Source organism: Pseudomonas sp. NPDC087185, assembly GCF_044744955.1.
GTDB lineage: Bacteria > Pseudomonadota > Gammaproteobacteria > Pseudomonadales > Pseudomonadaceae > Aquipseudomonas.
Window position 1 is genome coordinate 480,186 of the sequence record NZ_JBIUZK010000005.1, and the last position, 91,564, is coordinate 571,749.

Here is a 91,564-nt window from a genome sequence, read left to right on the forward strand (position 1 = left end):
AAATCGAGCCTTTCAAGGTGTTACGTGGCTAATTGCCAGTGGTGTTTCCTGCACGTGCCGCGCCTGCACCCTGAGCAAAAGCTGAGCAAGAAGCCAGGTAAAACTTCGCTATCATGGGCTCAATCGATAAAACCCCGAGGGTTTTCATCAGTCCCAGATAATGAGTGCCTTCGTTGCGCCCGTTTTGCGCCAAGCCGTCAGGAGAACCACGCAATGACGCGTCCCGCCAGAATCCTCGTCTGGACCCTAACCAGCCTGCTGACCCTGCTGGCGATACTGGTGGTGGTAATCGCCACCTTCGACTGGAACCGCGTCAAGCCGCTGCTTAACGAAAAGGTTTCCGAAGCCCTGCACCGGCCCTTCGCCATCAATGGCAACCTCGCCGTACAGTGGCGTACCGAACCGGAAGAAGGCGGTTGGCGCGCTTGGGTGCCGTGGCCGCATTTCATCGCCGAGGACCTGACCCTGGGCAACCCCGACTGGCTCAAGGAGCCGAAGATGGTCGGCCTGGAGCGTGTGGAATTTCGCCTTTCGCCGCTGCCGCTTGTGTTCCAGCAGATCGTCATCCCCCGTATAGACCTGGTAAAACCCACCGCCAGCCTGACCCGCCTGGCCGATGGCCGCGCCAACTGGACTTTTGATTTCGGCCCCAAGGATGAGAGCGCCGAGCCTTCCAAGTGGCAGCTGGACATCGGCGCCATCGGCTTCGACCAGGGCAATGTCGGCTTCGATGACCAGACCTTGAAAACCAGCATGAAGGTGCAGATCGACCCCCTGGGCAAGCCGATCCCGTTCGGCGATATCGTCGGCAAGGCGCGTGCGGAAAAAACCGGCGGCACCCAGGATTACGCGTTCGGGCTCAAGGCCCAGGGCCGTTACAAGGGCCAGCCGGTGTCTGGCACGGGCAAGATCGGCGGCCTGCTGGCGCTGCAGGACGCCAGCCAGCCGTTCCCGTTGCAGGCCGATGTACGGATTGCCGATACCCACGTGGTGCTCGCTGGCACCCTGACCGACCCGCGCAACCTCGGCGCCCTCGACCTGCGCCTGCGCCTGTCTGGCGCCAGCCTGGGCAACCTCTACCCGCTGACCGGTGTAACCCTGCCGGACACCCCAGCCTACGAAACCGACGGCCACCTCACCGCCAACCTGCATGCGGCTGAAGGGGCGACCTTCAATTACCAGGGTTTCAACGGCAAGATCGGCGCCAGCGACATCCACGGCGACCTGGCTTTCGTCGCCAGCCAGCCACGGCCCAAGCTCTCCGGCAAACTGGTCTCCAACCAGTTGCTGTTCAAGGACCTGGCGCCGCTGATCGGCGCCGACTCCAACGCCGAACAGAAAGCCCGCGGCGGTGCCAGCAAACAACCCACCAGCAAGGTGCTGCCGGTGGAAGAGTTCCGCACCGAGCGCTGGCGTGCCATGGACGCCGACGTCGAGTTTGCCGGCAAGCGCATCGTTCACAGTGAGCAGCTGCCGTTCAACGACCTGTCTGCCCACGTCATCCTCGAGGACGGCCTGCTGCGCCTGGAGCCGCTGCGCTTTGGCGTGGCCGGCGGCAACCTGGCCTCAAGAATTCGCCTGGACGGCCGCAGCGTGCCCTTGCAGGGGCGCGCCCGGCTGACCGCGCGTGGCTTCAAGCTCAAGCAGCTGTTCCCCACATTTGCGCCGATGCAGACCAGCTTTGGCGAGCTGAACGGTGATGCCGACATCAGCGGCCGCGGCAACTCGGTGGCCGCGCTGCTGGGCACGGCCAACGGCGACCTGCGCATGCTGATCAACGATGGCGCGGTCAGCCGCAGCCTGATGGAGATTGCCGGGTTGAACGTGGGCAACTATGTGATCGGCAAGCTGTTCGGCGATGAGGATGTACAGATCAACTGCGCGGCAGCAGATGTCGGCATCAAGGACGGGCTGGCGACCACCCGCCTGTTCATCTTCGATACTGAGAACGCAATCATCTACATCAATGGCACGGCGAACTTTGCCAGTGAGCAACTGGACCTGAAGATCACCCCGGAATCGAAAGGCCTGCGGCTGTTCTCGCTGCGCTCGCCGCTGTATGTGCGCGGGCCGTTCGCCAAGCCGAGTGCCGGTGTGCAGGCGCTGCCGCTGGCGTTGCGCGGGGCGGGGATGGTGGCATTGGGTGTGGTTGCCGGGCCGGCAGCGGGGTTGCTGGCGCTGGTGGCGCCGAGCAGTGGCGATGAACCCAACCAGTGCACCCCATTGCTGCAGCAGATGAAAGCCGGCAAGGCGCCGGCTGTGGTGAAGGGCAAGAAATAGTGTAAAGGGGGCCGCTTTGCGGCCCCGTGCGATTACAAACCTTGCAGCAACTCCGCCATATCGTCCGCGTGCTCTTCTTCCTGCGCCAGGATGTCTTCAAAGATGCGCCGCGTGGTCGGGTCGCTGTCACCGATGTACTGGATGATCTCGCGGTAGCTGTCGATCGCAATGCGCTCGGCCACCAGGTCCTCCAGCACCATTTCCTTCAAGTTGCTGCCCGCCACGTACTGGGCATGGGAGTTCTTGGTCAGGTTGTCCGGGTTGAAGTCCGGCTCGCCACCCAGTTGCACGATGCGCTCGGCTAGCTTGTCGGCGTGCTCGGCTTCTTGGTTGGCATGCTCCAGGAACTCCTCGGCCGCCACGCTCGCCTTGATCCCGCTGGCCATGAAATAGTGGCGCTTGTAGCGCAGCACGCAGACCAGCTCGGTGGCCAGCGACTCGTTGAGCAGGCGCAGGATCTCTTGGCGGTCGGCATGGTAACCCTCGGTCACCGCGCCTTGCTCGACGTGCTGGCGGGCACGTGTGCGCAGGGTTTGCACATCGGTCAGTTCAACGTTGCTCATGGTTGTCTCCAAACAGATCAGGACGGGAGGTCAAGGTGTTGCGTAGGCTCACGTGCCGTGCACGGCTTCGCTGTCCTCTTCTCGTTGCTTGCAGGTCTTGAAGCCCTTGGCATCGACATGGCCGGTGGCGTCGAAGCGCACGTAGTACGCTTGTTGGTGGCCGTCGCGGTTAAGGATGTAGTCGTTGCAGGTGCCCCCGTGCGGCAGGTCGATCACGTTCGATGGGCTGCCGCCGATGGCGATGACCTTCTGCATGGTCATGCCTTTCTCGACCTGCTTGACCAGCGGCTGATCGCGGTAGGTGGCGTAATCCACCGGGTTTTCCGGGTGGCTGCCGCACGCGGTCAGGGTGGCGCTTGCCAGAAGGATTGCCAGGGTCTGCTTGTACATGGTCCCGCTCCTTGCTCAGGGTCTGTTTGGTTTGGAACCGCGCGGCGCGTCAGGAGTTCGATTGCGATGGTCATCCAAGCCGCTGTAGTGTTGGCCGGTCGTCCACGGAAAGGGGGCTGGGGCTATGCAGCAGGGATTGGCCACGCGATACCCATTGGTGCTGGTGCCGGGCATGCTCGGTTTTGTGCGGGTGCTGCTGTACCCCTACTGGTTCGGCATCGTCCCGGCCTTGCGCAAGGGCGGGGCGCAGGTGTTCCCCGTGCAGGTCTCGCCGCTGCATGCCAGCGAGGTGCGCGGTGATCAGCTGCTGGCGATTATCGAAGACATCTGCCAGCGCACCGGCGCCAGCAAGGTCAACCTCATCGGCCATAGCCAGGGCGCCCTGAGCGCGCGCTATGCCGCCGCCAAGCGGCCCGACCGGGTGGCGTCGGTGACCTCGGTGGCCGGGCCCAACCATGGCTCGGAACTGGCCGACCACCTGGCGCGCACGGCGCCAGGCCATTCAGCGCAGGGGCGCATCCTCAAAGCCGTGCTGCACGGCCTGGCAGTGTTGCTCGTATGGCTGGAAACTGGCTGGCGGCGTGACCCGCTGCCGATCGACGTGCACGCCTCGCACCAGTCGCTGACCAGCGCCGGGGTAGCGCTGTTCAACCAGGCTTATCCACAGGGCCTGCCTGAGACCTGGGGCGGTGAAGGGCCGGGTGAGGTCAACGGCGTGCGCTATTACTCCTGGTCGGGCACCTTGCAGCCCGGCCTGACCGACCAGGGGCGCAACCGCTTTGACGGCAGCAACCGCTTCTGCCGCCTGTTCGCCCGCAGCTTCGTCAAGGAGAAGGGCCACTGTGACGGCATGGTCGGGCGCTTCAGCTCGCACCTGGGGCAGGTGATCGGCGACGATTACCCGCTCGACCACCTGGACATCGTCAACCAGTCGCTTGGCGCCGTGGGCAAGGGCGCCGAGCCCGTGCGCCTGTTCACCGAGCACGCCGCCCGGCTCAAGGCTGCGGGGCTATGACCTTGCGCCGCACGGGGGTGGTCCAGCGTTCGGCAAGGATTACCCCGGCCAGGGTCAGCAGGCCGCCGATCAGGTGGTAGCTGGCCAGCTGTTCATCGAGCACTGCGGCGGCAATCAGCGCGGTCACCAACGGCAGCAGGTTGAAGAACAGCGCGGTACGGCTTGGCCCCAGGCGGTGCACCGCCCGCATCCACATCAGCGGCGCGATCATCGAGGCCAGCACGCAGGCGTACAGCACCAGGCCGACGTTGTGGGTATTCAGGCCGGTCTTGTCCGACAGCAGGAACAGCGGCAGCAACACGACAATCGCCACCAGTACCTGCAGGTACAGCAGCTGCAGGGGCGGCAGGCGCAGCTGCCATTTTTTCAGCAGGAAGCTGTACAGCGCATAAGCCAGGGTGGCGACCAGCATCAGCAGGTCGCCGCTGTTCAGGCCTTGCTCCAGCAAGATGCCCGGCTGGCCGGCGCAGACCACCTCCAGCACCCCGACGAACGACACAACCGCCCCCGCCAGCGCCCCATAGCTCAGGCGCTGGCCGAGCCAGGCGATGGACAGGGCCAGCGACATCAACGGCATCAGTGAGAGGATGATGCCCATGTTGGTGGCGCTGGTGATGCTGGCGGCGAAATAGGCCAGGCTCTGGTAAACGGCCATGCCCAGCACGCCAAGAATGGCCACCTTGCCCAGGTGCGGGCGGATGGCGCTGCGGTTGCGCCACACGGCGGGCAACAGGAACGGGGTGAACAGCAAACCGGCCAGCAGCCAGCGGTAAAAGCCGATCTCGGCAGGGTGGATGGCACCGGCGGACAGCTTGGTGACCACCGTGTTGCCGGCCCAGATGAGGATGGCGGTGAGGGGGAACAGGTAATTCATGTGTAGGTGATGCTCTGGGTGAAGGCAGTGATGCTGGGGCTGCGCAGCAGGCGCAGATAGCCCTGTATTATCCGTTGTCTGTCCGCACGCCTATACTCGTATCCAGACAACCTGCCCTTTGAAGCAGACAGCATGCCCCGTAAATACCTCGACATCCCCCAATTCGATCAACTCCCGGCACCGGTGTACTTGCGCCACGACGAATTCGGTGCCGACACCCACAGCGCGCCCCATCGCCACGCCTGGGGCCAGCTCAACTACACCGCCCACGGCGTCATGCACCTGGACGCCGACGGCCAGCGCTTTCTCTCGCCACCCCACTACGCCGTGTGGGTACCGCCAGGCACCGAACATGGCTGCTACAACCCCCAGGCCATCGTCTACCGTTCGGTCTACCTCGACCGCAGCCTGTGTACCGAACTGCCGCAACAGCCGTGCAGCCTGGTGATCAGCGATATTCTCAAGGCCATCCTCGGCGACTTCGCCCGGCGTGACCTCAAAGTGGCCCAAAGCGACCGCGACCAGCGCCTGGTGCAGGTGCTGCTCGACCAGTTGCTGCTGGCGCCGACGCAGACCTGCTACCTGCCCTTCGCCCACAGCGGGGGCCTGCGCCAAGTACTCGACGCCCTTGGCGCAGAGCCCGGCGACAACCGCCCGTTGGCCGATTGGGCAGCGCAGGTGCATGTCAGCGAGCGCACCCTGGCCCGGCAGTTCTTGCGCGAGCTGGGTATCAGTTTCGGTGAATGGCGCCTGCGCCTGCGCTTTCTGCGGGCTATCGAAGCGCTGGAAGCGGGCCAGCCGATCCAGGCCATCGCCTTCGACCTCGGGTACAGCAGCGCCTCGGCGTTCATCGCCATGTTCCAGCGCCAGGCCCAGTGCACGCCGGAGCAGTACCGGCGCAACACCCGGTCTGGGATGTAAAAATTCTTGTCTACACTGATCTGCACCACCGTGCACAGGGCGCGGAGCCAAGGAGACCACTCCATGAAGATGCTGCAAATGCCGTTGCTGGTGTTGGCTGTGTTGTTCAGCGCGCAAGGATTCGCCGCTACCGCGCAACAGGAAAAGATGAAAACCTGCAACGCTGACGCCACCACCAAGGCGCTCAAGGGTGACGAACGCAAAGCCTTCATGAGTACCTGCCTGAAGAAGGACGTACCGCAAACCCAGCAGGACAAGATGAAAACCTGCAACGCCGACGCCAGCACCAAGGCGCTCAAGGGCGACGAGCGCAAGGCTTACATGAGCGACTGCCTGAAGAAGAAATGACCTGCGCCTATGCCTGTAGGACGAAGGCTGGCAGACTGCGGGTCTTTCTGCTGTCTGCCGCCGAGGCTGTATGACCTTCACCCCCCGCCAGATTACCCTGGCCAGCCTGATCATCGTCATGGCCGGCTTGTTGCTGGCCTTGCCCCTGAAGTTGCTCCCCAGCCTGCTCGCTGGCCTGTTGGTGTTCGAACTGGTCAACATGCTCACCCCGCGTCTGCAACCGCTGATCGCCGGCCAACGCGCGCGCTGGCTGGCGGTGGCCTTGCTTGGCACCCTGGTGGTCATCAGCCTGGCGCTGCTGATCGCCGGCGCGTTCAGCTTTCTGCTGCACGAGGCAGAGAACCCCGGCGCCTCGCTGGACAAGTTCATGGCCCTGGTCGAGCGTGCCCGTGGCCAGCTGCCGCCGTTCATCGAAGGTTACCTGCCCGCCAGTGCCGCCGAGTTCAAGGTGGCCATCGGCGACTGGATCAAGAGCCACCTGAGCGACCTGCAGCTGGTCGGCAAGGGCATGGCGCACATGTTCGTGACGCTGCTGATCGGCATGATCCTCGGCGCCATCATCGCCCTGCAGCGTATCCCTGACATTTCCCGGCGCAAGCCGCTGGCTGCGGCGCTGTTCGAGCGTTTGAGCCTGCTGGTGCAAGCGTTTCGCAACATTGTCTTCGCGCAGATCAAGATCTCGCTGCTGAACACCGCGTTCACCGGTATTTTCCTGGCCGTGGTGCTGCCGCTGTTCGACGTTCACCTGCCGCTGACCAAGACGTTGATCGTGCTGACCTTCCTGCTGGGGCTGCTGCCGGTGATCGGCAACCTGATGTCCAACACCCTGATCACCATCGTCGGCATGTCGCTGTCGATCTGGGTGGCGGCAGCGGCGTTGGGCTACCTGATCGTCATCCACAAGGTCGAGTACTTCCTCAACGCGCGGATCGTGGGTGGGCAGATCAGCGCCAAGGCCTGGGAGCTGTTGCTGGCGATGCTGGTGTTCGAGGCGGCGTTCGGCTTGCCGGGCGTGGTGGCGGGGCCGGTCTACTATGCCTACCTGAAGAGTGAGTTGCGGCGGGCGGAGCTGGTCTGATCTCCTGTGCCGGCCCCTTCGCGGGGCAAGCCCGCTCCCACAGGGTCGCCATTGCCGTTGGGCTGCAGGTAATCCTGTGGGAGCGGGCTTGTCCCGCGAAGGGGCCAGTGCAGGCTGTAGCGGTTTATCAGAGCGCGCCGTAACGCTTGCGCGCCTCGATCGCCAGCCCGCTGCCAATGCTGCCGAAGATGTTGCCTTCCACATGCCGCGCATTCGGCAGCATGGCCGCCACGCTGTTGCGCAGGGCCGGAATACCACTGGAACCACCGGTGAAGAACACGGTATCCACCTGGCCTTCGCTCACACCGGCCTTGGCCAGCAGCTCGGTCACGCTACCGCGTACCCGTTCCAGCAACCCTTCGATGGCGCCTTCGAACACCGCACGGGTCAGGTCCACGCCCAGCTCGCGCTCGACACGGCCAAGGTCCACACGACGGCTTTGCTTGTCGGTCAGCTCGATCTTGCTGGCTTCCACTTCCATCGCCAACCAGTGCCCGGCGCGCTGCTCGATCAGCTTGAACAGGCGGTCGACGCCGAGGGTGTCCTCGATGTCGTAGCGCATGCTGCCCAGGGCCAGCTGCGATTTCTGCGAGTACAGGGCGTTGATGGTGTGCCAGGTGGCCAGGTTGAGGTGGTAGCTGGTGGGCATCAGCGCGCCGCTCTTCATCCGGCTACCGTAGCCGAACAGCGGCATCACGCCCTGGAGGCTCAGCTGCTTGTCGAAGTCGGTACCGCCGATGTGCACACCGCCGGTGGCGAGGATGTCACTCTGGCGCTCGGCCACAGTGTGGCGCTCGGGCGACAGGCGGATCAGGGTAAAGTCCGAGGTACCCCCGCCGATATCGACAATGAGTACCAGCTCTTCACGGCTGATGCCCGACTCGTAGTCGAACGCCGCGGCGATCGGTTCGTACTGGAACGACACGTCCTTGAAACCGATCTTGCGCGCCACGTCGGCCAGGGTGTCCTCGGCCTCCTGGTCGGCGGCCGGGTCTTCGTCGACGAAGAACACCGGGCGGCCCAGCACTACCTGGTCGAAGCTGCGCCCTGCGGCGGTTTCGGCGCGCGTTTTCAATTCGCCGATGAACATCCCCAGCAGGTCCTTGAACGGCAGGGCGCTGCCCAGCACGCTGGTGTCATGCTTGATCAGCTTGGAACCCAGCAGGCTCTTGAGCGAGCGCATCAGGCGGCCTTCGTAGCCTTCCAGGTATTCGTGCAGCGCCAGCCGGCCGTACACCGGGCGACGCTCTTCGATATTGAAGAAGACCACCGAGGGCAGGGTGATCTTGCCGTCTTCCAGGGCGATCAGCGACTCGACGCCAGGGCGGTGCCAGCCGACCGTGGAGTTGGAGGTGCCGAAGTCGATGCCAAGGGCACGGGCCGGGGATACGTCAGACATGGGAAAAAGGCTTCCGGAGGCAAAACGGCCGCGCAGTTTATGCCACTTGGCTGAAGAATCAAGACCGGTCGTCTGCGCTGAAGCAAACCCAAGCGCGCCTTGAAAGGCTATGCTTGACCCCTATCTTCAGATGCAACACGCAAATTCACACTGGTGATCCATAGATGGACTTCAAAGACTACTACAAGATACTCGGCGTAGAGCCCACGGCGGACGACAAGGCGATCAAGGCCGCGTACCGCAAGCTGGCGCGCAAGTATCACCCTGACGTCAGCAAGGAGCGCGACGCCGAGGACAAATTCAAGGAGGCCAACGAGGCCTACGAGGTGCTTGGCGACGCCCAGAAGCGCGCCGAGTTCGACGAGATCCGCAAGTATGGCGGCCAGCACGGCCGGCCATTCCAGGCCCCGCCGGGCTGGCAGAGCCGTGGCGGTGCAGGGGGCGCGGGCGGCGGTTTCGAGGGCGGAGATTTCTCCGACTTCTTCAGCTCGATCTTCGGCGCACGGGGCGGCAACCCCTTTGGTGGCGCCCGGCAACAACGCAGCGCGGGCAGGCGAGGGCAGGACGTGGAACTGGAACTGGCGATCTTCCTTGAAGAAACCCTCAGCAAGGAATCCAAGCAGATCAGCTTCCAGGTGCCGCAGACCAACGCCGCCGGCCAGCGTACCGGGTTCACCACCAAGACCCTGAACGTGAAGATCCCGGCCGGGGTCAGCGATGGTGAACGCATCCGCCTCAAGGGCCAGGGCGCGCCGGGCAGCGGTGGCGGGGCCAACGGCGACCTGTTCCTGACCATCCGCATGGCACCGCACCCGCTGTTCGATGTCGAAGGTCAAGACCTGATCATCACCGTGCCACTGGCACCGTGGGAGGCGGCGCTGGGCACCAAGGTGGCGGTGCCGACCCTGGACGGCAAGATCAACCTGACCATCCGCCCCGACAGCCAGAGCGGCCAGCGCCTGCGTGTTCCGGGCAAAGGCCTGGCGAACAAGCTGGGCGAGCGCGGCAACCTCTACGCGCAGCTCAAAGTGGTTATGCCGACGGCATCCGACGAGTCTACCCGTGAACTGTGGGCCAAGCTTTCCGAGAAGGCCGCGTTCGACCCGAGGGCACAATGGAGTAAGTGATCATGAGCAGCACCCTGATCGTTCAGCTGGACATGCGCAGCCTTTGCCAGGAAGCCAACATCACCCAGGACTACGTGATCGAGATCGTCGAGCACGGCATCGTTGAACCGAAGGGGCGAACGCCGGAGGACTGGTTGTTCGACGATCAGGCGCCGCTGCTGGCCAAGCGTGCGGCGAAGCTGCACCAGGAGCTGGAACTGGAGTGGGAAGGGGTGGCACTGGCGCTGGAGCTGTTGCAGGAAGTGCAGCAGTTGCGCAGTGAGAACAGCATGCTCAAGCAGCGGTTGGGGCGGTTTACCCAGATGTGATGTTGCCTGCACCGGCCCCCACGGACACGCCACAAGGCCCAAGGGCCGTGGGTCACCTGTGGGAGCCGGCTTGCCGGCGATGGGGCCCATACAGGCACTATAGAAATCAGGCGGGCTCAGCCCCCGGGTTCAGCACCAGCTGCATGAAAGTCAAATCCAGCCAGCGCCCGAATTTCACCCCCACCTGGGGCATCTGCCCGGTCACCACGAACCCCAGCCGCTCATGCAGGTGCACCGACGCCGCATTGCCACTCTCGATGGCCGCGACCATCACATGCTTGCCACACCCGCGCGCGCGCTCGATCAGCGCCGCCATCAACTGCGGGCCCAGCCCTTTGCCACGCTGGTCGCCGCGGATGTACACCGAATGCTCAACGGTATTGCGAAACCCTTCGAACGGCCGCCAGTCGCCAAACGACGCATAGCCGAGCACGCCGCTGCCATCCACCGCCACCAAAATCGGATAGCCCTGTTGCGCGCGGGCCTCGAACCAGGCCTGGCGGTTGCCCAGGTCCACCGGGGTTTCGTTCCAGATCGCCGTGGTGTTGCGCACCGCGTCGTTGTAGATGTCGAGGATGCCCGGTACGTCGGTGGGCAGGGCATCGCGGATGTCGTGGCTCATTGCAGCGTCTCACAAGGTCGATGGCAGCAGATTAAATGGTTACCAGCCCGCGCACACCCTCGGCTTGCATGTTTTCACCCCGCCCGCGCTGGATGATTTCGCCCCGGGCCATGACCAGGTACTGGTCGGCCAGCGCTTCGGCAAAATCATAGAACTGCTCGACCAGCAGAATGGCCATGTCGCCGCGCTCGGCCAGGCGCCGGATCACTGCGCCGATTTCCTTGATCACCGAGGGCTGGATGCCTTCGGTGGGCTCGTCGAGGATCAGCAGGCGCGGGCGGCTGGCCAGGGCGCGGCCGATGGCCAGCTGTTGCTGCTGGCCGCCGGACAGGTCGCCGCCACGGCGTTGTTTCATCTGCTCCAGCACCGGGAACAGCTCGTAGATGAAGGCCGGCACTTCCCGTGCCTCGCGCGCCGGAAAGCGCGACAGGCCCATCAGCAGGTTTTCCTCGACGGTCAGGCGCGGGAAGATCTCGCGGCCCTGGGGCACGTAGGCGATCCCGGCCTGCACCCGTTGCTGCGGCTTGAGCGCGGTGATCGGCTTGCCTTCCCATTCGACGCTGCCTTCGCGCGGTGGCACCAGGCCCATCAGGCAGCGCAGCAGGGTGGTCTTGCCCACGCCGTTGCGCCCCAGCAGGCAGGTGACTTCGCCGACCTTGGCCTCAAAGGACAGGCCGCGCAAGATATGGCTGCCGCCGTAGTACTGGTGCAGGGTGTCGATTTTCAGCATGTCATGTCCCCGAGGTTATTGTTGTGGCTGCCCCGGCCCTTTCGCGGGCTTGCCCCGCTACAGGGCCGGGGCGGGCTGTCTGAATCATCGGCCCAGATACACCTCGACCACCCGCTCATCCGCCTGCACCTGCTCCAGTGACCCCTCCGCCAGCACGCTGCCCTGGTGCAGCACGGTGACATGGTCGGCAATGCTGCCGACAAAGCCCATGTCGTGCTCCACCACCATCAGCGAATGCTTGCCGGCCAGGCCTTTGAACAGCTCGGCGGTGAACTCGGTCTCGGCGTCGGTCATGCCGGCCACCGGCTCGTCGAGCAGCAGCAGTTGCGGCTCCTGCACCAGCAACATGCCGATTTCCAGAAACTGTTTCTGCCCGTGGGACAGCAAGCCCGCCTGGCGCTGGGCCAGGGGCAACAGGCGCAAGGTGGTCAGCACCTCCTCGATGCGCTGGCGTTGTTCGCCACTCAAACGTGCCGCCAGGCTGGCCCACACCGACTTGTCGGTCTTCAGCGCCAGCTCGAGGTTCTCGAACACGGTCAGTGCCTCGAACACCGTCGGCTTCTGGAACTTGCGGCCGATCCCGGCCTGGGCGATCTGGTACTCGCTCATGCGGGTCAGGTCGAGGGTATCGCCAAAGAATGCGCTGCCGGTGTCGGGGCGGGTCTTGCCGGTGATCACGTCCATCATCGTGGTCTTGCCGGCGCCGTTGGGGCCGATGATGCAGCGCAACTCACCGACACCGATGTACAGGTTGAGCGCGTTGAGGGCCTTGAAGCCATCGAAGCTGACGGTGATGCCTTCCAGGCTCAGCACCGTGCCGTGGCGGGTGTCCAGGCCGGCCTTGCGGCTGGCGCCCAGGCCAATCGCGTCGCGGCCAGTACCGAGGTTGTCGAACACCGGTTCCAGCATGAATTCCGGATGCACAGGGGGCACGCCTCTCATGGCTGGCTCCTTTTCTTCAGCAGGCCGACCACGCCCTTGGGCAGGTACAGGGTGACAAGGATGAACAACGCGCCGAGGAAGAACAGCCAGAACTCCGGGAAGGCCACGGTGAACCAGCTCTTCATGCCATTGACCAGGCCGGCACCAAGCAACGGGCCGATCAGCGTGCCGCGCCCGCCCAATGCCACCCAGACCGCGGCTTCGATGGAGTTGGTCGGTGACATCTCGCTGGGGTTGATGATGCCCACCTGCGGCACATACAGCGCACCGGCCAGGCCGCACAGCACCGCGCTGAGCACCCACACCAGCAGCTTGAAACCGCGGGGGTCGTAGCCGCAGAACATCAGGCGGTTTTCCGCATCGCGCACGGCGGTGAGCAAACGGCCGAACTTGCTCTGGGTCAGGCGCCAGCACAGGTACAGGCTGGCCAGCAGCAGGCCGACGGTGAGCAGGAACAACACCGCCCGGGTGCCCTGCGAGGCGATATCGAAACCCAGGATGGTGCGGAAGCTGGTGAAGCCGTTGTTGCCGCCAAAGCCGGTTTCGTTGCGAAAGAACAGCAGCATGCCGGCAAAGGTCAGGGCTTGGGTCATGATCGAGAAGTACACGCCCTTGATCCGCGAACGGAAGGCGAAAAAGCCGAACACCAGTGCCAGCAGGCCGGGCGCCAGCACCACCAGGCACATGGCCCAGGCAAAATGCTGGGTGCCGGCCCAGTACCACGGCAGTTCGGTCCACGACAGGAAGGTCATGAAGCCCGGCAGGCCATCACCGGCAGCCTGGCGCATCAGGTACATGCCCATGGCGTAGCCGCCCAGGGCGAAGAACAGCCCGTGGCCCAACGACAGCAGCCCGGCGTAGCCCCAGACCAGGTCCAGGGCCAGGGCGACGATGGCGTAGCAGAGGATCTTGCCGACCAGCGTCAGGGTATAGGCCGAGACCTGCAGCGCGTGGTCCGCCGGCAGCAGCGACAGCAGCGGCAGGGCCAGTAGCAGCAAAACGACGACGGCGCCGATGGCCAGCGACAGGCGCGGCCCGGCTTTTTGCGCAGCGGTGACAAGCAGTGGCTGGTTCATCAGTCGATTACCCGTCCCTTGAGGGCGAACAGGCCTTGCGGGCGCTTCTGGATGAACAGAATGATCAACGCAAGGATGAGGATCTTGCCAAGCACCGCGCCGATTTGCGGCTCCAGCAGCTTGTTGGCGATGCCGAGGCCGAAGGCGGCCCAGAGGCTGCCGGCCAGCTGGCCGACACCGCCGAGCACCACCACCAGGAACGAGTCGATGATGTAGCTCTGGCCCAGGTCCGGGCCGACGTTGCCGACCTGGCTCAGGGCCACGCCACCCAGCCCGGCGATGCCCGAGCCCAGGCCGAAGGCGAGCATGTCGACGCGCCCGGTGGACACGCCACAGCAGGCGGCCATGTTGCGGTTCTGGGTGACCGCACGCACGTTCAGGCCCAGCCGCGTGCGGTTGAGCAGCAGCCAGGTCAGCAGTACCACGGCCAGGGCGAAGCCGATGATCACCAGGCGGTTGTAGGGCAGTACCAGGTTGGGCAGCAGTTGGATACCACCGGACAGCCACGCCGGGTTGCTGACCTCGACGTTCTGCGCGCCGAACAGCAGGCGGATGGCCTGGATCAGGATCAGGCTGATACCCCAGGTCGCCAGCAGGGTTTCCAGCGGGCGGCCGTAGAGGTGCCGGATGATCGTGCGCTCCAGCGCCATGCCGACCCCGGCACTGACGGCGAACGCCACCGGCAGGGCGATCAGCGGGTAGAACTCGATGGCGCCGGGTGCATAGCGCTGCAGCAGCACCTGAACCATGTAGGTGCTGTAGGCGCCGAGCATCAGCATCTCGCCGTGGGCCATGTTGATCACCCCCAGCAGGCCGAAGGTGATCGCCAGGCCGAGGGCCGCGAGCAGCAGGATCGAGCCCAGCGACAAGCCGCTGAAGGCCTGGCCGAGCAGCTCGCCGAACAGCAGCTTGCGCTTGACCTGGGCCAGGCTGGTTTCGGCGGCCGTACGCACGGCTGCATCGGTTTCCGCGTCGGGTTGCAGCAAGGCCTCCAGGCGCGTGCGCGCCACGGGGTCGCCGGTTTCGCCGAGCAGGCGCACGGCCGCCAGGCGCACCGCCGGCTCGCTGGCGCCCAGCTGCAGGTTGGCCAGGGCCAGGCCGAGGGCGGCGTGCACGGCGGTGTCGGCTTCGCTGGCGAAGCGTCGGTCGAGGAAGGCCATCTGCGCCGGTTGCGCGCTTTTTTGCAGTTGCTGGGCGGCGGCCAGGCGGGTGGCGGTGTCGGCGCTGAGCAACTGGTGGCTGGCCAGGGCGTTGTCGATCAAGCCGCGCAGGCGGTTGTTCAAGCGCACCTTACGCGTGTCGCCTTCGGCGATGCGGCCCTGGCGCAGGTTTTCCAGCAGCGGCAGGCGCGCGGCATCGGGTTGCGCCGCCCAGCCTTCGAGCAGGCGGGCTTGCTCGGCGGGCTTGGCGGTGAGGAAGAATTCGCCCTCGCTGGCCTGGGTTGCCAGGGGCAGCAGGAGCAGCAGGGTGAGCAGGAGTCTGAGCATGCGGGTAATCCTGGAAATCGGCGGAGGATTCATCGCCGGCAAGCCGGCTCCCACAGAATGGGTGCTGTTCTCAGGACCCTGTGGGAGCTGGCTTGCCAGCGAATGGGCTGCAAAGCAGCCCCAGTGCACTCAGTTACCTTTCACCGCATAGTCAGGCCGCTTGTCGTTACCCGGAATGAACGGGCTCCACGGCTGCGCGCGCAGCGGCTGCTCGGTTTCCCAAACCACACTGAACTGCCCGTCATCCTGGATCTCGCCAATCATCACTGGCTTGTGCAGGTGGTGGTTGGTCTTGTCCATGGTCAAGGTAAAGCCGGACGGTGCCTTGAAGCTCTGCCCGGCCAGGGCCTCGCGAACCTTGTCGACATCGGTGGACTGGGCTTTCTCGGCTGCCTGCGCCCACATGTGGATACCCACGTAGGTGGCTTCCATCGGGTCATTGGTTACCGCCTTGTCGGCGCCGGGCAGGTTCTTGGCCTTGGCGTAGGCCTTCCAATCGGCGACGAACTTCTGGTTGACCGGGTTATCCACCGATTCGAAGTAGTTCCACGCCGCCAGGTGGCCCACCAGCGGCTTGGTGTCGATGCCGCGCAGTTCCTCCTCGCCCACCGAGAACGCCACCACCGGCACGTCGGTGGCTTTCAGGCCCTGGTTGGCCAGCTCTTTGTAGAACGGCACGTTGGAATCGCCGTTGACGGTGGAGATGACCGCCGTCTTGCCGCCTGCGGAGAACTTCTTGATGTTGGCGACGATGGTCTGGTAATCGGCGTGGCCGAACGGCGTGTACACCTCTTCGATGTCCTTGTCGGCCACGCCCTTGCTGTGCAGGAACGCGCGCAGGATCTTGTTGGTGGTGCGCGGGTAGACGTAGTCGGTGCCCAGCAGGAAGAAGCGCTTGGCGCTGCCGCCATCCTCGCCCATCAGGTACTCCACCGCCGGGATCGCCTGCTGGTTGGGCGCAGCGCCGGTGTAGAACACGTTCGGCGACATCTCTTCGCCTTCGTACTGCACGGGGTAGAACAGCAGGCCGTTGAGCTCTTCGAACACCGGCAGCACCGACTTGCGCGACACCGAGGTCCAGCATCCGAACACCACGGCGACCTTGTCCTGGGTCAGCAGCTGGCGGCTCTTTTCGGCGAACAGCGGCCAGTTGGACGCCGGGTCGACCACCACCGGTTCAAGCATCTTGCCGTTGACGCCGCCCTTGGCGTTGATCTCGTCGATGGTCATCAGCGCCATGTCCTTGAGCGACGTCTCGGAGATCGCCATGGTCCCGGACAGCGAATGCAGGATGCCGACCTTGATGGTCTCGGCGGCCTGGATGCTCCAGCTAAGGCCCATCGCCGCAATCGATGCGCTGAGGGTAAAGGCCTTGATCAGACTGCGACGCTTCATGTGCTCTCTCTCCGCTGAGTTTTTTTTGGTGTTGGCCAAGCGGGGAGGGCGTTGCAAGGGGTGTGCCGGATGGCTAAAGGTGCGTAATAGACGGAGTGTGCGAGGTATTAGGGCGCGGGACAGGTCCAGGATGGTGCCTGAATGTTTTGCGTGCACAGCATTGGGGCCGCAGAGCGGCCCCCAAGTTACTCAGCCCTCGCGCACGGCAGTACGCGGATGGCGTCTGCTGCGCACACCCTGGTAGGTAACGGCCAGCAGCACGAACCAGATCGGCGTGACGATCAGCGCGGAGCGGGTGTCCGCCTCCAGGCTCAGCAGCACCAGGATGAAGGCGAAGAACGCCAGGCACACGTAGCACATGAAGCGACCGCCGGGCATCTTGTAGGTCGATGCCTGGTGCAGCGCCGCACGGGTTTTGCGGTACTTCAGGTACGACAGCAGGATCAGCGTCCAGACGAACATGAACAGCACCGCCGACACCGTGGTGACCAGGGTGAACGCCTCGACCACATTGGGGATCAGGTAGATCAGCACCGCACCCAGCAGCAGGCAGGTGCACGAGAAGTACAGGCCGTTGGCCGGCACGGCGCGGCGCGACAGCTTCTCGAACGCGCGGGGTGCATCGCCTTCCTGGGCCAGGCCGAACAGCATGCGGCTGGTGGAGAATACGCCACTGTTGGCCGACGAGGCCGCCGAGGTCAGCACCACGAAGTTGATGATGCTCGCCGCCGCCGGCAGGCCGGCCAGTACGAACAGTTCCACGAATGGGCTTTTGCCCGGCACCACGTCGCGCCATGGGGTCACGGCCATGATCGCGATCAGCGCCAGCACGTAGAACACGATGATTCGGATCGGGATCGAGTTGATCGCCCGTGGCAGGGTGCGTTCAGGGTCCTTCGCTTCGGCGGCGGTGGTACCGACCAACTCGATGCCGACGAAGGCGAATACGGCAATCTGGAAGCCGGCGAAGAAGCCCATCAGGCCGTTGGGGAACATGCCGCCGTCATTCCACAGGTTGGCCAGCTGCGCGGTGCGCCCGCTGGGTGATTCAAAGCCGGTAATGACCATGTACAGGCCGGTGGCGACCAGGCCGAGGATGGCGACGATCTTGATCAGGGCGAACCAGAACTCCAGCTCGCCGAACATCTTCACGGTCACCAGGTTCAGCGCCAGCAGCACCCCCACGCAGGTCAGCGCGGGTATCCACTGCGGCAGGTCGGGGAACCAGAATTGCGTGTAGGCGGCAATCGCCACCACGTCGGCGATCCCGGTGACCACCCAGCAGAACCAGTAGGTCCAGCCGGTGAAGTAGCCGGCCCAGGGGCCGAGCAGGTCGGCGGAGAAGTCGATGAACGACTTGTAGTTGAGGTTCGACAGCAGCAGTTCGCCCATGGCGCGCATGACGAAGAACAACATGAAGCCGATGATCATGTAGACGAAGATGATCGACGGCCCCGCCAGGCTGATGGTCTTGCCCGAGCCCATGAACAGGCCGGTGCCGATGGCACCACCGATGGCGATCAGCTGGATGTGGCGGTTGGTCAGGTTGCGCTGCAGGTGCTGCTCTTCAGCATCAGGGGAAGAGATCCGGGTCATTGGCTGCATTCCATTGAGGGTCAGTCTTTTTGTGAAAGCCGCGTAGGCTAACACGGGCGTCCCAATTCGGGGCGCGACAGATCGACACGACTTTGGCGGTGCAGCGGTGGGCCTCACCGGCCCCTTCGCGGGGCCAGTAAAGGCACAGCAACGATCAGGCGCTGGCCAGCACGCGACGGCGCCGCACCACCCGACTATCCACGACCCACATCACCACCATCGACACCCCCACCAGCGGGAACATCACCCCCAGCAGCACCATCACTCCGACTGCGGTCTTCCAGCGCGGCAAGTCATGACGCAGCGGCGGCACCCCCAGCCCACCGGACGGCCGGCGTTTCCACCACATCACCAGCCCGCTCACCGACCCCAGCAGGATCATCAGGCACACCAGCAAAATGATGATCTGGTTCAGCGCCCCGAACATCTTGCCCTCATGCAGCATCACGCCCAGCTCGGTGGCGCGGGCGACCGGGCTGTAGTGCTGCCAGCGCACGTCGGCCAGCACCTTGCCGGTGTATTGGTCGACATGCAGGGTGGCGTCGTTGCGCGGGTCGTCGGCGAATACGGCAATGGTGAATACGCCGTCGGCGCTGGTCGGCACGGTGATGCTGTAGCCCGGTTCGACCTGACGCGCCGTAGCGATGTCCTCGATCTGCTGCAGGCTCACCTGTGGCGCTGCCGGCATGTTCGACATCCCGTGATGCCCGGCATGTTCGGCATGCGCGCCCGATTGCGGCATCGGTGTATTTTCCATGGCCCAGGGCACGGTCTGGCGATGGGCGCTGTTCAGTTCACCGGCTTGTTGGTCGGACTTGGGCACGTCGTTCCACATGGCCGCCGGAAAGCGGTTCCACAGGTCGGCGTACTGCTTGCCCCACAGGCCGGTCCAGGTCATGCCGCTGAGCAGCATCAGCAACAACAAGGCCGAACCCCAGAAGCCGCTCACTGCATGTAGGTCGCGCCACAGCAGCCGACCGCGGGCGCTCAAGCGGGGCCACAATACACCCGCGCCGTTGCGCCCGCGCGGCCACCACAGGTACAGGCCGGATACCACCAGCACGATGCCCCAACCGGCGGCCAGTTCCACCAGCCGGTCGCCGACCGTGCCGACCATCAATTCGCCATGCAGGGCGCGGGCGACGGCCTGCAGGTTCTGCTTGGCGTCCTGCTCGCCAAGCACTTTGCCGCTGTACGGGTCGACGAAGACATTCAGCTCGCGGCCAGCGTCATGCACCACGAACTGCGCGCTGCGCTCGGCATCGATCGGCGGCAAGTACTGGGCGACGTGGCCCTTGGGGTACACCTGACGCACGTCGGCCAGCATCTGATCGGCGCCCTGTCGGTGATGCCCCGCCTCGACCACCATCAGGTCACGGTACAGCAGCGGGTCCAGCTGCGGCTTGAACAGATAGATGATCCCGGTGATCGCCAGCAGGATCATGAAAGGGGCGACGAACAGCCCGGCATAGAAGTGCCAGCGCCAGGCCAGGTTATAGAAGGACACGCGTGTTCCGCTCATGGGAACCTCCTGTTTGACCAGCTGAGGGGCGCGACCGTGGCCGCGCCCATTGTTGTTGTCAGAAGCTCACATCGACCTTGGTCCAGAAGGTCCTGCCTGGCTCGTTCACCGGCTGTGGATCAGTGGCCGGGTAGCCGAACCCGGCGTTCCCTGCCAGGTTCAGGTGCTCGGCGTAGGCCTTGTCGAACACGTTGTCGACCCCCGCGCTGAGCTTGAGGTTTTTATTCACCTTGTAGGCACCGTTGAGCGAGAACACGCCGAACCCTGCGCTTTTCTCGTAGTCCTTGCCCACCACGTTGCCCTGGTTCTCGGCGATGCGGTTTTGCGCCGCCACCAAGCGCCACAGCGCCCCGGCGCTCCAGGTGTCGCGGCTGTAGGTCAGGCCAAGGCGGCTTTCCAGTGGTGGCATCTGCGGCAGCGCCTTGCCGTCGCTGCTGTTCTTGCCCCAGGCGTAGGCCAGCGTGGCATCGGCCTTCCAGTTTTCCGTCAGTTTGTAGGCGGTGCCCAGTTCGCCACCCATGATGCGGGCGTCGATGTTCTGTGCCTGGGAGGTGCTCATGCCCATCATGCCGGTGCGATAGTCGAACAGGATGTAGTCGCGGACCTGCCCGACATAACCCGAGGCCCAGGCTTCCAGGCGCTCGTCGCGGTACTGGATGCCGACGTCGAGCTGGGTGGTCTTCTCGGGCTTGATGCCGTCGAAGGCGTTGGCCGCACCGGGCGGCGCCAGCTTGGGCGAGAACAGCTCCCAGTAGTCGGGGAAGCGCTGGGCGTTGCCGAGGCCGATGTAAGTTGTGGCGGGGATCGCTGCCAAGTCGTGTTCATACCGCACGAAGCCGCTGGGCAGGGTGTCGGCACGGGTATCGCCTTCAGTGGCGCTGCCAGCGCGCAAGTCGCGGGCCGAGGCGCGGTCCAGGCGGGCGCCGGTGATCAGCCGGTCAACACCGGAGGCGTACCAGGTCAGCTCGCCGAAGGCGCCGTAGTTGTGGAAGTCGGCGTCCTTGGTCCAGGGCTGGCCCTTGTGAGCATCGACGCCCATGCCGCCCCGCTGGCGGTGCTCGTTGGTCTGCGCGTCGATGCCGCTGATCAGCTGCACATCGGCCCAGCGCCAGGTGGCCTTGATCCGCGCGCCCATCGTGCGGCGGTCGACGTTACTGACCATGGGCATGCCCATCATGCCGCTGCCCGACGGCGTGCGCAGGCTGTAGTTGTCCATCACGTGGTCGGCGTAGTTGTAGTAGACCTGCGCCTCGACCTTGTCGAGCACCTCGCCGAGGTTGGACTTTTCAAAGCGCAGGCCCAGGCTTTCGCGCTTGAACTGCGAGCCGTCCATGCCCCGCCCGGCATAGCGGGCCTCGCCGTCGCCCTTGCCGGCGGTGAGTTCGAGCAGGGTGTCCTGGTCTGGCGTCCAGCCCAGGGTCACGTCGCCGTTCCATTTTTCCCAGCGCGAGGGCACGGTGTCGCCGTTGCCATCCTGATAGTCGTCCGAGCGCGACTGGTTGCCGACGAAGCGCGCGTAAGCCTGGCTGTTGCCGGCGGCGGCGTCGAGCACCTTGTCGAAGCGGCCGTTGGAACCGGCCAGGAGGCTGGCGTTGACGCGGCTGCCGAGGGTGCCGAACTTTTCCGGTTCACGCTCGAAAAGGATGGTCCCCGCCGAGCCACCCGGGCCCCAGATCACGCTTTGCGGGCCCTTGATCACGGTGAGGCGGTCGTAGGTTTCCGGGGCGATGTAGGAGGTGGGGGCGTCCATGCGATTGGGGCAGGCACCGAGCATCACGCCGCCGTTGGTGAGGATGTTCAGGCGCGAACCGAACATGCCGCGCAGCACCGGGTCACCGTTGGTGCCACCGGCGCGGATGGCCGAAAAACCTGGGATGGTCTTGAGGTAATCGGCGCCATCGCTGGCCGGCACCGGCTGGCGCGGGTCTTTCGGGTTGGTGACCACGGTCAGTGGCGAACTTGGCGCAATGGCAGTGATCACCGTCGGGCTCAGCTCGGGCAGCGCTTGTTCATGGCCTTCGTGGCCAGGGTCGGCGGCCAGGGCCATGGGCGCGAGCAGCGAGCCGCACAACGCGGCGAATGTCCCGCGCAGGGCGGGGGCGAAGACAGGGGTGCAGCCGGACATAGTGATTCCAGTCGATCAGTCATGAGTAGGCGCGAAGCCTCCAGGCTTCGTGCGGCAAGCGGTGATGTCAGACGCTGATCGAAAGGGGCGGCGCGCGGCTGCGCGCACCGGGGAAGATGGCCTGCCGGGCATGGCCCTGGTGTGTCGGGGGTGAGCTGAGGGTAATTGGGCCGACGTGGCCGGCGTTGAGCGGGCTGAAGGTTTGCGGTAAAGCGGGGCAGTTGAACAGCAGGCTGCAGTAGCCGCATTTTTCCCACATCACATGCAGCTGGCCGTCGTCACAGTGGCCGTGATCGGCGTTGCTGCCGTGCGGCGTGTCGACGGACATCGACATGCCCATCGGCATGCTCATGCCCGCGTGATGCTCCATCGGCATCGACTGGGAAATCAGCGGGCCGATGAAAATCATCCACATGGCGAACAGGCTCAGCCAGCCGCCACCGACGCGCCTGCGTTCAGGGCGGGTGGTACGGCTGCGGCTGTTGCGTGGCAGGCTCATGATGGCGAGCGCTTGTCAGCTAGCGGTCAGTGCGCGTGTTCGTGGCCTTGCGGCTGGTCCGCCGGCGGCTGCTTCTGCACGGCCACGTCGACGGTGATGTCGCCGGCTTTTTCGAAGTGCAGGGTCAGCGGGAAGCGCTTGCCGTCGACCAGCAGGCTGCGGTCCTTGGGCTGCATGAGCATCACGTGGTAGGCGCTGGGGGCAAAGACCAGGTCCTTGCCGGCCGGCACGGCCACGTTGGGCACCTGCTGCATCTTCATGGCGCCGCTGGCACTCATCGTATGTTCGTGCAGTTGTGCATCTGCCGTAACCGGGCTGTCGACGCTCAGTAGGCGGTCATCGGCCTTGCCGTTGTTGTGCACGATGAAATAGGCCGCGACGTTGGGCGCATTCGGCGGCAGCGCCAGCGACCAGGGGTGTGCGATGTGCAGGTCACCCACGGTGTATTCATGGGCATTGGCGAAGGCGCCGGGCAGCAGCAAGGCGGCCACGATGAGAGCGTGCTTGAGCATGGTGTGAGTCTCCGTTCTGTTCAGGTTCAGGCAGACAGCGTGATGAACTCAGGCCAGGGGAGAGGCACGGGGGTTGAGCGCAGGCCATAGCTGGCGCGGCGTTGGTTGGTAGTTGGCGGGCGCTGGTGCATGCCCGACCACAAGCGTCGGCGGGTTGTGCAGCTGTGGCGGGTAGCCCGGCAATGCCAGCAGCGGGGCGGCGCCGGAGCAGCACCAGCAATGCTGCATGTTGGAATGGTCGTCGCTCTGCGGGCCGAGGTCGATCTTGGCGAGGGCCTGGACATCGACCTTGGCCTTGCCAGCCATGCTCGAACAGAAAGCCCCCCACAGCAGCTGCTCGGCCGGGCCCTTGGGCGCGGCAGAGGACAGCGGCATGGCCAGCAGGTTGAACAGCACTGCAAGGCAGGCGATCCAGGCGATGTGCCGACGTGGGGGCATGGAGAGATCCGGTCAGGAATCGTGGTGGCTATTGTAAGGCGGAGTATAGGTAAAAAAGGCGGGGTGCGGTGAAGTGACGCAGGCGGAGTGGGGGCAGGGGCCGCGATGCGGCCCCGGCTGTCTCAAGCCTTGTTACGGCCCATCAGGCCACGAACGGTCTCCTGCAGGTCTGCCGGCAGGACCACCACTTTGGCATTGTTGCTGCTGGCCAGGCTTTCCATGGCGCCGACATAGCGCTCACCGAGCAGGTACATGGCCGGCACCGTCTCGTTGCCCACCGCTTCCTTGACCAGCGAAATCGCCCGTGCCGATGCCTCCGCCAGGTTGATTTGCGCCTCGGCATCGAGCTTGGCCGATTGCAGGCGGGCTTCGGCTTCGAGGATAGCCGCCTGCTTGGCACCTTCGGCGCGGGTCACGTCGGCTTTACGCTCACGCTCGGCGGCCGCCTGGCGCTCCATGGCCAGCTGCATGTTTTCGGACGGCTTGATGTCCTGGATCTCCACCGAGCGCACGGTCACGCCCCAGTCTTCGGTCTGCTCGGACATCGCTTCACGCAAGCGTGCCTTGATCTGCTCACGGCTCGACAGCGCTTCGTCCAGGTCCATGGCACCGACGATGGCGCGCAGCGAGGTCATGGTCAGGCTGGTGACGGCGAACGAGAAGTTCTGCACACCGTAGGAGGCTTTCTGCGGGTCGACGACCTTGGCGAAACACAGGGCATTGGCGACGATCACCGCGTTGTCGCGGGTGATGATTTCCTGCTCCTGCACGTCGAGGATGATGTCCTTGGTCGGCAGGCGGTAGGCGACCACGTCCATGTACGGGATGACGATGTTCAGGCCGGGCTTGAGGGTGCTGTGGTAGCGCCCCAGGCGCTCGACGATCCACTCCTCGCCCTGCGGCACGATGCGCACCCCTTTGAATACGGTGATCAGGACAAAGACGGCCAGGGTGCCGACGACGATGAGGCTGGTCATGGTGCTAAATTCCTTTTACGTACAGAGTCAGGCCCGAATGACCCGGGCGGTGTTGCCTTCGATGGCGACGAGGCGCACGCGCTCGCCGGAGGGGATGTCGCTGTCGGCCACGCAGACCCATTCCTCGTTGCCGAGGATCGGCTTCTGGAAGCGCACGCGGCCTTTCTGGAATTGCGAAACGCTGCTGATCAGCAGCCCGACTTCGCCGATCACGCTATCGGCGGTCCAGCGCACATCTGGCTGCTTGCGCCGGAACAGCTTGAACCACAGGGCGGTGGTGACGGATGAGAACAGCACCCACAGCAATACCTGCATATCCAGTTGCAGGCTGGGGGCCGCGAGCGAAATGAGCGAGACCAGCACGGCACCGATGCCGAACCAGATGATGAAGAACGTGGGCAGGACCAGCTCGAGCAGGGTCAGCGCGATGCCGAACACCAGCCAGATCCACCATTGCATTTCCATATGGGTGACGCCTTCCAAGGGAGGGGCTTGAGTTTAAGGCTGCCAACAGGCCAATGGCCACATGGATGTATCTGGATTTACCGGCGGGAATGATCGATGGTTATTGTAGGACGTACGGAAGGATTACGGTTGCTGCGCAGGTTTGATAAGCCAATCCTCAACCCGTAAACCAGGAACGCGTATGAACTCACGGAGGTTATTGGTTACCAGTATGAGGCCTCGCGCCCGGGCATGCCCGGCAATCAGCTGGTCGAAAGGCCCGATAGGTGTGCCTGCCTTTGCCAATTCTGCACGAAGCTGTCCGGTGTGTTCTGCCGCATGGTCGTCGTAGTCGAGGACTTCAAGACGTGCAGAGAAGCCCTCCACTATCGAGAGATTGCGTTCCGGAGTAGCGGATTTCTCTGCGCCATAGATCAGTTCCATCAGCGTGACGGTGCTGATTGCCAGCTGGCCATAGTGGCGGTTGAACGCTTCACGGATTACCTGTGGTTTGTTCTTTATCGTGAAGATGCAGATATTTGTGTCGAGCATGTATCTGAGCATTAAAACCCTTCGCGTTCCTGTTCGGCAGGTTGGTCGCGGCTGGCCATGAAATCAGAGCTCGCATCGTCACCGTCAAACCAGTTATCCCATGACTCTCCGGCGGGTGTGATGATGCGGGTTCGCCCCACTGCAACGATGTCCACTCGGGTCACTTCATCGGGTAGAGCGACGGATTTCGGCAAGCGGATGGCCTGGCTGCGGTTGCTTTTGAAGACAGCACCTTGCTCCATAACGGCCTCCTAGGAAGCGGCAAACTGTGACTGGGAGTTTAAGTCCGTCTGTGTATATGTCAACGGGATATACATTTCGTCGGATGAGCAGTCAGTGCCCAATGGCGGCTAGCAAAAAACGGGCTTGAGTGAATGTGTGGTCAACTTCCGGGAGTGTCGGCCGTTTCAGCACAAGCACCGGCACCCCGCGCTCCCGCGCCACTTCAAGCTTGGGCTCGGTCGCCACGCTACCGCTGTTCTTGCTGACCAGCACATCGATGTTGCGCCGGGCAAACAATGCTCGTTCATCTTCGAGATGAAACGGTCCGCGTGCACCGATCACTTCACAGCGAGCATTGCCAGGGCAGGCCTCCAGCGCCCGTAGGGTCCAGAACTGCTCCGGCGGAATGCCGTCAAGGTGTTGCAGCGGCTCACGGCCGAGGGTGAACAATGGCCGCCGGAACGGCTTGAGCGCTTCTATCAGGCCCGCCCAATCCTCGACCTCGCGCCAGTCGTCACCCGGCTGTGGCTGCCAGGCCGGGCGGCGCAGGGCCCAGCAAGGTATGCCGACAGCCCGTGCGGCGGTGGCGGCATTGCGGCTGATTTGAGCGGCATAGGGGTGGGTGGCGTCGATCAGCAGCGTGATGCCTGCTTTGCGCAGGTAGCCGGCCAGGCCTTCGGCACCGCCATATCCGCCCACCCGCACCTGGCAGGCCAGGTCCTGCGGTATGCGCCCGATACCCGCCAGGCTATAGACATGCTCGGGCCCGAGCTGGCGGGCGATGGCCAGGGCCTCGGTAACGCCGCCCAGCAACAGAATGCGCCGGCTCATTGCACACCTGCCTTGCCGACGATACCGCCCTGGCGGTCGATGGCGAACACTTCCACCTGCACGTGCGTCGGTACCACGCTGCGGGCGAAGGCCAGGGCATGGGCGCAGACCGCGTCGCCTAACGCGATACCGGCAGCGTGCGCCAGGGCCAAGGCTTGCTGGCTGGTGTTGGCCGCCATGATCGCCGCCTGCAGGTCGGCATCGGCGCCGATGTCTGCGGCCCAGCCGGCCAGTTGCGGCAGGTCGATGCTCGAATGGCGGCTGTGCAGGTCCATGTGCCCAGCGGCCAGTTTGCTGATCTTGCCGAAGCCACCGCACAGGGTCAGGCGGGGTACTGGCACCTTGCGCAGGTGCTTGAGCACCGCGCCGACGAAGTCGCCCATCTCGATCAGGGCGATTTCCGGCAGGCCATAGACCCGGCGCATGGTGTCTTCGCTGGCATTGCCGGTACAGGCGGCGATATGTGTGTAGCCGTTGGTGTGGGCCACGTCGATGCCCTGGTGGATCGACGCGATGTAAGCCGCGCAGGAGAAGGGCCGGACGATGCCGCTGGTGCCAAGAATCGACAGCCCGCCGAGGATGCCCAGGCGCGGGTTCATGGTCTTCAGTGCCAATGCCTCGCCGCCCTGCACATTCACCGTGACCTCGAAGCCACCCCGGTAATCGCAGTCTTCGGCCAGTTGCTGCAGGTGTTCGCTGATCATGCGCCGCGGCACCGGGTTGATTGCTGGTTCGCCAACCGCGAGCACCAGCCCAGGGCGGGTAACGGTGCCGACGCCCTGGCCTGCGACAAAGCGTACGCCCGGCTCATCGAGCAAGCGCACCTGGCTGTAGAGCAGTGCGCCGTGGGTGACATCCGGGTCGTCGCCGGCATCCTTGAGCGTGCCGGCTTCGGCGCGCTCGCCCTCGCGGCGGCAGAACTCCAGGCGCATCTGCACCACTTTGCCCTTGGGCAAGGTAATGCTCACGGCGTCGTCGCACAGGCCGGTGAGCAGCAGGCGTGCGGCGGCCAGGCTGGTGGCGGTGGCGCAGCTGCCGGTGGTCAGGCCGCTGCGCAGCGGCGCAGGTTGTTCGCGGGTTTCTTCACGCATCGCGGGGTTTCACCACGTCGAGCAGGGTGATCGGCAACGCCTGGCGCCACGTGTCGAAGGCGCCCAAGGGCTGGGCCTGGGCAACATGGATGCGGGTTAGTTCGCCGCCATGCTGCTCGCGAAAATGCGCCAGGGCCAGCTCGCTTTGCAGGGTCACCGCATTGGCCACTAACCGCCCGCCGGGGCGCAGACGCTCCCAGCACAGCGGCAGCACGCCTTCGCGGGTAACGCCGCCGCCGATGAAGATGGCGTCCGGGCGCTCCAGTTCGGCCAGCGCCTGCGGCGCCTTGCCGCGAACCAGTTGCAGGCCGGGGACGCCCAGCGCATCGCGGTTGTACTCGATGAAACCTTGGCGGCCTTCGTCGGCTTCGATCGCCAGCGTTCGGCAGGCCGGGTGCGCGCGCATCCATTCGATGCCGATCGAACCACAGCCCGCGCCCACGTCCCACAGCAACTCGCCTGGCTGAGGGGCCAGGCGCGCCAGGGTAATGGCGCGTACGTCACGTTTGGTCAGCTGGCCGTCGTGGCGGAAGGCGTCATCCGGCAGGCCGGCGGTGCGCGCAAGCCGGGGGGCAGCTGCAGTGGCCTGGCATTCGATGGCTACCAGGTTCAGCGCGGCAATGCCCGTGTGGGGCCAGTCATCGGCCGTACCCGCCAGTTGGCGTTCAGTCGCCCCACCGAGGTGCTCGAACACCTGCAGGCGGCTGGGCCCGAAACCACGCTCGCACAGCAGGGCGGCGATGGCGGCCGGGCTGTCGCCATCGTTGCTCAGCACCAGCAGGCGCAGGCCGCTGTTCAGGTGGGCGTTGAGCGCCGCGATGGGCCGTGCGACCACCGACACCACCTGCACGTCCTGCAGCGGCCAACCCAGGCGGGCGGCGGCCAAGGCGCAGGAAGACGGCATCGACAGCACCTGCATTTCTTCGGCCGGCACTTGCCGCGCCAGGCTGGCGCCGACGCCGTAGAACATCGGGTCACCGCTGGCCAGCACGCACACCGGTTCACCGCGCAGGGCCAGTACCGGGGCGAGGGAAAACGGGCTCGGCCAATCCTGGCGGGCGGCGCGTATGCAGCGCGGCAGCAGGGCCAGCTGGCGGGGGCTGCCGATGATCCGCGAGGCACCGAGCAGGGCGCGCCGGGCTTGCTTGCCCAGCCCGCTGAAGCCGTCTTCGCCGATGCCTACTACTGTCAGCCAGGGTGTCATGTGTTTCTGATCCGCCATTTTTGAAGCCGCTTCGCGCCCCCTGCGCAGGCAAGCCGGCTCCCACAGGTACAGTGCCGTATTTGAGGGCTGTGATGCACCTGGGGAGCGGGTGTACCCGCGAAAAGGGCGACGCGGTAATGAATTTCTGCTCAATCGCCTGTGATGCTCGACCACCGGCTTTTCATGCCGCCGACCAAAGCAGGCATAATACCGCGCCTTCTACACTCAAGCGCATTTTCAGCGATTGCCGGACGCCCCATTGAAGCAGGTCCAAACACCCACCGTATCGCCCCGTCCCTCGGCTTGCCCGGGGTTGTGGCGCATCGTCAGTGCCCGCGATGGCGGCATCTGCAGAGTCAAGTTGCCCGGCGGCCTGCTGCTGGCCGGCCAGGCCGATGCGGTGGCCGGCGCTGCCGAGCGTTTCGCCACCGGCGTGATCGAGGCGACCAACCGCGGCAACCTGCAGGTCCGCGGCGTTGGCGACGATCACCGCGGCCTGATCGAGAGCCTGCTGGCTGCCGGCTTGGGCCCGCGCGAGGCCGCCAGCGACGATGTGCGCAACCTGATGCTCAGCCCACTGGCTGGCCATGACCCGGCGATGGTGCTGGATGTGCGGCCATTGGCCGCACAGATTCTCGACCTGCTGCAAGGCACTCCGCGCTTTCACCAACTGTCGGCCAAGTTCGCCGTGCAGCTGGACGGCGGCGAAGGCCTGGCGATGCTCGAACACCCCCACGACCTGTGGCTGTCGGCCTTGCGCCTGGAGCAGCGCACCTGGCTGGCGTTTGGCCTGGCCGGCTGCCCGGGCGATGGCCAGGTACTGGGCGCGGTGCCGCTGGAACAGGGGCTGGCGCTGGTGCGTGCGGTGCTGGAGCGCTTCCTCGACCTGGCCAGCCCGGACCAGGCTCGCATGCGCCAATTGCTTGAAGGCTGCCCGGTGCACGGTTTCATCGATGGGCTTGGGCTGGATATTCGCCGCGACGCAGCCGTCCTCGGTTGGCGACGCGAAGCCGGCAACCGCTCATGGCTGGGCGCAGTGGTGCAGCAGCAAGGCATGGCGCTGGGCATCGCCCCGCCGCTTGGCAGGCTGACCGCCGACATGCTCCGTGGCGCCGCGCAAGTGGCCCGTGAGCACGGTGATGGCAGCCTGCGCCTGACCCCTTGGCAAAGCCTGCTGCTGCCCAACATCGCCCGCGCCAGCATTGCCCAGGCGCAACGAGCGTTGTCGGCCCTGGGCCTGCTTTGCCACAGTGATGAGCCCTTGGCCCGCCTGGTTGCCTGCACCGGCAGCAGCGGCTGCGCCAAGGCGCACGGCGAAACCAAGGCCGATGCCGTGACCCTGGCAGCCCTGTTGCCTGCTGGCGCCCCTGCCAGCGTGCACCTGTCTGGCTGCCCCCGATCCTGCGCCGTGGCCCATGTCGCCCCGGCCACCCTGCTGGCCCGCTCACCGGGCCGCTATGACCTCTATTTGCGTGACGCGCGCCTGCCGGGCCTGGGTGCCCTGCGCGCCGCCGACCTCACCTTGAACGAAGCAGGCGCCATGCTCGCCCTGCCGACGGAGCACCTTGATGATTGATTACATCCGCGATGGTCAGGAGATCTATCGCAATTCCTTCCGGATCATCCGTGAGGAAGCCCGGCTCGAGCGGATCCCCGCCGACCTGGAGAAGCTGGCCGTGCGTGTGATCCATGCCTGCGGCATGGTCGAGGCCATCGACGGCCTGCAGTTCTCCGAAGGCGCCGGCCGTGCCGGGCGCGAAGCCCTGGCCAACGGTGCGCCGATCCTGTGCGACGCGCACATGGTCGCCGAAGGCATTACCCGGGCACGCCTGCCGGCCAATAACCCGGTGATCTGCACGCTGCGTGACCCGAGCGTCCCAGGCCTGGCCAAGGATGCCGGCAACACCCGCTCGGCGGTGGCTCTGGAACTGTGGCGGCCGCACCTGGAAGGCAGCGTGGTGGTCATCGGCAACGCCCCGACTGCGCTGTTCTACCTGCTGGAAATGATCGATGCAGGCGCGCCAAAGCCTGCGCTGATCCTTGGCTTCCCGGTCGGTTTCGTCGGCGCCGCAGAGTCCAAGGCCATGCTCGCTGCCGACAGCCGAGGCGTGCCGTTCGTAATCATGCAGGGCCGCCTGGGCGGCAGCGCAATGGCTGCCGCCGCCGTCAACGCCCTCGCCACGGAGGTGGAATGATGACCCCGCGCGGACGCCTGCTGGGCCTGGGTGTGGGCCCTGGCGACCCTGAGCTGATCACCCTCAAGGCCCTGCGCTTGCTGCGCGAGGCCCCGGTGGTCGCCTACTTCGTGGCCAAGGGCAAGCGTGGCAATGCCTTCGGCATCATCGAGGCGCACCTGCAACCCGCGCAAACGCTGCTGCCGCTGGTGTACCCGGTGACCACCGAAGCCCTGCCGGCACCTTTGTCGTACGAGCAGGTGATCAGTGACTTTTACGACGAAGCCAGTGTGCAAGTGGCCGAACACCTGGACGCCGGCCGCGATGTGGCGGTGATCTGCGAGGGTGACCCGTTCTTCTACGGCTCCTACATGTACCTGCATGACCGCCTGGCGCAGCGCTATGACGCGCAGGTGATTCCGGGTGTCTGCTCGATGCTCGGCGGCGCCTCGGTGCTGGGCGCACCGCTGGTGTACCGCAACCAGAGCCTGTCGGTACTGTCGGGCGTGCTGCCGGCCGAAGAGCTCAAGCGTCGCCTGGCCGACGCCGATGCGGCGGTGATCATGAAGCTTGGCCGCAACTTCCCCAAGGTGCGTCAGGTGCTGTGTGAGCTGGGCCTGGACGGGCGTGCGCTGTACGTCGAGCGGGCGACCATGGCGAACCAGAAGATCGTCGCGCTGGACGCGGTCGACCCGCAGTCGTCGCCGTACTTCTCGCTGATCATCGTACCGGGTGAAAAATGGCAGGGATGAGCATGCACAAGGCACCGGCAATCCTCGTGCTCAGCGCAGGCAGCCTGGCGACTGCGCAGCGTATTCAGCAGCGTTATCCCCAGGCGACGATCCATGGCCTGGCCGGCCGGGTCGAGCAGGCCGACCAGTTTTACGACGCATTCGGCGATACGCTGCGCGCGCTGTACCAGCAAGACACGCCAATCATCGCCTTGTGTGCGGCAGGCATCGTCATCCGCAGCCTGGCCAGCCTGCTCAGCGAGAAAGGCGCTGAACCGCCGGTGCTGGTGGTGGCCGAGGACGCTAGCGCGGTAGTGCCGTTGCTCGGGGGGCTCAGCGGCGTCAATGTCATGGCCCGCGAACTCGGCGAGGCGCTGGGCGTGGCGGCAGCGATCACCACCAGTGGTGAACTGCGTTTCGGCACCTGCCTGCTGAACCCGCCGCAAGGCTATGCCCTGGCGGATATCGAGCAGGGCAAGCGCTTCGTCTCCGACCTGCTGGCGGGGGAGGCCGTGCGCATCGAAGGCGATGCCCCTTGGCTGGCGCAGGCGCAACTTCCGGCCAGTGAAGCTGCCCGGCGCACCATTCATGTCGGTTGCGATGCCCGCCCGGCCAGCCGTGACGAGCTGTTGATCCACCCCCGTTCGGTGGTGGTCGCGGTGGACGCGGGCGGCCCTGATCTGGTTGAGCGCGTCAGCGGCGCCCTGCGTGCAACGGGCATCGCCGAACAGTCGCTGGCCTGCCTGCTGGCTGCCGAACAGGCCATGGCTGAACCTTCCTTGCAGGAAGCGGCCAAGGTGCTGGGTGTGGCACTGCGTTTTGCTGCAAAAGAAAGCACCCTTGCCAGCATGGCCGCCCAAGCGCTGCCTGATGCGCGTTTGGTCGAGCAGGCGGGCCTGGTCATTGCGGTGGCATCGGCGCCTGTCGAAGTCCACCAACTGGGCCGCCGGCGCGGTCGCCTGGCCGTCATCGGCCTCGGCCCTGGCGCCGCCGAACTGATGGTGCCGGCGGTCAAGGCCGAGTTGGCGCGTGCCGAGGACATCCTCGGCTACGAAACCTACGTGCGCATGGCCGGGCCGTTCCGCGACGACCAGGTGCAACATTGCACCGACAACCGCGAAGAGATGCAGCGCGCTCGGCATGCTTTCGAGCTGGCTGCACAAGGGCGTTCGGTGGTGGTGGTATCGTCGGGTGACCCAGGGGTGTTCGCCATGGCCTCGGCGGTGCTCGAAGCACTGCATGCTTCCAGCGACCCCGCCTGGCATCGGGTCGATCTGCAGATCCTGCCTGGTGTCTCGGCCTCGCTGGCCACAGCGGCGCAAGCGGGGGCACCGTTGGGGCATGACTTCTGCGTGATGTCGCTTTCCGACAACCTCAAGCCTTGGGCGACCATCGAGCATCGGCTGGACCTGGCATCCCAGGCCGACCTGGTGCTGGCCTTCTACAACCCGATTTCGCGCTCGCGCCCTTGGCAGCTGGGCCGCGCGCTGGACATCGTGCGCCAGCATCGCGCCGGGGCAACACCGGTAGTGCTGGGGCGCGATATCGGCAGGCCTGGGCAGACACTGCGTGTCGTCACCCTTGGCGAGCTGACGCCGGACATGGTCGACATGCGCACCATGGTCCTGGTCGGTTCGTCCACCACCTGCACATTCGCCCGTGCCGAGGGTGGGCAATGGGTCTACACCCCGCGCTGGTACCCGGTTGCGCCATGAGACACGGGGCTAGCCGACCAGGTAGCCCCTGATCCCGGTAAAGATGATCTGCGCCGCCAGGGCGCAGACGAACAACCCCATCAGCCGGCTGACGATCTGCAAGCCTTGCTCGCCAAGCATGCGTTCGATCCCGTGCGACAAGTACAGCACCAGCCCCACGGTGAAGCTGGCCAGCGCGATGCTGACAATGGCCAGCAGCTTGTCGTCCCAGTGCGGCTGGCTCACGCCCATCACCAGCAAGGCGCCGATGGTGCCGGGGCCGACGGTCAGCGGGATGGTCAGCGGTACGATGGTCACGTCCTGCTGCACGTTGTCGGCCTGCACCGCCGGCTTGCCCTGGGCCATCCCCAGGGCGGAGATGAACAGCACGCTGCCGGCGCCGATGCGAAAGGCATCGGCGGTGATGCCGAAAATGCCGAAAATCGCCCGCCCGAACAGGTACAGCAGCACGCTGGCGATCAATGCGGCAAAGGCGACTTTCCAGGCCAGCTGCTTGCGCTCCTTGCTGGAGTGGCCACGGGTCAGGCTGATGAAGCACGACAGCACGAAGAACGGGCTGTAGAGCACCAGCATCTTCAGGTAGACACTGAACAACTCATGGAGCATGAGGTGGGTCCTTGTGCTGCGCTATCGGCTACGAGGTGTGCAGCGGGTCGCTCTTGGCTTCGCGCTGGTTCGCCCAATACTGGATCAACTCGCGCAATTGCGACAGCTCCACCGGCTTGGCCATGTGCCCGTCCATGCCGGCCAGGCGCGCGCGCTCCTTGTGTTCGGCCAGAATGTGCGCGGTCAGTGCGACCACTGGCGTACGCTGGCGCTGGTTGGCGATTTCCCAGGTGCGCAGTTGTTGGGTGGCGGAGAAACCGTCGAGCACCGGCATCTCGCAGTCCATCAGCACCAGGTCATAGCGCTGGGCCTTCATCGCCTGCAGCGCTTCTTCGCCGTTGCTGGCGGTGTCCGGCTCGAGGTTGAGCTTGCCGAGCATGCCGCGGATCACCTTGGTCGAGATACTGTTGTCCTCGGCCACCAGCACGCGGAAGTTACCGGGTAGTTCGTGCGCCGGTGGGGTGCCCGGCAACGGCGCCGGTACAGTCTGTTCGCGGCCGCGCTGGGCCAGCTCTTCGGCCAGGGTGGTCTTCAGCGTGTAGCCGGCGACTGGCTTGGCCAAGATGCGCTTGACCCCGGCATTGCGCGCGATGACCTTGCTTGGTGCATTGCTGATACCGGTCAGCATCACCACCAGGATGTCGTGGTTCAGGCTGGGGTCTTCCTTGATCTTTGCCGCCAGCTGCATACCGGTCATGCCCGGCATGTTCTGGTCCAGCAGCACCGCATCGAAGTAATCGCGCAGGTGCGCCTTGGTGCGCAGCAGGGCCAGGGCCTCCTTGCCGGACGGTACCGCACTCACGTTCATGCCCCAGGCGCTGCACTGTTGTACCAGCACCTTGCGGCAGGTGTCGTTGTCATCCACCACCAGTACCCGGGCATCGCGCAACGGGCCGTCGAGGTCGGCCGGTGGTTGCTCCAGGCGCGACGGGTCGAGCGGCAGGGTCAGCCACAGGGTGTTGCCCATGCTGGTGCTGCTCTTGATGCCGAACTCGCCCTGCATCAGGCCAATCAGCTGCTTGGCGATGATCAGCCCAAGGTGGCCGCCGAGCTTGTTGCTGGAAAGGAACTGGTGGCTGTGCAGCTCGGCCTGCAGCAACGCGTCGCGCTCGGCGGCAGGCAGCGGCTCACCGCTGTCTTGCACGGCGATGCGCAGGCGCGGGATTTCGCCGCGCTGGTCCAGCGCCACCACCAGCAGGATCTCGCCCTGGTCGGTGTTCTTCAGGGCGTTTTCCAGCAGGCTGGAGAGGGCCTGGCGCAGGCGTGTCGGGTCGCCACTGATCACCCGTGGCACTTGCGGCTGGGTGAAGCTGATCAGCTCGATGTTCTGCTGTTCGGCCTTGGCGCGGAAGATGTTCAGGCAGTCTTCGATCAGGGCGTTGAGGTCGAATTGCACATCGTCCAGTTCGATCTGCCGCGATTCGAGCTTGGAGATGTCGAGGATTTCATTGATCAGCGTGAGCAGTTCGTTGCCGGCGCTGTGGATGGTCTGCACGTAGTCGCGCTGCTTGACCGACAGCGGTGTACCCAACAGCAACTCGGTCATGCCCAGCACACCGTTCATGGGCGTACGGATTTCGTGGCTGATCTTCGCTAGGAACTCGGCCTTGGCGTTGATTTCCGCGTCGCTGGCGGCCAGTGCGCGGCTGGCGCTGAAGCGCTCTTCGTTCATCCGCCGCAGGCGTTCGCTGACCGCCAGGTTGAGCAGCAGGCCGCTGGCCACCGCCAGGCCGAGCAAGATGCACAGCAACCACGGCGTCGAGGTGCGCGTCAGGCCGAGCAGCGCCGGCAGCAGCACCAGGCCGCCAAGGTTGAACACCACCATGGCCAGGCTGAACAGGCGTGCGGGTGCATAGCCCTTGTACCAGTGGTAGCTGCTGACCAGCAGCATGCTCACGCTGCCCAGGGCCAGCAGGGCGTAGGTCATCAAGTTGAGCGGCAAGGTGTCGACGAACAGCAGGATCAGCCCGCTGACGGCCGCCACCAGTATTTCGCCCTGCAGCAGGCGGTTGAGCTGCGCGGAATTACAGGGCGCGAAGAAGTGCTGGGTGAAATACAGCCCGGCCATGCCCGCCAGCACCAGGGTCAGGTAGGCAGCCGGGGTTTGCGCGCTGTGCCACAGGTGCCACCAGGGCCCGCTGAGGTTGAGCAGGATGAGGCCGCTGAGCAGCATCAGGCCGTGGTACAGCGCGAGAATCAGGGTGGTGGTGGAGCGGGTGTACAGAAAGCGGATCAGGTTGTGCAGGATGAGCATCACCAGGCCGCCGAACAACATGCCGAACAGCAACGGCTGGCTATGATTCGAGGCCGCTACGGCCGCGGGCTCCAGGCTGATGGCCGGACGCAGCTGGTGCTCGGAAACCAGGCGCAGGTAGATGTCCAGCGCTTGCGGGCTGTTGGGCAGGGGCAATACATGGTCGCTGCCGCGCAGGGTCGGGCTGCCGTTGTTGCCGGCCTGGCGCCCGTGGTGCAGCTGGCGCAACAGTTTGTCGCCGTCGAGTGCGTAGAGGTCCAGGTGCGAAAGGTCGGGGGCGAACACCCGCAGCAGCTGCTCCTGGTCGCCCGGTTCCAGGCGATAGTGCAACCACAGGGCCTGTTCTGCCGGGGCGGCATCGAGGTCGCCGAGGGCGGTCGGGCTGAACTGGCTGCGGTAGCGATCGGAACGCACGTCGCTCAATTGCAGGTTGGCCTGTTCATCGAGCAAAACCGACCAGCCTCCGCCTTGATCGGCCGAGGCCGGGAGCAGGCAGAGCAATGTCAGCAAGCTGACGATCAAAGCTGTGGCAATCCGAAGCCGACGCACTACGAGATCCCTTCTTAGCCGATGTGCCGTGTACTAACTATGCGCGGCGCGCCAAGTCGAAGGCAAGGCCCCGCTGGGGCCCTGTCGACGAGCCGAATGGCGCAGACGCAAGCAGCTGCGCGCATTCGGTAAAGGTTACTGCTGGTGTTCACCGCGCTCGCGGGCAATGGCCCGGTAGCCGATGTCGGTGCGGTAGAAGCTACCGTTCCAGCTGACTTCCTTGGCCAGGCGGTAAGCCTGCTGCTGCGCGTCGGCAACGGTGCTGCCCATGGCAGTGGCGCAAAGCACGCGGCCGCCGTTGGTCACCACTTGGCCGTCCTTGAGCGAAGTGCCGGCATGGAACACCTTGCCTTCGATCTTGGCTGCAGCGTCCAGGCCGCTGATCGCGTCGCCCTTGGCGTAGTCGCCCGGGTAACCGCCGGCAGCCAGTACCACGCCCAGGCTCGGGCGCGGGTCCCATTGCGCTTCGACCTTGTCCAGGGCCTTGGCGAACGCGGCTTCGATCAGCAGCACCAGGCTCGACTCCAGACGCAGCATGACTGGCTGGGTTTCCGGGTCGCCGAAGCGGCAGTTGAACTCGATGACCTTGGGGTTGCCCGCCTTGTCGATCATCAGGCCGGCATACAGGAAGCCGGTGTAGACGTTGCCTTCCTCGGCCATGCCGCGCACAGTCGGCCAGATTACCTGGTCCATCACGCGCTGGTGCACATCCGGGGTGACCACTGGGGCAGGGGAGTAAGCGCCCATGCCGCCGGTGTTCGGGCCGCTATCCTGGTCGCCGACACGCTTGTGGTCCTGGCTGGTGGCCATTGGCAGCACGTTGTGGCCATCGACCATGACGATGAAGCTGGCTTCTTCGCCGTCGAGGAACTCTTCGATCACCACGCGCGAACCGGCTTCGCCGAAGGCGTTGCCGGCGAGCATGTCACGCACGGCGTCTTCGGCTTCCTGCAGGGTCATGGCGACGATCACGCCTTTACCTGCTGCCAGGCCATCGGCCTTGATCACGATTGGCGCGCCTTTTTCCTGCAGGTAGGCCAACGCCGGCTCGATCTCGGTGAAGTTCTGGTAGTCGGCGGTCGGGATCTTGTGACGTGCCAGGAAGTCCTTGGTGAACGCCTTGGAGCCTTCCAGCTGGGCCGCACCCTTGGTTGGGCCAAAGCAGTCCAGGCCACGGCTGCGGAACAGATCGACCACGCCGATGACCAGCGGCGCCTCGGGGCCGACGATGGTCAGGTCGACGTTTTTCTCGGCGAAGTCGGCCAGTTGCTCCAGGGCGGTGACGTCGATGGCGACGTTCTCGCACTTGGCTTCAATGGCGGTGCCGGCGTTGCCCGGGGCTACGAAGACTTTCTCGACGCGAGGGTCCTGGGCGACTTTCCAGGCCAGGGCGTGCTCACGGCCGCCGCTGCCGATGATCAAAACTTTCATGTCAAAACCTCGAATTCTTTCGGACGCAAGGCAAAACCTCACGCTGTACGAGGTCGCACTGAAGCAGGTAGATGCAAGGTGGGGCCGGTTCCGATGAGCGGAGTTGCCTTCTGGCAATGAGCTTCAGCGGAACCGGCCCCTACGCAGCAGATGCCTGCTTCAGTGCGGCCGATTGCCGTAAATCAGTGGCGGAAGTGGCGCATGCCGGTGAATACCATCGCGATACCGGCTTCGTCGGCAGCAGCAATGACTTCAGCATCACGCATCGAACCACCCGGTTGGATCACGGCGCTGATACCCACTTTAGCTGCATTGTCGATGCCATCACGGAACGGGAAGAACGCGTCCGATGCCATGACCGCACCCTGCACCTGCAGGCCAGCATGCTCGGCCTTGATGGCAGCAATGCGGGCGGAGTTGACGCGGCTCATCTGGCCGGCGCCGACACCGATGGTCTGGCGCTGCTTGGCGTAGACGATGGCGTTGGACTTGACGAACTTGGCCACTTTCCAGGCAAACACCAGGTCGTGGATTTCCTGCTCGGTCGGCGCACGCTTGGTGACGATTTTCAGGTCGTCGGCGGTGATCATGCCGATATCACGGCTCTGCACCAGCAGGCCGCCGTTGACGCGCTTGAAGTCCCAACCGGCAGCCCGTTCGGCTGGCCACTCGCCGCATTCCAGCAGGCGCACGTTCTGTTTGGCCGCCACCACGTCGCGGGCAGCCTGGGAGATTTTCGGGGCGATGATCACTTCGACGAACTGGCGCTCGACGATGGCCTTGGCGGTTTCGCCATCCAGCTCGCGGTTGAAGGCGATGATGCCGCCGAAAGCCGACTCGGTGTCGGTGGCGTAGGCCAGCTCGTAAGCCTGGCGGATGCCGCCTTCGTCTTCTGGCACCACGGCCACGCCGCATGGGTTGGCGTGCTTGACGATGACGCAGGCCGGCTTGACGAAGCTCTTCACGCACTCCAGCGCGGCGTCGGTGTCGGCCACGTTGTTGAACGACAGTTCCTTGCCCTGCAGCTGCACGGCGGTGGAGATGCTGGCTTCGCCTTTGTTGGCTTCCACGTAGAACGCCGCGCTCTGGTGCGGGTTCTCGCCGTAGCGCATTTCCTGGGCCTTGACGAACTGGCTGTTGAAGGTGCGCGGGAACTCGCTGCGCTCGGAAGTCGACAGGGTTTCTTTGGCCTGGTCGATGGTGCCCATGTAGTTGGCGATCATGCCGTCGTAGGCGGCGGTGTGCTCGAACGCCTTGAGCATCAGGTCGAAACGCATGGCATAGGTCAGGCCGCCGGCCTTGAGGCCTTCGAGGACGCTGGCGTAATCGCTGGCGTTGACCACGATGGCCACATCCTTGTGGTTCTTGGCGGCCGAACGGACCATGGTCGGGCCACCGATGTCGATGTTCTCGATGGCGGTCGGCAGGTCGCAGCCAGGCTTGGCGATGGTGGCTTCGAACGGGTACAGGTTGACGGCGACCAGGTCGATCGGCTTGATGCCGTGCTCGTTCATGATGGCGTCGTCGGTACCGCGACGGCCGAGGATGCCACCGTGGATCTTCGGGTGCAGGGTCTTGACCCGGCCATCCATCATTTCGGCGAAGCCAGTGTAGTCGGCCACTTCCACCGCGTTCACGCCGTTGTCCTTGAGCAGCTTGTAGGTGCCGCCGGTGGACAGGATCTCGACACCGAGCTGTTGCAGCTCACGAGCGAATTCGAGGATACCGGTCTTGTCGGAGACGCTGATCAGGGCGCGGCGGACTGGCAGGCGGGTAGTCTGGTCGGTCATTTCGGATTCCAATAACGCGGTGGAGTCAGCAAAAAAGGCGCCTCTGTTCAGGGAGCCGCCTTTTCTGATTGGGATTCTGGCTTACAGCAAGTCGTACTGCTTGAGCTTCTTGCGCAGGGTGCCTCGGTTGAGCCCGAGCATCTCGCTGGCCTTGGTCTGGTTGCCCTTGACGTAATTCATCACGCATTCGAGCAGGGGCGCCTCGACTTCGGAGAGCACCAGGTTGTACACGTCAGTGACGGTAGCGCCTTCCAGGTGTGCGAAGTAGTTGTGCAGCGCCTTCTCGACGCTGTCGCGAAGGGTCTGGCCCTCTTCGCTCGGCGTGTTGAGGTGCTGTTTGAGGTTGGCGTTGTCGCTCACGGGCGTTGTTCCACTCACTAATGTCTCAGTCATCATCGTCATGCGGCCACCCCTTGTCCGTCCTCTGTCTCAAGGCTCTGTCGACGTTCGCTGAAATACCCGCGAACGTTGGCGCACTGCGCTTGTGTGTCTTCCAAAGCGTTGAACCGGGCGCGAAACTCCTTGCCGCCGGGTCGTGTTGCCAGGTACCAGCCAACGTGCTTGCGGGCGATACGTACGCCCATCACATCGCCATAAAAGGCGTGCAGCGCAGCCAGGTGCTCCAGCAGGATACGTTCCACTTCGTCCAACTGCGGGGCCGGCAAATGCTGGCCAGTCCCTAAAAAATGCTCGATCTCGCGAAAGATCCATGGCCGCCCTTGGGCAGCCCGGCCAATCAGCAGGCCGTCGACACCAGTGGCGTCCAGCACCGCCCGGGCCTTTTCTGGCGAAGTGATATCGCCGTTGGCAAAAACCGGGATGGACACCGCCTGCTTGATGGCAGCGATGGTGTCGTATTCGGCAACGCCGGTGTACAGGTCGGCGCGTGTGCGGCCATGCACCGCCAGCGCCTGGATGCCAGCCTGCTCGGCGATCTTCGCCACGTTCAGGCCGTTCTTGTTCGCCCGGTCCCAGCCGGTGCGGATCTTCAGGGTCACCGGGACGTCCACCGCGCCGACGACGGCGTGGAGGATCTCGTGGACCAATGCTTCATCTCTCAATAAAGCAGAGCCTGCAGCTTTGTTGCAGACTTTTTTTGCCGGGCAGCCCATGTTGATATCGATGATCTGGGCACCCGCTTCGACGTTGGCTCGGGCCGCCGCCGCCATCATCTGCGCATCGCCACCGGCGATCTGTACCGAGCGTGGCTCGGGATCACCTTCGTGGATGCGGCGCAGGCTCGACTTGCGGCTGTTCCACAGGCTCATGTCGCTGCTGACCATCTCCGACACGACCATGCCTGCGCCCAGGCGCTGGCAAAGTGTTCGGAAAGGCTGGTCCGTGACCCCGGCCATGGGCGCGAGGATCAGGTTGTTGCGTAGTGTGTATGGGCCGATGCGTACCGCCGACATAGGTGTTCCCTGTTGTGGGGCCGAATCATTGGAGTTCGAAAAAGGGTTGGCATAATACCCGCTCTCGGTGACCGGATAAAGATGGATTTGGATAAAATCTGAACAGCTGCGGCCTTATGCCCGACGGTTAGCGACAGCAGGCTGGCGCCGAAAACACGGCGGCCAGCCACGCCCGATCACTCGGGGGAGCGGAAGCTGAGGCTGTAGTTCACGGCCTTGGGCCCCGGGTCGAGGATGTCCAGGGCAATGTGGATGGGCGTTTGGCTGGGCATTTCGCCGCGGCCTGCCAGCTCGCCGGAGAGGTACTCGCTGGGCTTGAACCGACGGCTGGCGATCAGTTGGCCATTGAGGTCGGCAAAGCGCAGCTCCAGCAGCGGGAACGGCTGGGCGAACGGTGCGCGGTTGTAGATGATCGCATCGACGATCAGTGCGCCCTTGAAGTCCGGGTGGCTGCGGACCACCAGGTTGCTGCTCTTGATCCGGCCGATGTCGACGCGGGTCGGTACTTCGCAGCCCAGCATCGGGCACAGCTGCTGGAACAGGGGGCGGTACTGGTCCTGGCGGGCCATTTCGTCGAAATGGAACCACACGTACTGGAATGCCAGCAGACCGGCGGCCAGCAGGGTGAGCACGCCCCACAGCAGGCGCTTGCCCCAGTTCGGCTTGGGTTTTTCCCAGCCCAGCTGCAGCGGGTCGTCGACCACATTGACCAGCGGCTCCTTGCGGGACGGGCGCTCGGGCCTGGCTGCGAAGCCAGGCTCCAGGCGTTCGCCGGGCAGCGGTTCGGCAGGGTCGTCGTCACGCGCCGACAGGTGGATGTCCATTTCGTCGTCATCACGGGCGCTCAGGCCTTTTTCGTGGATGAGCTCGTCATCCGCCGGCAATGGCTCGTGGTAGTCGTCCGCGTCATCGTCATGAGCTGCCCGAGGCGCGGCAGGCCCATCATCGAAGTCCAGGTCCAGATTGCCACCCAGCGTTGGCTCGGTACGGTCACCTGGGGCCGATTCCAGCTCCAGCGGTTCCTGTTCCAGCAGCACCGGAGCGGGCTCCACGGCGTCCAGCGGCTCATGGCGATCGTCGGTCGCGTTGCCGAACAGCTCGTCGCCATGGTGATCGGCAGCGGGCTCGTCACGCCGCGCCTGCAGTGCATCGGCAGGTGCGGCGGGGCGTGGTTCGTCAGGCTTGCCGCGGCGTTCGAGGCGGGCCAGTTCCTGGTCCAGGTCGAGTTCGTCCAGGGCCTGTGCCGTGGCCGCCCAGTCTTGTGGCTCGACGGCTGCAGGCTCACTGACCGGTGGCTCAGGCGCGGTGATGGGCACCACCTGCGGAATCGGCGGCACCACAGGCGCGTTGCCGGCGCGGTTTTGCTCCAGCAGCTGCTTCGCCGCATTGAACACCTGCAGGCAGTGGCCGCAGCGCACCACGCCACGCGCCACGCTCAACTGGTGGTGGGTGACGCGAAAGCTGGTCTGGCAATGCGGGCACTGAGTGACGAAACTGTCGGTCATGCGGCGATCCGGGAGCTGTGCAGGGAAATATTCTAGGCCCGCTTAGCGGCGGCGACCACTGATGCGTACCCAGCCGTCGCGCACGACGATCGGGTCCAGCTCGAAGTCGGCGGCGTAGGCTGCGGCCACTTCCTCACCTTGTTCGGCAAGGATGCCCGAAAGGGCCAGCAGGCCGCCGGGGCGGACCAGGCCGGACAATTGCGGTGCCAGCGAGACCAGCGGGCCTGCGAGGATGTTGGCGACCAGCACGTCGGCCTGCATGGCCGGCATGGCTTCGGGCAGGTACAACGCCAGCTTCTGGTCGGCGATGCCGTTGCGCTGGGCATTGTCACGCGAGGCTTCGATGGCCTGCACGTCGATGTCGGTACCGACGGCTTCACGGGCGCCCAGCAGCAGCGCGGCAATGGCGAGGATGCCCGAGCCGCAGCCGAAGTCCAGCACCTGGGTGCCTTCGAGCTGTTGGCCGTCGAGCCATTCCAGGCACAGCGCGGTGGTTGGGTGGGTGCCGGTGCCGAAGGCCAGGCCCGGGTCGAGCAACAAGTTGACTGCGTCCTTCTCCGGCGCATCGTGCCAGCTTGGCACGATCCACAGGCGGCGGCCGAAGCGCATCGGCTTGAAACCGTCCATCCAGCTGCGTTCCCAGTCCTGGTCCTCGATCACTTCGGCCTGGTGCTCGGGCAGCTCGGCACCGGTCAGCAGTTGCAGGTGGGCGAACACGGCCTCAGGCACGGCATCGGCTTCGAAAAGTGCCAGCAGGTGGGTGTGCGACCACAGCGGGGTGGTGTTGAGGTCGGGTTCGAAGATCGGTTGATCTTCGGCATCCATGAACGTGACCGAGACGGCGCCGACTTCGAGCAGGGCGTCTTCGTAGGTTTCGGCTTGTTCCGGGCTGATGGCCAGGCGTACTTGCAGCCAGGGCATGGCGGGCACCTTTGGTAAATCGACAGGGGCAGCCCAAGGCTGCGCGAAGGCAGGCAGTTTACGCGAGTGCGGGGGGTTTGTAGAGGAGGGTAGGTGGACCGTGTCGCCTTCTTTGCGGGCAAGCCCGCTCCAGTGGGGGGCGAGTGGTGCCTAAAAGAAAAACCCCGGCACTGGGCCGGGGTTTTCATGCATCACGCTAACGCGATCACTCCTGGTTGGCCAGTTTGTGCTCGAGGTAGTGGATGTTGACGCCGCCTTTGCAGAAACCTTCATCACGCACCAGGTCGCGGTGCAGCGGGATGTTGGTCTTGATGCCGTCGACGACGATCTCGTCCAGGGCATTGCGCATGCGCGCCATGGCTTCGTCGCGGTCCTTGCCGTAGGTGATCAGCTTGCCGATCAGCGAGTCGTAGTTCGGCGGTACCGAATAACCGCTGTACAGGTGCGAATCGACGCGCACGCCGTTGCCACCCGGGGCGTGGAAGTGCTTGACCTTGCCTGGGCTCGGGATGAACTTGCGCGGGTCTTCGGCGTTGATTCGGCACTCCAGCGAGTGGCCGCGGATCACCACGTCTTCCTGGCGGAACGACAGCTTGTTGCCAGCGGCGATGCTCAGCATCTCCTTGACGATGTCGATGCCAGTGACCATCTCCGACACCGGATGCTCAACCTGTACGCGGGTGTTCATCTCGATGAAGTAGAAGCTGCCGTTCTCGTACAGGAACTCGAAGGTACCCGCACCGCGATAGCCGATTTCGATGCACGCATCGACGCAACGCTTGAAGACTTCCTGGCGGGCCTTCTCGTCGATGCCTGGGGCCGGCGCTTCTTCCAGCACCTTCTGGTGACGGCGCTGCAGCGAGCAGTCACGGTCGCCGAGGTGGATGGCGTTGCCCTGGCCGTCGGACAGTACCTGTACTTCCACGTGGCGTGGGTTGGTCAGGAACTTCTCCAGGTAGACCATCGGGTTGCCGAAGGCTGCACCGGCTTCGGTACGGGTGAGCTTGGCCGAGGAAATCAGGTCCTCTTCCTTGTGCACCACACGCATGCCGCGACCACCACCGCCACCGGCGGCCTTGATGATCACCGGGTAGCCGACGTCACGGGCAATTGCCAGGGCGACTTCTTCGTCTTCCGGCAGCGGGCCATCGGAACCCGGCACGGTCGGTACGCCCGACTTGATCATCGCGTCCTTGGCCGAAACCTTGTCGCCCATCAGGCGAATGGTGTCGGCTTTCGGGCCGATGAAGGCGAACCCGGACTTCTCTACCTGCTCGGCGAAGTCGGCGTTTTCCGCCAGGAAGCCGTAACCCGGGTGAATGGCAGTGGCGCCGGTCACTTCAGCCGCGGCGATGATCGCCGGGATGTGCAGGTACGAATCCTTGGACGAAGCAGGACCAATGCAGACCGACTCGTCTGCCAGGCCCAGGTGCATCAGTTCGCGGTCAGCCGTGGAGTGCACGGCGACGGTCTTGATGCCCAGCTCTTTGCAGGCACGCAGGATCCGCAGGGCAATTTCCCCGCGGTTGGCGATCAGGACTTTTTCCAGCTTCCCAGACATCGTTGGCTCTCCGCGAATCAAACGACGGTGAACAGCGGCTGGTCGAACTCAACCGGCTGACCGTCTTCCACCAGGATGGCGTCGATGACACCGCCGATATCGGCTTCGATGTGGTTCATCATCTTCATCGCTTCGACGATGCACAGGGTGTCGCCTTTCTTCACCGACTGGCCCACTTCAGCGAAGTTAGGCGAGGTCGGCGATGGCTTGCGGTAGAAGGTGCCGACCATTGGCGAACGGATCACGGTGCCTTTCAGGGCTGGGGCAGCAGCGGCAGCTTCAGCGGCCGGAGCGGCAGCAGCAACGGGAGCCGCTACAGGTGCGGCAGCCATCGGTGCGGGTGCGTAGAACTGTTGTGCAGCTGGGGTCTTGCTGTGGCGGCTGATACGGACCGACTCTTCGCCTTCCTTGATCTCCAGCTCGTCGATGCCAGACTCTTCCAGCAGCTCGATCAGTTTCTTGACTTTACGGATATCCATTAATCATCAACTCCCAAAGGTTCGGTCAGGGGGCGTAAGTTAAAAAACGTATCTGAACGTTTCTCTCGAACCCCGGCCCACTCAGGCCAGGGTTTCAATCATCAGGGCTGTGCGTTGGCAGCCAGTTGTTCCAGTGCGGATTCCAGGGCCAGGCGATAACCGCTGGCGCCCAGGCCGCAGATCACCCCTACGGCAACATCGGAAAAGTAGGAGTGGTGACGGAACGGTTCGCGTTTGTGCACGTTGGACAGGTGCACTTCGATGAATGGGATGCTCACCGCAAGCAATGCGTCACGTAATGCAACGCTTGTGTGGGTGAAAGCAGCCGGATTGATCAGGATGAAGTCCACACCCTCGTTGCGTGCGGCGTGAATACGGTCGATCAGTTCGTACTCGGCATTGCTCTGCAGGTACTGCAGATGGTGGCCTGCGGCGCGGGCGCGCTGCTCCAGGTCCTGGTTGATCTGGGCCAGGGTCACGGCGCCGTAGTGGCCCGGCTCGCGGGTACCGAGCAAGTTCAGGTTGGGGCCGTGAAGCACCAGTAGCGTTGCCATCTGCGGATTCCTTGGATTTGTAGGGCAATTCGACACAGCGCGGCGAGTGTGCCGCAAAGCGACGGCGAGTGTCCAGTTCCCTGCAATAGCCGGCACGATGTCCGAGGTTCGCGCGAAGTATGTGACCAAATAATTAAATCCGGTCACTCAAACAGAGATTTTTCCCGGCACGCGGGAAGTTATAGACCGAGTTTGCCGCGCACGCGCGAAAGAATGCTCGCAAATTCGCCGGCGTTTATCTCGCCAATGACCCGATCGCTGGTCATTTCGCCGCCGTTCGCTGCAAAGAACAGCAGCGCGGGCGGGCCGAACAACTGGTAGCGGTCGAGCAGCGTGCGTTGTTGCGCGTTACTTTCGGTGATGTCGAAACGCAGCAACTTGAACGCCCCCAATTGCTGCTGGACATGAGGTGCATTGAGCACTTCGTGTTCGATCACCTTGCAGCTGATGCACCAGTCGGCGTACCAGTCCAGCAGCACCGGTTGGCCAGCGGCCTTGGCCTGGGCCAGGGCGGCGTCCAGTGCCGCCGGGGTGGTGACGGTTTGCCAGGCACCTGCTTGCGTCGAAGGGGCAGCACTGCTGGCTGCCAGCGTTGCCACCGGCAGTGGGCGCACCGGGTCGCCTTGGCCACTCAAAGCGCCGTACCAGCAGGCCAGGGCATACACCAGCAAGGCCAGCCCCAGCAGTTGCGCCAGGCGTTGCCGCGGCGTCTTCACCACGAACTCCAGCGCGCCGAGGAACAGCGCCATGCCAGCGCTCAGGAAACCGACCAGCAGCAAGGTCGCCGGGCCTGGCAGAACCCGGCTGAGCAGGCCGATCGCCAGGCCCAGCAGCAGCACGCCGATAGCGTTTTTCACGGTGTTCAGCCAGGGGCCGCTTTTTGGCAGCCAGGCCGCGCCACCCGTGGCCACCAGCAACAATGGCGCACCCATGCCCAGGCCCAGGGCGAACAGTTTCAGCGCACCGCCCAGGGCATCGCCGCTGGCGCTGATGTACAGCAGGGCACCGGCCAGTGGCGCCGACACGCACGGCGACACCAGCAGGCTGGACAGCACACCCAGTACAGCCGCGCCCAACAGCGAGCCACCCTTGGTGCGGTGGGCGAGCTTGTCCAGGCGATTGTTCAAGGCTTGCGGCAACTTCAGCTCGAACAGGCCAAACATGGCCAGGGCGAACAGCACGAAGAACAGTGCGAACGGCACCAGCACCCAGGCCGACTGCAACCGCGCCTGCAGGTTCAGGCCGGCGCCGAACAGGCCCATCAGTGCACCCAGCACGGCGAAGCAGGCAGCCATCGGTATGACGTAAGCCAGCGACAGGGCAAGCCCGCGCAGCCCGCCAACCTGGCCGCGCAGGACCACGCCGGAGAGGATCGGCAGCATCGGCAGCACGCAAGGGGTGAAGGTCAAACCGACCCCGGCGAGGAAGAACAGCAGCAACGATTTCCAGTTCCAGCCCTGCTCGTTGGCGGTCGCAGGTGCGCCAGCCGTGGCGCCGCCTTGGCCATCGATGCTCAGGCGCTCGGTCTCCGGTGGGTAACACAGGCCCTTGTCGGCGCAGCCCTGGTAACCCACCAGCAGGGTGAAGGCGCGGGCGTCGGTGCGCGGCAGTTCGATGTCGAGCACGCCGTGGTATACCTCGACGTCGCCGAAAAACTCATCGTGCTTGGCCTCGCCCTTGGGGATGTTCGGCGTGCCCAGGGCGATGTCCGCAGGTTCGGTACGGAACTGGAAACGATGGCGGTAGAGGTAGTAGCCGTCGGTGGCGACGAAGCGCAGCTTGATGGTTTGCGCATCGGCCTGGACCAGGCTGAGCTTGAACGCTTCATGTACCGGCAGGAAGTCTGCGCTGTTGCTCAGCGAGGCGGCGCCGAGGGTGGCGCTGGGGCGGTTGTCGAGCAGGCCCGAGGCGAAGGCAGGGCTGGCCAGCAGCAGGAACAGCAGGAAAAACAGGCGGCGCATGGCGGACTCGCGAGGTGGAACATGCCGGGCATGATAGCGGAGTTGGCCGGGGTTTGGCGTGTGGTGTCCGGAAGGGCGACACATGGCCGCTGGGCGGTGTGCCGCCAGTGTCGCGAAAGGGCCGGTGCAGGCGAGCAATTACACCCTGAATGCCCGCACCGCCCGGTTCAGCTCGCCTCCCAGGCTCAGCAGCTGTTCACCCTGCTGGCGCCCTTCGCCAATGCGCTGCAGGTTGTCCTCACCCAGTTCATGAATACGCTCACTGTGCCCGCGAATCTCGCTGACCGCGCCCGTCTGCTGCGCCGTGACATCGGCAATGCGCACTGCCGTTTCGGCAATCGTGCGGATCGCGCTGACGATCTCATCCAGCGCGCCATCGGCTGCCTGTGCCTGGTTGGCCGTGGCTTCGGCATGTTCCAGCTGCGCCCGCATACCGGCCACCGACCCGCGCGCGGCCTGCTGCAGGCGGTCGATCAGCGCCTGAATTTCGCCGGTGGCGCCGGTGGTGCGTTGCGCCAGGGAGCGCACTTCGTCGGCCACCACGGCAAAACCGCGGCCCATCTCCCCGGCGCGAGCGGCTTCGATGGCAGCGTTCAACGCCAGTAAATTGGTCTGCTCGGCAATCGAGCGGATCACCGTCAGCACACCGCCAATGGTCGCCGACTCTTCGGCCAACTGTTCGATCATGCGGGCATTGCCTTGCACTTCGTCGACCAGCGCGCGCAAGCCGGACAGGCTCTGGCCGATCACGGCCTGGCCTTGCTCCACGGCGCGGCCGGCATCGCGGCTGGCATCGGCGGCGGAGCTGGCATCACCGGCCACTTGCTGGATGGTCGCTTCCAGTTCGCCCAGGGCATCGCGGATCTGCCCGGTGTCGCCGGCCTGGCGTTCGGCGCCATCGTGCAGGGCGGCGCTCATGCCGGCCAATGCGTGGCTGCTGCCGGCGACCTGCTCGGCGTTGTGGCGAATGGTGCCCACCAGCTCCACCAGGTACTGGCGCAGGCGGTTGAGCGATTCCTCGATGTCATGCAGTTCGCGGTTGGTCTTGCCCAGGGCGATAGGCTCGGCGAAATCGCCCTCGGCCCAGGCGGACAACGCTGGGGCCAGGCTGGTCAGGGTACGCGTCAGGCGCCGTTGCAAGGTGTCGACAAGCAGGGCGATCAGCAGGATCACGCCGATCATCAGCCCCTGCATGAGGCGCACTTCACTGGCGATCCTGGCGTGCTGGGCGCGCACTTCAGGCTCCAGGCCGGCGATGGCCAGTTGCACAGCGTCGAGGCGCTGGTTGGTGCTGGCGGCCAGGGCCGTGCGCTGCTCGATCTGTTCGCGGGTGCGTTGCAGTTCGGCAGGGTAGCGGTTGAGCAGGCTCTGCAGCTCACGCTTGAGGCCGAGGGCGACGTCTTCCTGCTGTTCGCTGGCCTGGGTTTGCAGGCCCATCATGGCGGCGAAGTCGTCGGCGTTGGATTCGGCGGCGCGGGTCACGCCCAGCAGTGGCAGGCCGTCGATCGCCTGTGCCTGGGCGCGGATCAGCTGCAGTTCGCGCTCCACTTCGTCGGCCAGCTCGGCGCGGCCGCTGCTGACCAGTTTGTCACGGGCCAGCGACAGGCGGCCCAGGTGCACGCTGGCGTCGAGCAATGGCAGCAGGTAACGCTCGGCCTCGCTGCTGCCGCTGTTGCGGGCATAGCCGGCCAGTTGTTCGAAGCTGGCGCCCAGCTCGCGCTCGGCCTGCAACAGCAAGGCCTGCGGGTCGCCGGCCAGTTTGCCGGCTGCGAGCAGTTCGTTGGCGGTAAAAGCCTGCAGGGTGGCCAGGCTCGGGCGCAACTTAGCGGCTAGCGCATCCGGCCAATCGGCCAATGCGGCCTGCAGCTGATTGTTGGCCTCTACCGCGGCTGCGTGGCGCAGGGCATCGCCACTGCTGAGGTAGGCCTGGATATTGCGCGCAGCCTGGTTCTGAAACTGTTGCGACAGGCCCAGGTAGCGTTCCATCAATTGATAGGGGCGTTCCAGGGCGCGCTGTGACCACCACAGGGTCGCGCCCAGGGCGATACATACGGTCACCAGCAACAGGGTGTTGAAATTGGTCAGCCACTTCAGGCGCATAGCCGCGAACTTCCTGCGGGGGAGTGGAGGTAGGTGCCTGAAGTTATTGCTATTTTGTGACGTGGTGATGACGGTAGTGGCTTAGCGCCATATTGCAGGGGCTGGTTCATCCGCGATGAGGCCGGCCCAGGGATTGAAGATCAAGGCTCGACCCGCACCACGCAATTGCGCCCCGCATGCTTGGCCCGATACAGCGCTTCATCCGCCGCACTGGCCATGGTCAGCGCATCCAGTTCCTCATCCAGTTGCACCACCCCGGCGCTGAAGGTGCATTGCAGGTCGTGGGGTTGCGCCGGGTAGAGAATTTCGGCAAAGCGCCGGCGGATCTCGTCGAGCACCTTGTGCGCGGCCTCCAACGCGGTGTTGGGCATGACGATGGCGAACTCTTCACCGCCATAGCGGCCGATGAAGTCGGTCTTGCGCAGGCGTTGCTTGAGGAACAGCGCCAGGCTCTTGATCACCCGGTCGCCCATGGGGTGGCCATGGTGGTCGTTGATCTTCTTGAAATGGTCGATGTCGAGCATGGCGAAGCTCAGCGGCTGACGCTCGCGGCGGGCGCGGAAGCTGCAGTCTTCGAGCAGCTGCAGGATATGCGTGTGGTTGTACAACCCGGTGAGGCTGTCACGCACCATGCGCGACTTGAGGTGGCGGGCGCGGGCCGCGCGGTTGCGCACAGTGGTGATCAGGTGGCGCGAGCGGATCGGCTTGGTCAGGAAGTCGTCGCCGCCTTCGCTCATGGCGTCGAGCTGCTTGTCCAGGTCGTCCTCGGCGGACAGGTAGATGATCGGTACGCTGACGTAGCGGTCGTTGTGGCGTATCACCTTGGCCAGCTCCGGGCCCGAGCAGCCTGGCATGTACAGGTCGAGGATGATCAGGTCGGGCTGGAAGTCGGCCAGCTCGGCCATGGTGCCGATCGGGTCGGTCAGGCTACGGGTGATCATCCCGGCACTGGCCAGCACGCGCTCGGTGTACAGGGCCTGGGTACGCGAGTCGTCGATGATCAGCACCCGCAGCGGGTCATGCGGGGCAGTGCTGGTGATCATCTCCAGTTTTTCCAGCAGGCTGGAGGCTTCCAGGGTGCCGGTCAGAAAGGCCTGCCCGCCCGCGCGTACGGCCGCCAGGCGGGTTGGCGTGTCGGTTTCGTGGTGGCTGAAGAACAGTAACGGGATGGGCTGCTCGCGGCCTTGCTGCGCCTTGGCGGCCAAGGCGACACCCAAGCCGGGCCCGGTGAAATCGACATCCATGACGATGGCCGAGGGCAACTGCTCGGCCACCGACGCCATGAACACCTCGGCGCTGAACAGCGGCTGCGCACTCAGGCCGAAGAACTCCAGCTGCTGGGCCAGCCGCTCGGCACGTTCCGGGTCACGCAACAGCAGGTACACCGGTTTGCGGGCAGGCCGCAGCGCCAGCTGGTCGGGTTGGTCACCCTTGCGCAAGCGGGGCGACAGGCGTTGCAGCAGGTGATCGAACGCCTGCTCGAGGCGTTCTTGGCTCGGCTCCGCAGCTTGGGTCATGTCCTGGCTACTTATTGGAGGGATGTGCAGGTGCGATGATGGCTCTATGCTAGCAGTTCTTTTCCGGCACGTGAGCGTGCGGCATCAACAAAGCGTTGAAACGCAATATTCAGTTACTGACTGATTGGTCGCTTATGCGTACGGTGGTGTCTGCTTTATAGTGCAGCAACGCGGGCTTGCCGTGGCACCCTGGCGCAGGCCTGTGGTCAAAGCCCCTGAACCGTCGTGACTGATTAAGGACAAAGCCATGCTGGACTGGAAAAACCGCGAGGCCAAAGCCGAGCCCCGTGAGCGTGTCGACGGCCGCGGCGCTGCCGCCCGTAGCTATTTGGGCGGCCTCTGGAGCCGTGCCCTGGGGACCCTGATCGGGTTGTACCTGCTGGTCTGCATCGGCCTGGGCTGGTACTGGAGCCAGGAGCCGGCGCTGTTCCCGGTGCAGCAGAGCGCCCAGGCTGCGGCCGAGCGCAATGGCCAGCAAATGGTGGTGGGCTACACCACTATCGAAACCCTCAAGACCGTGGCCGGTACCTTGCTGAACAAGCCGGGCGGTTACATCTCCAACGACCGCTTCCCGCCGGGGTTGTGGATGGACAACATGCCGAGCTGGGAATACGGCGTGCTGGTTCAGGTGCGTGACTTGTCCCGTGCGCTGCGCAAGGACTTCGCCCGTTCGCAGTCGCAGTCCACCGAAGACGCCGACCTGGCCAAGGCCGAGCCGCGCTTCAACTTCGACAACAAGAGCTGGATCCTGCCATCGAGCGAATCGGAGTTCGAAGAAGGCATCAAGTCGTTGGCGCGTTACCAGACCCGCCTGGCAGCCGGCGACAAGGGCGCGATCTTCTACACCCGTGCCGACAACCTGAACAACTGGCTGGGCGATGTCGCCACGCGCCTGGGGTCGCTGTCGCAGCGCCTGTCGGCCAGCGTTGGCCGGGTCAAGCTCAACACCAACCTGAAGACCGAGTCGGTGGTTGCCGGCCAGGCGCCGCAGGTGGATGAGGAAGTGGTCGAAACCCCTTGGCTGCAGATCGACAACGTGTTCTACGAGGCCCGTGGCCAGGCCTGGGCGCTGTCGCACCTGCTGCGTGCCATCGAAGTGGACTTCGCCGACGTGCTTGCCAAGAAGAACGCCACCGTCAGCGTGCGCCAGATCATCCGTGAGCTGGAAGCCTCGCAAGAGCCGCTGTGGAGCCCGATGGTGCTGAACGGCAGCGGCTTCGGCATGTGGGCCAACCACTCGCTGGTCATGGCCAACTACATCTCGCGGGCCAACGCCGCGGTCATCGACCTGCGTCAGTTGCTGTCGCAAGGTTGAGCATGGCCATCAGCCCCCACGAGGCCGCCCACCGGGCGGCCTCCGACCGCGAGCTGGTCGCCTGGGTGGACGAAACCGACCAGCTACTTGGCGCGTTGCCCAGGGCTGAACTGCGCGCGCGTGGCCTGATCGGGCGTTGCACCTTCATTCTGCTGTTCAACAGCGCCGGTGAGCTGTGTGTGCACCGGCGTACCTTGAGCAAGGCGCTGTACCCCGGCTACTGGGATGTGGCAGCTGGCGGCATGGTGGCGGCAGGTGAGGCGTATGCCGATTCGGCGGCCCGGGAGCTGGCCGAAGAACTGGGGATCGAAGGTGCTGAATTGCGCTTCCATGAGCGCTTCTACTTCGACCAGCCGGACAACCATTTGTGGTGCGCGGTGTATTCGGCGGTTTCCGATGCGCCGCTGAAGTTGCAGGCGGAAGAGGTGATCGAGGCGAAGTTCGTCAGCCTGGCCCAGGCTGAAGAAGAAAGCCTGAGCAAGCCCTATTGCCCGGACTCGTTGGCGGCCTTGCAGCGATACAAAGCGAGCCTTGGGTAAAGCGGGGGGCTCGGGGTCGCAAAACATTCGCAAAATGGCGCATTCCAGTACTTAGCAATTGCCTGATTTATCGTTACACTGCGCGCCCTTTTCGGGCTGTCGCAGGTACTTGCGGCAGTAGCGCCGCCCCTGCCAGAGTGGGGCTTCGCGGTCGGCTCCCGCCGACCAGTTTTTGTCCTCAGCACAGAGGAACAAAAGTGGCCAAGAAAGCTTCTTCCTTTTCCGCCCTTGGCGGTCTCGTGTTCTCCACCGATGCCGGTCGGCACTGCCCCGACTGCAGTCAGCCGGTGGATGCCTGCATCTGCAAGCAGCAAACCATCCCCGAAGGCGACGGTATAGCCCGTGTGCGCCGCGAAAGCAAAGGCCGTGGCGGCAAGACCGTGACCACCGTCACCGGTGTGCCGCTGCCGCCCGACCAGCTCAAGGAGCTGGCCACTACGCTCAAGCGCCGTTGCGGTACTGGCGGTGCCCTGAAGGACGGGGTTATCGAGATCCAGGGCGACCATGTCGAGCTGTTGATCGGCGAGCTGACCAAACAGGGTTTCAAGGCGAAAAAGTCCGGCGGCTGAGGCCATCGCACGTTTTTTTGCCCAGCGCTTTCTAAACTCGTTCCCGTGGCCAGGGTCTATGCCTGGACACGGATGAATCGTCATTTTCAGCTTTTACACTCGCCCGGCTGCCTGCGGGGCAGTGTCTTCGACTTATCTATAGGGGACTTGAATGTCCGTACGACGCACACGCAAAGACGATGGTAGCCAGTGGACCGTGGCCGACAGCCGCAGCGTTTATGGTATCCGCCATTGGGGCGCTGGTTATTTCGCCATCAATGAAGCCGGGCGCGTCGAAGTGCGCCCCAACGGCCCGCAGAGCGCCCCGATCGACCTGTTCGAACAGGTCGACGAGCTGCGCCAGAGCGGTTTGTCGCTGCCGCTGCTGGTGCGCTTCCCTGACATTCTGCAGGACCGCGTACGCCAGTTGACCGGCGCCTTCGACGCCAATATCGCGCGCCTGGAATACCAGAGCCAGTACACCGCGCTGTACCCGATCAAGGTCAACCAGCAGGAAGCGGTGGTCGAGAACATCATCGCCACCCAGAACGTCTCCATCGGCCTGGAAGCGGGCTCCAAGCCTGAGCTGCTGGCCGTCCTGGCACTGGCGCCCAAGGGCGGTACCATCGTCTGTAACGGCTACAAGGACCGCGAGTTCATCCGCCTGGCACTGATGGGCCAGAAACTTGGCCACAACGTGTTCATCGTCATCGAGAAAGAGTCAGAAGTGGCGCTGGTGATCGAAGAAGCCGCCGAGCTGAAGGTCAAGCCGCAGGTAGGCCTGCGCGTGCGTCTGTCGTCGCTGGCGTCGAGCAAGTGGGCCGATACCGGTGGCGAGAAATCCAAGTTCGGCTTGTCTGCCGCCCAGCTGATTTCGGTGGTGCAGCGTTTCCGCGATGCCGGCCTGGACCAGGGCATCCGCCTGCTGCACTTCCATATGGGTTCGCAGATCGCCAACCTGGCTGACTACCAGCACGGTTTCAAGGAAGCCATCCGCTACTATGGCGAACTGCGTGCGCTGGGCCTGCCGGTCGACCACATCGACGTCGGCGGCGGCCTGGGCGTGGACTATGACGGCACCCACTCGCGCAATGCCAGTTCGATCAACTACGACATGGACGACTACGCCGGCGTGGTGGTGGGCATGCTCAAGGAGTTCTGCGACGCGCAGGGCCTGCCGCACCCGCACATCTTCTCCGAGAGCGGCCGTTCGCTGACCGCGCACCACGCCATGCTGGTGATCCAGGTGACCGACGTCGAGAAGCACAACGACGACGTGCCGACCATCGAGAACAAGGAAAGCCTGCCCGAGACCGTGCAGTGGCTGGCCGACCTGCTGGGCCCGACCGACATCGAGATGGTCACCGAGACCTACTGGCGCGCCACCCACTACATGGGCGACGTGGCGGCGCAGTACGCCGATGGCAAGATCAGCCTGGCCGAGAAAGCCCTGGCCGAGCAGTGCTACTTCGCCGTGTGCCGCCGCCTGCACAACTCGCTGAAGGCCCGCCAGCGCTCGCACCGCCAGGTGCTGGACGAACTCAACGACAAGCTGGCCGACAAGTACATCTGCAATTTCTCGGTGTTCCAGAGCCTGCCGGATACCTGGGCCATCGGCCAGGTGCTGCCGATCATCCCGTTGCACCGCCTGGACGAAGAACCGCTGCGCCGCGCGGTGCTGCAGGACCTGACGTGCGATTCCGACGGCAAGATCAACCAGTACGTTGACGAGCAGAGCATCGAGACCAGCATGCCGGTGCATGGGCTCAACGAGGGCGAGGACTACCTGCTGGGCGTGTTCCTGGTCGGCGCCTATCAGGAAATCCTGGGCGACATGCACAACCTGTTCGGTGACACCGACTCGGTGAACATCTACCAGAACGCCGATGGCAGCGTGTATCACGCCGGTATCGAGACCCATGACACCATCGAGGACATGCTGCGCTATGTGCACCTGTCGCCGGAGGAGTTGATGACCCACTACCGTGACAAGGTGGCCAGCGCCAAGATCACCGCCCGCGAGCGCACCCAGTTCCTCGATGCGCTGCGCTTGGGGCTGACCCGGTCTTCGTACTTGTCTTCCTGACCCATCGCCCACAGGTACAGCGGGGTGCTCAACCACACCGATGTACCTGTGGGCGCGTTGTACCCACAGGTTCCTTCTTGCCTCAAGGCACCCAGCTATCGCGCTGCTGCAACCGCCAACCCACCCACCCCAACGTCACCGCCCGCAATGCCATGAATCCGAGAAACGCCAACCACAAGCCGTGGTTGTCCAACCCTTTCATGGCCCACGCCAGCGGCAGTGCAATCAACACCGACACCAGCATCGCATTGCGCATCTCCCGCGCCCGCGTTGCGCCGATGAACAGCCCGTCAAGCAAGTAACTCCACACCGCAACCAGTGGCAGCACCGCCAGGTAAGGCAGGTATGGGTAGGCGGCTGCGCGCACGCTGGCGATATCGGTCTGCACGTCGATGAACACGTGCCCTGCCAACAGGAACAGCCCGGCAAAGCCCAGGCTGGTGATCAGCGACCAACCACAGGCCACCACCAGCGAGCGGCGCAGGGTATCGCGGTCGCGTGCGCCGATGGCATGGCCGCACAGGGCTTCCACGGCATGTGCGAGGCCATCGAGGGCGTAGGCGGTGAGCAGCAGGCCATTGAGCAGCAGCGCATTGGCCGCCACCGTGGCTTCGCCCAAGCGCGCGCCCTGCACGGTTATCAACAGGAACACCAGCTGCAGGGCCAGGCTGCGCAGAAAAATATCGCGGTTGACGGCCAGCAACGGCCGCCAGGCTTGCCAGCGTTTGAGTGCCGCCCAGGCGATCTGCCCAGGGTAGGCGCGCAGGGCGGGGCGGGTCAGCGCCAGGCCGAGCAGCGCAGCGCTCCATTCGGCGATCACCGACGCCCGCGCCGAGCCCAGCACACCCCAGTCCAGGCCCAGCACGAACCACAGGTTGAGCGCGATGTTCAGCAGGTTGGTGGTCAGCAGAATGGCGAGCGGCGCGCGGGCATTCTGGGTGCCAAGGAACCAGCCGACCAGTGCGTAGCTGGCCAGCGCCGCGGGCAGGCCGAGCAGGCGGGTGTGAAAGAAGGTTTCGGTCGATTGTTGCAAGGCTTCACTCGGTTGCATCGCGTGCAGCGCCAGCTGGCTGAAGGGCAGGGCGAGCAGGCCGATGAGCAAGGCGAAGCCCAGCGCCAGCAGCAGGCCTTGGACCAGTACCTGACGCAGCGCGGCACCGTCGGCGCGCCCCGCAGCTTGGGCGGCGAAGCCGGTGGAGCCCATGCGCAGGAAGCCCATCAGGCCAACCATGAAGGTGAACAGCGTGGCGCCCACGGCCACCGCGCCGAGCTGGTGGGCGTGGGGCAGGTGGCCGATCACCGTGCTGTCGACCAGCGCCACCAGGGGCACCGAAATGTTGGAGAGGATCATCGGCGCGGCCAGCGCCCAGACCTTGCGATGGGTAAGGCGGTGGCGCCAGTCGGTGGCGATTTGAGACATGTGTATTCCTGAATAAAGCAGGGCCGCTGCGCCGCTCTTCCTGATTGATGGATCGCATTGTACCGGCCAGCTACCTGCCGTTGCGCTATAGTTGCGCCCTTACGTACACGCTGCCAAAGAGTCCCCACTCCATGTTCAACAAAGGATTGTTGCTGGCCTGCGCGCTGGCCCTGCTCAGTGCCTGTGATTCCTCGACGCCGGATAAACCCGCCACCCCCGATAAACCGGCAGCGAGCGCCGCAGTCGAGGCCCCGGCGCCCAAGCGTGAAGACCCTGCCGTGCTCGCCAAGCGCTACGAGGGCCGCGAGCTGTCCGTGCTGGATGTCTCGGAAGTGCAGCTCGACGGTGCCAGTACCCTGTCGGTCAGTTTCTCCGCGCCGCTGGATGCCAAGCAGGACTTCGCCACCAAGCTGCACCTGGTGGACACCGTCAAAGGCAAGGTCGACGGTGCCTGGGAACTCTCCGACAACCAAATGGAGCTGCGCCTGCGCCACCTGGAGCCGCAGCGCAAACTGGTGCTGACCGTCGACAAAGGCCTGCTGGCGGTCAACGGCAAGCAGCTCGACAGCGAATGGGTAACCCGCCTGGAAACCCGCGACATGCAGCCGACCATCGGCTTCGCCAGCCGCGGCTCGCTGCTGCCCACGCGCCTGGCCGAAGGCCTGCCGGTGATTGCCCTGAACGTCGACAAGGTCGATGTCGAGTTCTTCCGGGTCAAGCCGGAAATGCTCTCGACCTTCCTGGTCAACTGGGGCCGCAACAGCAGCCTGTACTACTACCAGTCCAAGGAAGCCCTGGCGTTGGCCGACCTGGTCTACAGCGGCCGCTTCGACCTCAACCCGGCCCGCAATACCCGCGAGACCGTGCTGTTGCCGATCGCCGGGATCAAACCGCTGCAAGAGCCCGGTGTGTACCTGGCGGTGATGCGTGCCGCGGGCACCTACGACTACTCGCAGCCGGCAACGCTCTTCACCCTCAGCGACATCGGCGTGTCCGCCCACCGCTACCGCGACCGCCTCGACGTGTTCGCCCAGGCGCTGGAAGGCGGCAAGGCGCTGAAGGAGGTGAACCTTGCGCTGCATGACGACAAAGGCAAGCTGCTGGCCCAGGCCAAGACCGATGGCGACGGCCATGCCCAGCTGCCTATCACGGCCAAGGCCGACACCCTGATTGCGACCCAGGGCGTACATACCACGTTGCTGCGCCTGAACACTTCGGCGCTGGACCTGGCCGAATTCGACATCACCGGGCCCCAGGCCAACCCGTTGCAGTTTTTCATTTTCGGCCCGCGTGACCTCTATCGCCCCGGTGAAACGGTGTTGCTCAACGGCCTGCTGCGCGATCAGGACGGCAAGCCGGTCAAGGCCCAGCCGGTGAGCGTGGAAGTGCGCCGACCGGATGAACAGGTGAGCCGCAAGTTCGTCTGGGAGGCCGATGCCAATGGCCTTTATCAGTACCAGCTGCAACTGGCCACCGAAGCCCCCACAGGCCGCTGGCAACTGTTGCTCGACCTGGGCGGCGGGCACAAGCAGGTCTACGAGTTCCTCGTCGAAGACTTCCTTCCCGAGCGCCTGGCATTGGAGCTAAAGGGGAGCAGCACGCCGCTTTCGCCTGACGAGACCGCACAGATTCAAGTCAATGGCCGTTACCTCTACGGTGCCCCGGCTGCAGGCAATCGCCTGAGCGGCCAGGCCTACGTGCGCCCCCTGCGCGAAGCCGTGCCCGCGCTACCTGGCTACCAGTTCGGTTCGGTCACCGAGACTGAGCTGAACCAGGACCTGGAGCTCGATGAAGTCACCTTGGACCAGGCCGGCAAGGCCACGATCGACATCGAAAGCCGCTGGGCCGAGGCCCGTTCGCCCCTGCAGTTGACTGTGCAGGCCAGCTTGCAGGAGTCCGGGGGGCGGCCGATCACCCGTCGCCTGGAACAGCCGATCTGGCCCGCCGAGCGCTTGCCCGGCTTGCGCGGATTGTTCGATGGCGAGGAAACCAACGGCGACGGCCCGGTGGAGTTCGAGTTTCTGGTCGCCGACCGTGAAGGCAAAAAGCTTGCGGCCAATGGCCTCAAGGTGCGCTTGATCCGCGAGCGCCGTGATTACTACTGGAATTACTCGCAGGACGACGGCTGGAGCTACAACTACAACGAGAAATTCCTCACCCAGAGCGAAGAAATCATCAGCGTCAAAGCGGGCTCGACCGCCAAGTTCACCTTCCCGGTCGAGTGGGGCCCTTACCGTGTCGAGGTGGAAGACCCCGAGACCGGCGTGGTGTCCAGCGAACGGTTCTGGGCCGGCTTTCGCGTCCAGGACAATGCCGAAGGCGGTGCGGTACGCCCCGACCAGGTCAAGCTGGCGCTGGACAAACCCGCCTATACCGACGGCGCGACGGCCAAGGTCACCGTGACCCCGCCGGCCGCCGGCACCGGCTACCTGATGGTCGAGTCCAGTGACGGCCCGTTGTGGTGGCAGGAAATCGACGTGCCCGCCGAGGGCAAGACGTTCGACGTGCAATTGGATAAACAGTGGGCGCGTCACGACCTGTATATCAGCGCCCTGGTGATCCGCCCGGGCGAGCGCAAGGCCAATGCCACGCCCAAGCGTGCCGTGGGGGTGCTGCACCTGCCGCTGGCCCGCGCCGAGCGCAAGCTTGCGTTGAGCTTGCAGGCACCGGAGAAGATGCGGCCCAAGCAGGCGCTGACGGTCAAGGTCAAGGCGGCCAATGCCGACGGCAGCATCCCCAAGCAGGTGCATGTGCTGTTGTCTGCGGTCGACGTGGGCATCCTCAACATCACCGACTTCAAGACCCCCGACCCGTACGCCAGCCTGTTCGGCCGCAAGGCCTACGGCGCTGACCAGATGGACATCTACGGCCAGTTGATCGAAGCCGGCCAGGGCCGCCTGGCCAGCTTGGCGTTCGGTGGTGATGCGGCCATCGCAAAAGGCGGCAAGCGCCCCAACACCACGGTCACCATCGTTGCCCAGCAGAGCGCGCCAGTGACCCTGAACGCGCAGGGCGAGGGTGAGGCAACTGTCGACATCCCGGACTTCAACGGTGAGCTGCGGCTGATGGCCCAGGCCTGGACCGAGGAGCACTTCGGCATGGCCGAAGGCAAGACCGTGGTCGCTGCGCCATTGATCGCCGAGCTTTCGGCGCCGCGCTTCCTTGCCGGTGGCGACCGCACCAGCCTGGCGCTGGACCTGGCCAACTTGTCTGGCAGCGCTCAGCAACTCAACGTTGATATCACCACCGAAGGCCAGTTGAGCCTGGCGGCGAGCGCCCAACAGGCTGTCGCCCTGGCCGAAGGCCAGCGCACCACACTGATGATCCCGGTACAGGCCCAAGGCGGCCTTGGCCAGGGCAAGGTACGTGTTCGTGTCAATGGCCTGCAGTTGCCGGGTGAGGCGGTGAATGCCTTCGAGCGTGAATGGACCTTGGGCATCCGCCCGGCCTACCCGGCAATGCTCAAGCACTACCGGGTGGTCCTCAAGGACCAACCGTGGACCTTGCCGGAAAGCGACCTGGCCGCCTTCGAACCCGCAGGCCTGGAGGCCAGCCTGGCATTGTCGAGCCGCCCGCCACTGAACCTGGCCGAGCAGATCCGCGCCCTCGAGGCCTATCCCTATGGCTGCCTGGAGCAGACCACCAGCGGCCTGTACCCTTCGCTGTACGCCGACGCCGAAAGCCTCGAGCGCCTGGGTATCAAGGGCGAGCCGGCCGACGTGCGCAAGCGCAAGATCGAGATGGGCATCGAACACCTGCTGGGCATGCAGCGCTACAACGGCAGCTTTGGCTTGTGGAGTTCGGACAGCCAAGAGGAGTACTGGCTGACGGCCTATGTCACCGACTTCCTGCTGCGCGCCCGTGACCAGGGCTATGGCGTGCCAGCCGAGGCGCTGAAGAAGGCCAACGAGCGCCTGCTGCGCTACCTGCAGGAACGCAACCTGATCGAGGTTGACTACAGCGAGAACGCCGAACACACGCGCTTTGCCGTCCAGGCGTATGCCGCGCTGGTATTGTCGCGCAGCCAGCAGGCGCCGCTGGGCGCCTTGCGCAGCCTGTTCGAACGCCGCGCCGATGCGCGCTCCGGCCTGCCGCTGGTGCAACTGGCGGTGGCGCTGGACAATATGGGCGACAAGCCGCGCTCGCAGGAGGCCCTGCAGGCAGGCTTGGGCATCAGCCGCAGCAAAGGCTGGATGGCCGATTACGGCAGCAGCCTGCGCGATCAGGCGCTGATCCTGGCACTGCTGCAGGAGAGCAACCTGGCCGGCGATCAGGTTGATCAGCGCCTGTTCGCACTGTCCGACGAACTGGCGGCCAACCGCTGGCTGTCGACCCAGGAACGTAATGCGCTGTACCTCGCAGGCCGTGGTCTGCTGGGCAAGCCAGAGAGCCCTTGGAAGGCACGCCTGGACAGTGCGGGCGAAGTCCGTGAGTTCAACAATGACGAGTCCGGCATGAAGCTCGAAGGCCCATTGCTGGCTTCACCGTTGAGCGTGCAGAACCAAGGCAGCGAAACCGTGTACCAGCAGCTTACCCTGTCGGGCTACCCGCGCCAGGCGCCTGCCGCTGGCGGTAATGGCATTGAAATCCGCCGCGAATACCTGGGCATGAATGGCGGGACGCTGGACCTTCACAACCTGCGCAGCGGTGACCTGGTGCTGGTGCACCTGGCGCTCAAGGCCAAAGACGCGGTACCTGATGCATTGGTCGTCGATCTGTTGCCGGCGGGCCTGGAGCTGGAAAACCAGAACCTGGCGCAGAGCGCCGCCAGCCTGGACAACGCCAGCAGCGCGGTGAAGCAGTGGCGTGAGTCGATGCAGAACGCCAGCGTGGTGCATCAGGAGTACCGCGATGACCGTTACGTGGCGGCGCTCAAGCTCGACGAATACAGCACCACCCACCTGCTGTACCTGGCCCGTGCGGTAACCCCGGGCACCTACCGCGTGCCGCCGCCGCAGGTCGAGTCGATGTACCGGCCGAACCTGCAGGCGGTGGGCGATGGGCAGGGTGAGATGACAGTCAAGGCCCGCTGACCTTGGGCATGGGTGACCCGCTGAATCAGTGGATCACCCAGCTCATCACCCACAACCCCAACACCAGCCAGATGATTCCGAGGATGATCGAGGCGCGCATGAAGGCGCGGATTGCCGAGTACAGCAGCATCAGGCCGACGATCAAGGCAAGGATGCTGACCAGTGAGGTGTCCATGCCCAGGGTACGTGCCAGGCCATCGATGAAATTGCCCCCGGCGTTGGCCAGCAGGTTGAACAGGCCGCTCAAGGCGTCGACGATGAAACGGATCAACGAACCCAGTGCCTGGCCAAGCCACTCGAAAAAACCTTCTACATGCATAGTTGCTTCCTGATGAACGAATCGGCGAGGTTGCCGTTCCCAAGCCTTTGGCCATTACCTGGCCAGGTCGGTTCCCGATGCCAAGCTTAGCCCGGCCGCGCACGCGAGCGGGAAGGTTCCTGCGCGCGAGTGTCATCACCGTGGTGGTGATGCTGGGTGTGTTGTGGCTGGCTGACCGCCTGTGGCCACTGCCGCTGCCGGCCGACGACCTGGCGCGGGTGGTGCTGGCTGAGGACGGCACACCGCTGTGGCGCTTCGCCGATGCCGACGGGGTGTGGCGCTACCCGGTCAGCCCTGAAGAAGTGTCGCCGTTGTACCTGCAGGCGTTGCTGACCTACGAGGACCGCTGGTTCTACCGGCACCCGGGGGTCAACCCGCTGGCGCTGGTGCGCGCCGCTTGGCTGAACGTGCGCGGCGGGCGCGTGGTGTCGGGTGGCAGCACGCTGTCGATGCAGGTGGCGCGGTTACTCGACCCGCATGATCGCAGCCTGCCCGGCAAACTGCGGCAGCTATGGCGTACGGCGCAACTGGAGTGGTACCTGTCCAAGCGCGAGATCCTGCAGATCTACCTCAATCGTGCACCCTTCGGCGGTACCTTGCAGGGCGTGGCGGCGGCCAGTTGGGCCTACCTGGGCAAGTCGCCGATGCACCTCACGCCAGCGGAAGCTGCGCTGTTGGCGGTGCTGCCGCAGGCGCCCAGCCGCTTGCGACCCGATCGCCACCCGGCGCGTGCCCAACGTGCCCGCGACAAGGTGCTGCAGCGCCTGGAGGAGTACCAGGTGTGGCCTGCCCGGCAGATCAAGGAAGCGGCTGAAGAACCGTTGCTGCTGGCCCCGCGCCAGGAACCGGCCCTGGCGCCGCTGCTGGCCCGCCGCCTGAACACCGCCAACAGCCCACCGCTGATCCGCACCACCCTCGATGCCTCGTTGCAACGGCGCCTGGAGGACCTGTTGCTGGGCTGGCGCGCGCGGCTGCCAGAGCGCACTTCCGCGGCCGTACTGGTGGTGGATGCGCAGAGCATGGCCGTGCGCGCCTACCTGGGCTCGATCGACCTTGCCGATGAGCGCCGCTTTGGCCATGTCGACATGGTCCGCTCGCTGCGCTCACCGGGCTCGACGCTCAAGCCGTTCCTGTATGGCATGGCCCTGGACGATGGCCTGATCCATTCCGAATCGCTGTTGCAGGATGTGCCGCGGCGCTATGGCGACTACCGCCCCGGCAACTTCTCGATGGGCTTCAGCGGCCCGGTGTCGGCCAGTTCGGCGCTGGCCTTGTCGCTCAACTTGCCAGCGGTGCAGTTGCTCGAAGCCTACGGGCCCAAGCGCTTCGCCGCGCAATTGCGCATGGCCGGCATGCCTCTGGCACTGCCGCCCTTGGCCGAGCCCAACCTGTCGCTGATCCTCGGTGGCGCAGGCAGCCGCCTGGAAGACCTGGTGGGTGGTTATGCGGCGCTGGCCCGAGGCGGCAACAGTGCCCGCGTGCGCCTGCAGCCGCAGAGCCCATTGCTGGAGCGGCGCTTGTTGTCGCCCGGGGCGGCGTGGATCATCCGCCGCATCCTCAGCGGCCAGGCGCGGCCTGACCGTGACCCGCATGCCGACCTGGTGCAGCGCCCCCAGCTGGCCTGGAAGACCGGTACCAGCTATGGCTTTCGCGATGCCTGGTCGATCGGCGTCGGGCCGCGCTACCTGATTGGCGTGTGGATCGGCCGCCCGGATGGCACGCCGGTACCCGGGCAGTTCGGCCTGGCCTCGGCGGCCCCGCTGATGCTGCAGATTCACGACCTGCTGAGCAACCGCGACAGCCAGCGCGGCCTTGCCGCACCGGTCGAGCAGGTACCTGCCAGCATCGGTGTCGCCGCCATTTGTTGGCCGCTGGGCCAGCCGATGGACCGCCAGGACCCGAACTGCAGGCGCCAGCGCTTTGCCTGGACACTGGACGGCACCACCCCGCCGACCTTGCAGGCTGCCGACCAACCGCTCGGGCTGGGCTTGCGCGAAAGCGTCTGGGTCAACGCGCAAGGGCTGCGTGTCGATGGCAGCTGCCCAGGTGCCACGCCACGCGACATCGCCCTCTGGCCGGCGCCGCTGGAGCCCTGGCTGGGGCGTGTAGAGCGGCGTGCCGAACGCTTGCCGGCCGTCGACCCGAACTGCCCACCGCAGGTGCCGGCCAGTGCGCCGCCGCTGTCGATTGTCGGCGTGCGCCCCGGTGATAACCTGCGGCGCCCGGCCACCAGCAGCGAGCCGTTGCAACTGCACGTCTCGGCGCTCGGTGGCGGCGGGCGGCGCTGGTGGTTCCGCAACGGCGAGCCGCTGGGCGAAACCGATGGCCAGGACAGCCTGCTGGTGCGCTTTGAACGCGCGGGGCAGATCGAGCTCAGTGCACTGGACGAGAGCGGGGAAACCGCGCGGGTGGCCTTCCAGGTCAGCGAGTAACCGTTCGACGTTTACCGGGGCAGCACCTACGCTTGCTGGTGACGGGTGTGACCGGCCGACGCCCCGGCGCCCAAGGGATTGTGGAGCGTCCTATGCGTCCTCTGGTCGTGCCCCTGTTGCTGCTGACCTGGGCCAGCCTGGCCCGGGCCGAACCGTTGCCGGGCTTTCTCGAGAGCCACGAATACGAACGCCGGCTGCCCACCGCGAACCTGCCGGTGGACGCCTACCGTCCCCTTTCTGCGCAGCTGCGGCGGGTGGCGCCCGTGGCTGCCGCCCCAGGGTTGCCGGCCGATACCCGCCTGGTCTTGCACAAGGTGCGCTTCGAGGGGGGCACGGTCTATCCGCTGAGTGAGCTGCGCGAGCACTACCAACCACTCATAGGCCATACGATCACCGTGGGTGAGCTGCAGCAATTCACCGAGCGCCTGACCCAGCGCTACCAGCGTGACGGCTACCCTCTCTCATATGCCTACCTGCCGCCTCAGGACCTGGCTGATGGCCGTGTGCACGTGGTGCTGGTGGAAGGCTACATCCACGACTATGAACTGCTGGGCGATATCGGCCCGACTGCGGATTACCTCAAGCAGGTAATGGCACGGTTGCAGGCGGAGCGGCCGCTGACCCAGGAGACGCTGGAGCGCGCCATCGGCCTGGCGCAACGTATTCCTGGGCTCACGGTGCAGGCTGATGTGGCTGCAGCGCAGGGCCCGGATGACACGACACACCTGACGCTTCACGTGCAGCGCAGGCCATTGGATGCCGCTGTCACGCTGAACGACGGCAGCCGTGAAGACCCGCAGGCACTGTTCACGTTCTCCAGCAACGCCCAGACGCGCTTTGCCGAGCAACTGACCGCAAGCGTTGTGCTGCCGCCGGGGGAGGACCACACGCTTTATCAGCGTCTGGATTACAGCCAGTATCTGGACGCGCAGGGCAGCCAGTTGCTGTTATCGGCTGCGCGTTATCGCAGCGAATCGGGCACTCGCGTTCGCCTGGAGGAGGGGGCTGACCAAGCCCCGCGGCGCGAAAGCGAGCGTTATTCGATCGGCCTCGGCCAGGCACTGATGGTCGTGCGCAACGAGTGGATCAATGTGTCCGGGCGTTTGTATTCGGTCAGTGAGCACATCGAAGACCGACGCGGTGGCCAGCAGGAATACGACACCTATGTACGCGCGCTGTCATTCGAAGGCGACTGGCGCAAGGCTGACGCCCACCGCCTGCGCATCGTCAGCGCGGGTGTCTACCAGGGCCTGGATTACCTGGGGGCGCGCAGCGATGCCGACTACGACATGGACTTTTTGCGTTTTCGGGTTTCCGGGTTGCAGAGCGAGCAGCTGTTCGAGAACTGGCAGGGTGTGGCGTCCGCCGCGCTGTACTGGAGCGACGACAGGCTGCCGGACAGTGAACGCGCGGTGTTTGGCGGGCAGCTATTCGGCCGGGGTTACCCCCGTGACCAGGCGGCTGGCGACAAAGGCTGGGGTGTGGCTTACGAGCTGAACTACAGCGTCCGGCGTGGCAGGGGCTGGTTGAAGCGGGTGCAGCCTTATGCCGTGCTCGATGCCGCCGAGGCCTGGTACAACGGCGGGCCCTTCGCAGATGCGCACTTGAGCTCGGTGGCGCTGGGCGTACGCCTGGGGGCGGGTAGTCACGGCAATGTGGCGCTGGAAGTGGCCAAGCCACTGGCGGATGTAGCACTGGATAGCTTGAGCCGTCGCCCGCGGTTGATGCTCAGCATCAGTTATCAGTTGGAGTGATTTGACGCCGCGGTGGGTCGCACGGGCTTCGCCCGTGCTCGCCGGTAAACGCTCCCACAGGCATTGGCGCTGCGCTATCGGGTCAGTGGGTAGTAAACCGCAGATGCACTGGCGATGAGCTTGGCGTCAACGCCAACGCCAGCTGCGTGCGGTTGTGCATATGGGTCAGGCGCAGCACCTGCGAGACATAGAGCTTGACGGTGTTCTCGGTAATCCCCAGCTCGCAGGCAATCTGGTAGTTGGTCTTGCCCTTGCTCACCAGGCGGGCCACTTCGAGCTGGCGTGGCGACAGTTTCTCGAACGCGGCGGGCAAGTCGCTTTCGCCTTCTTCGGTATCGCTGGCACGGCGGTGAACGCCTTGGCCGCGTGCTTTTTCGAGGTCCTGATAGAGCTCGTCGATGCACCCTGCCAGGTCCTGCAGGCGCTGGTTGAGGTTACCCAAATCCTGGAAGTTGGCTTTGCGCTCGCGCAGCACTTGTTCCTGGCGGCGCACGCCTTCGAGCAATTCGTCGAGGTCCATGGGTTTCTGGAAGTAATCGGCGAAACCCTCACGCAGGGCGCGGATCACATCCTGCTTCTCGGCACGGCCGGTGAGCATGATCGCTTCGAACATGCGCTGGCGCCCGGCAACTTCCTTCAACGCCCGGACAAGCTCGATACCATCGCGCCCGGGCATGTGCAGGTCGCAGACCACCAAGCCAATGGCTTCATCCGCTACATAGCGCTCGATGGCTTCGTTGGTGGAAAGGGCGGGCACGCAGTGGTGGCCTTGGTTTTCGAGGAACTCGCACAGCTGTTCGACGATCAGGGGCTGGTCATCGACCACCAGAACCTTTACCTCACTAAATGACTTGTTCACGATCAACTCCCTGTTCGTAAGCGGCCCTGCTCCCGGGCCAGACGCTCTGGCAGCTTAACCATAGACGCTGCTTCCAAGCCTGTACAACGCATGTACAAGTTATCGGACAACAGAATTGGTTATTGGATCCATACCGCGGTGAGCAGAAAGCCCGCCAACACGTAGGGCACGAAGGCTTGTTTGTCGCCCATCTCTTCGGTCAGGGCCTGCAGGCGTTTTTTCACTTTGGGGTTGGCCAGGGTCCACAGCCGCCTGCGCGTCAGCAGCCACAGCAGCACGCTGACGCCAGCACCAATGAACGTGCCGAGCACGTATTGCGGGCTGGTCGCCAGCGCCAGGGCGCCCATCAGCTTGACGTCGTCGGCGCCGAAGCGGCCGAGCATGTAGCCGGGCAAAGTCAGCAGCATGACGATCGCCAGCGCCCAGCCGGCATCGCTGGCATCGGCGCCGATCCAGCTGTGGCCGGTAACGAACAGCCAGGCCAGGGCGCACGCCGCAGCGCCCAGGGTCAGGATGTTGGCGATCTGGCGTTGGCGGATATCTTGTTCAGAGCACAAGGCAAGCCACATCAGGAGAACAATGCTTTGCATTGGCAGGTCGTCATCCCTATTCGTTTAACACGTCTACCCGTTCAGTCAGGTTTCTCCTTCAGGGTAGACGCGATCTGACGAACGGGCTACGCGACCGCTATTTGGCTCTGCCTGGCGGGTAATTGCCCAGCACCTGGCTTACGGTCTTCTGGATGGCGTTGTTGCGTTCTTCGGGGCTTGGCGGGTAATTGTTCATGATCTGCTCGGCACTGCCGCGCCACACCAGCTTGCCGTCACGGCCGTCGAACATGTCGACCTGGATGGTTGCCACCTTGTAGTCGACGCTGCGGGTCTCGTTGTACATCGGCCCGCCCCAGTAGCCGCCCCAATAACCGCCCCAGCCACCGCCGTAATTGGTGGTGATCTGCTGCTGGCGCTGCTCGACGATCAGGTAGGCACGCACCTTCAGGTCAGGCCGGGCGCTGCCCTGGGCCGGGCGCAGGCCGCGCTGATCTAGCTGGTCGGCGACGGCGGCACGGATACGCTGCTCGGTGAGGTCGCTCTTGATGCGTGGGTCATCCGGGCGGTATTGCAGGCCCGGCTCTTGCCACGCCCAGCTGCGGTAGGCGGCAAAATCGCGGCTGGCGTCGAAATCCTGCTGGACGTTGTTGCTGGCGCAGGCGGCGAGCAACAACGCGAATGACAGTAGAACGAGGCGACGCAACATGATGATTCTCCGTTAGGCGTTAACTGGGAGGATAGCCGCTGAGTGCCTTGTGTACCGACTCACGCAAGGCGCTTTCGCGATCGCGTGGCGAGCCTTTGTCGCTGCCGCTTTCAGCGCTCGCGCTCCACACCGGCTGGCCGTTGCGGGCATCGAACAGGTCGATGCGCACCACCATCACTTCAACTTCGTAGGTGCGCACGATCGGCACGCTGCCATAGGCGCCGTAACCGTTGCGGTAGCCGCCAAAACCGACGCCACCGTAGGGGGACGGGCCGTAATAGGGGTCGTAGTAGTCGTAATCGCGCACCTGGCGCAAACGCCGTTCCAGACGCAGGTCGGCACTCACCAGCAGGTCACCGGTGGCGCCCCGGGCCGGGCGCAGGCCGTGCTGGTCGAGGGCGCCGCTGACGGCGTCGGCCAGTTGCGCCGGGTCGGCATCGGCAGTACCGCTGGGCAGCTGGCCGCCACGCCAGCTCCAGCTGCGGTAATGCCCATAGTCGCGCGGCGCGGCCGGGTAGGCACTGGCGTCGAAGGTGCTGGCCGCCTGGGCGGGGGCCGGTGGCAGCGGGCGACTGCTGGCAACGTAGGGGTTGCTGCCCTGGCAGGCGCAGAGGGCGAGCGGTAACAAGGCCAGGCACAACAGGCGGTACGGCATGAGTTTCTCCCAGCGGGCGAGTCAGCGGGGGCGGCACATCCAGTGCAGGTAGCGGCCGAGCCCGGCGAAGCTTGGGTGACGGCGGTGGGCCAGTTCCATCTCCAGCAGGTCGAGCATCTCGGCCTTGGCCTGGAATTCCTTGGGCATGTAGTCGTGGAACACCCTTACGCCGCTCTCGGTTTCGACTTGCCAGATAGGCTCAAGTTGCGCCTTGAGTTCACGCGGATCAAGCGGTTTTTGCGGGGTCAGGCTCTGCTTTTCACCTTCCAGCCGGTTGCTGCGCAACTTGCGGAAATGGCCTTTGAGCAGATTGCGATACACCAGCGCATCGCGGTTGTAGAACGCCAGCGACAACCAGCCACCGGGCGCGGTCAGCTGGTGCAGCACCGGCAGGATGCTTTCCGGCTCGGCCAGCCATTCGAGCACGGCGTGGCACAGCACCAGGTCGTAGGGTTCGGTGAGTTGGCCAAGCAGGTCTTGCCACGGCGCCTGGATGAACGTGGCGGGCTGGCCGGCTTCGGCGAAGCGCGCGCGGGCGCCCTCGAGCATGGGGGCGGCCGGTTCGGCCAGCGTCACGTGGTGGCCGCGCTGGGCCAGCCACAGCGCCATGTGGCCGAGCCCGGCGCCGATGTCGAGCACCCGCAATGGGCGATCAGGCAGGGCGTCGGCCAAGTCGGCCTGGAGCACGGCCAGGCGGATGGCGCCTTTGGCGCCGCCGTAGATCTTCTCGGCGAAGCGGGTGGCCAGTTCATCGAAGTGACGGTCGTTCATCGGGCGAAGCGCCTCTCGCTGTCGGCCAGCTTGGCGCGGACCACGTGCTCCATGTCCAGGCCCAGCTCACTGCACAACAGCAGCAGGTAAAGGATGACGTCCCCCACCTCCTGGCCGGCGTGGGCAAGTTTGTCGGCAGGCAGCTGGCGGGATTGGTCTTCGCTGAGCCATTGGAAGATTTCCACCAGCTCGGCCATTTCCACGCTGGCGGCCATGGCCAGGTTTTTCGGGCTGTGGAAGCCGCGCCAGTCGTTGTTGTCACGGATCTGGTGCAGGCGTTCAGTGAGTTCTTGCAGATTCATTGCGGGTCTCCTAGTGCCGCATAGCTTCGGCGCAGGCCCGATGCAAAGCAAGTGGATTCACGGCGCCTGCAGTGGGCTCCAGCGGCCGATCATATGCAGCAGGTCGCCATGCCCGTCGAGGCGCAACTCACCCGTGCGCCCTGCTTCACTGGCGCTCAGCACCACCTCCGAGGGCAAGCGTACCGGCTTGAGGAAATCCACCTCGAAGGCATACCCGCTGTTCGGCAGATGCCCGCGCAGTGCGGCCAACGCCATGGCCTTGCTCCACATGCCATGGGCAATCGCCTTGGGGAAGCCGAACAGCCGAGCGCTGGTGGCGCTGAGGTGAATCGGGTTGTAGTCGCCACATACCTTGGCATAGCGCCGGCCGATATCGCTGTCGGCGTACCAACGTGTTGCCTCGGGCAAAGGTTCGGGCTCACGTTCCTCACCCGTCACGGGCTGGCCCTCCCGTTTCAAGCCACGCACCAGCATGCGGCTGGTCTCGCGCCATAGCAGGCCAAGCGCATCTTCGGCTTCGGTGACCAGGTCGAACGTGCCGCCCTTGGCATGCGGCTGCAGGTTGTCGGCATACACTGCGAAGCGCAAACCGTCGATGCCGCCCAACGGGCGCAGGACCTCAATGCGGTTGTGCAGGTGCACAAGGCCCAGCAGCGGGAACGGGAAGTCGTGGGCTGTCAGCAGCTGCAGCTGCAGGGTGAAGGCCATCACGTGCGGGTAGGTGGCCGGCAGACGGCCATCTTCTGTGAAGTGGCAGAGCCGCCGATAGGCCGCGAGGTTGTCGGGCTGCACGCGGATGAAGCAGCGCAGGCCGTCCGCTGGCAGGGTGTCGCCACTGATCTTGCGTTTGCTGGCCGCGCGCAGGTAAAGGCTGGCGCGTGAGTCGGGGCTGTTCAGGTCGTGCCAGTGCCGGTTCATGCTCAAGCCCCCATCAATGCCTGGCCACACACGCGCAGCACTTGGCCGTTGACCGCGCCGGAGCCTGGCTGGCTGAGCCAGGCAATGGCTTCGGCGACATCCTGCGGGCGCCCGCCCTGGCCCAGCGAGCTCAAGCGCCGCCCGGCTTCGCGCAGGCCCATGGGCATGGCGGCGGTCATGTGTGTCTCGATGAAGCCTGGGGCTACGGCATTGATGCTGCCGCCCTGCTCGGCAAGCTTCGGCGCCCAGGCCTGGGCGAGGCCGATCAGCCCGGCCTTGCTCGCGGCGTAATTGGATTGGCCGCGGTTGCCGGCGATGCCGCTGACCGAGGCCAGCAGGGTGATGCGCGCGTCTTCGCCCAGCGCGCCTGCTTCGTACAACGCCTGGGTCAGCACTTGCGGAGCCTTGAGGTTGACCGCCAGCACGGCGTCCCAGTATTCCGGGGTCATGTTGGCGAGGGTCTTGTCGCGCGTGATACCGGCATTGTGCACGACGATATCGATACCGCCGGGCAAGGCTTCGAGCAATTTCGCGGCGGCGTCACTGGCGCAGATGTCCAGGCCCAGTGCCTTGCTGCCCAGGCGCGCGGCGAGGGCGTCGAGGTCTTGCTGGGCCTGGGGCACGTCGAGCAACATGACCTCGGCACCGTCGCGGGCCAGTGTTTCGGCGATGGCGGCGCCGATACCGCGCGCGGCTCCGGTCACCAGGGCGCGGCGGCCCGCGAGTGGGCGGGTCCAGTCCTGAACCTGGCTGGCGCAGGCTTGCAGGCGCAGCACCTGGCCAGAAATGAACGCGCTCTTGGGCGACAGGAAGAAGCGCAAGGCGCCTTCGAGCTGTTCATCCGCCCCCTCGCCAACATATAAAAGTTGTGCGGTGGCACCGTTGCGCAGCTCCTTGGCCAGTGAGCGGCTGAACCCCTCCAGCGCACGTTGGGCAACGCAGGCCTGCGGGTCGCCGATGCCTTCCGGTGCGCGCCCGAGGATCACCACATGCGCGCAAGGCGCCAGGCTGCGCAGCAAGGGCTGGAAGAATTCGCGCAACTGCTTGAGCTGGTCGCTGTCGGACAGGTGACTGGCGTCGAATACTACGGCCTTGAGCTTGGGGCCTAGGCCAGCGACCCAGGCCGGTGCCTGCAGGCCTTCGCCGTTGAAGCTGTAGAGCGTGTCGGTCAGGCGCGGGGCGATGGCTTCGACCTGGTTTGCCAAGGGGCCACCGCCCACCACCAGCGCACCCTCCACCGGGCGCAGCCGGCCAGCTTGCCAGCGTTCCAGCGGTGCTGGGCTTGGCAGCCCGAGGGCATCGACGACGCGGCGGCCGAGGTTGGAGTTGGCAAAGCCGAGATAGCGGTCGCTCATGTGCGGGTCTCCCTGAAGGCAAGCATTCAAGTGTGGACCAACTTTATGGCAAGGTCGTTCGAATGCGGCAAAAACACCTAGGCTGTTCGGATCTAATTGTTTCAGGAGGAAGCCAAGCATGCGTTCACTTCGCCGGGTCGCGATTCTGGGCGGCAACCGAATCCCGTTCGCCCGTTCCAACGGCGCTTACGCCACCGCCAGTAACCAGGCGATGCTCACGGTTACCCTGGAGGGCCTGGTCGAGCGTTATCGCCTGCACGGCCTGCGCCTGGGCGAAGTGGTGGCGGGCGCGGTGCTCAAGCATTCGCGCGACATGAGCCTGGCCCGCGAATGCGTGCTCGGCTCGCGGCTGTCGCCGCAAACGCCGGCCTACGACATTCAGCAGGCCTGCGGTACCGGGCTGGAGGCGGCGCTGTTGGTGGCCAACAAGATCGCCCTCGGGCAGATCGACAGCGGCATCGCCGGTGGTGTCGACACCACGTCCGATGCGCCTATTGCGGTCAATGAGGGCTTGCGCCGCGTCCTGTTGCAGGCCAACCGTGGCAAAACGCTGGGTGAGCGGCTCAAGCCCTTTCTGCAGCTGCGCCCTGGGCACTTGAAGCCTGAATTGCCGCGCAATGGCGAACCGCGCACCGGTTTGTCGATGGGCGAGCACTGCGAGCGCATGGCGCAAACCTGGCAGATCGGCCGTGCCGAGCAGGACCAGCTGGCGCTGCTCAGCCACCAGCACCTGACGGCGGCGTATGCCGAAGGCTGGCAGGACGACCTGCTTACGCCGTTTCTGGGCCTCAACCGTGACAACAACCTGCGGCCGGAACTGACCCTGGATCAACTGAGCAAGCTCAAGCCTTCGTTCGACCGCAGCGGCCAGGGCACGCTGACAGCGGGCAACTCGACACCGCTGACCGACGGCGCTTCGCTGGTGCTGCTGGGCACTGAGGAGTGGGCCCAGGCCCAGGGCCTGCCAGTGCTGGCCTACCTGGTCGATGGCGAAACCGCCGCAGTGGACTTCGTCAACGGCCAGGAAGGGCTGCTGATGGCGCCGGTGTACGCGGTTCCGCGGCTGCTGGCGCGCAATGGCTTGAACCTGCAGGACTTCGATTACTACGAAATCCATGAAGCCTTCGCCGCCCAGGTGCTGTGCACGCTCAAGGCCTGGGAAGACGCCGATTACTGCCGTGAGCGGTTGGGGCTGGAGGCACCGCTTGGCGCAATCGACCGCAGCAAGCTCAACGTCAAGGGCAGCTCGCTGGCGGCCGGGCACCCGTTTGCCGCGACCGGAGGGCGGATCCTGGCTAACCTGGCCAAGCTGCTGGCGACGGCAGGCAAGGGGCGGGGGCTGATTTCGATTTGCGCGGCGGGCGGGCAAGGGGTGACGGTGATCGTCGAGCGCTGAGTATCCGAAGAGGTGCGGTGGTAACCTTGTCTGCTGAAAACTACAAGAAATCACTATGTCGAGTATCGGACATCCCCGCGCCATTCCCGCCCTGGACCACCTGCCCAGGCCGCTTTACGCCCGTGCCGAGAGCCTTGGCGCGGGCTCCTGGACCACCCGCCACCGCCATGACTGGGTGCAGTTCTCCTATGCCATCAGTGGCGTGTTGGGTGTGTATACCCGTGACGGTAGCTATTTCGCGCCGCCGCAGTGGGGGGTGTGGATCCCGGCTGATGCCGAACACGAAGTGGTGACGTCCGGGCAGGCAGAGATGCGCAGCCTGTATGTGCGCCGTGATGCGTGCCCTTGGGCTGCGGCGCACTGCCGGGTGCTGGAGGTGACGCCGCTGGCGCGCGAGCTGATCAAAGCGTTTTGCCTGTTCCCGGCGGACTATCCGGAGGGCGACAGTGACCAGGCGCGCCTGGTCGCGGTATTGCTGGATCAGTTGCGGACCTTGCCCGAGGTGGGGTTTTCCCTGCCGTTGCCACGGCACCCGGGGTTGCTGGCGCTGTGCAATGGCCTGATCGCCGCGCCGGACCAGGTGCAGACCTTGCAGCAATGGGCACGAGAGCTGGCCTGTTCGGAGAAGACCTTGATGCGCCTGTTCCAGCGTGAAACCGGGTTGAGTTTCCGTAACTGGCGCCAGCGCATGCGGCTGTTGTCGTCGCTGGCGTTGCTGGAGGCGGGGGAGAGTGTGACAGAGGCGGCGTTGGGCTGTGGCTATGATTCGACCTCAGCCTACATTGCCGCCTTCAAGCAGATGTTTGGCTCAACCCCAGGTGAGCTGAAACTTTAGTGTTGTCTGCACCGGCCCTATCGCCGGCCCAGGCAACCGATCAGGTGCGGAACCGCCGCACCAGCGAATCCAGCTCATTGGACAATCCGGCCAGGCTCTCCGAGTCCTGGCGCGCCGCCTGGGCCAGTTCGGCCACCAACTGCGCATCGCCGTGAATCTGGCTGATATGGCGGTTGATGTCCTCGGCCACCTGATGCTGTTCCTCCGCCGCCGTGGCGATCTGCGTGTTCATGTCGCGGATGATGTCCACCGACTCGCGGATCTGGCCAAAGCTGTCGCGGGCCAGGCCAATGCGGCTCACCGACTGCTGCGACACTTCCAGGCTGGCGTGCATCTGCTCGGCCACTTCGGCGGTGCGGCTGGCCAGGTTGCCGAGCAGGCCATCGATTTCGGCGGTGGAATCGGCAGTGCGCTTGGCCAAGGCCCGCACCTCGTCGGCGACCACGGCAAAGCCACGGCCCTGTTCGCCCGCGCGGGCAGCCTCGATGGCGGCGTTGAGCGCCAGCAGGTTGGTTTGCTCGGCAATCGAGCGGATGGTGCCGAGGATCGACTGGATGGCATTGCTGTCGCGTTCCAGCTGCTGGATCGACTGCGCCGACTGTTCAATCTCCTGGCTTAGCCGATCGACGCTGTTCACCGCCGCATCGATCTGCTGCTGGCCTTCACGGGCCTGCTGCTGGCCGCTGTCGGCCGATTGCGCGGCCTGGCTGCAGGAGCGCGCGACTTCGTTGGCGGTGGCGACCATTTCGTGGAACGCAGTGGAGACCATGTCCACGGCCTCACGCTGGCGCCCTGCGGCCTCGGCCATGTCGCCGGAAACCCGGGTCGAGCTGGTGGAGGTTGCGAGGATATTGCTGGCGGCCGAGCCGATGTGCTGGATCAGGCTGCGGATGGCACCGAGGAACTGGTTGAACCAGCTGGCCAGTTGCGCGGTTTCGTCGCGGCCACGCACTTCAAGGTTGCGGGTCAGGTCGCCTTCGCCCTGGGCGATGCCTTCCAGGCCACTGGAGACGCTGTTGATCGGGCGCACGATGAGCTTGGCGAACGCTGCACCGACCACGGCGAACAGTGCCGCCAGCACCAGCGCGATGCCGCCGATGAACCAGGTCAGGCGGGTGGTGGTCTGCATCACTTCGCCTTGCTGAATCAGGCCGATGAAGGTCCAGCCGAGTTTCTCGTCGGGGTAGATGTTGGCCATGTAGCGCACGCCGCCCAGTTCGACTTCCTGCAAGCCCTTGCCCGCTTTTGCCAGGTCCTCGTAGCCGTCACCAAAGCTAGCCAGCTGTTTGAAGTTGTGGCTGGCGTCGCGGGGGTCGACCATTACGTTACCGTTGTTCTCGACCAGCATCAGGTAGCCGCTTTCACCCAGCTTGATCTGCTTGACGATCTCGGTCAGGCCTTTGAGCGACACGTCGATGTTGACTACGCCACCCGGGTTGCCGAGCTGGTTGGCCACGGCGCGCACGGTGCTGACCAGCACCGCGTCGTCGGCAGCCCAGTAGTAGGCACCGGTGCGCAGTGTCTTGCCGGGGTTGGCCATGGCCAGCTGATACCAAGGGCGTGGGCGCGGGTCGTACTGGGTGAACTTCTGGCCGGCTGGCCAGCCGACGTAGCCGCCGTCACTGACGCCGTAGGAAACATAGGCATAGCCTGGGTGGGATTCAGCCAGGCGGGTGAAGAAGTCCAGCAGTTGCTGGTCCTGGTCGCCCAACGTGTAGGACGGGTTGGCGCTCATGAACTTGTTCAGGTTGTTGCCGGTAGCGGCGACCAGAGGCTGCGAGGCGAGGTACGCGACGTTCTGGTCGATGCCCTGGAAGAAGATGTTCATTGCGTTGCTGACCTGGCGGATTTCCCGGCTGCTGCTGTCGAGGAATCCATCGCGGGCTTCACCGCGCATATTGATGACCACCAGTGTGGCCACAAGGACGATGGGCAGCGCGGCGATCACCGCGAAGGCCCAGGTCAGTTTCTGTTTGATGTTCATCGACGCTCCCGGAATTTATTTTTTTCGACACGCGAGGCAGGTACTTCTACATCGGCAGCGTCCGGGTTTTTTTGAGCGTAAATGCCCGTATTTATTGGGTGAAGTCGCATTTGGCGACTATTCGGTCGGGTTTAGGCTAATATGGCATACCAAAGCCCCGGCGATAGGGCCTATGTCCTCAGTGACAGCACTCACCGCCGTTGGCCAGGTCTTTCAGAATCGGGCAGTCTGGCCGGTCATTGCCCTTGCAGTGGGCGACCAGTTCGCCCAGCGTGTCACGCAGGCTGACCAGTTCCTCGATGCGCTGGTTCAGCGCATCGATGTGCTGCAGGGCCAGTGCCTTGACGTCGGCACTGGCGCGTTGCCGGTCCTGCCACAGGGTCAGCAGCTTGCCGACTTCCTCCAGGGAAAACCCCAGGTCGCGGGAGCGCTTGATGAAGGCCAGGCTGTGCAGGTCTTGCGGCTGGTACAGGCGGTAGCCGCTGTCGCTGCGGGTGGCCGGCTTGAGCAGGCCGATGGCTTCGTAATAGCGGATCATCTTGGTGCTGAGCCCGCTGCGGCGGGCGGCCTGGCCGATGTTCATTGATTCTCCTGCCGGGTGCTGGACGGTTTCCAGGTTTTCAGCCACAGGGCGTTGCTCACTACGCTGACGCTGGACAGCGCCATGGCGGCGCCGGCCAGCACCGGGTTGAGGTAGCCCAGCGCGGCCAAGGGAATGCCGATGAGGTTGTAGATGAAGGCCCAGAACAGGTTCTGGCGGATTTTAGCGTAGGTTTTGCGGCTGATTTCCAGGGCGGCCGGCACCAAGCGCGGGTCGCCACGCATCAGGGTAATGCCGGCGGCCTGCATGGCCACATCGGTGCCACCGCCCATGGCGATGCCGATGTCGGCGGCCGCCAGGGCCGGGGCATCGTTGATGCCGTCGCCGACCATTGCCACCACGCCGTTGTTTTTCAGCTCGGCCACGGTGGCGGCCTTGTCTGCCGGCAGCACTTCGGCGTGCACATCGTCGATGCCGAGGATATCGGCCACCACCTTGGCGCTGCCGCGGTTGTCGCCGGTGAGCAGGTGGCAGCTGATGTGTTGCCCGTGCAGGGTCGCGATCGCCTGTTCGGCGCCGGGCTTGAGGCTGTCGCCGAAAGCGAACAGGCCGAGCACGCGGGGCTGCGCGCCGCGTTCGATCAGCCACGACAGGGTACGGCCTTCGGCTTCCCAGGCCTGAGCCTTGTCAGCCAGGTTACCGGGCTGCAGGCCGCTTTCGTCGAGCAGGCGACGGTTGCCCAGCGCCAGTTCACGCCCCTCTACCTGGCCTGCGATGCCACGGCCGGTCAGCGACTGGCTGTCAGCCACGCCGGGAATGTCCAGGCCCTGCTCGGTGCAGGCATCGAGTACGGCCTTGGCCAAAGGGTGCTCGCTACCGCGTTGCAGGGCGCCGGCCAGGCGATGCAGCTCGCCGCTATCAATGTCCACAGCTTGGCTATGGACTACGCGCGGGCTACCGGACGTGAGCGTGCCGGTCTTGTCGAACACCACGCGGTCCACCGCATGGGCACGCTCCAGCGCTTCGGCATCCTTGATCAGGATGCCATGGCGCGCGGCGACACCGGTGCCGGACATGATCGCCGCAGGCGTGGCCAGGCCGAGGGCGCACGGGCAGGCAATCACCAGCACGGCGACGGCGTTGATCAGCGCTGTCTCCAGCGGTGCGCCGGCCAGCCACCAGCCGACCAGGGTCATCAACGCAATCACCAACACGGCCGGGACGAACACCTGGCTGACGCGGTCCACCAGTTTCTGGATCGGTGCCTTGGCCGCCTGCGCGTCTTCGACCAGGCGGATGATCCTGGCCAGCACGGTCTCGCTGCCCAATGCCCGGGTGCGCACCAGCAGCCGGCCTTCGCCGTTGATGGCGCCACCGGTGACGCTGTCGCCCGGTTGCTTGGGCACCGGCAGGCTCTCGCCGCTGATCAGGGCTTCGTCGGCGTGGCTGCTGCCTTCTTCCACATCGCCATCGACCGGGAAGCGCTCACCGGGCTTGACCAGCACCAAGTCGCCGAGGCGCAGCTGGGCAATCGCAACCGCTTCTTCCTGGCCATCGACCAGCCTGACGGCGCGCTCGGGGCGCAGCGCTTCGAGCGCGCGTATGGCACTGGCGGTCTGGCGTTTGGCCCGGCTTTCCAGGTATTTGCCCAGCAGCACCAGGGCGATGACCACCGCCGATGCCTCGAAGTACAGGTGCGGGGCCATGCCGGCAGGGGCCTGCGCCCACTGGTACAGGCTCAGGCCATAACCGGCACTGGTGCCCAGCGCCACCAGCAGGTCCATGTTGCCGGCACCGGCGCGCACGGCCTTGTAGGCCGCCACATAAAAGCGCGCACCCAGGATGAACTGCACCGGGGTGGCCAGCAGGAATTGCGCCCAGGCGGGCAGCATCCAGTGCAGGCCGAATGGCTGCACCAGCATCGGCAGCACCAGGGGCAAGGCCAGCAACAGGGCGGCGCCGACCGCCAGGCGTTCTTTGCGCAGGCGGCGCTGGGCATCCTGTTGGTCGTCCTGGGCCGATTGCGGCAGGCTGGCGCTGTAGCCGGCGTGCTCGACAGCTTCGATCAGCAGGGCGTCATCCAGGGCTTGCAGCACCTCGAGGTGGGCGCGTTCGCTGGCCAGGTTGACACTGACCTGCTCGACCCCCGGCAGTTTGCCGAGGGCGCGCTCGACACGGCCGACGCAACTGGCGCAGGTCATGCCGCCGATCTGCAGCTCCAGGGTGCGGGTCGGCACGCCGTAGCCAGCGCCGCGTACGGCGTCAACCAAGGCGGGCAGGCTGTCGGCCGGGGCCTGGACCCGGGCCTGTTCGGTGGCGAGGTTGACGCTGACGTGGTCAGCGCCGTTGACCTTGCGCAGGGCGCGCTCGACACGGCCAGCACAGCTGGCGCAGGTCATGCCGGAAATCGGCAGGTCGAAAACGGTGGATGCAGGCATGGCTCTCCTCCTTGGGCAGGCCTCCAGCATCAACCTTGCCATGCGGGGAAGGTCAATACTCCAGGTTGGCGCGCCTTAGCACTAGCCCATTGTGGCCCATGGCAATGCGGTATTTGTTGATCTGGCCCGCCTGTAGGGTCAGTCGTGTGCTGCGTTGGTCCTCGATGCCGGGGGCGCAGCCGGGCATCTGCCCCGGCAGCAGGCGCAAGCGCACGTCGACAGGGCCGGGTGGCAAGTTGAAGGAGGTTGACTGTTCCTGGAACAAACGCCCGGATAGCTGATCGTTGAGGTACACGCCGATTTCACAGCTGGTGGCCACTTCCAGGCGTTCCCGCGAAATGATCAGTACGCTGTAGTCCGAGTTGCCCTCGGCGCTGGCCGGTGGCACTGCGCCCAGCGCGGCCATCAACCCGACAACGCTCACTGCTGCCCTGAACATGAAGACTCTCCTGCTTGCCATAACGTCAAAGGCGCAGCTTGGCCGAGGTTTACCCGGATTTCCAGCCCGGCCGTGTCAGGCAGAACTTGACCTTGCCCCGATGGCAAGCTTGAAACTGCGCTAAACCCTGAAGGAGGCAAGACCCATGCAAGTGTTCAATGTACAAGGCATGACCTGCGGCCATTGCGTAAAAGCGGTGACGCGTGCGGTGCAGGAACAGGATGCCAAGGCTCAGGTCGAGGTCGACCTTGCTGGCAAGCAGGTACGTGTGCACAGTGCGCTGGCGGCTGAGCAACTGCTGGCGGCGATCCGTGAAGAGGGCTATCAAGCCGAAGTGGCGTAAGCTCAAGGGGCCGCTCGGCGGCCCTGTTTTGTTGCAAATGTTTTCATGCTGATGGCGTCCACTGCAGGTAGACTTGTGCGCTTGCTTAGCCTGCTATGGATTCCTGATGAACCTGCGAATGGTGCTGATCCTGGGCGCATTGAGTGCGTTCGGGCCCTTGGCGATCGACTTTTACCTGCCCGCCTTCCCGGCCATGGCGCAGGCGTTCGCCACCGATGAAAAACATGTCCAGACCACCCTGGCCGCCTACTTCCTGGGCTTGTCGCTGGGGCAGCTGGCCTATGGGCCGGTGGCCGACCGCTTTGGCCGGCGCAAACCGCTGCTGTTTGGCGTAGCGCTGTTCACCCTGGCGTCGCTGGCCTGCGCCTACGCGCCCAACCTCGATACGCTGATCCTGGCGCGCTTCGTCCAGGCGTTGGGTGGCTGCGCCGGCATGGTGCTGTCGCGGGCGATCGTCAGCGATAAGTGCGACCCTGTGGCCTCGGCCAAGGTGTTCTCGCAGCTGATGCTGGTGATGGGGCTAGCGCCGATCCTCGCGCCGATGCTCGGTGGTGTGCTGGTGAACCTGGCCGGGTGGCAGTCGATCTTCCTCACCTTGAGCCTGTTCAGCGCTGCCTGCCTGGTCGCGGTGGGGCTGGGGCTGCCAGAAAGCTTGCCTGCGCACATGCCACGCCAGCCGCTCTCGGGTGCATTGCGCCAGTACCTGCGGCTATTGGCGGATCGCGTGTTCGTTGGCCATGCGCTGACGGGGGGGATTGCCATCGCCGGAATGTTTGCCTACATCGCCGGGTCGCCTTTCGTCTTTATCAAGCTCTATGGCGTACCGGCCGAGCATTACGGCTGGCTGTTCGGTACCAACGCCGCGGGGTTCATTCTCGTCGCGCAAATCAATGCACGCCTTCTGGCCAAGCGTGGCCCGGCGTTTCTGCTGGTGCGTGCAGTCTGGCTGTACCTGGCGGCGGGGCTCGTATTACTCGGTGTGGCAGCTTTGCGCCCGGCGCAATTGTGGCCATTGCTGGTACCGCTGTTCGTCTGCATCGCCAGCCTGGGCTGCATCATCCCCAATGCTTCGGCCTGCGCCATGAGCGGCCAGGGCGCACGGGCCGGCAGCGCCTCGGCCCTGATGGGTTGCCTGCAGTTCAGCGTCGCCGCAGGCGCGGCATCGTTGGTGGGCCTGCTGCACGATGGCAGTGCCGTGCCAATGACCTTGGTGATCAGCTTGTGCGGGGCACTGGTGGTCAGTGCCGCGCTGTTGACCCGGCGTTCGCAGGCCAGGCGTCCGGCATAAGCGGGTGAGGTGCCCGCAGGCGGGTTTCCAGGGTATCGACGAAGGCACGTGCTTCGGCCTCGCTGCGGAAACTCACCACATGCTGGTCGAGCCTCACCTGCCACGGGCAGTTGGGATTACGGTTCGACGCACTGACGATTATCTTCATCGCGGCATACCTGCGAAAGGTGGGGAAAGCGCATCCAGTGTAGCGCTGCGGTCACCTGACGCCACGGCCTGAATGGGTATCCTGACTGGCGGTCAGGATACCCTCCGGCCGGCTCCACCGATGCTCCCGGACGCAATGTCTGGATGCATGTAGAACCTTCGTTTTTTTTTGCGCTATTTGAGGAACACCGCTGTCAGGATAGTCACTGGCCGCAGGGGGACATTCTTCCTCATGCGTTGTTGCTTCCCCCTTGCCTCACGGCTTTCTGTCCCTCACCGCAACCTACGCATCATTTTGCAACGTGCGAGAGGGTCACCCTACCCACGCCACTTTAGCCCGTTCCGGCCGCAGGGTCGGCTGCCGGAGGGGGCGATCGTGCGGCTTATACTGGCCACGTGTCAGGCCGGCTGCTGCTGGGTGGCGCTCGGCGTTGCCAAGGTTGGCCATTGGAAATCAGAAGTGATCTCGCAGGGAGTTGAAGGGACATGAATGCAGTCAGCAGTATCAGTCAGATTGCCGGCCTGATGGCCGACCCCAAGCGCAGCGCAATGCTATGGGCGCTGATCGATGGCACACCGAGGCCCACCGATGAGCTGGCGATGATGGCCGGGTTGACCTCGTCCTCGGCCTGCGCGCACCTGTCGTTATTGTCTTCGGCGGGCTTGCTGAGGCTCGAGGCGCGGGGGCGCAAACGCTACTTCAGGTTGGCGACGCCGCAGGTAGGTGCGGCAGTCGAAGCCTTGGCCAGCGTGCAGCTCGGGCGGGAAGGCGACCGCCGGGCGATGCCGTTGCAACTGCCGATGTCGATGCGTCGTGCCCGTCGCTGTGGGGATCATCTGGGGGGCGAACTGGCGGGTGAGCTGTATCACCGGTTGGTGGTGGCAGGCTGGTTGGAGGGTAATGAGCAGCAGCTGATGGTCAGCGAAGAGGGGCGCTTGCAGTTGGCCGCTATCGGCGTCTACATCGATGCCCTGGCGCCTCAGCAAAAGCGCGGCTGCGTGATCTGCCACTGCAATGAATGGAGCGATCAAGGGCCGCACCTGGGCGGCAGCCTGGGGCAGGCTTTGCTCAGGTTGTTCCTGCAGTCAGGCTGGATACGCGAAGCCGAAGACACGCGGGCATTGCAGATTTCCGCCTTGGGCGTTCAGCAGATCAATTGTATTGCCCGTGTGCCGACGTTGCAGGTGGGTTGACTGCAACGCCGTATTCACAGTCAGACCAAGCGTGCGTCCAGGCTGTTTTGCGCCAGCCGGCGGGCCTGGTCTTCGGTCATGCCCAGGTGGGTGTGCAGGGCATGGAAGTTCTCGGTGACGTAGCCGCCGAAGTAGGCCGGGTCGTCCGAGTTCACTGTCACCTTCACGCCACGCTCGAGCATGTCGAGGATGTTGTGCTGGCTCATGTGATCGAACACGCAGAGCTTGGTGTTGGACAATGGGCACACGGTGAGGGGGATCTGCTCGTCGATGATGCGCTGCATCAGGCGTTCGTCTTCGATGGCGCGCACGCCATGGTCGATGCGCTTGATCTTGAGCAGGTCGAGGGCTTCCCAGATGTACTCGGGTGGGCCTTCTTCGCCCGCGTGGGCAACTGCCACGAAGCCTTCGCTGCGGGCACGGTCGAACACGCGCTGGAACTTGCTCGGTGGGTGGCCTTTTTCCGAGCTGTCCAGGCCGACGGCGATGAACGCGTCGCGAAAGGGCAGCGCCTGGTCGAGGGTTTTCTGAGCTTCGTCTTCGCTTAGGTGGCGCAGGAAGCTCAGGATCAGGCCGCTGCTGATGCCCAGTTGCTTGCGGCCGTCCTTGAGCGCCTGGTTGATGCCGTTGAGCACCACTTCGAACGGGATGCCGCGGTCGGTGTGGGTTTGCGGGTCGAAGAACGGCTCGGTGTGGATGACGTTCTGCGCCTTGCAGCGCTGCAGGTAGGCCCAGGTCAGGTCGTAGAAGTCCTGCTCGGTGCGCAGCACGTCCGCGCCCTGGTAATACAGGTCGAGGAATTCCTGCAGGTTGTTGAAGGCATAGGCGCTGCGCAGGGCTTCGACGTCGTTCCAGGGCAAGGCAATCTTGTTGCGCTCGGCCAGGGCGAACAGCAGTTCGGGCTCCAACGAACCTTCAAGGTGCAGGTGCAGTTCGGCCTTGGGCAGGGCGTTCAACCATTCATACATAGTGGGTGTTCTCAAATCAGGTACGGTTGACGCCATTCTACAGGGCCTGGCCAGGCATTGCGCCCGGCCAGGCCCTGCATTGCTGCAACCACCGATCAGATACCACTCACCAGGTCAGGGTTTCGCCCTTGTAGTTGATGAAGCGCAGGCCGCCGTTGCCGCTTTGTGCCTTGATCTGTTCGAGCATGCCTCGGGTACTGGTGAGCACGTCGATTTCGGCGTTCTCGCCGCCCATGTCGGTCTTCACCCAGCCCGGGTGCATGGCCAGCACGCAGAGGTCTGGGCGCTGCAAGTCGACCACGAAACTGTTGATCATCGAGTTCAGGGCGGCCTTGCTGGCTTTGTACAGGCAGACCTCGCCACCGTCCGGGATGGTGACGCTGCCCAGGATCGAGCTCATGAACGCCAGTACGCCGGTGCCTTCGCGTACCTGGCCGGCCAAGCGGCGGGCAACGCGGATCGGTGCCACGGCGTTGGTCATGAACAGGTCGCCGATATCGGTGCGCTGCACGGTTTCCAGGTCTTGCGGCAGGGGGCCCATGACACCGGCATTGACGAACACCAGGTCGAACACGTCGTCTTGCAGGCGCTGCTTCAGGCCATCGAGCTGGGCGGTGTCGTTCATCTCCAGCTTTTCGATGCGTACTCCGGGGACATCTTTCAGGGCGCCGGGATTCTGTGGGTCGCGAACCGTGGCAGTGATGTTCCAGCCATCTTCGTTCAGGCGTTGCACCAAGCCCAGGCCAAGCCCGCGGGAGGCGCCGATGATGAGGGCAGTTCTTGAAGTTGCCATAGGAACATTCCTTTATCGGTGAAAAAGGAATTCAGCATACTTCAGGCGGGCAGAATGCGCCTGTATTCACGCCTGATTAAAAAATGATCAGTAGCGTTTGGCCGCGCGCAGACGGGCGCTTGGGTTGTTGGCTAACGGGTTATCCACAGGCTGATCCACAGTTACTGTGCGCAAGCTGAGCGTAATCGCCGGTGACTTCTGCTTGACACGTTGGGGATAACTCTCAACGGTTCAGTACTTTACGGCTGTCATCAAACAGTGATCAAAATATGCTCAATCTTCTGTAGGCCTTGATAAGTATGGGCTGCAGACGAATACCCCAAGCTTATCCACAGGCAGGCCCACAGTAGTTGTGAGCAATCCTGCTAACTGCTTTCCAGCACAATGCGCCCCCGGCTGAGGTCCGCCAGTTGCTGTTGCAGCGGGCCGAGGTGCGCCTCGCCTACGGCGATCTGCAAATCAACCCCGTTGGCAGTGAACTGCTCATCCAGCACCAGCCCGTCGACTTCGGCCAAGCGCAATTTGACCAGCGCCAGTTCGCTGAAGCTGCAGCTGCAACGGTATTCGCTGCGTTGTACCAGCAGCCTTTTCGGCGCCTGCTGCAGGCACTTGTTGGCACCGCCGCCGTAAGCCCGGGCCAGGCCTCCGGTGCCCAGCTGGATGCCGCCGTACCAGCGGATCACCAGTACCACCACCTGGTCGCAGTCCTGTGCTTCGATGGCCGCCAGGATCGGCCGCCCAGCGGTGCCGCCGGGTTCGCCATCGTCGTTGCTGCGGTATTGCCCGCCCAGCTTCCAGGCCCAGCAGTTGTGCGTGGCGGCCAGGTCGCTGTGGCGTTCGATGAAGCTCATCGCCTCGGCGGCACTGGTAATCGGGCCGGCGAGGGTAATGAAACGGCTCTTGCGGATTTCCTCGCGAAATTCGCAGAGGTCGAGCAGGGTAGAAGGCATAGATAGACGTCAGGCACTCGGCGTGATGCCGCACCCCTTGAGGATGATGTGGATAAGGTTGTTGCTCGCGTCTTCCATGTCTTGCTTGGTCAGGCGGCTGCGGCCGGTGACCTGGCAGATCTGGGTGGCGAAGTCGGCATAGTGCTGGGTGCTGCCCCACAGCAGGAAGATCAGGTGCACGGGGTCGACCGGGTCCATCTTGCCCGCCTCGATCCAGGCCTGGAACACCGCTGCACGGCCACGGAACCACTCGCGGTAGTCGGCGCTGAAGTACTCGGTCAGGCAGGTGCCCCCGCTGATCACCTCCATGGCGAAGATCCGCGAGGCCTGCGGGTTGCGCCGCGAGAACTCCATCTTGGTGCGAATGTAATGGCTCAGTGCGGCACCGGGGTCGTCCTCGACGCTCAAGGTGTTGAAGGTGCTGTCCCACAGTTCGATGATGTTGCTCAGCACGGCAATGTACAGGCCGAGCTTGTTGGTGAAGTAGTAATGCAGGTTGGCCTTGGGCAAGCCAGCTTTCAGCGCGATGGTGTTCATGCTGGTGCCCTTGAAGCCATGGCGGGCGAATTCGTCTTCGGCGGCCTGGATGATGGCCTGTTCGTTCTTCTGGCGGATGCGGCCGGCGGGCTTGCCCGAGGCGGAAAGGCGATGCGCAGGGACTTCTAGGGTCATGGACGATTCCGTACGGGTCTGTGGCAACGGATGTCGGACAAGATTACCTGCCTGCGCTGAAGTGACAAGCATTAGCGTCACAAGCAGGCATTAGCGTGTCGCAGCCAGGCTCTCGAGGAAGCTTTCCAGCACCAGGTTCGGCCGTCGGCCTTTGCGTGTAACCCAGCTCAGACTCAGGTCGTAGAAGCGCTGGGTGGGTTTGAGTGCGCGCAGACGGCCTTGCTGCACCCAGAAGGTCGCGTAGTGGTCGGGCAGATAGCCGATGTAGCGGCCGGTGAGGATCAGAAAGGCCATGCCTTCGCGGTCAGACGCGCTGGCGGTGCAGTTCAAGGCTTGGTAGTGCGCCTGGATTTCGGCGGGCAGGCGGAAGGTCGGGGCGATCGCTTCCTGGTCGTTGAGGCGTTCGTCGTCTATCTGCTGGTCGTCGGCGTAGAACAACGGGTGCCCGACCGCGCAATAGAGAAGCGAGCGTTCGCTGTACAGCGGCTGGTACTCAAGGCCCGAGAGCGGGCTGGTCTGTGGTACCACGCCTACATGCAGGCTGCCGTCGAGCACACCCTGCTCGACCTGGCTGGGCGCGATCATGCGGATCTGGATACGCACATCGGGGCCGCGGTCCTTGAGTTCGGCCAGGGCATGGGTGATGCGCATGTGCGGCAGGGTGACCAGGTTGTCGGTCAGGCCGATGTTCAGCTCGCCGCGCAAATGCTGGTGCAGGCCGTTGACTTCGGTGCGGAAGGTTTCCAGCGCACTGAGCAGTTGCAGCGCCGAATGGTAGACCTCACGGCCCTCCTCGGTCAGCGAAAAGCCGGCGCGGCCACGCTGGCACAGGCGCAATCCCAAGCGCTGCTCAAGGTCGTTCATCTGCTGGCTGATGGCTGAACGGCCGATGCCCAGCACGTTCTCCGCGGCCGAGAAGCCACCGCAATCGACTACGCTTCGGTAGATTTTCAGCAGGCGGATGTCGAAATCGCTGACTTGTGCGAGAGGATCGGGGCGTCGGCTCATAAGTTTAGTCTTGTACTACCTGAAGATTAGAAATGCAGGCTTTTTCAGACTTTATCTGCGTGCCAATTTAGCTGCAACAACATCCATCGTTGCCTAATCGTCTTTCTAGGAACCGCCGATGAACATGCCCGAAACCGCCACCACCGGTATCGCCAGCCAGCTCAAGCTGGATGCGCACTGGATGCCTTACACCGCCAACCGCAATTTCCACCGTGACCCACGCCTGATCGTGGCGGCCGAAGGCAATTACCTGGTCGACGACAAAGGGCGCAAGATCTTCGATGCCTTGTCGGGCCTGTGGACCTGCGGCGCCGGGCATACCCGCAAAGAGATTGCCGACGCAGTTGCCCGTCAGCTCAATACCCTGGATTACTCGCCAGCCTTCCAGTTTGGCCACCCGCTGTCGTTCCAGCTGGCCGAGAAGATCACAGAGCTGACCCCGGGTGACCTGAACCACGTCTTCTACACCAACTCCGGTTCCGAGTGTGCCGACACCGCGCTGAAGATGGTCCGTGCCTACTGGCGCCTGAAAGGCCAGGCCACCAAGACCAAGATCATCGGCCGTGCCCGTGGCTACCATGGCGTGAACATCGCCGGTACCAGCCTGGGGGGCGTCAACGGCAACCGCAAGATGTTCGGCCAGCTGCTGGATGTCGACCACCTGCCTCACACCGTGCTGCCGGTGAACGCCTTCTCCAAAGGCCTGCCGGAGGAGGGCGGTATCGCCCTGGCCGATGAGATGCTCAAGCTGATCGAGCTGCACGACGCCTCGAACATCGCCGCCGTGATCGTCGAGCCGCTGGCAGGTTCGGCAGGCGTGCTACCGCCGCCCAAGGGCTACCTGAAGCGTCTGCGCGAAATCTGCACTCAGCACAATATCCTGCTGATCTTCGACGAAGTGATCACCGGGTTCGGTCGCATGGGTGCCATGACTGGCTCCGAGGCCTTCGGCGTTACCCCAGACCTGATGTGCATCGCCAAGCAGGTCACCAACGGCGCCATCCCGATGGGTGCAGTGATCGCCAGCAGCGAGATCTACCAGACTTTCATGAACCAGCCGACCCCGGAATATGCAGTGGAATTCCCGCACGGCTATACCTACTCGGCGCACCCGGTTGCCTGCGCCGCCGGTATCGCCGCACTCGACCTGCTGCAGAAGGAAAACCTGGTGCAGTCGGCCGCCGAGCTGGCGCCGCATTTCGAGAAGCTGCTGCACGGCGTCAAGGGCACCAAGAACGTCGTCGACATCCGCAACTACGGCCTGGCCGGCGCGATCCAGATCGCTGCCCGCGATGGTGATGCCATCGTCCGCCCCTATGAAGCTGCCATGAAGCTTTGGCAAGCCGGCTTCTATGTACGCTTTGGCGGTGACACCCTGCAGTTCGGCCCAACCTTCAATACCCAGCCGCAGGAACTGGACCGTTTGTTCGACGCGGTCGGTGAAGCGTTGAACAAGGTCGACTGACCTTTTCGAATTTGACGTAAGGCGCGTGAGTTGATTGCGCGCCGGCATCTACCTTCTTTATTGGAGTTTTGAATGAGCATTGTTCAGCACCTGATCCATGGCGAGCTGGTTACCAAGGGTGAGCGCACCGCCGATGTCTTCAACCCGGCCACTGGCCAGGCAGTACGCAAGGTCGAGCTGGCCAGCCGCGCGACCGTGCAGGAAGCGATCGATTCCGCCAAGGCTGCGTTCCCGGCCTGGCGCAACACCCCGCCGGCCAAGCGTGCCCAGGTGATGTTCCGCTTCAAGCAACTGCTGGAACAGAACGAAGCCCGCATCTCGCAAATGATCAGCGAAGAGCATGGCAAGACCTTGGAAGACGCCGCTGGTGAACTGAAGCGTGGCATCGAGAATGTCGAGTTCGCCTGTGCGGCGCCTGAAGTGCTGAAGGGCGAGTACAGCCGCAACGTTGGCCCGAACATCGACGCCTGGTCCGACTTCCAGCCGCTGGGCGTGGTGGCGGGTATCACCCCGTTCAACTTCCCGGCCATGGTCCCGCTGTGGATGTACCCGCTGGCCATTGCCTGCGGTAACGCCTTTATCCTCAAACCGTCCGAGCGTGACCCGAGCTCGACCTTGTACATCGCCCAGCTGTTGCTCGAGGCCGGCTTGCCGAAAGGCATTCTCAACGTGGTGCATGGTGACAAGGAAGCCGTGGATGCGCTGATCGAGGCGCCGGAGGTGAAAGCGCTGAGCTTCGTCGGCTCCACCCCGATCGCCGAGTACATCTATGCCGAAGGCACCAAGCGCGGCAAGCGCGTCCAGGCCCTGGGCGGCGCTAAGAACCATGCGGTGCTGATGCCTGACGCCGACCTGGACAACGCCGTCAGCGCGCTGATGGGTGCAGCTTACGGTTCGTGCGGCGAGCGTTGCATGGCCATTTCCGTGGCGGTGTGTGTGGGTGACCAGGTTGCCGATGCCCTGATCGCCAAGCTGGAACCGCAGATCAAGGCACTGAAGATTGGTGCTGGTACTTCGTGTGGGCTGGACATGGGCCCCCTGGTAACTGCCGCCGCCCGTGACAAGGTGGTCGGCTATATAGATGACGGCGTTGCCGCTGGCGCCAGGCTGGTGGTGGATGGCCGAGGTTTGCGTGTAGCCGGTAATGAAGATGGTTACTTCGTGGGTGGCACCCTGTTCGACAAGGTGACGCCAGAGATGCGCATCTATAAAGAAGAGATCTTCGGCCCAGTGCTGTGCGTGGTGCGGGTGAATAGCCTGGAGCAGGCCATGCAGCTGATCAATGATCACGAGTATGGCAATGGCACATGCATCTTCACCCGCGATGGTGAGGCCGCGCGCCTGTTCTGTGACGAGATCGAAGTGGGCATGGTCGGCGTCAACGTACCGCTGCCGGTGCCGGTGGCTTACCACAGCTTTGGTGGCTGGAAGCGCTCGCTGTTTGGTGACCTGCACGCGTACGGCCCGGACGGTGTGCGTTTTTATACCCGCCGCAAGGCAATTACCCAGCGCTGGCCGCAGCGGGCGAGCCATGAGGCGTCGCAGTTTGCGTTCCCCAGCCTTTAAGGCATGAAGTGAAGCGGGGAGGCCGACAGGCCTCCCCGCTTTGTTTTTCATCGATATTAGGGTTTATTGGAATTAAAGGTTGACGCGCTTCCGAATCCCCTTATAATGCGCCCCACTTCCAGCGTGATCGGAACGAGAAACTCCTT

General features: G+C 64.5%; 82 protein-coding genes and 1 pseudogene. 25 read left to right on the forward strand and 58 right to left on the reverse strand.

Annotation, left to right across the window (positions count from 1 at the left end; all coding sequences use genetic code 11):
* The first annotated feature begins 213 nt into the window (after nucleotides 1–213).
* Nucleotides 214–2,280 carry an AsmA family protein gene (locus tag ACIPIJ_RS19775; protein WP_401079706.1) on the forward strand — a complete coding sequence of 689 codons (2,067 nt, stop codon included), beginning with the start codon at nucleotides 214–216 and terminating at the stop codon, nucleotides 2,278–2,280.
* Between the two features lie 32 nt (nucleotides 2,281–2,312).
* Here the strand turns inward: ACIPIJ_RS19775 and ACIPIJ_RS19780 are convergent, their stop codons facing one another.
* Together ACIPIJ_RS19780 and osmE are read right to left on the reverse strand one after the other, a co-directional pair.
* Nucleotides 2,313–2,843, reverse strand: coding sequence for a bacterioferritin (locus ACIPIJ_RS19780; RefSeq protein WP_401079708.1), 531 nt, complete (start codon nucleotides 2,841–2,843; stop codon nucleotides 2,313–2,315).
* 48 nt (nucleotides 2,844–2,891) lie between these two features.
* A complete protein-coding gene (gene osmE, locus ACIPIJ_RS19785; RefSeq protein ID WP_401079710.1) occupies nucleotides 2,892–3,233 on the reverse strand; it encodes an osmotically-inducible lipoprotein OsmE in 342 nt (113 codons plus the stop codon).
* Nucleotides 3,234–3,357: 124 nt separating this feature from the next.
* Between osmE and ACIPIJ_RS19790 the strand changes: the two genes are divergently transcribed.
* On the forward strand, nucleotides 3,358–4,248 hold the full coding sequence (locus tag ACIPIJ_RS19790; RefSeq protein ID WP_401079712.1) for an alpha/beta fold hydrolase: 891 nt from the start codon (nucleotides 3,358–3,360) through the stop codon (nucleotides 4,246–4,248).
* On the opposite strand, the gene ACIPIJ_RS19795 is transcribed toward ACIPIJ_RS19790, so the two are convergent.
* Nucleotides 4,229–5,122: a DMT family transporter gene (locus ACIPIJ_RS19795; protein ID WP_401079714.1), complete on the reverse strand. Its 894-nt coding sequence runs from the start codon at nucleotides 5,120–5,122 to the stop codon at nucleotides 4,229–4,231. The two genes, ACIPIJ_RS19790 and ACIPIJ_RS19795, sit on opposite strands and share 20 nt — an antisense overlap.
* A 132-nt stretch (nucleotides 5,123–5,254) precedes the next feature.
* Between ACIPIJ_RS19795 and ACIPIJ_RS19800 the strand changes: the two genes are divergently transcribed.
* The 3 genes from ACIPIJ_RS19800 (at nucleotide 5,255) to ACIPIJ_RS19810 (ending at nucleotide 7,469) form a co-directional block, all read left to right on the forward strand.
* A complete protein-coding gene (locus tag ACIPIJ_RS19800; RefSeq protein ID WP_401079716.1) occupies nucleotides 5,255–6,043 on the forward strand; it encodes an AraC family transcriptional regulator in 789 nt (262 codons plus the stop codon).
* A gap of 63 nt (nucleotides 6,044–6,106) precedes the next feature.
* A complete protein-coding gene (locus tag ACIPIJ_RS19805) occupies nucleotides 6,107–6,391 on the forward strand; it encodes a PsiF family protein (RefSeq protein WP_401079718.1) in 285 nt (94 codons plus the stop codon).
* Between the two features lie 70 nt (nucleotides 6,392–6,461).
* The gene (locus tag ACIPIJ_RS19810) at nucleotides 6,462–7,469 is read left to right on the forward strand and encodes an AI-2E family transporter (RefSeq protein ID WP_401079720.1); all 1,008 of its coding nucleotides are present in this window, start codon (nucleotides 6,462–6,464) and stop codon (nucleotides 7,467–7,469) included.
* A 127-nt stretch (nucleotides 7,470–7,596) separates the two neighbouring features.
* On the opposite strand, the gene ACIPIJ_RS19815 is transcribed toward ACIPIJ_RS19810, so the two are convergent.
* The gene (locus tag ACIPIJ_RS19815; RefSeq protein ID WP_401079722.1) at nucleotides 7,597–8,868 is read right to left on the reverse strand and encodes an Hsp70 family protein; all 1,272 of its coding nucleotides are present in this window, start codon (nucleotides 8,866–8,868) and stop codon (nucleotides 7,597–7,599) included.
* Nucleotides 8,869–9,032: 164 nt separating this feature from the next.
* Here ACIPIJ_RS19815 and cbpA point away from each other — a divergent pair, with 164 nt between their 5' ends.
* Nucleotides 9,033–9,995 carry a curved DNA-binding protein gene (gene cbpA / locus ACIPIJ_RS19820; RefSeq protein ID WP_401079724.1) on the forward strand — a complete coding sequence of 321 codons (963 nt, stop codon included), beginning with the start codon at nucleotides 9,033–9,035 and terminating at the stop codon, nucleotides 9,993–9,995.
* Nucleotides 9,996–9,997: 2 nt separating this feature from the next.
* Nucleotides 9,998–10,303, forward strand: coding sequence for a chaperone modulator CbpM (locus tag ACIPIJ_RS19825; protein ID WP_401079726.1), 306 nt, complete (start codon nucleotides 9,998–10,000; stop codon nucleotides 10,301–10,303).
* 106 nt (nucleotides 10,304–10,409) lie between these two features.
* On the opposite strand, the gene ACIPIJ_RS19830 is transcribed toward ACIPIJ_RS19825, so the two are convergent.
* From ACIPIJ_RS19830 to cbiE, 19 genes are all read right to left on the reverse strand, one after another.
* Nucleotides 10,410–10,925 (reverse strand): GNAT family N-acetyltransferase, encoded by a 516-nt coding sequence (locus ACIPIJ_RS19830; protein ID WP_401079728.1) that lies wholly within the window; start codon nucleotides 10,923–10,925, stop codon nucleotides 10,410–10,412.
* 31 nt (nucleotides 10,926–10,956) lie between these two features.
* Nucleotides 10,957–11,655, reverse strand: coding sequence for an urea ABC transporter ATP-binding subunit UrtE (gene urtE / locus ACIPIJ_RS19835; protein WP_401079730.1), 699 nt, complete (start codon nucleotides 11,653–11,655; stop codon nucleotides 10,957–10,959).
* Nucleotides 11,656–11,739: 84 nt separating this feature from the next.
* A complete protein-coding gene (gene urtD, locus ACIPIJ_RS19840; protein WP_401079732.1) occupies nucleotides 11,740–12,597 on the reverse strand; it encodes an urea ABC transporter ATP-binding protein UrtD in 858 nt (285 codons plus the stop codon).
* A complete protein-coding gene (urtC, locus tag ACIPIJ_RS19845; RefSeq protein ID WP_401079734.1) occupies nucleotides 12,594–13,673 on the reverse strand; it encodes an urea ABC transporter permease subunit UrtC in 1,080 nt (359 codons plus the stop codon). The genes urtD and urtC overlap by 4 nt, the downstream gene beginning before the upstream one ends.
* Complete coding sequence (gene urtB, locus ACIPIJ_RS19850) at nucleotides 13,673–15,193, reverse strand: urea ABC transporter permease subunit UrtB (protein ID WP_401079736.1); 1,521 nt, start codon at nucleotides 15,191–15,193, stop codon at nucleotides 13,673–13,675. Before urtB ends, urtC begins: the two co-directional genes overlap by 1 nt.
* 96 nt (nucleotides 15,194–15,289) lie before the next feature.
* Nucleotides 15,290–16,555, reverse strand: a complete 1,266-nt coding sequence (urtA, locus tag ACIPIJ_RS19855; RefSeq protein WP_401079738.1) for an urea ABC transporter substrate-binding protein — start codon at nucleotides 16,553–16,555, stop codon at nucleotides 15,290–15,292.
* Nucleotides 16,556–16,744: 189 nt separating this feature from the next.
* Entirely contained in the window at nucleotides 16,745–18,151 is a 1,407-nt protein-coding gene (gene cycA, locus ACIPIJ_RS19860) for a D-serine/D-alanine/glycine transporter (RefSeq protein ID WP_401079740.1), read from the reverse strand.
* Nucleotides 18,152–18,305: 154 nt separating this feature from the next.
* Nucleotides 18,306–19,673, reverse strand: a complete 1,368-nt coding sequence (locus ACIPIJ_RS19865; RefSeq protein WP_401079742.1) for a PepSY-associated TM helix domain-containing protein — start codon at nucleotides 19,671–19,673, stop codon at nucleotides 18,306–18,308.
* 58 nt (nucleotides 19,674–19,731) lie between these two features.
* A complete protein-coding gene (locus tag ACIPIJ_RS19870; RefSeq protein WP_401079744.1) occupies nucleotides 19,732–21,798 on the reverse strand; it encodes a TonB-dependent copper receptor in 2,067 nt (688 codons plus the stop codon).
* Nucleotides 21,799–21,865: 67 nt separating this feature from the next.
* Nucleotides 21,866–22,297 carry a DUF2946 domain-containing protein gene (locus ACIPIJ_RS19875; RefSeq protein ID WP_401079746.1) on the reverse strand — a complete coding sequence of 144 codons (432 nt, stop codon included), beginning with the start codon at nucleotides 22,295–22,297 and terminating at the stop codon, nucleotides 21,866–21,868.
* Nucleotides 22,298–22,323: 26 nt separating this feature from the next.
* Nucleotides 22,324–22,809 (reverse strand): copper chaperone PCu(A)C, encoded by a 486-nt coding sequence (locus ACIPIJ_RS19880; RefSeq protein WP_401079748.1) that lies wholly within the window; start codon nucleotides 22,807–22,809, stop codon nucleotides 22,324–22,326.
* 48 nt (nucleotides 22,810–22,857) lie between these two features.
* Complete coding sequence (locus ACIPIJ_RS19885; RefSeq protein WP_401079750.1) at nucleotides 22,858–23,247, reverse strand: DUF2946 domain-containing protein; 390 nt, start codon at nucleotides 23,245–23,247, stop codon at nucleotides 22,858–22,860.
* A 122-nt stretch (nucleotides 23,248–23,369) separates the two neighbouring features.
* On the reverse strand, nucleotides 23,370–24,224 hold the full coding sequence (locus ACIPIJ_RS19890; protein WP_401079752.1) for an SPFH domain-containing protein: 855 nt from the start codon (nucleotides 24,222–24,224) through the stop codon (nucleotides 23,370–23,372).
* 27 nt (nucleotides 24,225–24,251) lie between these two features.
* Nucleotides 24,252–24,689, reverse strand: a complete 438-nt coding sequence (locus tag ACIPIJ_RS19895) for an NfeD family protein (protein ID WP_401079867.1) — start codon at nucleotides 24,687–24,689, stop codon at nucleotides 24,252–24,254.
* A 123-nt stretch (nucleotides 24,690–24,812) separates the two neighbouring features.
* A complete protein-coding gene (gene vapC, locus ACIPIJ_RS19900; protein WP_401079754.1) occupies nucleotides 24,813–25,232 on the reverse strand; it encodes a tRNA(fMet)-specific endonuclease VapC in 420 nt (139 codons plus the stop codon).
* The gene (gene vapB, locus ACIPIJ_RS19905) at nucleotides 25,232–25,462 is read right to left on the reverse strand and encodes a type II toxin-antitoxin system VapB family antitoxin (protein WP_401079755.1); all 231 of its coding nucleotides are present in this window, start codon (nucleotides 25,460–25,462) and stop codon (nucleotides 25,232–25,234) included. Before vapB ends, vapC begins: the two co-directional genes overlap by 1 nt.
* Nucleotides 25,463–25,553: 91 nt before the next feature.
* On the reverse strand, nucleotides 25,554–26,273 hold the full coding sequence (locus tag ACIPIJ_RS19910) for a cobalt-precorrin-6A reductase (RefSeq protein WP_401079757.1): 720 nt from the start codon (nucleotides 26,271–26,273) through the stop codon (nucleotides 25,554–25,556).
* Nucleotides 26,270–27,364, reverse strand: coding sequence for a cobalt-precorrin-5B (C(1))-methyltransferase (locus ACIPIJ_RS19915; protein ID WP_401079759.1), 1,095 nt, complete (start codon nucleotides 27,362–27,364; stop codon nucleotides 26,270–26,272). Before ACIPIJ_RS19915 ends, ACIPIJ_RS19910 begins: the two co-directional genes overlap by 4 nt.
* A complete protein-coding gene (gene cbiE / locus ACIPIJ_RS19920; protein WP_401079761.1) occupies nucleotides 27,357–28,568 on the reverse strand; it encodes a precorrin-6y C5,15-methyltransferase (decarboxylating) subunit CbiE in 1,212 nt (403 codons plus the stop codon). The genes ACIPIJ_RS19915 and cbiE overlap by 8 nt, the downstream gene beginning before the upstream one ends.
* A 244-nt stretch (nucleotides 28,569–28,812) precedes the next feature.
* Here cbiE and cobG point away from each other — a divergent pair, with 244 nt between their 5' ends.
* From cobG to cobJ, 4 genes are read left to right on the forward strand one after another with little or no spacing between them, the layout of a single operon-like run.
* Nucleotides 28,813–30,144 (forward strand): precorrin-3B synthase, encoded by a 1,332-nt coding sequence (gene cobG / locus ACIPIJ_RS19925; protein ID WP_401079763.1) that lies wholly within the window; start codon nucleotides 28,813–28,815, stop codon nucleotides 30,142–30,144.
* Nucleotides 30,137–30,763, forward strand: a complete 627-nt coding sequence (locus ACIPIJ_RS19930) for a precorrin-8X methylmutase (protein WP_152956940.1) — start codon at nucleotides 30,137–30,139, stop codon at nucleotides 30,761–30,763. Before cobG ends, ACIPIJ_RS19930 begins: the two co-directional genes overlap by 8 nt.
* Nucleotides 30,760–31,494, forward strand: a complete 735-nt coding sequence (locus ACIPIJ_RS19935; RefSeq protein ID WP_401079764.1) for a precorrin-2 C(20)-methyltransferase — start codon at nucleotides 30,760–30,762, stop codon at nucleotides 31,492–31,494. Before ACIPIJ_RS19930 ends, ACIPIJ_RS19935 begins: the two co-directional genes overlap by 4 nt.
* Nucleotides 31,495–31,496: 2 nt before the next feature.
* On the forward strand, nucleotides 31,497–33,188 hold the full coding sequence (gene cobJ / locus ACIPIJ_RS19940; RefSeq protein ID WP_401079766.1) for a precorrin-3B C(17)-methyltransferase: 1,692 nt from the start codon (nucleotides 31,497–31,499) through the stop codon (nucleotides 33,186–33,188).
* 9 nt (nucleotides 33,189–33,197) lie between these two features.
* On the opposite strand, the gene ACIPIJ_RS19945 is transcribed toward cobJ, so the two are convergent.
* The 14 genes from ACIPIJ_RS19945 to ACIPIJ_RS20010 form a co-directional block, all read right to left on the reverse strand.
* Nucleotides 33,198–33,794 (reverse strand): MarC family protein, encoded by a 597-nt coding sequence (locus tag ACIPIJ_RS19945; protein WP_401079768.1) that lies wholly within the window; start codon nucleotides 33,792–33,794, stop codon nucleotides 33,198–33,200.
* Nucleotides 33,795–33,822: 28 nt separating this feature from the next.
* On the reverse strand, nucleotides 33,823–36,597 hold the full coding sequence (locus ACIPIJ_RS19950; RefSeq protein WP_401079770.1) for a response regulator: 2,775 nt from the start codon (nucleotides 36,595–36,597) through the stop codon (nucleotides 33,823–33,825).
* Between the two features lie 135 nt (nucleotides 36,598–36,732).
* Nucleotides 36,733–38,028, reverse strand: coding sequence for a phosphoribosylamine--glycine ligase (purD, locus tag ACIPIJ_RS19955; RefSeq protein WP_401079772.1), 1,296 nt, complete (start codon nucleotides 38,026–38,028; stop codon nucleotides 36,733–36,735).
* Between the two features lie 182 nt (nucleotides 38,029–38,210).
* Complete coding sequence (gene purH / locus ACIPIJ_RS19960; protein WP_401079774.1) at nucleotides 38,211–39,818, reverse strand: bifunctional phosphoribosylaminoimidazolecarboxamide formyltransferase/IMP cyclohydrolase; 1,608 nt, start codon at nucleotides 39,816–39,818, stop codon at nucleotides 38,211–38,213.
* An 81-nt stretch (nucleotides 39,819–39,899) separates the two neighbouring features.
* Complete coding sequence (gene fis / locus ACIPIJ_RS19965) at nucleotides 39,900–40,220, reverse strand: DNA-binding transcriptional regulator Fis (RefSeq protein WP_011535876.1); 321 nt, start codon at nucleotides 40,218–40,220, stop codon at nucleotides 39,900–39,902.
* A complete protein-coding gene (dusB, locus tag ACIPIJ_RS19970) occupies nucleotides 40,217–41,230 on the reverse strand; it encodes a tRNA dihydrouridine synthase DusB (RefSeq protein WP_401079776.1) in 1,014 nt (337 codons plus the stop codon). The genes fis and dusB overlap by 4 nt, the downstream gene beginning before the upstream one ends.
* 176 nt (nucleotides 41,231–41,406) lie before the next feature.
* Nucleotides 41,407–42,735 (reverse strand): DUF3426 domain-containing protein, encoded by a 1,329-nt coding sequence (locus ACIPIJ_RS19975; RefSeq protein WP_401079778.1) that lies wholly within the window; start codon nucleotides 42,733–42,735, stop codon nucleotides 41,407–41,409.
* Nucleotides 42,736–42,777: 42 nt separating this feature from the next.
* Nucleotides 42,778–43,656, reverse strand: a complete 879-nt coding sequence (gene prmA / locus ACIPIJ_RS19980; RefSeq protein ID WP_401079780.1) for a 50S ribosomal protein L11 methyltransferase — start codon at nucleotides 43,654–43,656, stop codon at nucleotides 42,778–42,780.
* A gap of 205 nt (nucleotides 43,657–43,861) precedes the next feature.
* Nucleotides 43,862–45,217: an acetyl-CoA carboxylase biotin carboxylase subunit gene (accC, locus tag ACIPIJ_RS19985; protein WP_346614743.1), complete on the reverse strand. Its 1,356-nt coding sequence runs from the start codon at nucleotides 45,215–45,217 to the stop codon at nucleotides 43,862–43,864.
* Nucleotides 45,218–45,234: 17 nt separating this feature from the next.
* Entirely contained in the window at nucleotides 45,235–45,696 is a 462-nt protein-coding gene (gene accB / locus ACIPIJ_RS19990) for an acetyl-CoA carboxylase biotin carboxyl carrier protein (RefSeq protein ID WP_401079782.1), read from the reverse strand.
* A gap of 101 nt (nucleotides 45,697–45,797) precedes the next feature.
* Entirely contained in the window at nucleotides 45,798–46,250 is a 453-nt protein-coding gene (aroQ, locus tag ACIPIJ_RS19995) for a type II 3-dehydroquinate dehydratase (RefSeq protein WP_008093086.1), read from the reverse strand.
* Between the two features lie 179 nt (nucleotides 46,251–46,429).
* The gene (locus ACIPIJ_RS20000; protein WP_401079784.1) at nucleotides 46,430–48,211 is read right to left on the reverse strand and encodes a protein-disulfide reductase DsbD; all 1,782 of its coding nucleotides are present in this window, start codon (nucleotides 48,209–48,211) and stop codon (nucleotides 46,430–46,432) included.
* Nucleotides 48,212–48,349: 138 nt separating this feature from the next.
* Nucleotides 48,350–50,311, reverse strand: coding sequence for a methyl-accepting chemotaxis protein (locus ACIPIJ_RS20005; protein ID WP_401079786.1), 1,962 nt, complete (start codon nucleotides 50,309–50,311; stop codon nucleotides 48,350–48,352).
* A 140-nt stretch (nucleotides 50,312–50,451) separates the two neighbouring features.
* Nucleotides 50,452–51,828: a diguanylate cyclase gene (locus ACIPIJ_RS20010; protein ID WP_401079788.1), complete on the reverse strand. Its 1,377-nt coding sequence runs from the start codon at nucleotides 51,826–51,828 to the stop codon at nucleotides 50,452–50,454.
* A gap of 247 nt (nucleotides 51,829–52,075) precedes the next feature.
* Here ACIPIJ_RS20010 and ACIPIJ_RS20015 point away from each other — a divergent pair, with 247 nt between their 5' ends.
* From ACIPIJ_RS20015 to speA, 4 genes are all read left to right on the forward strand, one after another.
* Nucleotides 52,076–53,143 (forward strand): DUF2333 family protein, encoded by a 1,068-nt coding sequence (locus ACIPIJ_RS20015; RefSeq protein WP_401079790.1) that lies wholly within the window; start codon nucleotides 52,076–52,078, stop codon nucleotides 53,141–53,143.
* Between the two features lie 2 nt (nucleotides 53,144–53,145).
* Nucleotides 53,146–53,682 carry an NUDIX hydrolase gene (locus ACIPIJ_RS20020; protein ID WP_401079791.1) on the forward strand — a complete coding sequence of 179 codons (537 nt, stop codon included), beginning with the start codon at nucleotides 53,146–53,148 and terminating at the stop codon, nucleotides 53,680–53,682.
* 197 nt (nucleotides 53,683–53,879) lie between these two features.
* Nucleotides 53,880–54,251: a translation initiation factor Sui1 gene (locus ACIPIJ_RS20025; protein WP_012316399.1), complete on the forward strand. Its 372-nt coding sequence runs from the start codon at nucleotides 53,880–53,882 to the stop codon at nucleotides 54,249–54,251.
* 151 nt (nucleotides 54,252–54,402) lie between these two features.
* Nucleotides 54,403–56,316 carry an arginine decarboxylase gene (speA, locus tag ACIPIJ_RS20030; RefSeq protein ID WP_401079793.1) on the forward strand — a complete coding sequence of 638 codons (1,914 nt, stop codon included), beginning with the start codon at nucleotides 54,403–54,405 and terminating at the stop codon, nucleotides 56,314–56,316.
* An 82-nt stretch (nucleotides 56,317–56,398) separates the two neighbouring features.
* Here the strand turns inward: speA and ACIPIJ_RS20035 are convergent, their stop codons facing one another.
* Nucleotides 56,399–57,736: an MATE family efflux transporter gene (locus tag ACIPIJ_RS20035; protein ID WP_401079795.1), complete on the reverse strand. Its 1,338-nt coding sequence runs from the start codon at nucleotides 57,734–57,736 to the stop codon at nucleotides 56,399–56,401.
* 131 nt (nucleotides 57,737–57,867) lie between these two features.
* Between ACIPIJ_RS20035 and ACIPIJ_RS20040 the strand changes: the two genes are divergently transcribed.
* Complete coding sequence (locus ACIPIJ_RS20040) at nucleotides 57,868–62,769, forward strand: alpha-2-macroglobulin family protein (protein ID WP_401079797.1); 4,902 nt, start codon at nucleotides 57,868–57,870, stop codon at nucleotides 62,767–62,769.
* A 25-nt stretch (nucleotides 62,770–62,794) separates the two neighbouring features.
* Here ACIPIJ_RS20040 and ACIPIJ_RS20045 read toward each other — a convergent pair whose 3' ends face one another.
* Complete coding sequence (locus ACIPIJ_RS20045) at nucleotides 62,795–63,088, reverse strand: hypothetical protein (protein ID WP_054913171.1); 294 nt, start codon at nucleotides 63,086–63,088, stop codon at nucleotides 62,795–62,797.
* 77 nt (nucleotides 63,089–63,165) lie between these two features.
* Here ACIPIJ_RS20045 and pbpC point away from each other — a divergent pair, with 77 nt between their 5' ends.
* Both pbpC and ACIPIJ_RS20055 read left to right on the forward strand, forming a co-directional pair.
* Nucleotides 63,166–65,520 carry a peptidoglycan glycosyltransferase PbpC gene (gene pbpC, locus ACIPIJ_RS20050; RefSeq protein ID WP_401079799.1) on the forward strand — a complete coding sequence of 785 codons (2,355 nt, stop codon included), beginning with the start codon at nucleotides 63,166–63,168 and terminating at the stop codon, nucleotides 65,518–65,520.
* Between the two features lie 92 nt (nucleotides 65,521–65,612).
* Nucleotides 65,613–67,274, forward strand: a complete 1,662-nt coding sequence (locus ACIPIJ_RS20055; RefSeq protein ID WP_401079800.1) for a ShlB/FhaC/HecB family hemolysin secretion/activation protein — start codon at nucleotides 65,613–65,615, stop codon at nucleotides 67,272–67,274.
* Between the two features lie 82 nt (nucleotides 67,275–67,356).
* Here ACIPIJ_RS20055 and ACIPIJ_RS20060 read toward each other — a convergent pair whose 3' ends face one another.
* From ACIPIJ_RS20060 to ACIPIJ_RS20095, 8 genes are all read right to left on the reverse strand, one after another.
* On the reverse strand, nucleotides 67,357–68,139 hold the full coding sequence (locus tag ACIPIJ_RS20060; protein ID WP_401079802.1) for a response regulator: 783 nt from the start codon (nucleotides 68,137–68,139) through the stop codon (nucleotides 67,357–67,359).
* A 113-nt stretch (nucleotides 68,140–68,252) separates the two neighbouring features.
* A complete protein-coding gene (locus ACIPIJ_RS20065) occupies nucleotides 68,253–68,723 on the reverse strand; it encodes an A24 family peptidase (RefSeq protein WP_401079804.1) in 471 nt (156 codons plus the stop codon).
* 97 nt (nucleotides 68,724–68,820) lie between these two features.
* Nucleotides 68,821–69,390: a DUF4136 domain-containing protein gene (locus ACIPIJ_RS20070; RefSeq protein WP_401079806.1), complete on the reverse strand. Its 570-nt coding sequence runs from the start codon at nucleotides 69,388–69,390 to the stop codon at nucleotides 68,821–68,823.
* A gap of 19 nt (nucleotides 69,391–69,409) precedes the next feature.
* Nucleotides 69,410–70,045, reverse strand: a complete 636-nt coding sequence (locus ACIPIJ_RS20075; RefSeq protein ID WP_401079808.1) for a DUF4136 domain-containing protein — start codon at nucleotides 70,043–70,045, stop codon at nucleotides 69,410–69,412.
* A 21-nt stretch (nucleotides 70,046–70,066) separates the two neighbouring features.
* Entirely contained in the window at nucleotides 70,067–70,816 is a 750-nt protein-coding gene (locus ACIPIJ_RS20080; RefSeq protein WP_401079810.1) for a methyltransferase domain-containing protein, read from the reverse strand.
* Nucleotides 70,813–71,118: a MazG-like family protein gene (locus ACIPIJ_RS20085; protein ID WP_401079812.1), complete on the reverse strand. Its 306-nt coding sequence runs from the start codon at nucleotides 71,116–71,118 to the stop codon at nucleotides 70,813–70,815. The genes ACIPIJ_RS20080 and ACIPIJ_RS20085 overlap by 4 nt, the downstream gene beginning before the upstream one ends.
* A gap of 57 nt (nucleotides 71,119–71,175) precedes the next feature.
* Entirely contained in the window at nucleotides 71,176–72,036 is an 861-nt protein-coding gene (locus ACIPIJ_RS20090) for a MaoC family dehydratase (RefSeq protein ID WP_401079814.1), read from the reverse strand.
* Between the two features lie 2 nt (nucleotides 72,037–72,038).
* Entirely contained in the window at nucleotides 72,039–73,391 is a 1,353-nt protein-coding gene (locus ACIPIJ_RS20095; RefSeq protein WP_401079816.1) for a 3-oxoacyl-ACP reductase, read from the reverse strand.
* A 118-nt stretch (nucleotides 73,392–73,509) separates the two neighbouring features.
* Between ACIPIJ_RS20095 and ACIPIJ_RS20100 the strand changes: the two genes are divergently transcribed.
* Together ACIPIJ_RS20100 and ACIPIJ_RS20105 are read left to right on the forward strand one after the other, a co-directional pair.
* Nucleotides 73,510–74,787 (forward strand): acetyl-CoA C-acetyltransferase, encoded by a 1,278-nt coding sequence (locus ACIPIJ_RS20100; protein WP_401079818.1) that lies wholly within the window; start codon nucleotides 73,510–73,512, stop codon nucleotides 74,785–74,787.
* A 55-nt stretch (nucleotides 74,788–74,842) separates the two neighbouring features.
* The gene (locus tag ACIPIJ_RS20105) at nucleotides 74,843–75,622 is read left to right on the forward strand and encodes an AraC family transcriptional regulator (protein WP_401079820.1); all 780 of its coding nucleotides are present in this window, start codon (nucleotides 74,843–74,845) and stop codon (nucleotides 75,620–75,622) included.
* A 40-nt stretch (nucleotides 75,623–75,662) separates the two neighbouring features.
* Here ACIPIJ_RS20105 and ACIPIJ_RS20110 read toward each other — a convergent pair whose 3' ends face one another.
* The 5 genes and pseudogenes from ACIPIJ_RS20110 to ACIPIJ_RS20130 form a co-directional block, all read right to left on the reverse strand.
* Nucleotides 75,663–76,430: a methyl-accepting chemotaxis protein gene (locus ACIPIJ_RS20110; RefSeq protein WP_371418633.1), complete on the reverse strand. Its 768-nt coding sequence runs from the start codon at nucleotides 76,428–76,430 to the stop codon at nucleotides 75,663–75,665.
* Between the two features lie 90 nt (nucleotides 76,431–76,520).
* Nucleotides 76,521–77,606, reverse strand: a pseudogene (locus ACIPIJ_RS20115) (sensor histidine kinase); the annotation flags it as partial.
* 178 nt (nucleotides 77,607–77,784) lie between these two features.
* Nucleotides 77,785–78,189 carry a Cu(I)-responsive transcriptional regulator gene (gene cueR / locus ACIPIJ_RS20120; RefSeq protein ID WP_401079822.1) on the reverse strand — a complete coding sequence of 135 codons (405 nt, stop codon included), beginning with the start codon at nucleotides 78,187–78,189 and terminating at the stop codon, nucleotides 77,785–77,787.
* Nucleotides 78,186–80,585 carry a heavy metal translocating P-type ATPase gene (locus ACIPIJ_RS20125; protein ID WP_401079824.1) on the reverse strand — a complete coding sequence of 800 codons (2,400 nt, stop codon included), beginning with the start codon at nucleotides 80,583–80,585 and terminating at the stop codon, nucleotides 78,186–78,188. The genes cueR and ACIPIJ_RS20125 overlap by 4 nt, the downstream gene beginning before the upstream one ends.
* A 52-nt stretch (nucleotides 80,586–80,637) precedes the next feature.
* Nucleotides 80,638–81,024 (reverse strand): hypothetical protein, encoded by a 387-nt coding sequence (locus tag ACIPIJ_RS20130; RefSeq protein WP_401079826.1) that lies wholly within the window; start codon nucleotides 81,022–81,024, stop codon nucleotides 80,638–80,640.
* 145 nt (nucleotides 81,025–81,169) lie between these two features.
* Here ACIPIJ_RS20130 and ACIPIJ_RS20135 point away from each other — a divergent pair, with 145 nt between their 5' ends.
* Entirely contained in the window at nucleotides 81,170–81,367 is a 198-nt protein-coding gene (locus ACIPIJ_RS20135) for a heavy-metal-associated domain-containing protein (protein ID WP_401079827.1), read from the forward strand.
* Between the two features lie 106 nt (nucleotides 81,368–81,473).
* Entirely contained in the window at nucleotides 81,474–82,655 is a 1,182-nt protein-coding gene (locus tag ACIPIJ_RS20140; protein WP_401079829.1) for a multidrug effflux MFS transporter, read from the forward strand.
* Here ACIPIJ_RS20140 and ACIPIJ_RS20145 read toward each other — a convergent pair.
* On the reverse strand, nucleotides 82,606–82,803 hold the full coding sequence (locus ACIPIJ_RS20145) for a hypothetical protein (protein ID WP_401079830.1): 198 nt from the start codon (nucleotides 82,801–82,803) through the stop codon (nucleotides 82,606–82,608). The genes ACIPIJ_RS20140 and ACIPIJ_RS20145 overlap by 50 nt on opposite strands.
* A gap of 485 nt (nucleotides 82,804–83,288) precedes the next feature.
* Here ACIPIJ_RS20145 and ACIPIJ_RS20150 point away from each other — a divergent pair, with 485 nt between their 5' ends.
* Complete coding sequence (locus ACIPIJ_RS20150; protein WP_401079831.1) at nucleotides 83,289–83,996, forward strand: transcriptional regulator; 708 nt, start codon at nucleotides 83,289–83,291, stop codon at nucleotides 83,994–83,996.
* Between the two features lie 20 nt (nucleotides 83,997–84,016).
* On the opposite strand, the gene ACIPIJ_RS20155 is transcribed toward ACIPIJ_RS20150, so the two are convergent.
* The 5 genes from ACIPIJ_RS20155 to ACIPIJ_RS20175 form a co-directional block, all read right to left on the reverse strand.
* Entirely contained in the window at nucleotides 84,017–84,964 is a 948-nt protein-coding gene (locus ACIPIJ_RS20155) for an adenosine deaminase (RefSeq protein WP_401079832.1), read from the reverse strand.
* A gap of 106 nt (nucleotides 84,965–85,070) precedes the next feature.
* Nucleotides 85,071–85,757, reverse strand: coding sequence for an SDR family oxidoreductase (locus tag ACIPIJ_RS20160; protein ID WP_401079833.1), 687 nt, complete (start codon nucleotides 85,755–85,757; stop codon nucleotides 85,071–85,073).
* 365 nt (nucleotides 85,758–86,122) lie between these two features.
* Nucleotides 86,123–86,707, reverse strand: a complete 585-nt coding sequence (locus ACIPIJ_RS20165) for an IMPACT family protein (RefSeq protein WP_401079834.1) — start codon at nucleotides 86,705–86,707, stop codon at nucleotides 86,123–86,125.
* Nucleotides 86,708–86,716: 9 nt separating this feature from the next.
* Nucleotides 86,717–87,379, reverse strand: coding sequence for a TetR/AcrR family transcriptional regulator (locus ACIPIJ_RS20170; RefSeq protein WP_401079835.1), 663 nt, complete (start codon nucleotides 87,377–87,379; stop codon nucleotides 86,717–86,719).
* 90 nt (nucleotides 87,380–87,469) lie between these two features.
* Nucleotides 87,470–88,387 (reverse strand): LysR family transcriptional regulator, encoded by a 918-nt coding sequence (locus ACIPIJ_RS20175; protein ID WP_401079836.1) that lies wholly within the window; start codon nucleotides 88,385–88,387, stop codon nucleotides 87,470–87,472.
* 118 nt (nucleotides 88,388–88,505) lie between these two features.
* Between ACIPIJ_RS20175 and ACIPIJ_RS20180 the strand changes: the two genes are divergently transcribed.
* Nucleotides 88,506–89,852 (forward strand): aspartate aminotransferase family protein, encoded by a 1,347-nt coding sequence (locus ACIPIJ_RS20180; protein ID WP_401079837.1) that lies wholly within the window; start codon nucleotides 88,506–88,508, stop codon nucleotides 89,850–89,852.
* Nucleotides 89,853–89,924: 72 nt separating this feature from the next.
* Complete coding sequence (locus tag ACIPIJ_RS20185; protein ID WP_401079838.1) at nucleotides 89,925–91,418, forward strand: CoA-acylating methylmalonate-semialdehyde dehydrogenase; 1,494 nt, start codon at nucleotides 89,925–89,927, stop codon at nucleotides 91,416–91,418.
* Nucleotides 91,419–91,564 lie beyond the last annotated feature (146 nt).

What these genes read in the sequence shown, in the direction of transcription:
- ACIPIJ_RS19775 (WP_401079706.1), top strand. Translation starts at nt 214, where the DNA reads ATGACGCGTCCCGCCAGAATCCTCGTCTGGACCCTAACCAGCCTGCTG.
- ACIPIJ_RS19780 (WP_401079708.1), bottom strand. Translation starts at nt 2,843, where the DNA reads ATGAGCAACGTTGAACTGACCGATGTGCAAACCCTGCGCACACGTGCC.
- osmE (WP_401079710.1), bottom strand. Translation starts at nt 3,233, where the DNA reads ATGTACAAGCAGACCCTGGCAATCCTTCTGGCAAGCGCCACCCTGACC.
- ACIPIJ_RS19790 (WP_401079712.1), top strand. Translation starts at nt 3,358, where the DNA reads ATGCAGCAGGGATTGGCCACGCGATACCCATTGGTGCTGGTGCCGGGC.
- ACIPIJ_RS19795 (WP_401079714.1), bottom strand. Translation starts at nt 5,122, where the DNA reads ATGAATTACCTGTTCCCCCTCACCGCCATCCTCATCTGGGCCGGCAAC.
- ACIPIJ_RS19800 (WP_401079716.1), top strand. Translation starts at nt 5,255, where the DNA reads ATGCCCCGTAAATACCTCGACATCCCCCAATTCGATCAACTCCCGGCA.
- ACIPIJ_RS19805 (WP_401079718.1), top strand. Translation starts at nt 6,107, where the DNA reads ATGAAGATGCTGCAAATGCCGTTGCTGGTGTTGGCTGTGTTGTTCAGC.
- ACIPIJ_RS19810 (WP_401079720.1), top strand. Translation starts at nt 6,462, where the DNA reads ATGACCTTCACCCCCCGCCAGATTACCCTGGCCAGCCTGATCATCGTC.
- ACIPIJ_RS19815 (WP_401079722.1), bottom strand. Translation starts at nt 8,868, where the DNA reads ATGTCTGACGTATCCCCGGCCCGTGCCCTTGGCATCGACTTCGGCACC.
- cbpA (WP_401079724.1), top strand. Translation starts at nt 9,033, where the DNA reads ATGGACTTCAAAGACTACTACAAGATACTCGGCGTAGAGCCCACGGCG.
- ACIPIJ_RS19825 (WP_401079726.1), top strand. Translation starts at nt 9,998, where the DNA reads ATGAGCAGCACCCTGATCGTTCAGCTGGACATGCGCAGCCTTTGCCAG.
- ACIPIJ_RS19830 (WP_401079728.1), bottom strand. Translation starts at nt 10,925, where the DNA reads ATGAGCCACGACATCCGCGATGCCCTGCCCACCGACGTACCGGGCATC.
- urtE (WP_401079730.1), bottom strand. Translation starts at nt 11,655, where the DNA reads ATGCTGAAAATCGACACCCTGCACCAGTACTACGGCGGCAGCCATATC.
- urtD (WP_401079732.1), bottom strand. Translation starts at nt 12,597, where the DNA reads ATGAGAGGCGTGCCCCCTGTGCATCCGGAATTCATGCTGGAACCGGTG.
- urtC (WP_401079734.1), bottom strand. Translation starts at nt 13,673, where the DNA reads ATGAACCAGCCACTGCTTGTCACCGCTGCGCAAAAAGCCGGGCCGCGC.
- urtB (WP_401079736.1), bottom strand. Translation starts at nt 15,193, where the DNA reads ATGAATCCTCCGCCGATTTCCAGGATTACCCGCATGCTCAGACTCCTG.
- urtA (WP_401079738.1), bottom strand. Translation starts at nt 16,555, where the DNA reads ATGAAGCGTCGCAGTCTGATCAAGGCCTTTACCCTCAGCGCATCGATT.
- cycA (WP_401079740.1), bottom strand. Translation starts at nt 18,151, where the DNA reads ATGACCCGGATCTCTTCCCCTGATGCTGAAGAGCAGCACCTGCAGCGC.
- ACIPIJ_RS19865 (WP_401079742.1), bottom strand. Translation starts at nt 19,673, where the DNA reads ATGAGCGGAACACGCGTGTCCTTCTATAACCTGGCCTGGCGCTGGCAC.
- ACIPIJ_RS19870 (WP_401079744.1), bottom strand. Translation starts at nt 21,798, where the DNA reads ATGTCCGGCTGCACCCCTGTCTTCGCCCCCGCCCTGCGCGGGACATTC.
- ACIPIJ_RS19875 (WP_401079746.1), bottom strand. Translation starts at nt 22,297, where the DNA reads ATGAGCCTGCCACGCAACAGCCGCAGCCGTACCACCCGCCCTGAACGC.
- ACIPIJ_RS19880 (WP_401079748.1), bottom strand. Translation starts at nt 22,809, where the DNA reads ATGCTCAAGCACGCTCTCATCGTGGCCGCCTTGCTGCTGCCCGGCGCC.
- ACIPIJ_RS19885 (WP_401079750.1), bottom strand. Translation starts at nt 23,247, where the DNA reads ATGCCCCCACGTCGGCACATCGCCTGGATCGCCTGCCTTGCAGTGCTG.
- ACIPIJ_RS19890 (WP_401079752.1), bottom strand. Translation starts at nt 24,224, where the DNA reads ATGACCAGCCTCATCGTCGTCGGCACCCTGGCCGTCTTTGTCCTGATC.
- ACIPIJ_RS19895 (WP_401079867.1), bottom strand. Translation starts at nt 24,689, where the DNA reads ATGGAAATGCAATGGTGGATCTGGCTGGTGTTCGGCATCGCGCTGACC.
- vapC (WP_401079754.1), bottom strand. Translation starts at nt 25,232, where the DNA reads ATGCTCAGATACATGCTCGACACAAATATCTGCATCTTCACGATAAAG.
- vapB (WP_401079755.1), bottom strand. Translation starts at nt 25,462, where the DNA reads ATGGAGCAAGGTGCTGTCTTCAAAAGCAACCGCAGCCAGGCCATCCGC.
- ACIPIJ_RS19910 (WP_401079757.1), bottom strand. Translation starts at nt 26,273, where the DNA reads ATGAGCCGGCGCATTCTGTTGCTGGGCGGCGTTACCGAGGCCCTGGCC.
- ACIPIJ_RS19915 (WP_401079759.1), bottom strand. Translation starts at nt 27,364, where the DNA reads ATGCGTGAAGAAACCCGCGAACAACCTGCGCCGCTGCGCAGCGGCCTG.
- cbiE (WP_401079761.1), bottom strand. Translation starts at nt 28,568, where the DNA reads ATGACACCCTGGCTGACAGTAGTAGGCATCGGCGAAGACGGCTTCAGC.
- ACIPIJ_RS19930 (WP_152956940.1), top strand. Translation starts at nt 30,137, where the DNA reads ATGATTGATTACATCCGCGATGGTCAGGAGATCTATCGCAATTCCTTC.
- ACIPIJ_RS19935 (WP_401079764.1), top strand. Translation starts at nt 30,760, where the DNA reads ATGATGACCCCGCGCGGACGCCTGCTGGGCCTGGGTGTGGGCCCTGGC.
- cobJ (WP_401079766.1), top strand. Translation starts at nt 31,497, where the DNA reads ATGCACAAGGCACCGGCAATCCTCGTGCTCAGCGCAGGCAGCCTGGCG.
- ACIPIJ_RS19945 (WP_401079768.1), bottom strand. Translation starts at nt 33,794, where the DNA reads ATGCTCCATGAGTTGTTCAGTGTCTACCTGAAGATGCTGGTGCTCTAC.
- purD (WP_401079772.1), bottom strand. Translation starts at nt 38,028, where the DNA reads ATGAAAGTTTTGATCATCGGCAGCGGCGGCCGTGAGCACGCCCTGGCC.
- purH (WP_401079774.1), bottom strand. Translation starts at nt 39,818, where the DNA reads ATGACCGACCAGACTACCCGCCTGCCAGTCCGCCGCGCCCTGATCAGC.
- fis (WP_011535876.1), bottom strand. Translation starts at nt 40,220, where the DNA reads ATGACGATGATGACTGAGACATTAGTGAGTGGAACAACGCCCGTGAGC.
- dusB (WP_401079776.1), bottom strand. Translation starts at nt 41,230, where the DNA reads ATGTCGGCGGTACGCATCGGCCCATACACACTACGCAACAACCTGATC.
- ACIPIJ_RS19975 (WP_401079778.1), bottom strand. Translation starts at nt 42,735, where the DNA reads ATGACCGACAGTTTCGTCACTCAGTGCCCGCATTGCCAGACCAGCTTT.
- prmA (WP_401079780.1), bottom strand. Translation starts at nt 43,656, where the DNA reads ATGCCCTGGCTGCAAGTACGCCTGGCCATCAGCCCGGAACAAGCCGAA.
- accC (WP_346614743.1), bottom strand. Translation starts at nt 45,217, where the DNA reads ATGTCTGGGAAGCTGGAAAAAGTCCTGATCGCCAACCGCGGGGAAATT.
- accB (WP_401079782.1), bottom strand. Translation starts at nt 45,696, where the DNA reads ATGGATATCCGTAAAGTCAAGAAACTGATCGAGCTGCTGGAAGAGTCT.
- aroQ (WP_008093086.1), bottom strand. Translation starts at nt 46,250, where the DNA reads ATGGCAACGCTACTGGTGCTTCACGGCCCCAACCTGAACTTGCTCGGT.
- ACIPIJ_RS20000 (WP_401079784.1), bottom strand. Translation starts at nt 48,211, where the DNA reads ATGCGCCGCCTGTTTTTCCTGCTGTTCCTGCTGCTGGCCAGCCCTGCC.
- ACIPIJ_RS20005 (WP_401079786.1), bottom strand. Translation starts at nt 50,311, where the DNA reads ATGCGCCTGAAGTGGCTGACCAATTTCAACACCCTGTTGCTGGTGACC.
- ACIPIJ_RS20010 (WP_401079788.1), bottom strand. Translation starts at nt 51,828, where the DNA reads ATGACCCAAGCTGCGGAGCCGAGCCAAGAACGCCTCGAGCAGGCGTTC.
- ACIPIJ_RS20015 (WP_401079790.1), top strand. Translation starts at nt 52,076, where the DNA reads ATGCTGGACTGGAAAAACCGCGAGGCCAAAGCCGAGCCCCGTGAGCGT.
- ACIPIJ_RS20020 (WP_401079791.1), top strand. Translation starts at nt 53,146, where the DNA reads ATGGCCATCAGCCCCCACGAGGCCGCCCACCGGGCGGCCTCCGACCGC.
- speA (WP_401079793.1), top strand. Translation starts at nt 54,403, where the DNA reads ATGTCCGTACGACGCACACGCAAAGACGATGGTAGCCAGTGGACCGTG.
- ACIPIJ_RS20035 (WP_401079795.1), bottom strand. Translation starts at nt 57,736, where the DNA reads ATGTCTCAAATCGCCACCGACTGGCGCCACCGCCTTACCCATCGCAAG.
- ACIPIJ_RS20040 (WP_401079797.1), top strand. Translation starts at nt 57,868, where the DNA reads ATGTTCAACAAAGGATTGTTGCTGGCCTGCGCGCTGGCCCTGCTCAGT.
- ACIPIJ_RS20045 (WP_054913171.1), bottom strand. Translation starts at nt 63,088, where the DNA reads ATGCATGTAGAAGGTTTTTTCGAGTGGCTTGGCCAGGCACTGGGTTCG.
- pbpC (WP_401079799.1), top strand. Translation starts at nt 63,166, where the DNA reads ATGCCAAGCTTAGCCCGGCCGCGCACGCGAGCGGGAAGGTTCCTGCGC.
- ACIPIJ_RS20055 (WP_401079800.1), top strand. Translation starts at nt 65,613, where the DNA reads ATGCGTCCTCTGGTCGTGCCCCTGTTGCTGCTGACCTGGGCCAGCCTG.
- ACIPIJ_RS20065 (WP_401079804.1), bottom strand. Translation starts at nt 68,723, where the DNA reads ATGCAAAGCATTGTTCTCCTGATGTGGCTTGCCTTGTGCTCTGAACAA.
- ACIPIJ_RS20070 (WP_401079806.1), bottom strand. Translation starts at nt 69,390, where the DNA reads ATGTTGCGTCGCCTCGTTCTACTGTCATTCGCGTTGTTGCTCGCCGCC.
- ACIPIJ_RS20075 (WP_401079808.1), bottom strand. Translation starts at nt 70,045, where the DNA reads ATGCCGTACCGCCTGTTGTGCCTGGCCTTGTTACCGCTCGCCCTCTGC.
- ACIPIJ_RS20080 (WP_401079810.1), bottom strand. Translation starts at nt 70,816, where the DNA reads ATGAACGACCGTCACTTCGATGAACTGGCCACCCGCTTCGCCGAGAAG.
- ACIPIJ_RS20085 (WP_401079812.1), bottom strand. Translation starts at nt 71,118, where the DNA reads ATGAATCTGCAAGAACTCACTGAACGCCTGCACCAGATCCGTGACAAC.
- ACIPIJ_RS20090 (WP_401079814.1), bottom strand. Translation starts at nt 72,036, where the DNA reads ATGAACCGGCACTGGCACGACCTGAACAGCCCCGACTCACGCGCCAGC.
- ACIPIJ_RS20095 (WP_401079816.1), bottom strand. Translation starts at nt 73,391, where the DNA reads ATGAGCGACCGCTATCTCGGCTTTGCCAACTCCAACCTCGGCCGCCGC.
- ACIPIJ_RS20100 (WP_401079818.1), top strand. Translation starts at nt 73,510, where the DNA reads ATGCGTTCACTTCGCCGGGTCGCGATTCTGGGCGGCAACCGAATCCCG.
- ACIPIJ_RS20105 (WP_401079820.1), top strand. Translation starts at nt 74,843, where the DNA reads ATGTCGAGTATCGGACATCCCCGCGCCATTCCCGCCCTGGACCACCTG.
- ACIPIJ_RS20110 (WP_371418633.1), bottom strand. Translation starts at nt 76,430, where the DNA reads ATGGCCGAGGCCGCAGGGCGCCAGCGTGAGGCCGTGGACATGGTCTCC.
- cueR (WP_401079822.1), bottom strand. Translation starts at nt 78,189, where the DNA reads ATGAACATCGGCCAGGCCGCCCGCCGCAGCGGGCTCAGCACCAAGATG.
- ACIPIJ_RS20125 (WP_401079824.1), bottom strand. Translation starts at nt 80,585, where the DNA reads ATGCCTGCATCCACCGTTTTCGACCTGCCGATTTCCGGCATGACCTGC.
- ACIPIJ_RS20130 (WP_401079826.1), bottom strand. Translation starts at nt 81,024, where the DNA reads ATGTTCAGGGCAGCAGTGAGCGTTGTCGGGTTGATGGCCGCGCTGGGC.
- ACIPIJ_RS20135 (WP_401079827.1), top strand. Translation starts at nt 81,170, where the DNA reads ATGCAAGTGTTCAATGTACAAGGCATGACCTGCGGCCATTGCGTAAAA.
- ACIPIJ_RS20140 (WP_401079829.1), top strand. Translation starts at nt 81,474, where the DNA reads ATGAACCTGCGAATGGTGCTGATCCTGGGCGCATTGAGTGCGTTCGGG.
- ACIPIJ_RS20145 (WP_401079830.1), bottom strand. Translation starts at nt 82,803, where the DNA reads ATGAAGATAATCGTCAGTGCGTCGAACCGTAATCCCAACTGCCCGTGG.
- ACIPIJ_RS20150 (WP_401079831.1), top strand. Translation starts at nt 83,289, where the DNA reads ATGAATGCAGTCAGCAGTATCAGTCAGATTGCCGGCCTGATGGCCGAC.
- ACIPIJ_RS20155 (WP_401079832.1), bottom strand. Translation starts at nt 84,964, where the DNA reads ATGTATGAATGGTTGAACGCCCTGCCCAAGGCCGAACTGCACCTGCAC.
- ACIPIJ_RS20160 (WP_401079833.1), bottom strand. Translation starts at nt 85,757, where the DNA reads ATGGCAACTTCAAGAACTGCCCTCATCATCGGCGCCTCCCGCGGGCTT.
- ACIPIJ_RS20165 (WP_401079834.1), bottom strand. Translation starts at nt 86,707, where the DNA reads ATGCCTTCTACCCTGCTCGACCTCTGCGAATTTCGCGAGGAAATCCGC.
- ACIPIJ_RS20170 (WP_401079835.1), bottom strand. Translation starts at nt 87,379, where the DNA reads ATGACCCTAGAAGTCCCTGCGCATCGCCTTTCCGCCTCGGGCAAGCCC.
- ACIPIJ_RS20175 (WP_401079836.1), bottom strand. Translation starts at nt 88,387, where the DNA reads ATGAGCCGACGCCCCGATCCTCTCGCACAAGTCAGCGATTTCGACATC.
- ACIPIJ_RS20180 (WP_401079837.1), top strand. Translation starts at nt 88,506, where the DNA reads ATGAACATGCCCGAAACCGCCACCACCGGTATCGCCAGCCAGCTCAAG.
- ACIPIJ_RS20185 (WP_401079838.1), top strand. Translation starts at nt 89,925, where the DNA reads ATGAGCATTGTTCAGCACCTGATCCATGGCGAGCTGGTTACCAAGGGT.